The following is a 115,343-nucleotide window of genomic DNA, read 5'->3' as shown; positions in this document are numbered from 1 at the left end:
TCGTTAGACGGTATCAGTGGTGATTTAGACCGCCTTGCGTCAGGCAGAAAGGCACGTATCATCATTCACGTGACCATCCATAGCGGCGATGTGGAAGCGGTAGAGTTTACCGGTACCTATATGCTGATCCCTGATTATAAGAAAATACTATCGACGGATAGCAAGGCGAGTGAATAACTTCACGCTCGCTTGATGATAGATAGAATTATTGATTGAAAGCGCTACTCCTGAGGAGTGGCGCTTTTTTGTTGGCAGTCGTTAATCTCCGAATACTCCGCTTGGGTGAGCTTGCCTGAGATTTGATGGCATGTGTCCGATAGGGTAATCGATAGGGTGTGTTGCTCGGCTTTAAGCAAGTCGAGCTCTCCAGAAACCTCACCATTGAGCGTTTGAATCCTTTGTTCGCCTTGCTCTGCTGCCGATGCACCAATAATGTGCATCGGTTCGAGAGTGAAGCGTCCACGGTCAAAATTGGCATTGAGCTCTGGGATCTCGAATACGTTATCGGTTGAAGTTTCAGAAAGCCTGTCGTTAAAGGTCATCACGCCTTGGCGAACGCTACCAGTGAGTTGACCTGTGGTTGAGTAACCGAGCATCAGTGAGTCGCCATATAAACCTGAAGCTTGAAGTTCGAATTCGCCATAACCGGTTGCATCGAGTGGTAATTCGAGTCGCTGCAGCATAGGCGCAATAGGTAACCCATCGGCTGAGATGTCTAGGCTCCACGGCTTGCTGATTTGGTTAAAGTCGAGTGTCGCATTGGCTTCAATATAGCCATTTCTGAGAGGTGCAAACAGACGTGTCAGCGTCCATTTCCCTTGTTCGCTATTCATTTCAACCACAGGCTGTGCGCTGAGAATATTTTGGTAGCTGGCATCATTGGCGCTCGCCATCAGCTTCCCTTGCCACAAACCTAGCTTTCTATCTTGCAGCAGTTGAACTTGATGACCCTCGACATGTAATCCTGAGACCTGCCAGTAAGGTTGTTGTGCGAGTTGGATGAGTTGACTGCGTTCTATGTTAAGTCGGCTAACCTCGATGCTCTGGAGTTGTGTGAGCCAAGGGATTAGGCGAGTAGCAGGGAGGTTTTTATCTTGGCTTTCAGTAATCCATTTTATGCCTTGCAGGTCGAGTTGCGCTAATTCAATGCTGCTAGGTGTTATTTCGCCATTGAGTTGCACAGTGCCCTGCAGGAATTGAGTATAGAAATCTTCAATCAGAATCTGGTTTGTTTCTAGGTTGAGCTTGAGGTTTGTCTCGATGAACATGTCATCATCAATGGTCACTCCTTCTGCTTGCAGAGAGAAAATGGCTTTCTGTTGCTTCCAAAGTTCAAAGGGTAGTTGGATATTTTCTAACGAGGCATCAAACGCTGCGAGGTGGCCACCTTTCCACTCTACGTCGCTACGCAGAATATCTAGGCTGTTGATGTGGTTAATCTGAATACCTGCCACATCCCACTCTTTGCTTAGTAGGCTTTGGGTTTGCTGCTGATTGAGTCGTAAGCCATCGATGGTCACATTCACTAATGACCAATCTTGCTGATATTGCTCTGCTTGTCCGGAAATCTTAGCGCCACGCCAGTCAAACGAAGTACCATAAAGGGTGCTGTCACTCGGCTTGAGGTCCAGGTCAATCAACAGGTTATCGAATGCTTCACCTTGCCAATATAACTGTGAGGCTGAAAGTTGGGTTTTGCCATAAGGTAGCAGTGAGTTTTGGTTATCCCACACGGGGCCGGCGATCTGAAGGTCGATGCCTCGTGCATTAAAGTTTGGAGTCGAGAAATCTAGATTATTGATCGCTAGCTGACGGAGCTTGAGGTTTGGTTGGGTAAACACTGATGTGAATGTGTCTAGATCGTCGGCTTCTAACTGCAGTCCGCTGATCAATACAGAGTCCAAAACTAGCTTAGTTTCAAGAACAGAGTCTGGGCTGAACCAGATGTCGACCTTGTCGATATACAGGGGTGGTTGTTTTTCCGATTGGCTTTGGGTGATGCCCATCAAGGTGATGTGATAAGGCGCCTGATACTCAACATCTTCAATGAGCACAGGTTGTTCAATCGTATGCTTGATAAAAAAGTTAGCAACATCGGCGCGGTATTGGGTTTGTAGGCTTAACAGCAATGCTGCGATAAACGCAACGGCGATAGCCAACACAATGCCGAATACCATCAATACCTTTTTCATTCCCTGAAAGCCTTAAATCTCAATAGTCTTAAAACAGAGTGGAACAAAAAGGGTCAAGCATCAACAAAAAAGCCCCTCAAAAGAGGGGCTTGCTACAAAAATATCATTTTAAATTGGACGTTCGCTTTTGGCTAAGCCCGAGCAGATGGTTGGATTAGTCCAGTTGAGGACCAGCGGCAACCAGTGACTTACCTTCAGCGTTGTCTGTGTACTTGTCAAAGTTGTTGATGAAGCGTTCTGCTAGATCTTTCGCTTTGCTTTCCCATTGTAGTGGGTCAGTGTACGTGTCGCGTGGGTCAAGAATCGCTGGGTCAACATCGTGTAGCGCTAGTGGCACTTCTAGGTTGAACATAGGAATAACCTTAGTATCAGCCTTGTCGATAGAGCCATCTAGGATTGCGTCGATGATGCCACGAGTATCTTGAATAGAGATACGCTTGCCTGTGCCGTTCCAACCTGTGTTCACTAGGTAAGCTTCAGCGCCAGCTGCTTCCATACGTTTCACGAGCACTTCAGCGTACTGAGTTGGGTGAAGAGTAAGGAACGCCGCACCAAATGCCGCAGAGAATGTTGGTGTTGGCTCAGTAATACCACGCTCAGTACCTGCTAGTTTCGCAGTGAAGCCAGATAGGAAGTGGTACTTCGTTTGTTCTGGAGTCAGTTTAGAAACTGGTGGTAGTACACCGAATGCATCAGCAGTCAGGAAGATAACTTTTTGAGCATGGCCTGCTTTTGAGACTGGTTTAACGATGTTATCGATGTGGTGAATCGGGTAAGAAACACGAGTGTTCTCAGTTTTTGAACCGTCATCAAAGTCGATAGAGCCATCACCACGAACCGTTACGTTTTCTAGTAGTGCATCGCGACGGATTGCATTGTAGATTTCTGGTTCTGCTTCTTTAGATAGGCGAATGGTTTTCGCGTAACAACCACCTTCGAAGTTGAAGATGCCATCGTCGTCCCAACCGTGCTCATCATCACCGATTAGCTCACGTTTAGGATCGGTTGATAGAGTTGTTTTACCTGTACCAGATAGGCCGAAGAAGATGGCAACATCGCCTTTCTCGCCGACGTTTGCACTACAGTGCATTGAAGCAATGCCTTGCAGAGGAAGCAGGTAGTTCATCATTGCGAACATGCCTTTTTTCATCTCACCGCCGTACCAAGTACCACCGATGATTTGAACGCGCTCTGTTAGGTTGAAAGCAACGAAGTTTTCAGAGTTCAGACCCTGTTTTTCCCAATTAGGGTTGGTTGTTTTAGCACCGTTCATTACCACGAAATCTGGTTCGAACGTTGCTAGCTCTTCGTCTGTTGGACGAATGAACATGTTCTTAACGAAGTGCGCTTGCCACGCTACTTCAGTGATAATACGTACACTTAAGCGCGTATCAGGGTTAGCACCACAATAACCGTCTATGACAAACAGGCGCTTGCCAGATAGTTGAGTTGTCACAAGCTCTTTCAGCTCATTCCATACTTCAGTTGTAATTGGTTTGTTGTCATTTTTGCCTTGATCTGACCACCACATGGTATCGCGCGTGGTGTCATCTTTAACAATGTACTTATCTTTTGGTGAGCGGCCAGTAAAGATACCAGTGTCTACCGCAACAGAGCCTAGTTCCGTTACTACGCCTTTTTCGTAGCCTTCCAAACCTGGCAGTGTTTCTTCAACGAATAACTGCTTGTAGCTAGGATTACGAAGAACTTCAGTAACGCCAGTCAGTCCGTGCTTAGTTAGATCAATTTGTGCAGCCTTTGTATGTTCCATAACGGTCATAGGTGCTCCTTGTAGGATATTTTGTAGGGATTTTGTATTAATTTTTTATTGTTATCTGCTCACCATGCTAGCAACGAGACTCTGGGGAAACAGGGATACAGCTCAAAAAGTATCCATATTAATCTTGGGGTTTTAAGCGTCTCGTCACATATTGGCCTAACTAGTCTATCCTGTACGCAAACCTTTGCGCTAGGGGCGAGAACATTATTAATTGATTAAAATTAAGCGGTGATTTTATTACGAGATGTTACGGAGTTTGCGCTATTTTGATCACAAAAAAGGCCAGCTTAGTGCTGACCTTTTTGGGGTAAATTACGTGTTTTAGGTACGCCGTAAATTAATGAACCGTATTGCTGCCTTTATCTGCTGCTTCTGCGTACAGTGCGTCAACATCGTTCTTGTCGAACGAGTAGTTTGTGCCACAATAATCGCAGTGCAGACCAACGCTTCCTTCGGTACTTAGGATGTCGTAGATCTCTTCTTGAGCAACGGTAATGATTGCAGCTGCGCTTCGATCGCGTGAACAGCCGCAGAAGAACTCAACCGGTTGTGGTGTGAATAGCTGTACTTTCTCTTGGTTGTACAAACGGTAAAGCAGTTCGTTTGCTTCAAGAGAAAATAGCTCTTCGTTTTTCACTGTATCTGTCAGTTGCTCTAGGTGCTCGAAGTCGTCTGGTGTGCCAGTGCCGTCAGGCATAACTTGCAGCAACATACCAGCAGCATGTGCTTTGCCTTCGTGCTCACCAGTACGTAGCCATAGACGAGTCTTAAGCTGCTCAGAGTTTGCGAAGTAACCTTCAAGTACTTCAGCTAGTGTGTCGCCTTCAAGACCAACTATACCTTGGTAGCGCTCACCTTTCTTAGGATCGATAGTGATCACTAGGTGACCTTTACCCATTAGGTCGTGTAGACCTGCGTCATCTGCGATATCGCCTTCAAAACGAGCAACACCACGGATCTTCTGATCGTGGTCGCCATTGATAACTGCTAGAGATACAGGGCCGTCACCTTGCAATTGCATCGTGATAGAACCTTCAAACTTTAAGGTCGCCGTTAATAGCGTTGTTGATACCAATAGCTCGCCCAGTAGTTTTTGCACTGGTGCTGGGTATTCCTTGCTAGAAATAATCTGTTGGTACGCTTCATCCATTTGTACCAATTCACCACGTACTGATAGGTCTTCAAATAGGTAGCGATTTAAAACATTACTTGTAGACATTGGGTCTGCCATTTGGCTATTCCTTCTAGCTTATTGAGTCTTGAACTTAATGATGTCACGACGTTGCTTCTTATCAGGGCGACGCTCTGGAGCTGGGTTATGAGCATTCAGTTTACGCTGTGTCGCAAACTCTTCTCTTTTTGCCAAGCTCTCGGTGGTTTCTTCATAGAGGGTTTGAGCGATTGGAGCTCCACCACGATGAGCAGAGATTTTCTCGATAGTCACCGTCTTTTCTTCATTACCTTGGCGCAGTGTAATCACAGCCCCAAGTTCGACAATTTTACTTGGCTTGCTGCGCTGACCATTATAGTGGACTTTGCCACCATCGACCATGTTACGAGCAATGGACCGAGTTTTGTAAAAGCGTGCTGCCCACAACCATTTATCGAGTCTGACAGCTTCATTAGCAGTTTTCATATAGGGCAGTGCCTTATTTAGTAAGAAATGAATGCGGTTTAACTGTAATGAACAGTGCGCAACATGTTTTTGATGATGCTTATCACATTAGGTAGAGGTTTTATGTGGAGGCGGTTGGCATTTTTTTCAAGTCATAATACAAAATAGCCATGTTATGCCGATTTATCGATTTGCTATGATATAGTTTAAGATCTTATTGCTTAAATAAGCTTGGTATCGAACGAATGAATAAAAAAGCTGAAAGTTTAATGATTTGCAGCGTTTGTCGTCATGAAAAGGGACAAGGAAAGTGAACTTTTTAGAGCTCAAAAGTCGCGTAGGTAATTCTCCTATGTTGAGCCGCTTATTAGAGAATGGGTTTGTACTTCAGCAGAAATTAAGCCTAGCGATCTGTTGTGTATTGATTGCTGCTTCCGCATGGATTTTAGGGCAGCTTGCATGGTTTATCGAACCTGCCGAGCAAACCGTCGTGCCTTGGGCAGCATCGGCTTCATCGTCTTCAACGCCTCAATCGACCCTGGATATATCTTCTTTGCAGCAGAGCAACATGTTTGGAGCTTACAACCCAAGCACGCCCGCTGTAGTTGAACAGCAAGTTATTCAAGATGCGCCTAAGACAAGATTAAACCTCGTTTTAGTGGGTGCAGTCGCTAGTTCTAATCCAAAACTGAGCTTAGCAGTGATCGCGAATCGCGGCACGCAAGCGACCTACGGGATTAATGAAGAGATTGAAGGCACTCGAACCAAGCTCAAAGCGGTATTAGTCGATCGCGTGATCATTGACAACTCAGGACGAGACGAAACCTTGATGCTCGAAGGTATCGAGTACAAGCGTTTGGCTGTATCAGCGCCTGAAGTACCTCGTAGCTCTTCTTCAGTTCGTGGTAACAACCCGGCTTCTGCAGAAGAGAAGCTTGATGAAATTAAAGCGAAGATAATGAAAGATCCGCAACAAATCTTCCAATATGTTCGACTGTCTCAGGTGAAGCGCGACGATAGTGTTATTGGTTATCGTGTGAGCCCTGGCAAAGATTCAGAACTTTTTAACTCAGTGGGGCTCCAAAACGGAGATATTGCTACTCAGTTAAATGGACAAGACCTGACAGACCCAGCCGCTATGGGCAACATATTCCGTTCTATCTCAGAGCTGACAGAGTTAAATCTCGTCGTCGAGAGAGATGGTCAACAACATGAAGTGTTTATTGAATTTTAAAACTTTGCGTCTAACGAAGGACGAAAGTGTAGGAGAAGTACGTGAAGCATTGGTTTAAGAAAAGTGCATGGTTATTGGCAGGAAGCTTGATCTGCACACCCGCAGCCATCGCGAGTGATTTTAGTGCCAGCTTTAAAGGCACTGATATCCAAGAGTTTATTAATATTGTTGGTCGTAATTTAGAGAAGACTATCATCGTTGATCCATCGGTGCGCGGAAAAATCGATGTACGCAGCTACGACGTATTGAATGAAGAGCAATATTACAGCTTCTTCTTAAACGTATTAGAGGTGTATGGCTACGCGGTCGTTGAAATGGACTCGGGTGTTCTTAAGATCATCAAAGCTAAAGACTCTAAAACGTCGGCAATTCCAGTTGTCGGTGACCGTGATTCGATCACTGGCGACAGCGTAGTCACGCGTGTTGTGACGGTACGTAATGTGTCGGTTCGTGAGCTTTCTCCTTTGCTTCGTCAATTGAACGACAATGCCGGTGCGGGTAACGTAGTGCACTATGACCCTGCCAACATCATTCTTATTACCGGCCGAGCGGCGGTGGTAAACCGTTTAGCGGAAATCATCAAGCGTGTTGACCAAGCAGGTGATAAAGAGATTGAAGTCGTTGAGCTAAAAAATGCCTCAGCAGCAGAGATGGTACGCATTGTTGATGCGCTGAATAAAACCACAGATGCGAAGAATACGCCTGCATTCCTACAGCCTAAACTGGTTGCCGATGAGCGTACCAACGCAATCCTTATCTCAGGTGACCCTAAAGTTCGTAGTCGTCTAAGAAAGCTTATCGAGCAGCTTGATGTCGAAATGGCAACTAAGGGTAACAACCAAGTTATCTATCTTAAATACGCAAAAGCCGAAGATTTGGTCGATGTGCTGAAAGGCGTGTCGGACAACCTACAATCAGAGAAGCAGTCATCAACCAAAGGCAGCTCATCGCAGCGTAACCAAGTGATGATCTCTGCTCACAGTGATACCAACTCTTTGGTTATTACCGCACAGCCAGACATCATGAACGCTCTGCAAGACGTGATCGCTCAGCTGGATATTCGTCGTGCTCAAGTATTGATTGAAGCCTTGATCGTTGAAATGGCTGAAGGCGATGGCGTTAACCTTGGTGTGCAATGGGGTAACCTAGAAACAGGTGCAATGATCCAGTACAGCAACACTGGTGCGTCAATTGGTGGCGTAATGGTCGGTCTAGAAGAAGCTAAAGATTCTACTACAACCACCGCTGTTTATGACTCTGATGGAAAATTCCTACGAAATGAAACCACCACTGAAGAAGGTGATTATTCAACATTAGCCTCTGCACTTTCAGGTGTTAATGGCGCGGCAATGAGTGTGGTGATGGGTGACTGGACTGCACTTATTAGTGCGGTAGCGACCGATTCAAACTCAAACATCCTATCTTCTCCAAGTATTACCGTGATGGACAACGGCGAAGCGTCATTCATTGTGGGTGAAGAGGTGCCTGTTTTAACAGGTTCAACAGCAGGTTCAAGCAACGATAATCCATTCCAAACGGTTGAACGTAAAGAAGTGGGCATCAAGCTGAAGGTTGTTCCACAAATCAACGAAGGCGATTCTGTTCAGCTGAATATTGAACAAGAAGTGTCGAACGTATTGGGCGCGAACGGCGCGGTAGATGTACGTTTTGCTAAGCGTCAACTGAACACCTCTGTGATTGTTCAAGATGGCCAAATGCTGGTGCTGGGTGGTTTGATTGATGAACGTGCGTTAGAGAGTGAATCTAAGGTGCCATTCTTGGGTGATATTCCTGTTCTTGGGCACCTGTTCAAGTCAACCAGTACTCAGGTTGAGAAAAAGAATCTAATGGTATTCATCAAACCGACCATCATCCGTGATGGTATGACGGCTGATGGTATCACTCAGCGTAAATACAACTTCATTCGAGCTGAGCAGCTGTACAAGGCAGAGCAAGGTTTGAAACTGATGGCTGACGATAATATTCCAGTACTGCCTAAATTTGGTGCAGACATGAATCACCCGGCTGAAATCCAAGCCTTCATTGATCAAATGGAAACAGAATAATGGCTGAATTGGTAGGGGCGGCACGTACTTATCAGCGCTTGCCGTTTAGCTTTGCGAATCGCTACAAGATGGTGTTGGAATATCAGCATCCAGAGCGTCCGCCGGTACTTTATTATGTAGAGCCTCTAAAATCGGCGGCGATCATTGAAGTAAGCCGTGTGGTGAAAAATGGCTTCACGCCACAAGCGATCAGCGCAGACGAATTTGATAAAAAATTGACCGATGCGTATCAGCGTGACTCGTCGGAAGCTCGTCAGCTAATGGAAGACATTGGTGCTGACAACGACGACTTCTTCTCGCTAGCAGAAGAGCTGCCACAAGATGAAGACTTACTTGAATCGGAAGACGATGCACCAATCATCAAGCTAATTAACGCGATGTTGGGTGAGGCGATCAAAGAGGGTGCTTCGGATATTCATATCGAAACCTTTGAGAAATCACTGTCTATCCGTTTCCGTATTGATGGTGTGTTGCGTGATGTTCTTGCGCCGAGCCGTAAACTGGCTCCGCTGTTGGTGTCACGTGTCAAGGTTATGGCTAAGCTAGATATTGCGGAAAAACGCGTGCCACAGGATGGCCGTATTTCTTTGCGTATCGGTGGCCGAGCAGTCGATGTTCGTGTATCAACCATGCCGTCTTCGCACGGTGAGCGTGTGGTAATGCGTCTGTTGGACAAGAACGCAACTCGTCTAGACCTGCACAGTTTAGGCATGACGGCAGAGAACCACGAAAACTTCCGAAAACTTATTCAGCGTCCACACGGTATCATCTTGGTTACTGGTCCTACTGGTTCTGGTAAATCAACGACCTTGTACGCTGGTCTGCAAGAACTCAACAGTAATGAGCGAAATATTCTAACCGTTGAAGACCCAATCGAATTCGATATCGATGGCATTGGCCAAACACAAGTGAACCCTAAGGTTGATATGACCTTTGCGCGTGGTTTACGTGCCATTCTTCGTCAAGACCCGGATGTGGTAATGATTGGTGAGATACGTGACTTAGAGACCGCTGAGATCGCTGTTCAAGCCTCTTTGACCGGTCACTTAGTAATGTCGACCCTTCACACCAATACGGCAATCGGTGCGATTACACGTCTACGTGATATGGGCATCGAACCCTTCTTGATCTCTTCTTCGCTGCTGGGTGTTTTGGCTCAGCGCTTGGTTCGTACCCTATGTAACGACTGTAAAGAACCTTACGAAGCGGATAAAGAGCAGAAGAAGCTGTTTGGGTTGAAGAAGAAAGACAGCCTTACGCTTTACCATGCCAAAGGGTGTGAAAACTGCAGTCACAAAGGCTATCGAGGCCGTACCGGTATTCATGAACTCCTGATGATTGACGACTCGGTGCAAGAGCTGATTCACAGTGAAGCTGGCGAACAGGCAATTGAGAAAGCAATTCGTGGCACAACCCCAAGTATTCGAGATGATGGCTTGAGCAAAGTTCTGAAAGGGGTAACGTCCTTAGAAGAAGTGATGCGTGTGACCAAGGAAGTCTAGTATGGCGGCATTTGAATACAAAGCACTGGATGCCAAAGGTAAGAGCAAAAAAGGCTCTATTGAAGCGGATAACGCTCGTCAGGCTCGCCAACGCTTGAAAGAACAAGGCTTGATGCCGGTTGAGATGACTGAAGCCAAGGCTAAAACTGCGAAAGGTGCTCAGCCCTCGACCAGCTTGAAGCGTGGTATCAGTACACCTGATCTTGCTTTAATTACTCGACAAATATCCACGCTCGTTCAGTCTGGCATGCCGCTAGAAGAGTGTCTGAAGGCCGTGGCGGAACAATCTGAAAAGCCACGCATTCGAACCATGCTACTGGCGGTTCGTTCGAAGGTAACGGAAGGTTATTCGCTAGCGGATAGCTTGGCTGATTACCCACACATCTTCGATGAACTGTTTAGAGCCATGGTTGCGGCTGGTGAGAAATCTGGTCACTTAGATGCGGTATTGGAGCGGTTGGCCGATTATGCAGAAAACCGCCAGAAGATGCGCTCTAAGCTGCTACAAGCGATGATCTACCCTGTGGTGCTGGTGGTGTTTGCGGTGACGATTGTTTCGTTCCTGTTGGCAACCGTGGTACCTAAGATTGTCGAGCCTATTATCCAAATGGGCCAAGAGCTTCCTCAATCGACACAATTTTTATTGGCATCAAGTGAATTTATCCAGAATTGGGGTATCCAATTACTGTTGTTGATCATTGGTGTGATTGTGTTGATTAAGATCGCGCTGAAAAAACCGGGCGTTCGCATGAGTTGGGATCGCAAGCTATTAAGCATTCCACTGATCGGCAAAATAGCAAAAGGGATTAATACCTCTCGTTTTGCACGAACACTCTCTATCTGTACTTCGAGTGCGATTCCTATTCTTGAAGGGATGAAAGTGGCGGTTGATGTAATGTCGAATCACCATGTGAAGCAACAAGTATTACAGGCATCAGATAGTGTTAGAGCAGGGGCAAGCCTGCGTAAAGCGCTCGATCAAACCAAACTCTTCCCTCCAATGATGCTGCATATGATCGCCAGTGGTGAGCAGAGTGGTCAGTTAGAACAAATGCTGACAAGAGCGGCGGACAACCAAGACCAAAGCTTTGAATCGACCGTGAATATCGCGCTAGGTATTTTCACACCAGCACTTATCGCTTTGATGGCAGGCTTAGTGCTGTTCATTGTGATGGCGACCTTAATGCCGATGCTTGAAATGAATAATTTAATGAGCGGCTAAATGACTGCTCACAAGACGTTAGTTTTTGGATTATCGAGAAGAAGGACATTATTACCTTCAACTCGCTGTCTGTAATTTGGAGAAAATAATGAAAAACAGAATGAAGAAACAATCAGGCTTTACCCTATTAGAAGTGATGGTTGTTGTGGTTATCCTTGGCGTATTGGCGAGCTTTGTTGTACCTAACCTATTGGGTAACAAAGAGAAGGCTGACCAACAAAAAGCCATCACTGATATCGTGGCGCTAGAGAATGCGCTCGATATGTACAAACTGGATAACAGCGTTTACCCAACAACGGATCAAGGTCTTGATGCATTGGTTTCTAAACCAAGTAGCCCAGAGCCTCGTAACTACCGTGACGGTGGCTACATCAAGCGTCTACCTAACGACCCATGGGGCAATGAGTACCAATACCTAAGCCCTGGTGATAACGGCACTATCGATATCTTTACACTTGGCGCTGATGGCCAAGAAGGTGGTGAAGGTATTGCTGCGGATATCGGCAACTGGAACATGCAAGACTTTCAGTAAGCCTAGGCTTATTGTCACTTGATGCCGTTATTTGATGTTAGGACGTAAACAGATGGAGTCTAAAGGTGAAAACTAAGCAAACACAGCCAGGTTTCACCTTAATTGAGATTCTTTTGGTATTGGTATTACTGTCAGTAACGGCGGTCGCGGTGATCGCGACCATTCCTACCAATAGTAAAGATGTTGCTAAAAAATACGCTCAAAGTTTTTATCAACGAGTTCAGCTACTCAATGAAGAAGCTATTTTAAGTGGCTTGGATTTTGGTGTTCGGGTTGATGAAAAAAAATCGACCTATGTACTGATGGCGCTCAAGTCTGAAGGCTGGCAAGAAGTCGACTTTGAAAAAATCCCCTCTTCAACTGAATTGCCGGAAGAACTCGCATTGTCACTGACTCTAGGTGGTGGTGCATGGGAAGACGATGATCGGCTGTTCAATCCAGGAAGCTTGTTTGATGAAGATATGTTTGCGGATCTGGAAGAGGAAAAGAAGCCAAAGCCACCACAGATCTACATCTTGTCGAGTGCGGAAATGACACCATTTGTATTATCGTTTTATCCAAATACCGGAGACACCATACAAGATGGTTGGCGTATTCGAGTATTGGATAATGGTGTCATTCGATTACTAGAGCCGGGAGAAGAATATGGAGAGGAATAACCGTTCTCCTTATCGCTCTCGTGGTATGACTCTGCTTGAAGTATTGGTTGCGCTCGCTATTTTCGCAACGGCAGCGATCAGTGTGATTCGTGCTGTTACGCAGCACATCAATACTCTCAGTTATCTAGAAGAAAAAACCTTCGCTGCTATGGTCGTTGATAATCAAATGGCCTTGGTGATGCTGCATCCTGAGAAGCTTAAAAAAGCACAGGGTACACAAGAGTTGGCTGGAAGAGAGTGGTTCTGGAAGGTGACTCCCATCGATACCAGCGATAATTTATTAAAGGCGTTTGATGTGAGTGCGGCAACCAGCAAGAAAGCGTCTCCAGTGGTTACGGTGCGCAGCTATGTGGTCAACTAAAAACGTGTGGTTAGCTAAGAGCAAGTCGCTAGGTAAGAGCGTGTCGGCAAATAAGCGTATGCCACGTAAACAAGGTCTATCTTCAAAAGGGAGAGGCTTTACCTTAATTGAAGTTTTGGTCTCGATCGCTATCTTTGCCACGTTGAGCATGGCGGCTTATCAGGTAGTGAATCAGGTTCAGCGTAGCAATGAACTCTCAATCGAGCGCAGCGCCCGTTTGAATCAACTGCAACGTAGTTTAGTCATTTTAGATAATGATTTTCGCCAGATGGCGGTGCGAAAATTTCGCACCAACGGTGAAGAAGCATCATCTAAGCTGATCCTAATGAAAGAGTATTTACTGGATTCCGACAGTGTTGGCATCATGTTTACTCGCCTTGGTTGGCATAACCCACAGCAGCAGTTTCCTCGCGGAGAGGTCACCAAAGTGGGCTACCGTATTAAAGAAGAAACACTTGAGCGTGTGTGGTGGCGTTACCCCGATACCCCTGCAGGCCAAGAAGGTGTGATTACGCCTTTGCTTGATGATGTTGAAAGCTTGGAATTCGAGTTTTATGACGGAAGCCGCTGGGGCAAAGAGTGGCAAACCGACAAATCACTACCGAAAGCGGTAAGGTTAAAGCTAACCTTGAAAGATTATGGTGAGATAGAGCGTGTTTATCTCACTCCCGGTGGCACGCTAGATCAGGCCGATGATGCTTCAAATAGTGACTCTTCAGACAGTAATGAGGGGAATAATGACTCATCGAACTAACAAGCTTGCACGGACAAGGTCTGCTATGGGTCGTAAGCAGCGTGGTGTCGCGCTGATCATTATCCTGATGCTATTGGCGATCATGGCAACTATCGCTGGCAGTATGTCGGAACGTCTGTTTACGCAATTCAAGCGCGTTGGTAATCAACTGAATTACCAACAGGCTTATTGGTACAGCATTGGCGTAGAAGCGCTGGTGCAAGACGGCATTAGGCAAAGCTACAAAGACAGTGATACCGTGAACCTAAGTCAACCATGGGCGTTAGAAGAACAGGTATACCCATTGGATTACGGTCAAGTTAGGGGACGCATCGTTGATGCTCAGGCTTGCTTTAATCTCAATGCATTAGCGGGAGTGACGACCACTTCAAGTAACCAGACACCTTATTTGATCTCGGTTTGGCAAACCTTATTAGAAAATCAAGACGTTGAGCCTTATCAGGCCGAGGTTATTGCAAACTCAACGTGGGAATTTGTTGACGCAGATACCCGAACCACCTCTTCAGCGGGGGTAGAAGACAGCACCTATGAAGCGATGAAGCCATCTTATTTGGCGGCGAATGGCTTAATGGCGGATGAATCTGAGCTAAGAGCGGTTTATCAAGTTACGGGTGAAGTGATGAATAAGGTTCGCCCGTTTGTTTGTGCTCTGCCTAGCGACGATTTTCGCTTGAACGTGAATACACTCACGGAAAAGCAGGCGCCTTTATTGGAGGCGATGTTTGCACCTGGTTTAAGTGAGTCAGATGCTAAACAGCTAATAGACAAACGCCCATTTGATGGCTGGGATACGGTGGATGCTTTTATGGCAGAACCTGCCATTGTTGGCGTGAGTGCCGAAGTTAGCAAAAAAGCGAAAGCATATTTAACTGTAGATAGCGCCTATTTTGAGCTAGATGCAAAGGTATTAGTTGAGCAGTCCCGTGTACGTATACGGACGCTTTTCTATAGTAGTAATCGAGAAACAGTGACGGTAGTACGCCGTCGTTTTGGAGGAATCAGTGAGCGAGTTTCTGACCGTTCGACTGAGTAGCGAACCACAAAGCCCTGTGCAGTGGTTAGTTTGGTCGACAAGCCAACAAGAAGTGATAGCAAGTGGCGAGTTGTCTAGCTGGGAGCAGCTGGATGAGTTAACGCCTTACGCTGAAAAGCGCAGCTGTATCGCTTTATTGCCGGGAAATGAATGCTTAATTAAGCGTGTTGAGATCCCGAAAGGTGCTGCTCGCCAGTTCGATTCTATGCTGCCGTTTTTATTAGAAGACGAAGTCGCACAAGATATCGAAGATTTACACCTGACGATTTTAGATAAAGACGCAACGCACGCTACCGTGTGTGGTGTCGACCGCGAATGGTTAAAGCAAGCTTTAGACCTGTTTCGTGAAGCCAATATTATCTTCCGTAAGGTGTTACCAGATACACTGGCCGTGCCTTTTGAAGAATCTGGCATCAGTGCATTGCAGATCGACCAGCATTGGCTACTGCGCCAAGGTAACTATCAAGCCGTGTCGATCAGCGAAGCATGGTTACCGATGTTTTTGCAAAGTGATTGGGTTGTTGCTGATGACGAAGAGCAAGCGACGACTATCTTTAGCTATACCGCGATGCCGAGCGAAGACGTTCAACAGCAGAGCGGTGCGAATTGGCAAGCAAAGCCTGCGGAATTGGTGATGTCTTTGCTGAGCCAACAAGCGATCACAAGCGGCGTAAATTTACTGACTGGCACCTTTAAAACCAAATCTTCATTCAGTAAATATTGGCGCGTATGGCAGAAAGTAGCGATTGCTGCTTGTTTGCTGGTGGCTGTGATTGTGACTCAACAAGTGTTGAAGGTTCAACAATACGAAGCTCAAGCACAAGCTTACCGCATGGAGAGTGAACGTATTTTCAGAGCAGTGCTCCCAGGTAAACAACGTATCCCAACAGTGAGCTATCTTAAGCGTCAGATGAACGATGAAGCCAAGAAATATGGCGGTTCAGGCGAGGGTGACTCCTTACTAGGCTGGCTAGCGTTATTGCCAGAAACGCTAGGGCAGGTGAAGTCAATCGAAGTCGAAAGTATTCGCTACGATGGCAACCGCTCTGAGGTTCGACTTCAGGCGAAAAGCTCTGATTTCCAACACTTTGAGACTGCGAGAGTGAAGCTCGAAGAGAAGTTTACCGTTGAGCAAGGGCCATTGAATCGCAATGGCGATGCCGTATTTGGCAGCTTTACTCTTAAACCCCATCAATAACCTGCGTAAGGAGATCAGTGATGAGAAATATGATTGAACCACTCCAAGCGTGGTGGACTTCAATAAGTCAAAGAGAGCAACGATTAGTTGTTGGTTGCTCAGTTTTATTGGTGGTCGGTGTTGTTTATTGGGGGCTAATCCAGCCACTCAGTCAGCGAGCTGAACTTGCGCAGAGCCGTATTCAAAGTGAGAAGCAACTTCTGGCTTGGGTAACCAATAAAGCCAATGAAGTGGTTGAGTTGCGAGGCAGTGGTGGCATAAGTGCCAGCCAGCCTTTAAACCAATCTGTACCTGCTTCTATGCGTCGCTTTAATATCGAGTTAATACGCGTGCAACCACGTGGCGAAATGCTGCAAGTGTGGGTAAAACCTGTGCCTTTTAATAAGTTCGTTGACTGGCTGACATACCTGAAAGAAAAACAGGGTGTTGAGGTTGAGTTTATGGATATTGATCGCTCTGATAGCCCTGGGGTTATTGAGATCAACCGACTACAGTTTAAACGAGGTTAATGTGAAACGCGGTTTATCTTTTAAGTATGGCCTGCTCTTCAGTGGCATCTTTATCGTCTTTTTCTCAGTCAGCCTGTTGTTACACTTGCCAGCTTCTTTTGCTCTCAAGCAAGCACCGGTTGTGCGTGGTTTGAGTATCGAAGGCGTTGAGGGCACCGTTTGGCAAGGCAGCGCTAACAGTATCGTGTGGCAGCGCATCAATTACGGTTCAGTGCAGTGGGATTTCCAATTTTCTAAGTTATTCCAAGCCAAAGCAGAGCTGGCGGTTCGCTTTGGTCGTAACAGCGACATGAACTTATCAGGTAAAGGACGTGTCGGGTACAGCATGAGCGGTGCGTATGCAGAAAACCTCGTGGCTTCAATGCCTGCTATGAACGTGATGAAATACGCCCCAGCCATTCCAGTCCCAGTTTCAATTGGCGGACAAGTTGAACTGACGATCAAACATGCAGTTCATGCTCAACCTTGGTGTCAATCTGGTGAAGGTACGCTTGCTTGGTCTGGTGCAGCAGTCGACTCGCCAGTGGGTTCGTTAGACCTTGGCCCTGTAATTGCGGACATAACCTGTGAAGACAGCACAATTGCAGCGAAAGGCACTCAGAAGAGTGCTCAAGTAGACAGCGAATTTTCGGCGAGTGTAACACCTAATCAACGTTATACGTCGGCGGCATGGTTTAAGCCGGGGGCAGAGTTCCCGCCAGCAATGCAGAGTCAACTTAAGTGGCTAGGCAACCCTGATAGCCAAGGTAAGTACCAGTTTACTTATCAAGGTCGTTTTTAGCTAAACAGCTAAGGGTTACTAAATTATAAGATATAAAAAATGGGCACCTCATTGAGGTGCCCATTTTGTTTGAATCGTCGAGAGTTGTAGCGAGCAAACTCGCCTAGTCTTTACCTTGTAAGATTTCTGCCCACGGCAAGTCTGCATCACCGAGTACAATGAAGTTCGGGTTTTCTAGCGTTTCTCTTTCATTGTACGAAAGCGGCTCTAGTTGAGTACTTAAGATACGTCCGCCAGCTTCTTCAACAATGCACTGCGTTGCGGCGGTATCCCACTCTCCGGTTGGTCCAAGGCGCAGATAACAATCCACAGCACCTTCTGCTACTAAACATGCCTTAAGCGCTGCTGAGCCTAGAGGAACCAAATCATAATTCCATGCTGAGCTCATACGACTAGTGATGCGATTGATGTCTTGGCGACGGCTGATCGCCATTGCGATTGACTGGTTTGGCAGCTCGTGACGATGCGTTTTGATTTTAACGCTGTCATTTAGGTCTGGGATCTTCCAAGCGCCTTTGCCACTGTAAGCGTAATAGCTCACGCCTGAAACGGGTGCATATACCACACCCATAACTGGCTTGTTGTGTTCGATTAGGGCGATAATTGTCGCGAAGTCACCACTTCGTGCGATGAACTCCTGAGTACCATCCAGTGGGTCAACTAACCAGTAGCGATCCCACTGAGAACGTTGCTCTAGGCTGATGTCTGCGGCTTCTTCAGATAACACTGGAATATCAGGCGTAAGCTCACTGAGTTTTTTTGAGATCAGCTTGTGTGCTGCCAGATCGGCACTGGTGACAGGCGTGTCATCACTCTTGGTGAACTCTTCGTAATCTTTTTTCTCGTAGATCTCTAAGATGAGCTGCCCTGCAGAGCGAGCAATCTCAATGACAGAGGGTAGGAGGTGAGACAAATCTTTTGTTATTGGCATAAATGTTCTCTTACTCTTAGAGCGAGCCTGAATGTTCTAATTATTGTTTAATACACGAAGGCTTAATAGTAGGGCGGTAATACTGCGAGCCTCACAAAAATCGAGATGTGTTAACAGTTCTTCAGCTTGAGCCAGTGGCCAGCGCACAACGTCTAGTGGCTCTGGTTCATCACCTTCTAGCTTTTCTGGGTAGAGGTCTTCTGCGATAAACAGCGTCATTTTGCTAGAGAAGTAAGAGGGCGCAAGGATCACTTCTTTTAGTGGGGTAAGTTTGTTGGCGCCGAAGCCAATCTCTTCTTTGAGCTCGCGAACAGCGGCTTCGTTTGGCTGCTCACCAGGATCGATAAGTCCTTTCGGAAAGCCCAATTCATAGCGTTCTGTGCCCGCTGCGTACTCCCGTACCAACAGAATATCGCCTTGCTCAGTAATCGGAACCATCATTACTGCGTTGCGGCCGCTAGGCTTCATGCGTTCGTAAGTGCGCTCTTCACCGTTTGAAAAGCGTAAATCGAGAGACTCGATAGAGAATAGTTTTGATTGAGCGACAGTTTGCTGAGCCAAAATTTCTGGCTTGGTCCTTTTTGTCATTGCGCTCGCTCCTTAGCTCATTGGAATTCTTTCTTATAAAGTCATTCTAATATAGGGGAAATAGAGTTGAGTTCCTAGATCCGAGTTTTCATATCCGAGAATTATTGAAGCAGGAACCGATTGCGATCACTTGAATACCTTACTCAAGATGGTAACGAGGCGAGAATATGGGTGAGGAGCATAAGGAATACAAGAGCATAGGAAGCTTGGATTAGAGTGTGTATGCTCAGCCCGAAAACAAAAAAGGTTGATGCTCACGCATCAACCTTTCAAATAACGACTAACACTAAATCAGTGATTAGTAGTAAGAGTGCTCACCACGATCGTGCTCAGTTGCATCACGAACAGCAGTCAGTTCACCTTCGAATTGTTGAAGAAGTTCTTTCTCGATGCCTTCTTTTAGAGTCACATCAACCATAGAACAACCGTTACAACCACCGCCGAATGCTACGATAGCAGCACCGTCTTCAGTGATTTCTACCAAGCTAACGTGACCACCGTGACCAGCAAGTTGTGGGTTAACTTGTGTTTGAATTGCGTATTCAACGCGTTCTAGAAGCGGTGCATCATCAGATACCTTACGCATTTTAGCATTTGGTGCTTTAAGCGTTAGTTGAGAGCCCATTTTGTCAGTCACGAAGTCAATCTCAGCTTCGTCTAGGAATGGTAGGCTTAACTCATCTACGTATGCAGAGAATGCTTCGAAAGAAAGTTTTGTATCAGACGCTTCGATAGCATCTGTTGGGCAGTAAGAAACACCACACTCAGCGTTTTGTGTGCCTGGATTTACCACGAACACACGAATGTTTGTACCTTCAGGCTGCTGTGACAGCAGATTGGCAAAGTGAGTTTGAGCTGTTTCTGTAATAGTAATATTTGACACGACGAATACCTGAGTAGATTTGTAGGTTATTAGCGCCATTCTACTCCTGTCAGATTTGTAATTCAGCCCTTTTTTGTTGGATTGCTGTACAAGTAGTGATTCACAGCTTTTATCCAGAGGGCTCAGGAGTGCGGCAGATGCAGTAAATATCAATCCTTTTAACGCCCACTTCAAGTAGTAATTGGCATAATTGATACACAGTACTGCCGGTGGTTACAACATCATCAATTATCGCGACGTGAGAGGGGATAGTTCCTTGAAAGTCTTGTTTTTGAAGCGCAAAAGCGCTCTTTAGATTGTGTAATCGTGCGGATTTAGTCAGCCCCTGCTGGGAAGCTGTTGAGCGAATTCGACGAAACAACACCTCATCTTTAACGCCAAGCTCTTGAGCCGTGTAATTGGCCAGTAGCTGACTTTGATTAAAGCCGCGATGGGTGTATCGGCGCCAATGCAGCGGTACGCTGGTGAGCAACGGAGCAGGTTGATCGATACGTGATGCCAATAGCTTAGACAGATCACGTGCAAACCAAAACTTATCAGCGTATTTCATTTGTTGGATATAGCCTGCTGTTGGGAAGGTGTAATCACCGACGCAATAGAGCCGATGCCAAAGCGGAGGATTAGCTAAGCACTCACCACATTGATCGACAGTGGTCAGTGTTTTTAAGCCACATCTTTGACAGCGTGGTACAGGTTCAAAGAGCTTGAGACAAGAATTGCACCATCGAGGATGTGTATCACTGGGCAGTTTATCAAGTTTGCACAGGTGGCATTGAGGTGTGACCAGACGTGGTGTGTGTTTTTGTAGCCAATCGGATAACATAGCTCGCGATGCTTTTGGGTTATGGTGTTCCTTTTGCTAACCATACTGAAAAGCACGGATTATCGCTGACGGAAAAAGTAGGGAATATTGAGAATGAGTGACGCGTTATATTGGCATGTTTCTGGGCAAGGGCCTGATTTAGTACTGGTTCATGGCTGGGGAATGAACGGTGCGGTGTGGCAACAAACCGTTAATGCATTACAAGCTGATTTCCGAGTGCATGTTGTCGATTTACCAGGGTATGGACACAGCGCACACTGCCACGCTCAAGATCTTGAAGAGATTGCTCAGCAACTGTTGGCCGAAGCGCCTAAACAAGCGATCTGGGTGGGTTGGTCGCTCGGTGGTTTGGTCGCAACGCACATGGCTCTTCATCACTCAGATTACGTGAGCAAGCTTGTGACTGTCGCCAGTTCTCCTAAATTCGCTGCTGCTAAAGAGCCCGTATTATGGCGAGGTATTCAGCCAAACGTATTAAGCGCATTCACCGAACAGCTGGTGGAAGACTTCCAAACCACCATCGAACGCTTTATGGCATTGCAAGCCATGGGTAGCCCTTCAGCAAGACAAGATGTAAAACAGCTCAAGCAAGCGGTGCTGTCTCGCCCGTTGCCGAACCCTGAATCATTATTAGCAGGATTAAAGATGCTGTCGGACGTCGACCTGCGTGAACAATTGCCTGAGATTTCAGTGCCTATGTTGCGCTTGTATGGTCGATTAGATGGATTGGTGCCAATCAAGGTGGCCAAAGATTTGGGCAATGCTCTGCCTCATACTGAGCAATACATCTTCACGCAGTCTTCACATGCGCCGTTTATGACCGAAGCCGATGCCTTTTGCAGTGAACTGGTCAGCTTCGCCCAAAAATAATCGCTAAATTTATTGCCGGCTTGGTCGATATATAACCTAATACCAATCACAGTAAGTAAGTGTTCAAAAATAGTGTAGGAAAAAGGCTAGAGAACAAGGCAGAGCTTTTTGATAAGTAGTTATTCTACAATCAAAAGTTCTAACGCCGTTATCGAGCGTTTTAACAAGCTAGGTTGAGCAGTTATTTACCACGATTGGTATAACACCAATGTACAGCATGATACTCAGACCTAACTCTCTCCTGAGCTGATTGCGGTAAGTTGGGCTATGCCTGTTGTGCTGACTCACAGTACAACAGCGTTATAGCAATAACGATGGGCGATTCTTGAGGAGAGTTCGCGATGATTGTGTCACCTGCAACTGCAGTGAGTGTGCCACTAATCGCCCCGTCCGTTAATGTGCAAACAGAGCAAGTTGCGCGTGATAATAGAGTTCGAGAACCTGTCGCTCCCGCCGTAGCATTGGCGAAAACCAATGCAGAGCGAAAGGTAAAGTCGGACGATAAGCGAAGGCAGCAGTCGGCTTGGGATCCTTCAGACCATCCGGGTTATGAAATGGAGAACGAGTCAGAGGCCAATTCGATTAGCCAAGAAGAGCCACAAGATCCTTTTGATAGGCTGTTCAGCTTGTTGGCACTGAGAACTTACAGTGCTGACCAAGGAAAAGGCTATACCATGCGTTTTCGCCTGCCAAAGCATGTTTTAGATGCGGCGATTCAGGAGGGACAGATGGAGAAACGACGTAAGGTCATAAAATATCATTATGGTCATGCTGTTGCGCCTCATGCTCCATCAGAAATGCTGATTGTGTTGTAATTATACTCTTCATACTTGAAGCCGCAGCGTTGTTAACTGCGTAAGTTCACCCTAATTACATAGAACCCCTATGCTCATAGGGATGAACTTACTTGTTGCCTAGCTGCAACCCCAATTATTTCGAGTATAAAATACGTAGAATACAGCTCAGCTTCGATGTCTTTTTTGAACACATAATAAAAACCTGCATACCCTAAGGGATGCAGGTTTTTTGTTTTAAGCACATCAGCTTTTTAGATGAGCTAATGGATTATTTTTTCGCTTTAGCAAAGGCTGCGGCAAAAGCACCGCCCATCGCCGCGTTTTGTTGCGGCTCCTCACGACGGCGTTGTCCACCTTGTGAATTCTGGTTCGGGCGGTTTTGCGTGCGAGGTGCACTTGAACGTTGAGCACGGTTATCTTGTCCCGGCTCGTCCTTCATACGCATGCTTAGCGCAATACGCTTACGCTGAACATCGACTTCCATTACCTTCACCTTGACGATGTCACCGGCTTTAACCACTTCACGGGGGTCAGAGACAAAGCGATCGGTGAGCGCTGAAATATGCACTAAGCCATCTTGGTGAACACCAATATCAACGAAGGCGCCAAAGTTAGCCACGTTCGATACCACGCCTTCTAGAATCATGCCCGGTTCTAAGTCTGAAACGCTGTTTACGCCATCAGCGAAGGTTGCTGTCTTAAATTCAGGGCGAGGGTCACGTCCCGGTTTATCCAGCTCCTTGATGATGTCGCTTACCGTTGGTACACCAAAGTTTTCATTGGTGTAATCAATGGCATGCAAGCCACGCAGGAAGTCTGTGTTACCCACCAGAGATTTGATGTCTTTGTGGTTTTTCTCAGCGATGCTTTTCACCACAGGGTAAGCTTCTGGGTGAACCGATGATGCATCGAGAGGGTTCTTGCCGTCCATAATTCGTAGGAAACCAGCACACTGTTCAAAGGCTTTTGGCCCCAAGCGAGCGACTTTCTTCAGCGTAGTACGCGCTTCAAAACGACCATTTTCATCACGGAAATCCACGATGTTCTGAGCGATGGTGCTAGAAAGGCCCGCTACGCGAGTAAGTAGTGCGGCAGACGCGGTATTCACATCAACACCTACGGCGTTTACACAGTCTTCGACAATCGCATCGAGGCGTTTAGCGAGCATAGTTTGGCTCACATCGTGTTGGTATTGGCCCACACCGATCGATTTAGGGTCAATTTTCACCAGCTCTGCCAATGGATCTTGCAGACGACGCGCGATAGACACTGCACCACGGATCGATACGTCCATGTTCGGGAACTCTTTTGCTGCTAACTCAGACGCAGAATAAACCGATGCGCCCGCTTCGCTAACAATGATCTTTTGTGCTTTTAGGTTGCCACGCTTAATCACATCAGCCACGAAGCTGTCGGTTTCGCGGGAAGCTGTGCCGTTACCAATCGCAATCAGGTCAACGTTGAACTGATGAACCATCTGCTCAACCACGTGTGCTGACTTGTCGTATTGCTTTTGCGGTGGGTGAGGGTAAATAGTCTCTGTCGCTAGAACTTTACCTGTTGAGTCCACAACAGCGATTTTCGAACCGGTACGTAAACCTGGATCCAAGCCCAATGTTGCTCGAGGGCCAGCAGGCGCAGCCATTAGCAGGTCTTTAAGGTTGGTTGCGAATACTTCAATTGCTTCGATCTCTGCTCGTTCTTTCATCGCGCCCATCAATTCGGTTTCCATGTGCATAGAAACCTTGATGCGCCATGCCCAGCTAATCACTTGCTTACGCCAAGCATCTGCAGGAGCGCTGCTTAGAGTAATACCGTAGTGATCAGAGATGATGTTCTCGCAGTAAGAACCGCGTACACCTTCTTCTTGTTCAGGGTCTGCATTCATTGCCAACGTTAAGAAGCCTTCATTTCGGCCTCGCAACATGGCTAACGCACGGTGTGAAGGTACTTTGTTTAGCGTTTCGTTGTGTTCGAAATAGTCTTTGAACTTCTCACCTTCGTTCTCTTTGCCAGCCACAACACGAGCACCAAGCTCTGCGTTGCGGTTCAGGTGTTGGCGAATCTTTTCAAGCAGGTTTGCGTCTTCCGCAATGCGCTCCATGATGATCGCGCGTGCGCCATCCAGTGCAGCTTTGGTATCGGCAATGCCTTTATCGCTGCTGATGAAGTTAGCTGCTTCCGTTTCCGGATCGTGCTGTGGTTCATTCCATAACGTATCGGCAAGTGGCTCTAAGCCTGCTTCAATCGCGATCTGACCTTTGGTACGGCGCTTTGGTTTGTATGGAAGGTATAAATCTTCTAGACGAGTCTTGCTGTCTGCTTGAGTGATATCACGCTCGAGTTCTGGCGTGAGTTTTCCTTGGTCTTGAATCGACTTAAGAATCGTTTGGCGACGATCGTCTAGCTCGCGAAGATAAGAAAGGCGGCTATCAAGATTACGTAGTTGGGTATCGTCTAAGCCACCCGTAACTTCTTTACGGTAGCGGGCAATAAAGGGAACGGTGTTACCGTCGTCAATTAGGTTTACTGCGGCAGTGACTTGCTCAGAACGGACATTCAGTTCTTCAGCGATCAGTCGACAGATAGCTTGGCTCATCCGATGAATCTCTTATTTAATATCATGACAAATACATGGGGGTGAGCGTACGCTTTTTCTAGCTTTGGCTGTGTAATTATCCTGTCAGAAGTCGAATTTCCGTTTCTGATACCTGCTTTGTGCGAGATCTCTTACAAGTGATGTGAGACTAAGTCGCTTTAAACCAATGAAATCGTCTTGTTTTTTATATAAGTAATTGATTTTATTGGATTGTGTGTTTATGGGCGTATTTCCCACCTGAAATGTTTTTTGCAACTATCTAGGAAACTCGCTCAATTACCGTAATATTTAACTTGTCGACAGGGAGTTGGCAGGAACAGGAAAAAGCCTAATGGACTAGGTATCTTCAGGATGAAGATTTGATTACTTAGGATGAGTGGTCAGCAAGGAAGTAATAATCTCTGGATGAGATTCGCCAGTCAGGATGACAGGCTAGAATGGACACCGCTAGGATGGCGATGAACAAAAAGGAAATTGGTTAAAGGATTTAGCCACTATCAAGGAAAGATGCAGGGAGCACCTTATCTCGAAGAGATAAACAGTAGCCGGATTGCTGCGATAGAGACTTAACCCCGTCAGGCGAAAGCCTAGCGGGGTTTTCTTTTGTCTGGAGTTTGAGTTTGCTTGAATACTCAGCTCATCGCTAAGTATTTATTAAGTTTGGTTATTCGTTGTCTGCGTAGCGAATCGAGTTAATGAACCACTCTTTGTCGCCTTCCGGTGTTTTTACCGTAAACTCATCATCCACTTCTTTCTTGAGCAGAGCTCTAGCCATTGGTGAGTCGATAGAGATATAGCCTTTAGCATCGCCGTATATCTCTTCTGGGCCGACAATTCGAAACTTCTTAATTTCCCCATCATCATTCTCAATTTCGACCCAAGCCCCGAAAAATACCTTACCTTCTTGTTGTGGCGAGTAATCAACGATCGTGACATCAGGTAGGAACTTTCTTAAGAAACGTACTCGGCGATCGATCTGACGAAGTAAACGCTTATTGAAGGTGTAATCTGCGTTTTCTGAACGATCTCCAAGGCTTGCAGCCCAAGTGACTATCTTAGTAATTTCAGGACGCTTCTCGTGCCATAAGTGGTCATGTTCTGCTTTAAGTTTGTTATAACCTTCTCGAGTGATAAGTTTGGTTTTCATAAATCTGACTTAATGAAATGATGATCTAAGATAGAATATATAGAAAGGCAACATACGTTAACAATTATTTAGGCGACTTTTTCTCCAATAATGTTACATTTTTAATGTATTGAACTCATTAGACTGTGCCCAAAAGCTTATAATCCAATAAGCGATTAATAGGTGGAACCATTACATGCAAGAAAACTACAAAATTTTAGTGGTCGATGACGATGCTCGTTTACGTGCACTGTTAGAGCGCTATCTGTCAGAGCAAGGCTTTCAAGTGCGTAGCGTGGCAAACAGTGAGCAGATGGACCGCCTGTTAACCCGTGAAAATTTTCACTTGATGGTATTGGATTTAATGTTACCGGGCGAAGACGGTCTGTCGATCTGTCGCCGTCTAAGAAACGCAAACAACTCGCTACCTATCCTGATGCTGACTGCAAAGGGTGACGAAGTGGATCGTATTGTGGGTTTGGAAGTGGGTGCCGATGATTACCTACCGAAACCATTTAACCCACGCGAACTGCTTGCTCGTATCAAAGCGGTACTGCGTCGCCAAGTAATTGAAGCACCGGGCGCACCAAGCACAGAAGAGTCTGTGGTTGAGTTTGGTGAGTTTCGCTTGAACTTAGGTACGCGTGAAATGTTCCGTGGTGAAGAGCCAATGCCGCTTACTTCAGGCGAATTTGCGGTACTTAAGTCGCTAGTCACTAACGCGCGTGAGCCAATGTCTCGCGATAAGCTGATGAACATGGCTCGTGGCCGTGAGTATTCAGCAATGGAACGTTCTATCGATGTTCAGATTTCACGTCTGCGTCGTCTTGTTGAAGAAGATCCAAGCAAACCCCGTTATATCCAAACGGTGTGGGGCTTGGGTTATGTATTCGTTCCAGATGGTAAAGCTGTGTAATCTAGCTTTATAAGCTCAAAAGCCGCTTTATCGATTCTGTAATTCAGAATTCTCTATTTACGGGCCATCTCATTGATATGTGATGGCCCGTTTTGTATTCAGCACAATGGTTTAGAGTTATAGTTTCTATTATGTCTCTGTTTCTCCACCTTTCACTTTAGGCCTTCTATGCGCATACGTAGCTCCTTTACTCAGTCGATAGTGCTCTTTTTAACCCTGTTGGTTGCTAGCCAAATCTTTTCATATTACGCCGTGTTTAACTACGCATTGATGCCGAGTTTGCAGCAGTTTAATAAGATATTGGCACACGAGTTAAACCTGGTGTTGGACCAAGGCAGTGATATCGAAATCGATGCACCTCTGCGCCAGCGTGTGCTTGAGCAACTCGGAGTGACGGTTCACGCCAAGGATAGCGAGGCTGCGGGTGAGTATTATCATGCGGTCGCAATTGACCTGATGAGTGAGGAGATGACCAAAGAGCTGGGATCTGAAACCGAAGTGCGGTTGATTCTAGGTAAAGAGAGCTATGTGCTGTGGATGGACATTGCTCAGCTTCCTAACTCGTTGATTCGTATACCTCTGTCTGAGTTGCAAGAAGAAGATTTTGCACCACTATTTCGTAACAGCTTGATCATGGCGATGTTGATCGTCGCAGGTGGTTGGCTGTTTATCCGATTGCAAAACCGCCCGCTCATTGCGCTAGAGAAAGCCGCACAAGGTGTTGGACGCGGTGACATTCCACCGCCATTACCAGTGCAAGGTGCGCAAGAAATTCGTTCGGTAACTCGTGCATTCAATCAGATGTCGAAAGGCATACAAGAACTGGAAGAAGATAGGGCTCTCTTGATGGCTGGTATCAGTCATGATTTACGTACCCCGTTAACGCGTATTCGCTTAGCGACTGAGATGATGTCTCCAGAAGATGGTTACTTAGCTGAAGGGATCATCAGTGATACTGAAGAGTGTAACGAGATCATCAGTCAGTTTATGGATTACTTAAAGCCAGTCGATCGTGATTCATTCCAAGCGGTGTTTGTCGATGATATTGCACGCGAAGTATCGAGCTCTGAGGGTGGCTACGAGGTTCAGATTGAAACCGATATTCCAGAAACCATGAAACCTGCGTTGGGCAACCCGATCGCGATGAAGCGTGCAGTGAGTAACTTGGTGGTGAACGCGCTGCGCTATGGTAATGGTTGGGTCAAGGTATCGACCGGTATGACTGCAGACAATAAGTTGGCTTGGGTGACGGTAGAAGATAATGGTCCGGGCATCCCACAAGACCAAGTCGGTAAGTTGTTTGAACCGTTCACTCGCGGTGATACGGCTCGAGGCAGTGAGGGTACGGGCTTAGGCTTGGCAATTGTGAAACGTATCGTCAGCCAGCATCAAGGTGCGGTGGTGGTGAATAACCGCAGTGAAGGCGGTTTGAAAGCGCAGATCAGTTTTCCTGTGAAGCCGTAAGCTAAGTTTCATTGTTTGGCGAGTCGGTTGGGTTTCTGTTTCGAGATCCCCGACTCGGTCATTCTTCCCTCTCGGGGATGACGCATTGCTAACCATGGACTTTGACGATGACAGTTTACTTTGATCGTCATTCTCTATCGTGAGGAACGAGCGAATAGGGAATCTCGTTCTTGATTGATGGAAGTAACACACACGAAAAAGGCTTCCTTGAGGGAAGCCTTTTGCGTTTTGGATTACGTTAGTTTTGCTAGTTACGCCTTAGAATACACATCGCGTTCACCCAACCAGCGATTGATGATCGCTTTGGCATTGTCTGGGTAGCTATCGTGAATATGACGTGCGATACGATGTACTTCAGGGATTAAACGTTGGTCTCGTATCAAGTCAGCAATCTTAAAATCGGCTAGGCCAGTTTGCTTAGTCCCAAGCAGTTCTCCGGGGCCACGGATCTCTAAGTCTCGTTGAGCAATAACAAAGCCATCGTTACTTTCACGAAGTACACCTAAACGTTTCTGAGCGGTTTTAGATAGCGGCGAGTGATACAGCAGTACACAATGACTTGCGACCGAACCACGACCAACACGGCCACGTAATTGGTGCAGTTGTGCTAGACCAAGACGTTCTGGGTTCTCGATGATCATTAAGCTCGAGTTAGGTACATCCACACCCACTTCAATCACCGTAGTCGCAACCAATAGGTGCAGTTTGTTCTCTTTGAATTCTTGCATCACCGCTTGTTTCTCGGCGGGTTTCATTCGGCCGTGTACCAGACCAATTTTCACATCTGGCAATTTACGTTGCAGCTCTTCTGCGGTATCAGCAGCGGCTTGCGCTTCCAATACTTCGGATTCATCAATCAGCGTACATACCCAGTAGGCCTGTTTTCCTTCATTAAGACACGCATTACGCACCCGCTCAACGATATCATCCCGTTTGGTATCAGGAATCGCCACGGTTTGAATCGGTGTACGACCCGGTGGCAGTTCATCGATAATCGAGGTTTCGAGATCGGCATAGGCCGTCATGGCGAGCGTTCGTGGAATTGGTGTTGCTGTCATCACTAGCTGGTGCGGGTAATAGCCTTGTTTTGCCCCTTTTTCACGTAGCTCTAAACGCTGATGGACACCAAATCGGTGCTGCTCATCAATGATCACTAAGCCAAGGTTTTTGAACTCGACATGTTCTTGGAACAAGGCATGAGTACCGACCACCATTTGCGCTTCGCCGCTAGCAATGCGTGCCAGTTCGGTTTCACGGGCTTTGCCTTTGAGTTTACCTGCCAGCCAACCGACTTGAATGTCCATTGCTTCAAACCAGTTAGTAAAATTAATCGCGTGCTGCTCGGCTAATAGTTCTGTTGGTGCCATCAAGGCGACTTGTTGGCCATGTTCCAGTGCGCGAACCGCCGCTAGTGCAGCAACCAAGGTTTTACCTGAACCTACATCCCCTTGCACTAAACGCATCATAGGGTGCGGCTTTTCCAAGTCAGCTTCGATCTCCTTGGTCACTCGTGCTTGCGCATTGGTCGGAGAAAAAGGCAGCTGAGCCAACAGCTTATCTTTGAGGGTGTTCGCTGGAGGAAAAGGCATCGCCTTGTCTTGCTGTCCTTTGCTACGAACAGACAGCATCGACAGGTTTTGAGCCAGTAGCTCTTCCATAATCAGACGCAGTTGAGCAGGGTGTTTACCTTCATCAAACAGCTCTAGGTCAATGCCTGGAGGAGGCCTGTGAATGGTATGCAGTGCTTGTGCTAGGGTGATTTGGTGGTCGTACAAGCCAGACGGTAGCAGCTCATTGACGGCAGCTTTGTCGATTAGCTCTAGAGCTTGGTCAGTGAGGTTGCGCAGTGTGACTTGTCTTAGCCCTTCAGTGGTTGGGTACACCGGGGTCAGGTTAGCTTCAACATCTGGCTGCTGCCTTGGGGCAAAGAACTTGTAGTCAGGGTGGACGATCTCAAGTCCCATATTACCGCGTTTGATCTCGCCGTAGGCGTGCACTTGTTTGCCTTCAGCAAAGTTATTCTTCATTCCTGCAGTAAAGTTGAAAAAGCGCAGCGTAATCGTACCGTTACCATCGCTGATCTTTACTGCGAGCATCTTACGTTTACCGAAAATGGTATCGACGTGCATTACTTTGCCCTGTACAGCAGCCCAAAGGCCGGCGTGCAACTTTACGATTGGATAGATACGTGTTCGATCTTCGTAGCGCAAAGGAAGGTGAAATAGCAGATCTTGTACGTTGTTAAGCCCAACCTTTTCCAGTTTCTCTGCGACTTTAGCGCCGACTCCAGATAAAGAGTTGAGAGGGATAGCAGATAAAAGCTGTGACATAACAAGGCTCATAAACGTAAGAGAGATAATCTATTCAAGCATTTTACTGGATTTTTGTACAGGATAAAGCTTAGAAGCAGATGCGGGATACGAGTAAACGAGATGCGAAGGGATGAAGAGCAGATGCGGGATGCGGGTAAACGAGATGCGAAAGGATAAGAGTAGATACGGGATGTGAGTAAACGAGATGCGAAAGGATAAGAGCAGATATGGGGTGCGAGTAAACGAGATGTGAAACGGTAAGAGCAGATAAGGGGGGCGAGTAAGCGAGATGCGAAAAGGTAAGAACAGATGTGGGATGCGAGTAAACGAGATGCGAAGGGATGAAGAGCAGATGCGGGATGAGAGTAAACGAGATTCGAAAAGATTAAGAGCAGATATTGGGTGTGAGTGAACGGGATATGGAAAGATTAAAGCAATACATAAAATTAAAGCAGACTCAAAATACGAAAGGTTGAGTGGTGAAAAGCTTTTGCTCTTCGCATCTCGAGACTCGTATCTCTCATCTGCCTTATCGCTTTATCTATCGATATTCAAAAAACTAAATCAGATGTGTAGCCAAGATGGTGAGTCACGAAGTCTTTTGCTCTTCGCATCCCGCCATCTCGAATCCCTCATCTTTATTTTTATCAGTTCTTACGACGTCTTACTTTCAGCGCGTGTGGCATCACACGTAGCTTCTTCATAATGCTCGCAAGGTGAACACGATCTTTGGTGGTCAGCAAGATTGTCACTGTGTACAAGCGTCCATCACGTTCTTCGGTTGAAATACCGTGAATGTTAGAGCCTGTTTTCGAGATAACATTGGTTAGCTCAGCCAGTGCACCTTGATGGTTCTGCAGATCAACCTGAAGCTCAGCAGTGAACTCTTGGTTGTAATCGTCAGACCATTCAACCGCCATGTATTTATCTGGTTCTTTCTGGTAACCACGAACGTTTGGACACGTTTCGCGGTGAACCACAAGGCCACGACCTGGAGATACATGAGCAATGATGTGATCGTCTGGAATCGGGTGACAACAGTTAGCGAACGTCAGTAGCAGGCCTTCAGCACCACGAATAGGCAGTTTCTTCCTAGGCGCATCGCTGTTGTTTTTCACTTCCGTCAGTTCGTCAGCATCACCCAGTAGACGACGAGCAATAACGATACTCATCAGCTCACCAAGACCAATCGATGCGAGCAAGTCTTCAACGCTTTCTAGGCGCAAGTCAGACAATACATGTTCGAGATTCTCTTGGCCGATATCGGTAATAGAGTGCTCGCCAAGTGCGTGGTTCAGTAGACGACGACCAAGGGTAATCGACTCTTCACGACGCATGGTTTTCAGAACCTGACGGATCTTAGTACGCGCACGTGATGTCACCACGTAGTTGAGCCATGCCGCATTTGGACGTGCGCCCGGAGCACTGATTATCTCAATGGTTTGGCCATTCTTCAGCGATTTGCTGAGTGGGTAAGGGTTCATGTCTACACGAGCACCTACACACATGTTGCCGACGTCGGTATGCACCGCGTAAGCAAAATCGACCGCTGTTGCACCTGCCGGAAGTTCGACAATGCGACCTTTCGGCGTGAATACGAAGATCTCATCTGGGAACAGATCAGATTTAACGTTTTCAATGAATTCGAATGAGTTACCTGCGCTTTGTTGTAGCTCAAGTAAGCTCTGCATCCAACGTTGTGCTTTAACCTGTGCGGTTGTCCCGTTACTGCTGCGCGAGCCATTACCTTTGTAAGACCAGTGCGCCGCGACACCTTTATCTGCCATTTGCTCCATATCTTCAGTACGGATCTGGACCTCAACTGGCACCCCGTGAGGGCCGATCATTGACGTGTGCAGAGATTGGTAGCCGTTGGCTTTTGGTACTGCAATATAGTCTTTCATGCGGCCAGGACGAGGCTTGTACAGGCTGTGAGCCTGACCAAGTACGCGATAACAAGTATCTGGGGTATCAACCACTACGCGGAAAGCGTAGATATCCATAATGGTGTGGAAGCGCTGCTCTTTGGTTTTCATCTTGTTATAGATGGAGAACAGATTCTTCTCACGACCAAGTACGCGAGCAGGCAAACCGACTTCTTCAAGGCGGCCTTCGATTTCGCTATGGATACGTTGGATCATCTCCTTACGGTTACCACGCGCAGCTTTCACTACGTTTTTAAGTACGCGATAACGGTTCGGATAAAGGGCTTCGAAGCCTAACTCTTCTAGTTCGGTCTTGATGTTATGAATACCAAGACGGTGAGCTAGCGGAGAATAAATCTCGAGGGTTTCACGAGCAATACGACGCTTTTTGTCAGGACGAAGTGCCCCAAGCGTGCGCATGTTGTGAGTACGGTCAGCTAATTTGATCAAGATAACGCGGATGTCTTGCACCATCGCGAGAACCATCTTGCGGAAGTTCTCTGCTTGCGCTTCTTTGCGATCACGAAATTTAAGCTTATCCAGCTTAGATACACCATCAACCAGTTCAGCAACAGTATTGCCAAATTGAGCTTCTAACTCCTCTTTTGTAACTTCAGTATCTTCAATTACATCATGGAGTAGGGCTGCTTGCAGAGTTTCGATATCCAGACGCATTTCTGCCAGGATTCTTGAAACAGCAACAGGGTGGATTATGTATGGTTCACCCGTTGAACGGGTTTGCCCTTCATGGGCGTTTCTCGCTACCACATAAGATTGACGCAGAGCCTCAATTTGAGGCTCTGTTAGGTATTCTTGGGCAACGTCTTTGAGGCTATCGAATAGATACAAATTAAAGGCCCGGAAGGTTAATTAGTTCGAATGACGTTCTTATCGAGTGTGAGCGATGCTGCTTACTGCTGCAAGTTCAGCCGCTTCTTGCTCTTGTTGCTCTTGACGCTCACGAGCATCTAGTACGTCTTTAGTGATAAGACCTTCTTCGATTTCGCGAAGAGCGATAACCGTTGGCTTATCGTTTTCTTCAGGCACTAGTGAATCTTTACCGCCAGTTTGCATTTGACGTGCGCGGCGAGCCGCAATAAGAACTAGGTCGAAACGGTTGCCAACTTTTTCAACAGCGTCTTGAACAGTTACGCGTGCCATGAGGACTCCAAATAGTAATTAACTAATAAATTTTTGATGACGAGAAAGTATACAAGTTTAACTAGAGACTTTCTAGATCACCGTATACTTATCTCAATGGAAAATCCAGTTCTAGATTATTCCGCCAGTAGTGCTGTAAGCATGCCGCTGTATTTAGCTGCTTGCTTATCTTCTTTCAAACGCTCCGCACGAATGATTGCTCTGAAGTCCATTAGGGCTGCATCAAAGTCATCATTCACGATCACATAATCGTATTCTGCATAGTGAGAAATCTCTGATTTTGCTTCGCTCATGCGTTTCGCAATAACTTCGTCGCTATCTTGACCGCGAACATTCAAACGACGCTCTAGCTCACCATTTGATGGTGGAAGAATGAATACACTCTTTGCTTGAGGCATTTGTTCACGGATCTGACGAGCACCTTGCCAGTCGATATCTAGGAATACATCGATACCGCGATCTAGGTTTTCTTCAATCCAAACGCGTGAAGTACCGTAGTAGTTGCCGAATACTTCTGCGTACTCTAGGAACTCACCTTTACCAATAAGGTCTTCGAAGTGATGTTTTTCTACAAAGTGGTAGTGAACACCATTCTCTTCACCAGGGCGCATACCGCGAGTGGTGTGTGAAACAGATACCTTCATTGCGTAGGTTGGATTGGTTTCTAGCATTGCTGAGATCAAGCTCGACTTACCTGCGCCACTAGGTGCAGATACGATGTAAAGAGTACCTTTGCCCATCTGTATATTTCCACTGTTGGTTGGATTGAGTGAAGGCGATAAACCGACACTATAAAAGATAGCACTGACCTTAATTACGTTCCGGTAATTGCGCGTATAGAGCGGCAACTGGTGAAAATTAGGTCAGAAAAATGGAGGCGAAGAGTAGCACATTTAGATGATTGAGAACAACTGGCTTGATCGTTATTTATTAGCGAATGATCTTCTCAAGGATCTTTGTAGAAATGTAATCACTCATCATCTGCACTTTTTTATGTGATCTGGACAAAATCTGTTGAAGTTTTAATCTCAATCCTTACAATCCGCGCAAACGATTAAATGCTGTATATATCTAGTAAAAAGGTCTAGATGTTTCTACTACCGAGCCTACCTTGGTGACTACAGTTTTTAGTGTAGAGACCTCTCTATTCTCACAGCATTTGAATCACCACATTCTTAATTTATTGCAAAGGTTTTGTTGTGAGTACCGATTCCACCCTGAAAGCCCAGAACACCTCTGGCTCGCTTGATTCGATGTTTAAAATCACTGAAAGAAAGACCACGATCGGCACTGAGCTGTATGCAGGTTTCATTACTTTCTTGGCAATGAGCTACATCCTAGCGGTTAACCCAGCGATTTTGGGTGGTATTCCTGGCATGGATAAAGGTGCCGTGTTTACTGCAACGGCTCTGTCTGCGGCTATCGCAACCCTAATCATGGGCATTTGGGGCAACTACCCAGTGATGCTTGCGCCGGGCATGAGCATGAACGGCTTCTTCAAAGGTTTGCTATTAAGTGGTTCAGTCGCAGTACTTTGGAATGAGGCACTGTTCGGCATTTTCCTATCAGGTATCTTGTACCTCGCGTTCTCGTTGACCAATATCCGTAAATCGATGATTGAGTCGATTCCTGAAGACTTGAAGTTGGCGATTACCGTTTCTCTCGGTTTGTTCATTGCTTTCTTAGGTCTTAAGAATGCGGGCATCATCGTTTCTAACCCATTCGTATTGGTTGGCTTAGGTGACATTTCCGATCCAAAAGTGATCATCGCTTACGTGAGTATTTTCATCGCACTGGGTTGTATGGTTCGTGATATCAAACTAGCGACGTTTATCTCGTTCGTTTCGGCTATCGTGTTGACCATTCTTGCTGACGTCTTCATGGGCACTTCAAACGCGCCAATCCCTGAACAGTTAGTTGCGATGCCACCGAGCATGGCAGGTAGCTTCGGCGCTATCTTTGATTTCTCTGCTTTCACGCCAGAGAAAATGTTCGACCTATTGTTCATCGTACTGATCTTCCTGATTGTTGATTTCTTTGATGGCTTGAGCACGATTGTTGGCGTTGGTCGCGATGCGGGTATTATCGATAAAGACGGCAAGGTGCCAAACGCGAAATCGGCTCTAGTGGCAGATGCGGGTGGTACGGTGATTGGTTCGATTCTAGGTACTACATCTATTACCGCGTTCTCCGAGTCTGGCATTGCTTCTTCTCAAGGTGCGAAAACGGGCTTGGCAGCAGTGATGGTGGCTGGTCTGTTCTTAATCTCGCTGTTCCTATACCCAATCTTCTCTATCTTCTCAGCTGCAATGGTTGCACCGGCGATGGTAGTAGTGGGCATCTACATGGTAGGTCGTCTTGGTCAGATCAACTGGGAGAAGAAAGAGTCACGTATTGCGGCCTTCTTCACCATCATGTTCACAGTGCTAAGCTTCTCTCCAGCGAACGGTATGGCGATGGGCTTTATCAGCTACGCATTCACAATGGTTGTGGCAGGTAAGCGTAAAGAAGTGCACCCGCTTATCTACGGACTGTGTGTGGTGTTCTTAACTTACCTGATTCTGCTGTAAGGCTAATCGGCTGAGTTAAGCTGAGACGAAGAATGAATAGATGGCTCTGCAGTGAATGTGGGGCCATTTTTGTATCTGCGGCTTCTACAAAAGGTGTGCAATTGATGGTGTTCTCCGACAGAGAGTGAGCGACTTATATTGATGCATGCTATTGTAGAGACTGGATTAATTATTTTTTGAAGAGTGACTATGCCTTCTAATTTACCTAGATCTTTTAGTAAGCCGTTTTTAAAAGTATTCCACATTATGGAAGCGGTATTGCTGGTGGCGATCACGCTCGCGACCTTGTTTGCGATGGTCGAAGAGTTCATGCATGTTTTCGCTGAACGCCGTGTACAGCTGACCGACATTCTACTGATGTTTATCTATTTAGAAGTGTTGGCCATGGTTCAGCAGTTTGTGATGAACGGTAAGATCCCAGTGCGATACCCAATCTATATCGCGATGATGGCGATTGCTCGTTACATCACTTTAGGCATGAAAGAACTCGATGCGGTATTGATCGTTTGGTTATCTTTAGCGGCATTTATCTTGGCCGCTGCAACACTCTTGATTCGTGTTGGGCATCATTATTGGCCGTATGTAGACCTTCGAACCAAGCAGCCAGATGAGTAACACTTTGAAGGTTAAGGTTTTATAAATGAAGCCCAGCGATATCGTTGGGTTTTTAATTGGGCTAATTGAACAAAAAAGCATCGATTTATCCAAATAACGCTTTACAAGCAGGCTAAGATCACCAAGAATGGCGTCGCTCTGTTTTCAGGGTTATTAAATGAAACATCCAGTTGTAAAGTAAAACCCTTAGTATTGCTTCATTGTTATTCTCAGTGTTTCCCTTAGCTTCATAGATACATTAAATAATTCAAGCTTTCAGCGCATCGCACTTTTGGCGATTAATTTTTTATTTTTATATAAGGGACACATCATGTCTAACAAAACAAACGGCGTAGTAAAATGGTTTAACGAAGAGAAAGGCTTCGGTTTCCTAACTCAAGACAACGGCGGCGCTGACGTATTCGTACACTTCCGTGCAATCGCTTCTGAAGGTTTCAAGACTCTTAAAGAAGGCCAACAAGTGTCTTTCGAAGTAGAGCAAGGCCAAAAAGGTCTTCAAGCTGCAAACGTTGTAGCTCTATAAGATTTTAAGTCGGCGCAGGTTGCAACAGCAACTTGCGTCACTTTCTCTCTCAAATCTGTTTCCTCCTCAGTTTTACCGTAACACTCTTCTCCACTTGCAATACCTCCTCAAAATATCAAAAATCCTGTTTTACATCCGTCATCTCGTTCTATCTATCGCTGTATCTATTTCTTGCTCTAAGTAAATCTCCAGCGTAACTATCCGCTTACTGACTAGCCTTGATTTTCATTACTGTATCCATAAAAAAAGCCCCTAAAACTAGGAGCTTATCTTGATCTAATCAACACTGTTAGTTAATCAACACTGATTCAGCTAATGGCTATTCACAGTGTGTTACTGACAAACTGTTATTCAATATTCTGGATCTGCTCACGCATCTGTTCGATAAGAACTTTAAGCTCTACGCCTGATGCGGTGATGTCTGTGCTGATAGACTTAGATGCTAGCGTGTTTGACTCACGGTTGAACTCTTGCATCATGAAGTCAAGCTTACGGCCACAAGCGCCGCCTTTCTTCAGTACTACATTCGCTTCTTTCACGTGAGAGTCTAGACGGTCTAGCTCTTCTGCTACGTCTGACTTCTGCGCAAGTAGGATAAGCTCTTGCTCAACACGAGAACCTTCCAGTTCGATTTTCGCATCTTCAAATTTGGTAAGAAGACGCTCACGTTGCCACTCTAGGATTTCTGGCATGCGTGCACGAACTTTTACGACTTCTTCAGTGATTGCATCTAAGCGCTGTACGATTAGCGCCTTCATGTTTTCACCTTCACGAGCACGAGCGTCAATGAACTCCGCAATAGCATCGTTGAATGCTTCTAGTAGGTCTTTGTTGATAGCATCCATGTCTTGCTCTGGAGTTTCCATCACGCCAGGCCAGTTCATGATTTGGAATGGGTTCAAACGGCTCTCTTCGCCTGTCATCGTCATTACTTGGTTGGCTGCATTAATGACTTGCTGAGCTAAGCCTTCGTTAATGCTTAGTTCACCCTTTGCTGCAGGGTTTGCTTCAAAGCGTAGGTTACATTCAACCTTACCGCGCGCTAGACGCTTACGGAAACGCTCACGTAGGATTGGCTCTAAACCACGGAACTGTTCAGGCATACGGAAGTAAGTTTCTAGGTAGCGTTGGTTTACACTACGGATTTCCCATACTGCGCTGCCCCAATCGCCTTTTACTTCTTTGCGTGCGTACGCGGTCATACTATAAATCATCGAATTTTCCTGTCTTTTATCATTCTGAAAATAACGCGCACGCATAGTATCACGATATGGTGTGCTCCCGAAGCTTGTCTCTTGTGACTATAAATAGCCGGTTACGGTAAATAGCTTTGAACGGTAAATAGATTTGAAAGATAAACTGCTATATAATCTCGCCCCAATCAAAACTGTCTCACCCCTTTCTTAGGTGATGCACTCTTTCGATAGTAAATCACTTCAGACTGTTAATAAGGTAGATACCAATGCGTCCAAATGACCGCGCTGTAGATCAAATTCGTCCAATTAAAATTACTCGTAACTACACAGCTTATGCTGAGGGTTCTGTATTAGTTGAGTTCGGCAACACTAAAGTTCTATGTAATGCGACGGTAGAAGAAAACGTACCGCGTTGGTTAAAAGGCCAAGGTAAGGGTTGGGTAACCGCTGAATACGGCATGCTGCCACGTGCAACGCACACTCGTAACCGTCGTGAAGCGGCGAGCGGTAAGCAAGGTGGTCGTACGATGGAAATCCAACGTCTGATCGCGCGTAGCCTACGTGCTGTTGTTGACCTGAAAGTAATGGGTGAAATCATGATCACTGTCGATTGTGATGTTATCCAAGCAGACGGCGGTACACGTACTGCTTCTATCTCAGGTGCAAGCGTAGCAATGGCTGACGCTATCAACAGCCTACTAGCAAGCGGCAAACTGAAAAAGAACCCAATGAAAGGCCACGTAGCGGCAGTTTCAGTGGGCATCGTTGGTGCACAAGCACTGTGTGACCTTGAGTACGTTGAAGACTCAGCAGCAGATACCGACATGAACGTTGTAATGACAGAAGACGGTAAGATGATTGAGATTCAAGGCACCGCAGAAGGCGAACCGTTCAGCCATGAAGAGCTGATGCAGCTTTTAGCCCTGGCGAATAAGGGTATTGCCGATATCGTCGAAGCGCAGAAAGCTGCGTTGGCCGACTAGTTTCTAGATAGCTCCCACATTGGGGGCTATTTTTTTATCTTCGTCGTATTCGCGCCCTCCGCGTTGTTAACTGCGCTTGCTCACCCGAATCACTTACTACTCGTAAGCTCACGGGTTTCGCAAGCTTGTTGCCTAGCGGAAAACACGACTACTTAGAAGATACTAAGAAGAGTTTAAGTTAATTAAGTTTTATTGGATAAACGTAGAGGAAAAACATGAAAGCATATCAACGTGAATTTATTGAATTTGCACTAGAGAAAGAAGTACTTAAGTTTGGTGAGTTTACTTTAAAGTCTGGCCGTAAGAGCCCTTACTTCTTCAATGCTGGATTGTTTAATACAGGTCGTGACCTAGCGCGTTTAGGTCGCTTCTACGCAGCAGCATTGGCGGATTCTGGTATTGAGTTTGATGTGCTATTTGGCCCTGCATACAAAGGTATCCCAATTGCAACCACGACAGCGGTTGCACTGGCAGATCATCACGATGTAGACACGCCTTACTGCTTTAACCGTAAAGAAGCGAAAGACCACGGTGAAGGCGGCAACCTTGTCGGTAGCGCACTTGAAGGTCGCATCATGCTAGTTGATGACGTGATCACTGCGGGTACAGCGATTCGTGAGTCGATGGAAATCATCCAAGCAAACGGCGCTGATCTAGCGGGTGTGCTTGTTGCTATCGACCGCCAAGAGAAGGGCAAAGGCGAGTTGTCTGCGATTCAAGAAGTAGAGCGTGACTTCGGTTGTGCAATTATCTCAATCGTTAGCCTGACTGACTTGGTGACTTTCCTTGAAGAAAAAGGCACAGACGCAGCACACCTAGAGTCAGTAAAAGCGTACCGTACTCAATACGGAATCTAATTCTTGAAGCGTCGAACCTAACGGTTTAGCGTTCTAAGTTTAGAATCGAAAAATCAAAAAGGCCCGAGAGATAAATATCTTTCGGGCCTTTTACTTTTCTATTGAAGTGAGCTGTTTTTTTATCTAAGAAATAGTCGCTCTATTTGTAGCGGCTACTCTATTTATAACGAATGCCGCGTTCAGCTTCTGGATCTTCCATGGTCTTGAAGCGTTTGTGTAGCCACATCCACTGTTCTGGTGCTCTTAAGATAATCTTCTCAAGATAGCTGTTCATGTAGGCAGCGGCGGCTTTCTCATCTTTTTGTGGATAGTTATCTTCAATTGACTCGTCGGCCATGATTTCATACTTGCCGTCGGCATTTCTAAAACCTGACCCCGGAACAAGTGCGCATCGGCTGGTGTAAGCCAGAATGCTGGTGCCTGTGGTGGTACATGCATCTTCTACCGCGAAGAAAGGCACAAACACAGACTTGTTACGACCGTAATCATGATCTGGCAGGTAGAAAAGGATCTCACCCTGACGCAGGATTCGAATCATACGCTTCACGTCTTTACGGTGAATCAGGCGGTTGCCGTTTTGAGTACGACCACGGTATTGAATGAATTCATAAGCCGGATTGTTGTGCGGGCGATAAACACCTAAACCTGAAATACCGAGAACAGCCATTGCTCGCGCAGTGATCTCTAGGTTCAAGGCATGCACACAACACAGCAGAACACCTTTGCCGTTGGCTTTATGTGTACGCAGCATTTGAGTGTCTTTATCTACTAGGATTCGCTTGAAACGCCACGTCGGCCAAAACCAGGTAATGCCCGTTTCGATCAGTGCCATACCGGTGTTCTTGAAGTTCTCACTGACCATTGCCGCGACTTCATCTGCTGGCTTGTCTGGGAAGGCGAGCTCCAAGTTACGTGTTGCGACTGCTACGCGCTTTTTGCCATAGCGAGCGCCCAAAGAGCCTAATGATCGGCCTAACAGCAGTAAGAGGCGGTAAGGGAGAACGTTAACGATAAGCGCCAACAGCCCAAAGCCGAACCATACTCCCCAGTATTTAGGGTGGAGTAACGCCAGAGTAAAAGGTGGCTTAGTAATAACGTGTTGTGCAGTGCTGCTTGTCGGAGAAATTTTCGTCGTCATAACCATCACTTAAGATTTGATTGCTACTTAATTTGATTGCTACTTAATCTGAGCGCTTAATAGAGCCCAATAAGCATCAAAATTTTCTGTCGGTTGATATTTGAAGTCTGAACGAACAAAGCGATTCAAGCTGCCTTCAACTTGACCGAGCAGCTGAGCCGCTAAGATTTTCTCATCAACCGGGAATGATTTCCCTTCACGAAGTTTTCTTTCACGCAGGATTTGGCGAAGTTGCGTCTCAATGCGTTCGAAAAGTTGGTTGATGCGATCACGCAGTCGTTCATTTTCAAACATTAGAGCATGACCAGACAAAATTCGAGTCAGGCCAGGGTTACGTTCTGAGAAAACTAAGATAAGTTGTAGCACTAGGCGTATGCGCTCTAGCGTGTCTTTCTCTTCATCCAGAATACGGTTGATTCGAGACATCAACGCTTCTTCAATGAACTCGATTAGGCCTTCAAACATGCGAGCTTTGCTTGGGAAGTGGCGGTATAACGCAGCCTCAGAAACACCCACTTGCTTGGCCAACTTTACCGTTGTGATACGAGAAGCACCTTCGGTCGATTCCAACATTTGTGCGAGAGCTTGTAGGATTTCTTCACGACGGTTTGATTTTCGAGCACCAGCCATCTATTTACTTCCTTTCCTAAAGATGAGGATTGAGTGAAGAAGGATTATAAACACCAATCAATTCTGTTTCCTAGTTTTGTGAGCCCTAGGTCAACAGAATCGAGAGGTGTCAGCAGATTGTCAGAGCAAATTTGTGCGTTTATGCATCAATAAGCTGTTGGATCTGATCGAGGATCTGGAAACCAAGTGTGTCTTTGCTTTCCAGTGGCAGAGACTTATCGCCGCCTTTCCAATAAAGATGCAGCTCATTGCTACTGCTATTGAAGCCTTGACCTTCGACAGAAACGTCGTTGGCGCAAATCATGTCGAGGTTCTTTCTTTCCAGTTTGCCGCGCGCGTACTTCTCAACATCTTGAGTTTCAGCTGCGAAGCCGACAGTAAATGGGCGACCTTCAGTCATTGTAGCGACAGAAGCGACGATGTCAGGGTTCTTAACCATTTGAATGGTCATGTCGTCTTTACCGTCGACCTTCTTAAGCTTTTGGTCTGCGATGGTCTCAGGGCGATAATCGGCAACCGCGGCGCAGCTGATGAAAATATCGTGTTGAGCGGCGTGAGCAGTAACAGCATCAAACATCTGTTGAGCGCTGTCGACATCGATACGATTAACCTTATTTGGTGTCGCGAGTGATACAGGGCCGCTGACTAGAGTCACCGTTGCACCTTGTTTCGCGGCTGCTTCAGCCAGTGCATAGCCCATCTTGCCTGAGCTGTGGTTGGTAATGTAACGCACAGGGTCAATCGCTTCACGAGTCGGGCCTGCAGTAATAAGCACAGAACGGCCAGCGAGTGGCTTAGGTTGGAAAAATTCTTCACAGCGATGTACGAGCTGCATTGGCTCGAGCATACGCCCCATACCGACATCACCACACGCTTGTTCGCCTGCTGCTGGGCCCCAGATCTCACAGCCACGACGTTTTAGTGTCGCGATGTTCTCTTGAGTCGCAGGGTGGCTGTACATCTGTTGGTTCATTGCTGGAGATACCGCAACTGGCGCATCGGTTGCTAAAACCAAAGTGGTTAGCAAGTCGTTACCCATGCCAGCTGTCATACGAGCAATAAGGTCTGCGGTTGCTGGCGCTAGTAATACCAAGTCAGCCCACTTTGCGAGCTCAATGTGCCCCATGGAAGCCTCAGCAGCAGGATCAAGCAAACTATCAGACACTGGCCTACCAGAGACGGCTTGCATGGTGAGAGGAGTAATGAACTCCTTGGCTGCATTGGTCATGACGACCTGCACTTGTGCTCCACGCTCAACCAAACGTCGAGTCAGCTCGGCACATTTGTAAGCAGCGATACCACCACTAATACCAAGAAGAATTTTTTTCCCTGCTAGGCCTTGTTGGTCAGCGTTACTCAGTGGATTAACCTGTGTTTGCATGATTCTGTTCCTTAATTTTTCTGCGACTTACGATATCAGAACAAAGGATGAGTGCCTAGAAGCAGAACTCGAACAGAGTTGACGCTCATCAAGTTGGTGTTATCAAACTTATCAATTACACAGTTTTGCTAGTGAGTCGTTTCCTTTTATCTCTATCGAAGGATCTCTGATTACGATCTCATTACAGTGGTGGGTCGTGTTCATGACCAGTGATTAGCTTTTATATGCCAATAGATAAAATACCTGCCGAATCGATGCCGAGAGAAAAGCTATTAAATAGAGGGCCTGATTCTTTGAGTGATGCGGAACTGCTCGCGATATTTCTGCGAACAGGGACACAAGGAATGAACGTGTTGGAACTCGCAGACAAGTTGATCAAAGACTTTGGTTCGCTCCGCCATCTCTTTTCAGCAACGCAGGAAGAATTTTGTGCTCATAAAGGGATGGGACAGGCTAAGTATGTTCAGCTACAAGCTGTATTAGAGATGACGCAGCGTTATCTAGCGGAGACTTTGTCTCGTGGAGATGCGCTCACTAGCCCAAGTCATACTAAGCTTTATCTTTCGAGCATGTTGCGTGATCGCCAGCGAGAAGCCTTCTATATATTGTTCCTCGATAACCAAAATAGGGTAATAAAGGATGAGGTGATGTTTGAAGGAACCATCGATGCCGCATCGGTTTACCCGCGTGAAGTGGTTAAACGGGCACTTCATCACAATGCGGCGGCATTAATCTTGGCTCATAACCATCCTTCGGGTGTTGCTGAACCCAGCCAAGCGGATAGGCGGATTACACGCCGATTAACCGATGCATTAGCGCTGGTGGACATCCGAGTTCTCGACCATTTTGTCGTTGGAGATGGCGAAGTTGTCTCTTTTGCAGAGCGTGGATGGATTTGAATCACATTTTAGGTTGTTAGTTGCGTTAAATCTGCTATTATTCCGCCCACATTTTTAGACCTAAAATCAGCTCTGATTACTCAAGCAAGCTGCGCTGCACAAAAAAAGATCACGAAATCCGTAAAAAGGATCTGTTCGGGTCTTGAGCAATGCGTGTCAAGTTAGTATAATGCGCGACCTTTGATAGCCTTGTATGGATTTTCCATAACGGTTTTTACCTTCTATTTTAATTGATAGAGAGGTTCGGCCACCAAGGTTGATATCGAGCTGAAACGATTGGAGAAGACATTCATGTCCCGAGTATGCCAAGTAACTGGTAAGCGTCCAGTAACGGGTAACAACCGTTCACACGCACGCAATGCTACTAAGCGCCGTTTTCTGCCGAACCTACAAACTCATCGTTTCTGGGTAGAGAGCGAAAAACGTTTTGTTAAACTACGTCTAACTGCTAAAGGCATGCGTATCATTGATAAGAAAGGCATCGATGCTGTTCTTGTTGATATCCGTGCACGTGGCGAAAACGTTTAAGAGGAATTAAGCAATGGCTAAAGGCATTCGTGAGAAAATTCGTCTAGTATCTTCTGCAGGTACTGGTCACTTCTACACAACTGATAAGAACAAGCGTAACATGCCAGGCAAATTTGAGATCAAAAAGTTTGATCCAGTAGTTCGCCAACACGTTATGTACAAAGAAGCTAAAATCAAGTAATTGATGCTTTTTTTGCTCTTCTTCAGTAGAAGAAAGAATTGAAAAACCCAGTTTAATCGCTGGGTTTTTTTATATCTAAAATTTGAGTAATTCAATTATTCTTGTTTGATGTAGCGCTTGATATAGCGTCTGATAGATAGAAAACTGCGCAACATAGAAAGTATTGCCACTTTCACGATATACTGATAGCTCAATAGGTTAGATGAGTGGAATCAGATGAGATATCGTGGACGCCGGTGGAACAACATACTCATGTTCAGTGTGATCGCTTTTATTGGCGTGTTAAACCTTCCAACATTGATCAAAGCGTACCTTATCGAGCCTGAACCGCAGGTTGATAGCCCTTATCCTTATCTCCTGAATCCAAAAGCAGAGCTTCAAGCGTTGCACTTTTCCAAGTGGTCTGTCATTCAACAAGACAATCAATGGGTTTACCAGTTCCAAGGTACGGACTTCCCTCAAGCCACCAATGCACAAGAGCTGTCACAGCGTTGGAAAGAGCTTGTGGGCACGGAAGTCGACTCACAGACCTACACAGACCTTACGCCTCGGTTAAATACACCGCACACCATCGAAGTATGGTATCAAGACCAAGAAGAGCCCCAGCGTATTACCTATTATCAATTGCCGGAGTTCTGGTTGTTAAAAAATTGGAATGATCAGTGGTTGGCAGTGTCTATTGAAGAGAGCTACCTGTTTCCAAGCTTTAGCTCGAAACCTTCATTTAAATCAGACAAGCTATCTATATCAGACAAACCACCTAAATCGGACGACTAGATTATGCCTGAATTACCCGAAGTCGAAGTAAGCCGCATGGGGATCTCGCCTCACTTAGTTGGCGAGACCATTAAAACCCTTACTTTTCGCACTCCAAAGCTGCGTTGGGATATCCCACAAGAGCTTAAAAAGCTAGAAGGGCAGGTGATTCGCTCTATCTCGCGTCGCGCAAAGTACCTATTGATTGAAACAGATACTGGCACTGCCATTGTTCACCTTGGTATGTCTGGCTCACTGCGTGTGTTAGACGCTGACTTCCCTGCAGCCAAACACGATCACGTGGATCTTAAGCTCACCAACGGCAAAGTACTGCGCTACAACGATCCGCGCCGCTTCGGTGCATGGTTATGGTCGGCGCCTGATGAGATTCATCCTGTGTTACTGGGATCTGGTCCTGAGCCGCTCACTGACGACTTCAACGCCGACTACATAGCCGAGAAGGCAGAGAAACGTAAGGTTGCCGTCAAGCAGTTCATCATGGACAACAAAGTGGTGGTCGGGGTAGGGAACATCTACGCCAATGAAGCACTATTTTCTTCACGTATTAGCCCTTTGCGCCCAGCAAGTAAAGTGACAAAAGAAGAGTGGGTCTTGTTGACCCTAGAGATCAAACAAGTACTCGCTACCGCCATCAAACAAGGCGGTACTACGCTTAAAGATTTCGCCCAAGCAGATGGCAAGCCGGGATATTTCGCTCAAGAGCTACAAGTGTATGGCAAAGCAGGCGAAAAGTGCCCTACTTGTGAAGCTCTTATTCAAGAGTTAAAAATAGGGCAGAGGAACACGTTTTATTGCGAAGAGTGCCAAGTATAAAAAAACTGAACTTATGTTCACTTTTTTACGCTAGTAGATAGGCAGGCTAATAGCTACAATTACACTAATGATATGAATTGAGAATAGTAGAATGAAATATTTAGTAACTGGCGTTGCCGGGTTTATTGGCTCTGCAGTGTCAGAACGACTATGTGCAGCTGGGCATGAGGTTATCGGTATTGATAACTTGAATGACTACTACGAAGTTTCTTTGAAACATGATCGCCTAAAGCGCATTGAGCATGAAAACCTGACCTTCATCGAGCTGGATCTTGCTGATAGAGAAGGCATGGCAACGCTGTTTGCTGAGCAAAAGTTTGACCGTGTCATTCACTTAGCGGCGCAAGCTGGCGTTCGTTACTCAATTGATAACCCGATGGCGTATGCCGATAGCAACCTTGTCGGTCACCTAGCTATTCTTGAAGGCTGTCGACATAACAAGGTAGAGCACCTAGTTTACGCTTCATCAAGCTCAGTTTATGGCTTGAACCAGAAAATGCCATTCCACACGGCAGACAGTGTTGATCACCCTATCTCGTTGTATGCTGCGACCAAGAAGTCGAATGAGCTAATGGCGCATACCTATTCTCATTTATACGATGTACCGACAACAGGTCTACGTTTCTTTACGGTTTACGGCCCTTGGAGTCGCCCAGACATGGCGATGTTCAAGTTTGCTAACTTAATTGTAGCGGGCAAAGAGATCGACATTTACAACAATGGCGACATGATGCGCGACTTCACTTATATCGATGATATTGTTGAAGGCATTATTCGTGTGCAAGATCGAGTTCCAGAAAAGCAGCCTGATTGGACAGTAGAGCAAGGCTCACCAGCAACCAGTTCAGCACCATACCGTGTGTTTAATATTGGTCATGGTAGCCCGGTTAAATTGATGGATTACGTTGAAGCATTAGAAACAGCTTTAGGCATTGAAGCGAAGAAGAACTTCATGCGAATACAACCCGGTGATGTATACGCGACTTACGCCGATACTGAGGATCTGTTTGAAGCAGTAGGCTACAAACCACAAGTTAAAATCCAAGAAGGCGCAAAAGCTTTCGCAGATTGGTATAAAGCCTACTACTCGCTGTAATAATTGATGGTTTTGAATAAAAATAGCGCTCACTGAGCGCTATTTTTTTGAAGAGGGTTAGTGTTTTACTTTCCTATCTTTAGAGCTTTGGTCTGAACTCTTTATCTAGAACTAAAAGGTGGTAAAGGTTTGTTGATAAGTTGAGCGTCATGCTCTTTATTTTGTTCACAATCTTCATAAAGGCGACAGAATAGTCTTTTCTACCTTTATGTTTACGACTACCAATAATTGACGGCTGCTTACTACGTTGTAATCCCGCAGAAGAAACACCAAACATGGGGTGTTTATGGACCCAGGTATTCCGTAAGAATACATCAACTGGATAATTGAACGTTGAACTTTGTTCGATGAAAGCTTTTGCTGCTTTGGGAGATATCGCGTAACAGGCGGTTCCTTGAGGAACTTTCAAATACTTAATAAGATGTTGGGCATCGTAAGTGCTAACTGAGTAATGTAGTTTGTTCTTACTGTCTTGTAAGCGAATAAAACCACACTGATTAATATGCTGCTCGGCGATAGTCAGAGTATTACGAAATGTGTCGGTATCAATCTCGGCATGATCTTCGAAGACTAAAATTGGTTCATTGAGCTCTACACATTTTTGCCAAATAAGGTAATGGCTTGCATAACATCCAACCTCTCCAATGGCATGCGACCTGCCCATATTATGTAAAAAAGCTCTATCGTGAATTCTTTTTAGTAGAGGGTGTTCATCGGTTCGCGCATCAACCCCAATAAAAAACTCAAAATCAACCTGAACATCCTTGAGGGCGTCGGCTGTTGATCTTTGTCTACAATGATTCGCTTTTAAGGTAATACAGTATGATTTCATATAGCTATATTGATGCGTTTATTTATAGTTAACTATGTTATCACTCGCCTCGCTTTTTGTAATGACGGTTCACTTATTTAGCGATTATGGTTGTGACGGGCTTCAAGAATGTTGAGGCAGTACGGCTGATTGACTGTTATTGGCTTTAAAGTGTCAGAGCGACAGTGCTAGTAGTGGATTAAGTTATAGGTATTAACAAAAAAATAGCGCCAATGTGCGCTATTTTTGTTTTTGATGAGCATATTACTTAGCTGTTTTTATTTTGATTTCAGCCGCAACTTTTTGTGGCACAAACTGACTAATGTCCCCACCATGGATAGCCACTTCTCGAACTATTGTCGAAGAGAGGAATGCATACTCCTCTGAAGGCGTTAAAAATACACTTTCAAGGCCGGGCAGGAGTTTTCGGTACATACTCGTGAGACCGAATTCGTATTCAAAATCCATGGTCGTTCTGAGGCCGCGTACCAGCACATTAGCTTTCTGTTGTTTGACAAAGTCGACCAGTAACCCAGAGAACCCCTCAACAGACACGTTAGGTAAGTGAGACACAGCATCACGCAACAGCTCTACTCGTTCATCTAACTTAAACATGGTTTTTTTGCTTGGGCTCGCGGCTACTCCTACAGTGATATGATCAAACATGCTCGCTGCACGGACGATGATATCGAGGTGACCATTGGTTACCGGATCAAAAGTACCAGGGTAGATAACGTGTGTGCTCATATTAGCTGTCCTTGCTTAATGTAGTGGTCGGGTTCGGTGTTTTAATAGAGTTTAAGGCTTTGTCGAGTTTTTGCTTTACCATATCGACGGTGATGTCCTTCATTAAATCATCGCCTTTTGCTCGAGTTCCCCACGGAAGGTCTTGAACCGGTTTCCCTTGTTGCGCCTCTACGTGCTGTTGATACACGCTGACCACGATATCCAGATCGTTGTAAGGGCCAGTTCTACGAGGATCGCTATGTGCGTACAAGCCAATTACCGGGGTTGATTGTGTCGTTGCCAAGTGGGCTGGACCAGTATCAGGTGCCAATACCACCGCTGCATGCTTGAGTACGGCGGTGAGCTGCTTTAAGTTGGTTTTGCCTATTAAATTGATGACAGGAGATTGGCATAGCGCTTCGATGTCCTTACCAAGGTTTACTTCTCGTGGAGCAGGAGAGCCACAAAGTACCACTTGCATGCCTTTTTCTGTAGCGTAATCGGCAATAGCTGCATATCGATTAGTCAACCAGTTACGCGAATCCTTGCTTGCGGCAGGGGAGATAACCAAGGTTGGTTTCTCTGTCATGGTGTCGATGGCCAGCTGTTCGTCTTCCGGTGTTAAAGGAATATCCCATTGAGGCTTATCGAAGGGGACACCAATGTAGCGAGCAAATTCGGCAAAGTTATCCAAAACATGAAACTTATCTGAAATAGGTAGATGGCGATTAGTAAAGAGTGACTGCATTTCACGAGTGCGATCTTTGCCAAATCCCACTTTGCACTTCGCCTTTATCCCCCAAGATAGCACGCTAGCTCTGAGTGCGGCTTGCATATGCAGAAGTGCATCAAATTTACGATCAGATAGCTGACGCCATAATTCACGCATTCCTTTGAAGCCTTGTTTTTTATCGAAAACAATCACCTCAATACCGGGTAGATCGCCGATCAGCATGGCTTCTATTTTGCCGGTTATCCAAGTAATTTTCGTTTCAGGCCACTGCTTCTGGATGGCTTGAACCACAGAAATAGCATGACAAACATCGCCAATCGCGGAGAGGCGAAGTATGCAAAGAGATTGAGGTGCAGTTGAGAACAGTGACATAAAGTGCCCGAAAAAAGTGAATAACATCAGAATTATGCAGATACTCGCATTAGTTGTAAAATAGCAATGACGAAAAGCGACCCAAAGGCCTCATAGATGGAAACGATTAGCACCAAGAACCAAACAATTTGGTACGACCCTGAACTTCTGGCTCAGGTACCAGAGGGCGATATTGCTCAGATTTTTGAGGCTGAATATTGGCAGCAACAAGACGCCATTTCAGGCAGTGCTCAAGGACGCGGTACCACATGGTTCATTCAGCTTGATGGAATACAGGCCGCATTGCGCCATTATCGCCGTGGCGGATTGTTTGGGAAGCTAGTCGAAGACCAATATCGTTTCTCTGATTGGGAGAGTACTCGCTGCGCTATGGAGCTTAATGTCCTAAAGATATTGGCAAACGCAGGTGTGAATGTCCCTAGGCCTATTGCTGCTAGAGCAATTAAAAGCGGACTACTTTATCGAGCCGACTTAATGTCTGAACGAATTCCCAAAGCCAAGGATCTGGTTGATGTATTGGTCAATGGCCCGATAGATGCGGATGTTTATCGTCGAATTGGCCAAGAGATCCGCAAAATGCACGATGCTGGCGTTAATCACACTGATCTCAACATCCATAATATCCTGCTTGATGACTCGCAAAGGGTGTGGATCATTGACTTTGATAAGTGTGGCCAGCAGGCGGGTGATGGCTGGAAGGAAGGTAACTTGAATCGCTTAAAGCGCTCGTTTTTAAAGGAAATGCACAAGCGCCAGATTCAGTGGCAGGTGTCAGATTGGGAGTATTTAGTTCAGGGCTACAAGGCAAATGAATAAAACTATTTGTTTTTTATAAATTTAGCAGGTACACCGCCGTAAACAGTATTTGAAGGTATATCTTTTGTGACTACACTATTGGCTCCAATGGCAACATTGCTACCGATTGTTACTCCTGGGAGGATTACAGTATTAGCTCCAATCCAGACCCCTTCGCCAATATCAATATTACCAAAATAGTTTTTTAGAGGACGTTGCGTGAAATCTTGTTGAGTTTCTGTTGATGAAGTGTACATTCTGACGTTGTGGCTAATACGAGTCCTTTTACCTATTTTTACTGTATAACCAGGCATCGCTTGTATTGCTGTGTTGTGGCCAACATAAGACTCAGCACCACCAATAATGTCGCCTTTTCCATAAAACCTAACGTGGCTTCGTTTCAAATCAAATGTACTATCAATAGAGTAGCGCCTTTTATATTTCGCTTCCTTCTCTTTGATATGTGCTTTCTCTAGTGCTCGAAATAGAGCAGAACCAATCATATAGAACATATAACCTCAAAAATTTAAAACCTGACCAAACTATAATCATTATTTCCTTTGCGTGCTACTAAGTAGGTTGGTTAAAAATTATAATATCTAAGGTTTTGCCTAGAGCCCCTCGGTTCTGCTCGACCACTTGATAAGCCGCTAAGCCTTTCTCTTTACGTAAGTTAGGTTGGGTGAACAGCTCTTTGAGTTGGTGTGCAATTTCATTGCTGTTTTGGCAAATAGTGACGGCTTGAGCTTCAAGCAGTTTGTCTGTGATCTCGCTGAAGTTAAAGTAACTAGGACCATTGAGTAAAGGTAACTGCAGGGCCGCAGGCTCTAGAAGATTGTGGCCACCGACCTTATCGCCCACAAGGCTTCCTCCCATAAAACAGACATCAGATCCGCCAAGTAATACCAACATTTCTCCCATCGTATCCGCAATATACACTTCAATATCAGAGGTGATTGGCTGCTGACTCATTCGAGTGATGGTGTTGAATTGGTGTTGTTTAGCCAGTTCCGTCACTTGGTTAAATCGCTCTGGGTGGCGAGGCACGATCATCAGTAGCGCACTAGGGTTGTCTTTAAGAAGTTGCCTATGAGCGTCTAAGATAATTTCATCTTCGCCTTGATGAGTGCTGGCAGCTATCCATACACAGCGTTCAAAGCCAATTTGTTCACGTAACGCTTTGCTTTTTGATACTTGTTCAGCTGAGATTTCAATATCAAACTTGATCGACCCAGTCACATGCACAGATGCTTTATCTAACCCTAATCGTATAAAACGCTCAGCATCACCTGGGTATTGGCAAAGTACTTGAGAGAGGTTTTTGGCTAAGAGGTCAAAAACGGATTGGAATTTAGCATAGCGCTGGCACGAGCGTTCTGATAGACGAGCGTTGAGTACTGAAATAGGAATCCCAGCTTTCGCGACGCAATGCAACGTGTTTGGCCAAAGCTCTGTTTCCATAATCAACATTTGCTTTGGTTTTACTGATTTAAGGAAGCCTCGTACACACCAAGAAAAATCAATCGGCATGTAGCGATGTTCGACCAAATCACCAAGCTTGTCTATTTGCTCAGCACCTGTGCTGGTTGTCGTGGTAACAATGATGGCTTGATTTGGATCTCGCAGCTTCAATTGTTTAATGACAGGCATCGCAGCAATAGATTCACCCACCGACACGGCATGAATCCAGATAGGGCTTTTACCTTGAGTTTGCGGTGTGATACCGAAATGTTCTTTCCAGCGCTTACCAAAATTTGGCTTTCCGGGTTTGCTCTTATAAAGCCCATAGAGAAGCAGTGGAGAGGCCAATGACAATATAAGAGTGTATATAAGTCGTATAAGCATAAGAACAGTGACACCAGAGGGTAAATTCAGTAATCAGAAGAGTATTTTCTTCAATCTCGAAAGTAAAGAGCGTTATAATTAAATGCTTAGTGACACTTTCAAACGGAAATGGTGAACTCTATCTCATCGCTTATTCAATCCTATCGTTTTTTGCTCTATGTCGAGCAAAACTACTCATTTGCTATCCTTCGTCCATTTTATAACTACGCGAAGCAACTTGGTCATGACGTTAAATGGTTGCTGGTTGGTGAGGATGCTTCTGAACATCTTTTACTGGATCAAGAGCAGAGCGTGTCTTTGACAGAGGCTGTCGCCTATAATCCTTCGGCTGTTTTAGTGCCCGGAGATCGCGTTCCTGCTTTTATCCCTGGATTGAAGGTGCAAGTATTTCATGGCTTGAACGAGAGCAAACGAGGGAACTTATATCCTGAGCGTGGTCTATTTGATTTGTATTGTACCGAAGGCCATGAAAGAACCAACTCATTGGAGCCACTAGCTAAACAGCGTGGCTATTTTCAAGTAAAAGAGACCGGATGGTTGAAGCTAGATAGCTTGTTTAATTACCAAACCAGTGACAAGCATTTTGAAAGACCTCAAATTCTATTTGCTTCCACCTTTTCGCCAAGCTTATCCTGTGCCGAATTAGTTTATGAAGAGCTTAAGTGCCTAAGCCAACTAAACCAGTGGCAATGGTTGGTGACTCTTCATCCGAAAATGAATCAAGAGACGAGAACGAAATATCAAGCACTGGAAGGGGATAACCTTCTCTTTTTCGATAATGACCGAGTGATTGAAATGCAACATCGTGCTGATGTTATGGTGTGTGACAACTCATCGATATTTCAGGAATTCTTGTTGCTCAATAAGCCTGTTGTCACGGTAAATAATCGAGACCCTCAAGCGAGCTTTATTAATATAACGCAAGCGGAACAGTTAGAATCAGCAATTCAACAAGCGATGCTACCTGATGAAGAAAGATATAACGCTATCGCTCATTATGGCCCGTCAATAACGCCATATTTAGATGGGCAATCCTCAGCGAGAGTTCTGAGTGCTATTACTGATGTGCTAGAAAGCGGCTGGCAAGATAACAAGCCAAAAAATTGGATTCGTAACTTTAAGATCCGTAAATCATTAAACTATTGGAAATTCTAGGGCTGAATAATGAGAAAACATACCCTGTCTGTCATTGTTATTACCAAGAATGAAGAAGACCGAATTGAAACTTGCCTTAAATCTGTTGTTGATATTGCCGATGAACTGATTGTTTTAGACAGTGGCTCAACAGATGCAACAGTTGAAATATGCCAAAAATATACAGATAACGTGACAATCACTGATTGGCCTGGCTTTGGTAAGCAAAAGCAGCGAGCTCTAGATAAAGCGACATGTGATTGGGTGCTATCAATTGATGCTGACGAAGCTCTAGATAAAGAGATGAGTGATGCTCTTGTTGCACTATTAAAGCAAGATCAAATCAAACATACAGCGTATAAACTGCCTTGGGGAGTGACCCTTTATGGCACAACGCTCAAATATGGCCGTAGCGCTCGCGCAGTCTTAAGATTGTTCAAGAGAGAAGGTTCTCGTTATACGCTTGATGAAGTTCACGAGACTGTCGTTCCTGAGCAAGGTTCTACAGGAGTATTGAAGGGTTTTCTTCTTCATTACACCCATCGTGATTATGGTCACGGCTTAGATAAAGCAGCGCAATATGCTTGGCTTGGATCTCAAAAATACCACCGTAAAGGCAAGAAGTCACACGGCTTATTCCTCGCTCTACTACGAGCTATATGGACGTTCTTCTTAGTGTATATTATCCGTCGTGGTTTTATGGATGGCAGTGTCGGTTTCATTATGGCTATGACTTACGCTCAAGTGAATTTCAATAAATACGTCGGTTTGTGGATTCTTGAAAATCGCTCAGAAGACCGTTCAACAGACCAAGCTAAATAGGAACCGATAGATGAAGATTTTAGTTTGTGCATCTTACTTACATGCATGGAACAGTTTGCGTCCAGAAGCTGCGATTTTTATCGAGCTAGCTAGTCAAGGGCATCAAGTGACGATCATGACTCAGGGAGAATCTGAGCACGTATATAAGCTAGAAGAGCACGGTATCCGAGTAGTCGATGGTTACCCGAAGCGTAAAATTTGTTTTGATACCATTAAAAAGATCCGTCATGAGTTAAGAACGCATAATTACGACATCTGCTATGCTTTTAACTCTAAGACAATCCCCAATGCAGCTTTTGCGTGTATTGGTTTTGACGTTAAGTTGGTTGTTTATCGAGGTACTACAGGAGGGCTGTATCGACATGACCCAAGTGCTTACCTAACTCAGCTGCATCCTCGTGTAGATGGCATAGTTTGTGTTTCAGAAGCGGTTCGACAAGATGTGGTGAAGCGCGTTTGGAAGAACAAAGATAACGTTGTTACCATATACAAAGGGCATGAATTGGATTGGTATAAAGTACCACCAACTGAGCGCTCCGAGTTTGGTTTGAATGAAGATGATGTCGTCGCGATTACTGCAGCGCATGTAAGACCAAGTAAAGGTATATCTGTTTTACTTGAGGCGACCAAATACATTACTGCACCGAACTTCCATTTGATCTTAGCGGGCAGCGGCTATGAGCCTCACTTTGATGAGATGAAAGCGAGCCCTATGAGTGAGCGAATTCACTACATTGGTCATCGTACTGACATCCCTTCGATCATGTGTATGGCAGATTTTCAAGTTCAGCCATCGACCAGCGGAGAAGGACTACCGCGTACGATTGTTGAAGCAATGGCAAATGGCACAACTTCTGTAGTTACGACCACTGGCGGTGCCCCTGAACTCGTTGTAGATGGTGAAACGGGTTATATCGTCCCTACGGGAGACGCAAAAGCTTTGGGTGAGGCAATGGACAAGCTCGCACAAGATAAGGCAAAGTGCACAACAATGAGCGAAGCGGCTAAGAATCGGCTAGATGAAAGCTTCAGTTCACGAGTGACGGTTAAGAAGCATCTAGAATTTTTTGAGAAGTTACTTAAGCAATAATATAAAGTGAGGAGGGCTATTTAGCCCTCTTTGTTTATAAAAAATTCGGCAAGCTCAAAATCTAATTGTTGGTCAATATCAAAAGAAACTCTATTTTCCATCACGTAGGCAAAGGATTCCTCTGTGTATCTAATTTCGCCGTATTCCTTAAACTTTCGAACATCAAAGATGTAAATAGCTCCATTGAATCGGAAGAAATCCCCGCAATCTTGAGATCGCTTTAATGCTTCTGGGCGAATAAAGTCTCCCATTGTGCCATCTTCTGGAAGCGTGTTAGCCCAAAGCGGTGGGTGTTCACATGGTGTAACGGAAACTACAGAGAAAGCCTGTTTTTCAATGAATAGATCCAATGCTTCATCGATATGTTGAGCTGTCCGCAACGGAGATGTTGGTTGAAGCAGTACAATTATATCTATGTCATTTCCAAACTGTTCTAACGTATAAGTTAGAACACTCTCTGTCGTCGCGGTATCTGATGCTAAGTGGTCAGGTCTTAGTTCTGGAACATCGATACCAAATCGGGAAGAGACATCCGCGATCTCCTTATCATCAGTGCTAACGAATATTTGATCGATATATTTACTGTTTTTCGCTGCATCAATTGACCACCCAATTAATGGTTTTCCAGCTAAAGGCAGCACGTTTTTTCTTGGTAGTCGTTTGCTGCCACCGCGGGCTGGGATAATCGCCAATACTTTTTTAGTGTGAATCATTAGAACATCTCTAAGCTATGGATATCAGCCTGCGCTCGATTGAAATCGTCCATGCGGCCAATATCTAACCAATACTCGTGGATTGGAAACATCAATACATTGTTGCGTGTATTCATATGTTGCTCTAACAACGTAGGCATATCTACACGATGGTTCTTTGGCACAGAATCAATGACTTGAGGCGAGACTACATAAATCCCAGCATTCACAAAAAAACGTTGTATTGGTTTTTCGACCATACTCGTTATTTTGTTCCCTTCTCCATTTATCACACCGTAAGGGATTTGATAGTCGTATTCACGGACACACATTGTTGCATCAGCGTTATTGTCTATATGAAACTCTAACAAGCGTTGAAAATCTACCTTTGTTAGAACATCTCCATTAATCATAATGAGAGGCAGGTCTTTAGGTAGGTTATCAGGCAATAAGCCTAATGCGCCACCGGTTCCTAGCGGTTCATTCTCATGGACATAGGTGATGTTAATGCCTAAATCACTACCATCGCCAAAGTGGTTTTGAATTTGCTCGGGCATATAATGCGTAGAGATATAAAAGTTAACGAAACCCGCTTTAGTAAAGCTTCGTATCACCGTTTCAAGAATTGGTTTATCACCGATCTTTAGCATTGGCTTAGGGCAATTGTCTGTAAGAGGTTTTAGGCGGGTACCAAAGCCGCCAGCCATAATAAAGACAGGGTTTTTCACCAAAGGTTGACTTAATATATCCTGAAGCGTCTCTAAACCAACGACAACCCCACTCTCACTCACTAACGGAATTGACAAAATACCTTTTAGTTCCATCAATTCAATAAGCTGTTCTCTTGAGGTTCCAAGAGTTGCCGTGATTGGAGATGTATTCATAACTGTCGATATTTCATCGTTTAATGAGAGTTTATTCAATAAACCTCTACGAATATCTCCATCAGTCACAACGCCGATGAGGCAACCTTTGTCATTGATGACCAGAACAACACGTAATGCTTCTTTATCAAGAATATCCAGCGCATCTAGAATTGTTGATGACGGTACTAGCTGCACATTTTTCCAATCATGACTCATAGGCAATCACCAGTCCACTTTACATATTTATTTATTTTTATCGGTTCGATTTCTAATTTTTCTTGATTCATTTCTCAAATTTCTTTATCAAATCACATATACGCTTGATGTCTTCCGTCGTGTAGCGACTATCTAGCGGTAATGACAGAATAGTGTCACACAGTGAACTCGGCGCTTGCCTGCTTTTTGGCCAATGAACAGCTAAAAAGATAGAATGCCCCATCAATGCCTTTCGAACTTTATCGCGATTCACTAATGATAATGGCAAGAAAGATGGGAAGTTTGCATTAATGTCTATGAACTGCTCTGAATCGAGCGCCGCTTTAGCAACTCTCAAGTTCTCAACTCGGGCTTTCTGTTCATTTCGGTAATGAAGGGAAAACTGACAAGCTAAGAATACACTTCTGTCTTCTGGCTCATACACTCCAGAACATTCATCAAGTAAGCTCTCCGCACTGGAAAAGAGTGATAGGTAATCACTCTCTTTTCCCACTGAAGCATTAAGGTATTGATATTTAGCAGATTTAGCTTTGTACTTAAGAGTAGAAAAATCAGGTAATCGCTCTTTGCGTAGTTCTGTTAGTGGTGTACTCGACACTAACTGGCTAAAGTCAGCTACAGCTGTAATTTTTCTTAAACTATTGAAGTAGCACCATGGCACTTCAGCAGGAATTTTAGGCGCTTCAATACCAAACACGTCATCGATAATGAGTGGTGTATCCGTGCTTTTAATTAGCTTGTCGAAGGAGTGACTCTCGTGGCCAAAATACTTCACGAGATATATGGCACTGATGCTTCCCAGTTCGTTGGGCAGTTCAAATTCAAAATCTTCTCGAACCTGATAAAATTGTACATCAATATTAAATTCAAGTAAGACATCAACAACTATCTGACACACGAAATCCGGAACAAGAACCTTCTTTCGTTGAAGAGACATAGAGCGAATAGCCCACCTTAATGATGAGCGTCCACTATTGGTTACACCATAGAAAAGACCTTCACTCTCAAGTTCTTGCTCTCCGCCGACCATTTTAGGTTCAGTACTTAACATCATAAAATTGCTTTGTTTTTAAACTGCTTAGTTCAACGGTTTTAAGAGTTTGCACCACTTTTTCAGAGCTATTTCCACGCCCGTAAGGATTCACGATATGCTTTAAAGATGCCATAAACTCCGGAGTATAAACCTCAGCTAATGCCGAAGTGAGATCAGCCTTGTTTACACTAACATCAATTGTGCTATTGGCTTTCACACGCCCTTTTTGACGGTTACCAATGTTAATAGTTGCGAGTTTGAACGACGGAGCTTCCACGATACCACTCGAAGAGTTTCCTACTACAGCATCCATATACTGCAACGCTGACAAATAACGAAGTTGTCCTAGAGAGGTAAATGCAATCGCTTTCTCAGTGTTTTCAGCGACATACTTATCTATCATCTTATTTATCAATCGACCACCTACGTCAGCATTCGCCTTAGTGAAGATGACTAACGTATGCTCCAAAGTGTCTAATGCACTAAGGATCTCTCGAAAATCTCTTTCGACTTCTGCGATATCTTGTGTAGTTTCAGGGTGATAAGTGAAAAGTAAATTCCGCTCTTTTAATTTACAAGATATGGAGTTTTCAAACTCATCTTTCGACATCAACTGCATACGAAGTAAGTTATCAAGGCCGACTTCTCCGACGGTGAATACACGTTCTGGCAGCTCACCCATCTGAATAACTCGAGTGGAATACTCATCCATCGCAGTAAAGTGTAGTTGGGATAACTTAGTAATGGCATGACGAATTAATTCATCGATCGCACCTTCGGTAAGCTCTCCACCACTCAAGTGCGCAACGGGAATACGGGCAATATTTGCCGCAGAAACGATAGGGACCAGTTCATAACGATCCCCTAATACGACAACAATATCGGGCTTTAACTCATCAAACGCCTCTGAAAAGCTGATTTGCGCAAGGCCCATGCTCTTACTAACTCCAACCGGAGTATCCGAGGAAAGAAGGATTTCTACTGTCTTATTCACGACAAATCCATCATCAAGAATTTGCTGATTCGTTAAACCAAACTCTGGAGATAGATGACTACCTGTTGAGATTAGTTGAAGCTCAAGTACTGAATCATTTTGAATATCTTCAAGTAAACACTTTAACAATCCGTATTCAGCTCTTGTCGCCGTGACTACACATATCTTACGCATCAGATCAGTTCCCCAACTTGGTAATCTTTCTTCGCTATTGAATCAACGACTTCATCCCATCGAGTTGGAGAAATACCGTTACCTGGGCGCTTGATTTCAAGCATCTCTGCTGAGATAACTTGTCCGGCAGAAATCGCCTTACCTGCAATAATGCTCTTTCTTACAATATCGCGGTTCGCTTTTTCCGTTTTGGTTGGTACTTTCCAACCAGATCCCATCGCTTTTTCTATGTTGCGAATAGCGGTTACCATATCCGACAGCTCATGAGGTTCTAGACTTGCTTTGTGGTCTGGACCTTCCATTTTGTTGTCTAGAGTAAAATGCTTCTCGATAACTTTTGCCCCAATAGCCACTGCGGCAATTGGGATTTCAATACCTAAGGTATGATCTGAGTACCCAACGGTAACGCCAGGGAATGCTTTCTGAATCGTTAACATTGCTGTTAAGTTTACGTCTTCTGGTGATGTCGGATAGTCTGTAGTGGCGTGAAGTACTGTAATATCTGCAAGTGATAAACCGGCTTCAACAAGCGTGTTGATCGCATGCTCCACTTCATATAAGTAACCCATCCCAGTAGAGAGAATTACGGGCTTTTTAAAACCAGCAATATGACGTAGGAACGGCGTATTAGTTAACTCCCCGGAGCCAATTTTGAAGAAGTCTTGTAGTTCATTAAGGAACGTTGCGCTCTGTTCTTCATCAGGTGTCGACATAAAGGTGATCGCTCTCGCGTCACAGTATGCTTTTAAGTCAGCAAAATCATCGTAGCTCAATTCAAGACGTTTGAGCATTTCAAACTGAGTTTCTTCTCGTTGAGTATTCTCCACTTGATACTCAGCCATTTGAGCATCTTCAGTGACGAGCAACTCCGTTTTCCAAGTTTGGAACTTTACAGCATCAACCCCAGCCTCTACCGCTGCATCAATCAACTTCTTAGCTAGACCAATGTCACCATTATGATTGACCCCCGCTTCTGCGATAATAAAAATATTGTTTGTCATAGTTACCTCTAAGCTCGGTATAACTGGAATAATTTCGGAGTAGTAGAATCTTTACTTTGATCAATCCACATTTGATTCAACATCTGGCGCTTTTCGGGTAAGAAATCTAACCCCGCAATATAAAATGGCATCGTTAAAGGAGAGAATTTCGACTTAAACTTGAACAAACTGTCGTCAGGAGAAGATGTTCGACCTCCACCTAGCATCATGTAACGACAACCTTGGCTTTTAGCATGCTCAAAAGCGGCATCAAGTAGCAAATAATTGCCATTTTCCTTAGCGATGTCCTGATTATTGGCAGACAAGTGGTAATGCGCGAGTTCTTTACCACACATGAAAAAGCCCACTGAAGCATATGTACTTTCTTTCTTTGTGGCGAGTAAAGACACACCATCTAAAGCATTCAAATCATTGAAGTAGTTTTCTTGGAAGTAAAAAAAGTCACTGGCTGAGTTTTTATTCATTGTTTCGTAGTACATCTCCATAAAATCAGAGAGTTGTACTGATGTTGTATCGACAGATAAGTTTTTCTCAGCTCTCTTAACGATGTTTCTTGTTGTTTTTGAGTATGATTTTCGGCGCTCTTCTGTGTTCTTTTCTAGGTCAACAATAACGACTTGGCGCTCAGGGAAATGCATGTCAAATAACGACGGCATTTCACCGACAGTATTAAAAGGGTGAAAACGGATGAACTCGCACACAATGTTCTGAGCTTTGCAATGCTCTCTGTAAGCACTAAATGCACGCTGTAAAAATAACGTATCTGAAGAGTTAGAAATTGGACCTCCGTAACCGTAAGGTGTTTCTAAGTCATACAACTCTTCGCTGATGGTCTGCCCTGCAACACTTCGGATTGGACGTTTTAAAGCACTAAACCAAACATAAGAGCTATCCTCACCATACTGAAATTCAAAATGTTCACCATCGCCTTCATATAGCGCAGAGTATTCTCGCTGGTAGTATATGTCTGACGGCAAATCTGTAATGGTAATATTCGTCATCATTCAGCTCTAAGAATTGGAGTACTAGGTAAATTAACCAAATGCGCTTCAATAAACTCAGACTGAGTTAGATCGCCACACATGGCATTTTCAAACATTGGTAAACGATGCATTAACTTCCAGATTGGGCGAGTCATGACACCAGCAGCATTCGTTTCCTGCAATATATGTTCACGAAATTCAACATCAGGACAAATAATGGCATTCAACCAATAGTTGGATTTAGCGTACTTGGGCTCGACAACAAACTTAATGTCAGTGCCTTCAAACAGGCTTATGTATTGATTAGCAAGACTGCGTTTTTGAATAAGGTATTGCTCAATCACTTCCATCTGCGCACAACCAAGCGCTGCATTCAGATTTGGCATGCGGTAGTTAAAACCTGGCTCATCATGGAAAAATTCATAAGGATGAGGCACTTTCGCTGTCGTAGTGACATGCTTGGTTCGTGCTCCTAGTTCTTGAGTTTTACATAGAACCATACCGCCACCACCAGTGGTAATGATTTTGTTGCCATTGAAGCTGACTGCACTCACATCACCAATAGTACCGGTGTGCTTACCTTTATAGAAAGAACCTAGGCTTTCTGCTGCATCTTCTACTAAAACAAGATTCCATTTCAGGCAAACTGCAACCAGCTCATCAAGCTCTACAGGGTGGCCAAAGGTATGCATAGGGACAACCGCTTTAATTCGTTTGCCTGTATTCTTGTGAATACACCCCGTATTGGTTACTTCAGCATGCTCACTTAAGAATGCATCTACAGCTTTAGGGCATAGGCCTAAGCTCACAGGAGAAACATCCACAAAAATAGGCTCGGCACCCATATGATAAAGAGCGTTACAAGTTGCAACGAAAGTCAGAGCTTGTGTAATAACAAGGTCTCCTCGTTGAACATCAGCCATGTACAAGGCCGCATGTAATGCTGCAGTACCATTGACTGTCGCTACCGCTTTAGCCGCACCTGTATACGCTTCAATCTTTCGCTCAAAATCATCAACAAATTTACCAACGCTAGAAACAAAAGTACTTTCAATCGTTTCCATAACATAGGCTTTTTCGTTGCCATTAAACGTTGGTGCGTGCAACGGAATGAATTCATTAGTTTTATAAGTATCTCTAACAAATTCAACAATAGATGTCGCTTTCATTACTTACTCCGCTTACATCTTACTATCGAGGTATTTACCCGTTTCTTTGTGTCCAAAATCAGGGATCATGGTAAAGAAGAGTTTTACAATTTGATCCTTAGTCCAAGCTTTCTCGCCTTTCATCGCTAAAATGCTGTCTTCGAATAAGGTTAGTAATTCTTGGTCATAAAGTGGGTCGTTTTTAATGATTCCAAGATTTGCAAATCGAGACATGTCCAACTCTTCTTTATCCGTGAAAAACTCTTCAAAGTCTTTCTCACCCGTTGTATCGCTAGCTGTGAACAAACATGGCCACTTTCCTTGTTCAGGAAGTGTATGAGCCAATTGTCGAGCTTCTTCTTCTGTTTCACACAGATGAGGCTCGTAGCCAAGTTGCTCTAAATATTTCACGGCAATATCAGCAAACGAAATAAGATGAAGTGCTTCACTCAACTTAGGAAAAAAAATGTCACGATTTTCACCAAAGATACAAGACATTAGACATAGCTCACCTGACTCTTGAGGGGTCACGAAGTAACGCTTGATATCGTTTGGAGCCACGATAGGTTGGCGTTTTTGAATACGCTGATTGAAACCATGCAGTAGTGAACCATCTGAGAACGCAACATTGGCAAAGCGCGCTGTTGAGATAGTCATTTGTTCACTTTTACGCATTAGGAACATCTCCATAATACGCTTTGATGCGCCCATCATATTGACTGGGTTCGCTGCTTTGTCTGTTGATACACAGAAATACTTTTTAGCGCCAGCATCAATAGACTGTTGAATGGTTTTATCTGTATTAAACACGTTTACATCGATCATTCGCATCAATGTATAGGGATCTTTCTCGCTTCGAACATGCTTAAGTGCTGATAGGTTCAACACATAATCAAACTTACCATCTGCTTTGATGAACGCGTCATACTCGAGAGAGCCAATATCTAAGGCAAATGTTTGGAAATCACCATCGATGTACCCAAATGAGCTGCGAATATCACGAACCAGTTCAACCATGTTGTTTTCGCTAATATCAACAACATGCAGCTTCTTCGGGCTACGTTTAAAAATTTCTTTAGTTACAGATTGGCCAATTGAGCCTGCTCCACCTAAAACAAGAAAGCTAGATTTTGATATTATGTCTGCTAGTTCATTGTGATGCTGTTTTATATCAGAATTGAACAGCATCTCCGTACGACCGATTAGTGATAAGGCATTAGTCATCGAGTTACTCTTTATGTTGAACTTAATTGGATAATTAATTTAGGTAATTATAATTCAAATTTTTGTAAAACTTGCTTAATCCTGAGGTCTAATTCTGCAGGGTTTTTCTCAAAGCTTACAATTGTATCGATTGTTTCGGCTATTTCTTCTTGTTTCAATATCTGAAAAACGTCACAGTATTCTTCCAGCCCCATACCAACGGATGAGAATAACGACACAATCCCAATCTTCTTATCGGACAACATCAGGAATAGCTCAACCGGAAGCTTAGGTGGTAATTGCTCAACACCTTCAAAGAATTTGTTGTAATCGTCTTTTGGCTCTGATGGGTGGAGTTTTAAAACAACATTATAACCTGCATTGACTGCCTGTTTATAAATGTTTTGATAAACTTTTTTGACAAAGTTTATATCTTTGAATCGTAAATTGTTTTCTTTAGATGTTGGTTGAGTGGCGAGAATTATAGTTCTTTTTTCGTGTGTGTAACTATCGACTTGGAATATTTTTGATAATAGGTCTGTCGCATATGTTGATTGTGAAATATTAAGCTTTTGTACTTTGCTATGTATTTGTGATGGTGATTTATCGGGTGAAAGAAGGTGAATTTCTAGACACTCATTTTTCTCTCCCATGATCATTGTCTTTGAATGGTAGCCCTTTAATTTTCTAAATATTTTTTTTATTGGACTATGAATAGGTATTTCAATATAGTTTCTCATTCCATCTTCAATCATCTTATAGTTGGGAACCAGTAATCTAAACAATCTAGACATTTTATTGTCATCATTGAAAACAAAAAGTTCATAACTAACTAAATCTAGAAATATTTTTTCTTCATAGGCATTAATATATGAAATTAATGTTCTCTTTAGAAAGTCAGGGATACGAAAGCCTAGTATAGATGACTTGAGTATAAACTTGCCAATTAGACCTTTTTGTTTTATTACGGATGTTAATTCATCTCTACTAGCCAATACAATTTTAATATTGCTTGGCAAGTTAGATGTATTTATAAGTGTAGAGGGAATACTTTGGTAGTCATTAAACAATACAATAGTTGAATTTTTATTTGACTCAACAGCATGAAAAACACTTAGCATGACATGCCTTACCGTAGAGCACATATATAGATTTGAAATGTCATCTGCCATAGTTACCTCGATCGACTGCGTGTCAATTTGTATGCATAAGAGCATTCTAACTTCATAAAGTTCATTGTTTTTTTATACTGATTTTGAATTTTATATTATGTAGATGACGCTGAATGGTTTCGTTTAAATTGAACCACTCACGCTTAAATTTCTTGAAGAAGCTTCTTGTTCTGGTGCGCTTTTCATATCCGATATCAGAATCAAACTTTGGGTCATTCGTTAAGCAGGGTACCGCAGTGCCATAGCACTCAACATCGTTTTGCCAGAATCGATCCATGTAAATATCTACTGCCATATACCATTCTTTTGAGTGTTTAAGGAATTTTTTCGCCCCTGAAGGTCTTAAGAAATAGGCTGTTGCACTCATGTGTCCTTTAGTGAACTTATGAATGCTGGTAGATTTAGCTCCGAACACTTCGTAAGAATCATATTTACGACGCTTATTTCTAAATAATCGAATGCACTCTACAGATTCTGGTATAGCTCGGGTATCTTGAATGAAATTAATAAATGCCTCTTTAAATAAAAGAGCGTCATCTTCAATTACGATTATTGGCTGATTGAGTTCAACACACTTTTCCCATAATAAAAAATGGCTTGCATAGCACCCTAGTTGTCCTGCATTAAGTGTCTTTGCTCGGTATGTTTGACTTAAGTCATCATTGTAACGATTGAGTAACGGGTGAGGAGGTGATGTTCTGCCATCCACGGCAGAAAATAGCTCGAAAGGAAGGGATAGCTCGTCTAATTGACGACTAATGTTCTCTTTTCTCTCTGTGGAAGATTCTAAATTTATGACAAAGATTTTAGTCATTGGAAACTCTCTTACATCTTGAGCAAATAGGAAACAATAGTAACAAGAATAGTATTAAAGGTTGCGGGTGATTGAGCGGTACATCAGACAGTGATGCTATGAATATCACTGATACAATACTAAGAACTAGCATTTCTTTACGTGTTGATAGTTTATGACTAATTATCACTGGATATATCATCAGTGCAATTAACATAATTAACCCAACAATCCCAGACTTTATAAATTTGTCTAAAAATTGGTTGTGATAGTGTGTTGGGTTAAATTCATATAACGAGGAAGATATTTTTCCGTCATCATAGAGTTGTTTTATTTCTAATTGATGCTTATCGCCACTGCCTAGTATGATATTGTCTTTTATTAAACTTGGAGCTGCTAACCACATTTGAAATCTTAATCCTATGGAATTATTTAACTCACCAGACTCTATTTGATGTATCTCTGATTGAGTTTTTTTAATTGTTAACTCTATATTGTCTTTTAGTAATGTTAAAGATCCAATAGATACTATTAATATAGGAATAATCAGATTGGTTATTGTTTTTTTTGTGAGATTTTTATGTGATATATGGCGTAAAGATACTAAAGTTATAGAAAAAACAAGAGCTAACCACACTCCTCGCGATTCGCTTGTTATTAAAGGGTAAATAACAAGTAGTAAAGATAGTGTGCATATCAATCTTTCTTTAATATCAGAACTTGATAATATTAATGAGTATGCTATAGAACCAATTATTGCACATATAGTCGCGTATGGAATTGGGTTTATATATCCAGAAAATCTACTGTAACCTAAAATTTGATGGTAATAAAAACTATTTAAAAATAGAACTAAGCTGCCTGTGAATAATAATGAAATTAGCAGGTTGTTTTTTATTTCTTTCAGAGGGTAAAAAGCTAGAAATATAGATGTAACGATTAACGCCCTCATTTCTCTAGAGCTTGCACCGTGAGTGTAATAACTGAATATACTATATGATGTTACTAATATAACAATAATTAGATATGGATTATACAAGCGATCTTTTAGGTTGATATTGTTGATTTTAGAAAAAAACAAGCTAGCCAAAGAGCCAATGATTAGAAATATAGCCATTTTCTTATCACCATTCGGAATGATTAGCATGCCCGAAAAAGCAAAAAAGTAAGGAGCAAGTATAAGGGTTTTAAGAATGTTTTTATATAAATTCATATTATGAGTACGGGTTTACATTACTGTCCGGACGAGTCTTAAGAAGTCTCAAGATCCACATATATTGTTCTGGGTTCTTACTCACGTAATCTTCAATGCATTGATTCATCATGCGAGCGTCTTGCTCTTCGCTTCCTGTTGGGAAGGGTAGTGCAGGGTGAAAATCCAACGTGTATTGGCCGGTCTTGCTATCGTATTGAGCAAACAAAGGAACGATTTTGGCCTTACTAAGTTTTGAGAGGCGGCCGAGGCCTGAAATTGTTGCTTTTTGAGTCGCGAAGAAATCGATGAAGACACTATGTTCACGACCAAGATCTTCATCAGGGAGATAGTAACCCAGGTACCCATCACGTACTGACTTGATGAAAGGCTTGATGCCTCCGCTACGGTCGTAAACACGACCACCATATTGCACGCGCTGTCGGTGCATTAGCCAGTCACTGAGTTTGTTTTTTTGTGCTTTCGCCATCGCAGACACAGGTAAATTGCGTGATGCTAATAATACCGCGGGGATATCGATAGCCCATGTGTGTGGCACCAGCAAGATCACATTCTCGCCACTGTCCGTAATATCGGTTAGGTTGCTCAAGCCGTTAATCGAGGTATTGCTCTCTAACCAATCTTTGCTCTTTAGTGTCAGTGAAGCAAAGCCCATCAAAAACGATATAGATGTAACGTATGACTGATAAAGAGTTTCTTCGCGCTGATCCACAGATTGCTCAGGAAAGCACATCTCAAGGTTTACGCGAGCTCGGCGGTTAGCCTTATTCTTGATTTTTACAGCTTGCTTAGCCATAAATTTAGCGAGTGCTAAACGAATGCTATTAGGTAAGAAGCAGACTAAAGACGATAACAGAACAGCAATCCAAGTGCCCCAGTATTTAGGTGCTAGAAATCCCCATTCAAACTCAGGATTGTAAGCTTTTGGATCAAAATCATTACGTTGTGTGGTCATTCGTTCACTACATTATTTAAATCAGAGAGTTAACTTTATATCGGTCACTCGGGGAATGATTATGTTTACTAGATTATCTAATAATGCACCACAAAAATAGGATGTACTAATAGTCTTAATCTGAAATATAAAGCTTACAGCTATGCGTTTACGAGCTTCATGTACTCAGCGACGCCATCTGCCACTGTTTTAAACTCGATATCGCAACCTGTATTGCGAAGCTTGGTTAAGTCAGCTTGAGTAAACTCTTGATAAGCGCCTTTCAAATGCTCAGGGAAAGGAATCGTTTCAATTTCGCCTTTACCATGGTGCTTGATGACTGCTTTTGCGACTTCTTCAAAAGACTCTGCGTTACCTGTACCTAGGTTGAAAATACCTGAAACACCGTTTTCTAGAAACCATAGGTTTACTGCTGCTACATCACCAACATATACAAAATCACGCTTGAAGGTTTCACTACCGGCGAACAACTTGGGGTTTTCACCGGCGTTCATTTGGTTGTTTAGGTGAAATGCTACCGATGCCATACTGCCTTTGTGTTGCTCGCGTGGACCATAAACATTGAAGTAACGGAAGCCAACGATTTGTGGAAGCGTTTCGTTATGCGCTGCAGCATCCGCGGTTAATCGGCGAACGTAGTTATCAAATTGTTGTTTTGAATAGCCGTAGACATTCAATGATCCTTCGTACTCTCGCTCTTCAATGAAAGTATCGGTTTCACCGTAAGTCGCAGCTGAAGAAGCATACAAGAAAGGGATTTCACGCTCAACACAGTAATGAAGTAGCTCTTTTGAGTACTCATAGTTGTTAAGCATCATGTATTTGCCGTCCCACTCAGTGGTAGCAGAGCATGCACCTTCATGGAAAATAGCTTCAATATGACCGAAATCATCACCAGCCATAACTTGAGTTAGAAAATCATCACGATCCATGTAATCAGTGATGTCTAGGTCTACAAGGTTCTTAAATTTCTTACCATCTTTTAAGTTGTCGACGACCAGAATATCGTTGTGGCCCGCTTCATTTAGCGCCTTAACAATATTGCTGCCAATCATGCCAGCACCACCAGTTACGATAATCATAATTTCTAACTCTTTTGAATAAAAAACTGTCACGAGTATAGCAAGGAATGGATAAAGCGGGCTAGTGGAATAATTCCCCAACCAGAGTATGATACGGCAAGCTAAGTTATAAATTATGTTGAGTTAATTACTCAAAACTATAGGTATTATCATGAAGATTGCAGTAGCCGGTACTGGGTATGTAGGTCTATCAAACGCAATGCTGTTAGCACAACATCATGAAGTAGTCGCGGTAGATATCATCGATGAAAAAGTGGCAATGCTAAACAATAAGCAGTCGCCGATTGTAGACAATGAGATTGAGCATTTTCTATCAAATAAGTCGCTGAATTTCAGGGCGACAACAGATAAAACGGCTTACAAAGATGCTGAGTTTGTCATCATTGCGACTCCAACCGATTATGATCCAAAAAACAATTATTTTGATACCAGCTCTGTAGAATCGGTCATTAAAGACGTCATGGATATCAATCCAAATGCCGTCATGGTGATCAAATCAACGGTACCTGTTGGTTATACTGAGCGCGTTAAGCAAGAGCTAAACTGCGAAAACGTTATGTTCTCACCAGAGTTTTTACGTGAAGGTAAGGCTCTGTACGATAACCTACACCCATCACGAATTATCGTGGGTGAGTGCTCTGACCGAGCTAAGGTGTTTGCTAACCTTCTTGTTGAAGGCGCAGAAAAAGAGAACATCGATGTTTTGTTTACTAACTCGACGGAAGCGGAAGCAGTAAAGCTATTCTCAAATACTTATCTAGCGATGCGTGTGTCTTATTTCAATGAACTTGATTCTTACGCGGAAGCGCATGGTTTGAATTCTCGTCAAATCATCGAAGGTGTTGGCTTAGACCCTCGAATTGGTAATCACTACAACAACCCTTCATTTGGTTACGGTGGTTACTGCTTACCTAAAGATACCAAACAGCTGTTAGCGAACTATCAAGATGTACCTAACAATATTGTGGGTGCCATTGTCGATGCTAACCGCACTCGCAAAGATTTTATCGCGGACTCAATTATCAAACGCTCACCTAAAATTGTCGGTATTTATCGTTTGATCATGAAGGCTGGTTCGGACAACTTCCGTGCTTCTTCGATTCAAGGCATCATGAAGCGTTTGAAAGCTAAAGGTATTGAAGTGGTCGTATTCGAACCTGTGTTAGAGGAAGAGCATTTCTTTAACTCGAAGGTTTATTCTGACCTAGAAGAGTTCAAAGCCGTATCAGATGTGATTGTATCTAACAGAATGGTAGAAGAGATCGCTGACGTTGCAGATAAGGTTTACACGCGAGACCTCTTTGGCAGTGATTAATCTGGTTCTAGTTTAGCTAATGCTAATTAGACCAGATGTTAACAGCTCGATCTATCCGTTTAGTGGCGATATACTGAACCTCTAAACGGATAGGGATACTAATAACTAATGAAAACACGTGACAAGATTGTTTACGCTGCTCTAGAGCTTTTTAATGAGCACGGCGAGCGTAGTATTACGACCAATCATATTGCTGAACATATTGAGATTAGCCCTGGCAATCTCTACTACCACTTCCGCAACAAACAAGAAATTGTCCGTGATATCTTTACTCTCTATTCAACAGAGTTGCTCGAACGGTTTACACCAATCCAAGGACAACAAGAAAGTCTCACGCTACTAAAGCGCTACTTAGATTCTATTTTCACACTGATGTGGAAGTACCGATTCTTCTATGCGAATCTGCCTGAAATATTGTCACGTGATGAAAAACTCCACCTTGATTACATGGCCGTACAAGAAAAGTTGCAAACCAACCTTGTCGATATTATGAGAGCCTTTGTTGAGTTGAACTTGCTTAAAGCAACGGATTCGGAAATGAAATCGATGGTCACTTCTCTTCACTTGATCGCATCGGGTTGGTTAGCTTATCAGTCTGCGATGTCTCCTAAAGCTCAAATTACTGAGCAAGTTGTTCATCAAGGAATGCTGCAGATGATCGCGACTGTGAAGCCCATTGCGACTGCCCAAGGTTTTGAGCAGCTGACACTGTTGGAAGATGGTGTAAGGGCGTTGAACTCAAAGTAGAAAGATGCGAGTAATGAAGATCGGGAAAGAGCAGATTCGAGTAACGGGATACGAGTAAACGAAAAGTTTAAAAGCAGATGCGAGTAACCGAGATTCGAGATACGAAGAGCGGTGGTTACTCATTAATACGATTACTGCACTCGCTTTCTAAAGCTCTTGGTTAGCGTTATTCGTATCGATGTCTTCATCACGCATTGTAAATAGCGACGTCACTCCCTACAGCGAGGTACGAGCGCGATAGGGAATCTTTGTGGTGTGGTGAATTAAACATGACAAATAATATATGAGACTGAGATTCCAGATATTTCGTTCCTCAATTCTGGAATGACGAGGTTTTGTAAGTGACTAGTTCAAGGCCTCTTAACTCTTTTGGGTTGCTCAAGATTAATTAGCACCTTTTCCTCGAACCTACTCTTAACCTTTCTGTCTCTGGAACATTCGCCCCCGATTCTGCTTTAAGCTCTTCGCATCTCGGTTACTCGCATCCCGCGTCTGCTTTTAAGCTCTTCGCATCTCGGTTACTCGCATCCCGCGTCTGCTTTTAAGCTCTTCGCATCTCGGTTACTCGCATCCCGCATCTGCTTTTAAGCTCTTCGAATCTCGTTTACTCGAATCCCGTATCTGTTTTTGAGATCTGCGCATCCCTCATCTGCTCTTACCTAACTAACCAACTCTTCGGATTCTGAGCTTGGCTGTTTCTGCGAATTTCAAAGTACAGTGATGGGCGAGTTTGGCCGCCAGTGTCACCAGCAAGTGCGATGGCTTCACCCGCTTTAACCTTGTCACCTTCTTTCTTTAAAAGTGCTTGGTTAAAGCCATAGAGCGTCATATCGCCTTTACCATGGTCAAGCAGTACCACTAAACCATAACCTCGCAGATACTCGGCAAAGACCACCGTGCCTGAGTAAACGGATTTTACTTGCTGACCGTACTTGGCGTTGATCACCATGCCTTTCCAGTTAATTTGGCCCGTTTGGCGTGAACCATAGTTATGTAGCACCTTATCTTTGATCGGCCAAGGTAGCTTACCTTTGCGTTTTGCTAGGCCATCCATCGGGACTGCATTACGTCGTTCTCGAGCTGCTTTTTCTGCTTTCGCAATTTCGGCTTTCAGGCGAGTTTCATTGCGCTGAAGTTCAGCTAAGTAATTTTTGTCGCCAGAAATATTCTTCTTGATACTACCAACGGTTTTCTTACGTTGCGTTTGAGTCTGAGACAACTTGTCACGCTTGGTGGTTTGCTGTTTTAACAATGTTGCTATCTGTTCTTGCTCGAGTTGGCGCTGTTTATGGCTTTCTTCTAGCTCAAGTTGAGTTTGTTCAATCGTTTTGATTGTTGCGGAGCGAGCTTTGGCAAGGTGTTGGTAATAGTGGCTGATGCGATCTTCTTCCACACCTGTGTTGAGGATGTGAGAAGAAGCTTTAGCTCGGCTTGTCATGTAGTAAGTCTGAATCAGTTGTTCTAACTTATCGGTATGGACTTTTTTCTGAGCAGTAAGCGATTTAATCTTGATGTCTAAGTTGGCAATATTTGCATTGGCCGTATTGAGTTGCTTTTTACTGTCTAGAATCGCTTTTTCAAGCGAAGCGATGGATAGCTCTTGTTTCTTGAGGCTTGCTTGTAGGTTATCGAGTTTTTTCTGTTGAGAAGACAGGTTTTTCTGTTGGCGAGATATTTCACTCGATACGCCTTTCAACTCCCCTTGAGAGGCGGCAAATAACGATGTAGATAAAAGAGCAACACAAAGGCTGGCTGATATCAAAAGAGTCCGGCTAATAGCTCGAATTTGTTTCATCATTATCGTCATTTTGCTCTTATTCATTATCAACAGCTGCTGTTAGTCTTTTTGCATTTCGGTTACTCGTATCCCGAACCTGCTCTTAGTCTTTTCGTATTAGGTTACTCGAACCCCGAACCTGCTTTTAGTCTTTTCGTATCTCGGTTACTCGAATCCCGCATCTGCTTTTAAGCTCTTCGCATCTCGGTTACTCGCATCCCGCATCTGCTCTTAAGCTATTCGCATCTCGGTTACTCGCATCCCGTATCTGCTCTTAGTCTTTTCGTATCACGGTTACGCGATTCCCGCATCTGCTCTTAAATCCCATCACCATGGATGAAATTTTGCGAGCGACCGTTGAACCCTTGATCCATATCTAAAGAGGGTTTGTCTGTTTTCGGTTTACCGACAATTTTTGCAGGAACCCCAGCGACTGTCGTATGAGGTGGCACGGCTTGTAGAACCACAGAGCAAGAGCCAATCTTAGCACCTTCGCCCACTTCAATATTACCGAGGATTTTAGCGCCGGCACCAATCATTACGCCTTCGCGGATTTTAGGGTGACGATCGCCACCTTCTTTACCCGTACCACCAAGGGTTACGTCTTGAAGGATAGATACATCATTTTCAACGACGGCTGTTTCACCAATCACAATGCCTGTCGCGTGGTCGAGCATGATAGCTTTACCGATACGAGCTGCAGGGTGAATATCCACTTGGCAAGCAACAGAGATTTGGTTTTGTAGGTAAGTGGCAAGTGCGATACGGCCTTGCTTCCACAACCAGTTAGCCACTCGGTAGCCTTGCAGAGCGTGGTAGCCTTTCAGGTAAAGCAGAGGCATCGAGTACATCTCGACCGCAGGATCTCGATTTACCGTCGCGCAAATATCACAAGCGGCAGCATCAATAATCGATTGGTCCTGTTTGAATGCTTGTTCAACCACTTCACGCACTGCCATTGCTGGCATTGAAGCTGTTTTTAGCTTGTTTGCTAGGATGTAACTGAGCGCAGCGCCTAAACTTTCATGGTTGATGATCGTGGCATGATAAAAACTCGCAAGCATAGGTTCTTGCTCCGACTGCTGTCGAGCTTCCTTCACAATGCATTGCCAAACTTTTTGTTGTTCACAGTGTTTCATTTTACCATCCATTCCTTTAAACCAGATACGTGTAGCGAGATGAGAGATACGAAGAGCTATAAGAGCAGATGCGAGTAACCGAGATTCGAGATACGAAGAGCGAGATGTAAAGAACAGATTAGAGTCGTGAGATACTAGTAATGAAAAGCATTGTCATCGAACGTTTGAAGGCGCTCTTCATCTTTTCGCATCTCGATTACCCGAATCTCGTTTCTGCTTTTACTCTTTTCGCATCTCGAATCTCGAATCTCGTATCCGCTTTTACTCTTTTCGCATCTCGTTTACTCGAATCTCTCTACCGCTTTTCTATCTTTCTGACTTCTTATCTCGAGCAAGTAGGTCTTGCGCCGCTAAGTGTGCATCTTTCCCTTGATACAACACTTGATAAATTTGTTCAACAATTGGCATCTCAACACCCATGCGTTCTGATAGTAACCAAACTTCTTTGGTGTTGCGATAACCTTCTACTACTTGGCCAATTTCTTCTTGTGCAGTGTCGACGTCTTTACCTGAGCCTAATGCCAAGCCAAAACGGCGATTTCGCGATTGGTTATCGGTACAGGTTAGTACTAGGTCACCTAATCCAGCCATGCCCATGAAGGTTTCTGGTTGCGCGCCAAGAGCTGCACCTAATCGGCTCATCTCAGCTAAGCCGCGAGTGATAAGCGCGGTACGTGCATTCGCACCAAAGCCAATACCATCCGACATGCCAGCGCCAATTGCGATAACGTTTTTAACCGCGCCGCCAAGCTGCATGCCGATGAAATCTGAGTTTGCGTATACGCGGAATGTTTTGCCACAGTGAATCTTTTCTTGCAGCTCTTCTAGGAAGTTTTCGTCTGGTGAAGCCACTGAAATTGCTGTTGGCATGCCCATCGCTAACTCTTTGGCAAAGGTGGGTCCTGATAGAACAGCTAGTGAGTAGCCATCACCAAGCACATCATGCGCGACATCTTTAAGTAAACGACCGGTTTCAGGCTCTAAGCCTTTGGTCGCCCAACAGATGCGAGAGTCTGAGGCTAAGTAAGGTTTAATGCTGTTAAGCACGACGCCGAATACGTGGCTAGGAACGACAACGAGAAGGTCGCGACTTGCTGTTACTGCTTTCTCAAGATCTGACTCGATGATAAGACTTTCTGGGAATTCTATATTTGGTAGAAACTCATTGTTCGCACGCTCTGATTCAAGGCGATTCATATGAACAGGGTCATGACCCCAAAGAACAACGTTTGCACCGTTACGCGCTAGAGATATCGCTAAAGAGGTTCCGTAAGAGCCTGCGCCAATTACAGTCATAGTGATCTCTTTACCGTAAGCGTCTGCCGTGTTAGTCGGGTGAGTTGTTTCTGTCATGCTTCCACCTAAAAATAATGAGGGAAATCGAAGAGTTCTGGAAAAGCTTTCTACTAAAGTAAGAAGAGCTTTCAATCTTAGTACAGTGTAAAGAAAAAATGCACATCGCAGAAGTTGCGATGTGCATTTAAAAGCTAACTAGCGCTTGAATCGTTAGAGTTAAGTTCTACTTTGAGACTTAAGCCTGTTCGCCTTCAGCTTGTTGAGCTTGGTTTTGTAGGTAGTTCATGAACAAAGCATCAAAGTTTACTGGAGCTAGGTTCAGTTGTGGGAACGTACCTTTAACCACTAGGCTAGAAATTGTTTCACGAGCGTATGGGAACAGGATGTTCGGGCAGAATGCGCCTAGGCAATGAGCCAGTTGACCAGCTTCCATTTCGCTTGCAGAGAAGATACCGCCTTGTTGAACTTCACAAAGGAATGCAGTGTCTTCTGCGTTCTTAACTGTAACCGTTAAACGTAGGATTACTTCGTAAACGCCTTCGCCAAGTTCACGGCTTTGAGTGTCTAGGTCCAGTTTTACATCTGGATTCCACTCTTTCTGAAACATGTCTGGAGAGTTTGGCGCTTCGAAAGAGACGTCTTTCAGGAAGATGCGTTGGATTGCGAAGTTTTGTTGTGCGTCTTGTTGTGCTGCTTCAGCCATTTTCTTGTCCTTAAAAATTTTAAATTAGACTCTGTTCATTGTATTTATCGAACAGAGCCTGAAAGTTAGTTTATCGGTCAGCCGCTTCTTGCCTTTAACTACTTCTTGCCTTTAACCAAAGGAAGGTTAGCTTCGCTCCAAGCCACTAAGCCGCTTTTCAGTACGCTTACGTTTTCGAAACCTGCTTTAACCAGTAGGTTAGCGCTTTCTTGAGCAGTTTGACCTGTCTTGCATACTACGATGATTGGGTCTGCTTTGTGGCTTTCAAGGCTACCAAAGCTATTTGCTTTGATATCTGACGGCAAAATGTGAACTGCGTCCGTAATATGGCCCTTTTTGAACTCATCCTTAGTACGAATATCAACCACAACACCATTTTCACGGTTAATCATGTGTGTGGTTTGCGCTGCCGTAATCTCTTTGTAGGCTGCGTTTGATGTCTTGATAACGTTCGCAATGATGGCAACAACCAAGCCGATCCATACGATGGCTAAAATCATATTCTCTTGAACAAATGGCACTAACTCTTGCATATCTTGAACTCTTATTCGTTATTGGGCGAAAAACTATAGGTCAGGAGTATAGCGAGAAAGGATAAGAGAATACAGAGGAAGCATGTAGTGGTGTAAACTCTCCTTGTCTCGAGAGGTAAATATACTCCTGAATTTAAAGCCGAAGCTCTTTAAGCTAGCCGAGAAAGTCGGTGTCACGGGGGGACGATAGCTATTTATAGTAACCTCAAATCTATGGGGGGCGTAAAGTTGGCAAAGGAATAGGAATAGGAATAGGAATATCAGCGATAGGAAAAATAACTGGCCGTTGAAAATGAAAAGCTAAAACGACTATTAGCCAAACAGGCCATAGAGTATGAACAATAACTACAGACCACTTTTATCTGAGTATTTCGCGGAAAGCTGCTGGGAAAACATAAACGTCACGAACCTCTTTTCTGTTATGTCCTTTACCTCGTCTAGATAGAGAGGTGTCAAATCATCGGAGGTATCAAATTAACGACCCCCAATATCCGTGGCTAATGTTCGGATATCAAAGGTTCACACAACGCAGGGCTAGAGTGATTATTAGGGGAACTGTCAGCGTCCACATAAATTAAAAGGTAATACAGGGAGATTGCAAAAGTGTAACCTCCCACTATTTCGGACAACAAATTTTATGTTACAGGTTTAACGTGCTTATGATAGTCAATGTTAACTTCTGTTATCTTAAACCCTAAGCTCTGATACAAAGATAAAACACCACTATTAGCTGCAGATATTGTTGTTGAAACCTTTGAGTAATTACTTTCTTTAAGATAATTAATAACAGAGCCCCAAAAGAAAGGAGAATGAAGTTCATGCCCTTTTTTACTTCCGCCTAAAATCAATTCAACAGCATTAGAACCTACAACTTTAAATATCATAAATGATATAATTGCACCAGGAGTTGACTTATTAACCAAACACGTTACGTTTTGATTTGCTAAGTCTTTAACCCACAATGACATCCTGTCATTAGCATGATTTTTAGGTATAAATGGGTCTTCATGAAACCTAGAGTGATTAAACATATCCTTAGAAATTTCAGCAACCTCATGGTATTCAGATGTATTTAATATAGACACATCAATCTTTCTTCTTGAATAAATACTAGGCAAATTAAAAGACTTTAAATTATTTAATGTAACAATGAAGCTAGTCTCTGAAACAAAATATCCTGATTTTAGCATTAGCTCTTTAATTTTCAGGTTCTTTGCAGGGAATCGACCATAAATCAGTTCTGCGTTACAAAAATCATTATTACTTAAGCTATGCAAGCATTCTCTTTCACTACTATAGTCAATATCTTGGATTTCGAAGGTACTAACCATTAACGCTCTTTCATCCCATGGTGTATAACGACCTTTAATCATATACCCTCCTTAGGCAGTACTACCTGCATCAACGGTAAATGTTGCACCCGTAATACCCGCAGCATCTTCAGATAACAAAAATAAAGCCATGCTTGCTGCATCTCTAACATTGGCAAGACGACCTAAACAACTACGTCTTTTGATTTTTTCTAGCTTATCTCCAACAAGACCATCAGTCATGTTTGTTTCCATGTAACCAGGAGCAAGCGTATTCACTGTTATTTGGGATTTACCCAACTCTCTTGCTAATGATTTGGTAAAACCACTAAGCGCTGACTTGGTTGCACCATAAACACTTAAACCGTTAAACCCCGTAGAACCAATAATTGAGCCAACATTGACAATACGCCCACCACGGTTAAGTAACATAGAGCGAGATACATATTTTGTTAATAAGATCGGTGCTTCAACATTGACTTTTAAGAGTGATGAAATATCAGATTCATGCATTGTTGCCAATACGCCATCATGTCCTAAAGCGGCATTATTGATTAGTCCAAAAATGCGTCCATGCTCTTGAGTAACCAGTTTGACTAATTCTGAGATTTTTTTAACCTCTGCAAAATCAAACTGATAAAAGAATACAGCTTCAGGATAACTTGCTTGCAATTGTTGATATTCATTGGTTGGCGTACGACTAATACCAATTACTTTGTATCCAGCTTCTGCAAGCATTTTCGATGTTTCTAAACCAAGCCCTTTTGCACAGCCTGTAATGATGACATTTTTCATTAACTTCTTACCTTTTTACCAGTCGCATTGGTTGTGATTGTCTCAACAATTTTAAACAAGGCTGGTATTTCAAATGATTGAAGACTTTTTTTACAGAATGATAAGACTTCTCGCTTAACATCTTTAGGTGGTAGCTCTTTTGCACTATCACCAATAATAACCTCACAAGCTACGAGAGCTCCAAGCACTGGGTTAGCTTTTGAAAAAACCTTTGCCATTACTACGTGCGAGTGTTGTTCAAGTACAGACTCTACTTTTTCAGGCATAACCTTGTTGCCACCGACGTTAATTGATCCACTTTCACGCCCTTGGAAAAGCACCCGCTTATTTTCGAGGCAGACCATATCCCCCGTATTAATGAACCCTTCATCATTAATATCTAAATTGCCTCTTACAAACTTAGAGCAGCCGTTATTACTTTTGATCCATAAGTTGCCATCAATAATTTTTAATTGGCACGCTAGAGTTGAATCATCGTGCAAATATGACGAGGGGAAGCCTTCTTTTTTGTCCTTAACAACAAAACCTACGCCTGCTTCAGTAGAGGCGTAAATGTGGATGATCATCGCAGAAGGGTAGCATTGCTCCAATGCTGAAAGTACACTCTGGTTACTGATTTCACCTCCCAGAGTAATACGTTTTAATGGAAGTTTTCTGTGTTCAGGCTCCATCAACATTTTGCGCCAAAAAGATGGTGTCGCAGATAGACAGTTCACTGAAGAGCGTACAAATAGAGTAATGATCTCATTCATATTTGCTGTGCTTGGTGGTACGGCAAGCGCCGAACCAGCAGCCAGTGTCTGAAGATAAACCTGCAAACCCGCAAATCGATTCACATCGTAGGTTAAGCCCCAAGTAAACTCCTCTCCTCGCTTGATATCATTCTTTGCAGTTGCGAGCAAAGTAGCTAACGAATAACTGGCCAGTTTTGGCGTACCCGTTGTTCCAGATGTAGCGAGAATATAGGTTTTTACTTGCTCATTTTGGGTTGGCTGTTGATCTGATACTACTTTTACATCGGACACTTTCCCTGCAGATAAATTTATGACGTAATGGATGTCAGCCGACTGGTAGAATATCTCTTCGTGTCCCTCTGCGTCTTTAGGTAACAGGAATACACTACCGCAAATAGAGTCTATCGCAGGTAAAAGTAGCGCCAAAGATTCTCGATCATCAGAAATAATGGCACAGTTTTTATTAGCTAGTTGAGAGTAGTTTGATCTGAGGTTATCGCTTAGTTCAACGACATCGCTATAGGTATAAGATGATGTAGGTGTCGAAAGAAAAACCCTATCGAGAGGAACTCGTTTTACAAGATCAATCAAACAATTTTGCTTATACAGAGTACTTTTCATAAATCTCTACAAATTCACCAAAGGTTGTTGGATATACAGCATCTTCCATTTGTTGGAATGGGTCTAAATCTAACTCTTCATCAAGTAGAGCAACTAGGATTGCAAATCCTAGAGAGTCTAATCCACTTTCCAGTAAAATCTGGTCATCACGAATATCTTCGTAACGTTGCTCTACATCTGTTTGCTCAAGAGCCTCATTGAATTTTTCTAAAATAATATTTTTCATATTAACCACCGATTAAAAACTTGATATGTGTAGGATACTATATCACTCTAGAGAACTGAAAGAATAGAAAACAAAAATGATATGACGTCCCAATTCTAAGGCAAGATCATTATAAATTTGAACTTTTCCTAATTTAAGGGATCAGATCTGGTAACTATTATCCATTTAGAGCCTTTTCCATGTCTGATTCGTTTCTAGAGCATTTCGAAAACATCGCTGACCCTCGCATTGAACGATGTAAAAAACACCAACTCTTAGATATTCTTTTACTTGCTATTAGTGCGGTGATTTCTGGCGCGGAGGGCTGGGAGGACATCGAAGATTTCGGCCATAATCGTTTAGATTGGCTTCGTAAATACCGTCCATTCCTCAATGGCATCCCTCGTCACGATACAATTACAAAAGTTATCACCAAACTCAGAGCAGATGAGATTGAGCAAGCGTTTCAGTCGTGGATGAAGACGCTAGTTCAAACGACAGGCACTGATATCATTGCCGTAGATGGCAAAACAGCACGCCACTCTTTCGATACTCGCGGAAGAAAAAATCCGCTTCATTCGGTGAGTGCGTGGAGTTGCTCCAACCAACTTGTTTTAGGTCAGGCCGCCGTTGACGATAAAAGCAATGAAATAACCGCTATTCCTAAATTGTTAACCTTACTTGATATAGAGAACTGCATCATCACACTCGATGCGATGGGTTGTCAGCGCAAGATTGCCAAACAAATAGTTCAAAGCAAAGCGGACTATGTCTTGGCCCTAAAAGGGAATCACTCAACGATGCAGGCAGAGCTAGAAGCTTGGTGGCATAAGGCGTGTCGAGAGCAATTCACCGAGAAGAACGATGCTCAACACACGGATGTAGACGCAGGACATGGTCGAATCGAGACGCGACACTGTGAGCACCTTGTGGTTGATAAAGAATGGCTGACTAAACAATATCAGTGGGAGGGACTTAGAAGCATTATTAAAATCACTTCTGAGGTCGAGCACTCCATAACAGGCAAGGTTAGCAAAGAGACTCGTTGGTATATCAGTTCACTGGAATTAGATGCAGAACAAGCACTTAAAGCTGTCCGTGGTCATTGGCAAGTAGAGAGTATGCACTGGATGTTAGACATGACCTTCAGAGAAGATGAATGCCGAGTTAGAAAAGGAAATGGCGCGTTGGCTTTTAATGCGTTAAGGAAAATAGCCCTCAACTTGTTTAAGTTTGATACAACCCAAAAGATGAGTATGGCTCGAAAGAAAAAGAATGCAGCACTGAATGATGAATACCGCTCAGTGCTTTTAGAGTCTGCGGTTAAAATGCGCTAGCCTTAGTCCCAATTCATGCTCGTGTCACTTTATCGGTAATGCTATTGCTTACAATAAGTTATGATGATAAGGAAGTTTAAATCGACCACGTCATTACTTAGATCGCTTCTTCCCCCTACCGATGCCAAAGCTACATAGTCAGAATTTTCTGATAACGAAATCAGTGACTTCAAGTGTCTAGGTGGCAAGTCATGATCCAAGCACTTCTTACTACGATATATTTTCAAAGTCGAAAGCATCCATTGCCATTGGTCGCCTCCTTAATCGTGACTATCATAAAAAGTCATATTGAAATTAAAGTTATTTGTATTCAATACTAAAGTTCGATCCCACTATTCCCTTCTCGAGCAGTATAAAGCAAAGCCGCTTTTTAAGAAGACGGATATTTTTATAGAAAACGCTATTGCGATACGACACAAGAAGGCTGGTGCTTTATAGGCTCTAAGTACTTGCAAAACGAACAATGTTTTCGTTGGGTGAGTAAGTAGTCACAGGCTGGCAAGTTAGACAAAGGAATACGCTGGTTAATACACGCGTATGTTGCTAAAATTGACGTTAGAATACTAATTAGAACCGTATGGAACTGCATAAAAGCAGCACCATCTTGCCTTTAGGAGCCAAACCTAAGGGCGGTAGCGTACCCAAATTCAAATGAATGGCAAACCTAAAGGTTGAACAAGAGGCGTTTACGGCCTATTGGGGCGGTTTTTTAAAATAAGCAAAATTTAGGCTTTATAAGAGATAGGCGAAAGTCGACTGTCTTAAAATGAATAAAAAGTGTCTCAGTGTCTTAAAATTGACCGAGGCTAGAAGCTATAAAAATCAATCATTTAATTTCACCTGCCGGTTGGAAACTTCATAAGATGACCCAGAAAAAAATCCTTACGGTTTTTGGCACACGTCCAGAAGCCATCAAAATGGCACCTCTTGTTCATGCTCTAGCGACAGATGATCGCTTTGAAGCAAAGTGCTGTGTTACCGCTCAACACCGTGAAATGCTTGACCAAGTTTTAGAGTTGTTTGAAATCACGCCAGACTATGATTTGAACTTAATGAAAGTCGGTCAAACGCTCAACGAAGTCACCGCGCGTATTTTGTTAGAGCTTAAACCAGTGCTAGAAGATTTTAAACCTGATGTGGTTTTAGTGCATGGTGATACCGCAACGACGTTTGCTGCTAGCCTAGCGGCTTACTACGAGCAAATCGCAGTAGGTCATGTGGAAGCTGGCCTTCGTACCGGTAACATTTACTCACCGTGGCCAGAAGAAGGTAATCGCCGATTAACGGGCGCCTTAACCAAATATCATTTTACACCAACTCAAACATCCAAAGAGAACCTTTTAAAAGAGAACTTTAATCAAGAAGATATTTCAGTAACGGGTAATACCGTAATTGACGCTTTGCTGATGGTAAAGGACAGAATTGATTCTGATAGAAATTTGAACGCCAAGCTTTCTGCTCAATTTCCATTCTTAGATGAAAACAAAAAGTTAATTTTGGTTACCGGCCATCGCCGTGAAAGTTTTGGTGGCGGTTTTGAGCGCATTTGTGAATCGCTTGCTATCACTGCTAAAGCGCACCCGGACACACAAATCCTGTATCCGATGCATTTAAATCCTAATGTCCGTGAACCAGTCAATCGTATATTAGCTGGTATCGATAATATTCATCTGATTGAACCTCAACAGTATCTGCCATTTATTTATTTAATGAGTCGCGCGCACATCATTTTAACCGACTCGGGTGGTATTCAAGAAGAAGCGCCTTCTTTAGGTAAACCGGTATTGGTAATGCGCGATACGACCGAGCGACCAGAGGCGGTTGGTGCGGGTACTGTTAAGTTAGTTGGAACGGATATAAATATGATTACAGCGAACTTACAGATTTTATTGACTGATAAAGCTGCATATCAAGCAATGAGTTTTGCACACAACCCATACGGGGATGGGCAGGCTTGCAAAATAATTTTGAACGAATTAGCAAAATAGAACTTTAGGGAAGCATAATGTCTTTTGAAACAATTTCAGTTGTAGGCTTAGGTTACATCGGGCTACCGACAGCAGCAATGTTTGCATCAAGAAAGTTAAGAGTGATTGGGGTAGATGTTAGCCAACATGCAGTGGACACTATTAACCAAGGTAAAATACACATTGTTGAGCCTGATCTTGATATGCTAGTGCAGGCAGCCGTAACTGAAGGTTACCTAAAAGCGGTTATAAAACCTGAGCCGGCAGATGCATTTTTAATTGCTGTACCTACTCCTTTTAAAGAATGTGCTAAAGGCGAAGTACCTGAGCCAGATCTTCGTTATATTGAGGCAGCGAGCAAAGCCATTGCACCTGTTCTAAAAAAAGGTGATTTAGTTATTTTAGAATCAACATCTCCTGTTGGTGCGACTGAGCAGATGGCTGATTGGCTAGCCGAAGCTCGTGCTGATCTAAGTTTTCCACAACGCGTTGGTGAACAAGCGGATGTAAATATTGCGCATTGTCCTGAGCGTGTTTTGCCTGGTCATGTTGTTCGTGAACTAGTTGAAAATGATCGAGTAATTGGTGGTATTTCAAAACGTTGTTCAGAGCGTTCAGTGGAGCTATATAAAAACTTTGTTGTGGGCGATTGTGTTATTACTAATGCACGTACTGCAGAAATGGCCAAACTAACCGAAAATAGTTGTCGTGATGTGCAAATTGCTTTTGCGAATGAATTGTCAGTTATTTGCGATAAGTTAGATATTGATGTGTGGGAATTAATATCTTTAGCAAATCGTCATCCTCGAATCAATATCTTACAACCAGGGCCAGGCGTAGGTGGTCATTGTATCGCAGTTGATCCCTGGTTCATTGTTTCAAAAACACCAGTTGAAGCACAAATTATACACACAGCGCGAAAAGTGAATGATGCAAAGCCTGAATGGGTCATTAATAAAGTAAAACTAGCTGTTGCAGAGTTTCTACAGGCAAATCCGACTAAAACAGCTTCAGACGTACGTATTAGCTGTTTTGGTCTTGCATTCAAACCTGATATTGATGATTTGCGAGAGAGCCCATCATTATCGATAGCTCAAAAAATTGCAGCAGAGCACCCTTCAGTAGTTAGCTTTATTGAACCAAATATATCTAAGCTTTCATCTTCATTTTCTAATAATGCAAAACTAGTTGAATTAGAGGAAGCAATTAATAAAACGGACATAGCTGTCTTGTTAGTTGATCACTCAGAGTTTAAGAAATTACAAAAGCTACCAGAGAACCTCGTTATTGTGGATACAAAGGGAGTATGGGCATAATGAAAATTTTAGTTACTGGTGGTGCCGGCTTTATTGGCTCAGCAGTTATCCGACATATTATCAGTAATACATCGAGCAGCGTTATAAACGTTGATAAGCTCACTTATGCGGGTAACTTAGAGTCACTTGTCGATGTTGATTCAAATGAACGTTATGCATTCGAGCAAGTAGACATCTGTAATCGCTCAGAGCTTGACCGTGTTTTTGCTGAGCATAAACCGGATGCGGTAATGCACTTAGCTGCTGAGTCGCATGTTGATCGCTCTATCACTGGTCCTGCTGCATTTATTGAAACGAATGTAGTTGGAACATATACGTTATTGGAAGCGACACGCGAGTACTGGAATAAACTCGAAGATCAAGCAAAAGCAGAGTTTCGCTTCCATCATATATCTACAGATGAAGTTTATGGCGACCTTCCTCACCCTGATGAAGTTCCTGAAGGTACAGAGCTCCCAATGTTCTTGGAGACGACATCTTATGAACCATCTAGTCCTTATTCTGCTTCAAAAGCATCAAGTGACCATTTAGTTCGCGCATGGCTGCGTACTTACGGCTTGCCAACTATCGTCACTAACTGTTCAAATAACTACGGCCCGTATCATTTCCCTGAAAAATTGATCCCACTGGTTATTCTTAATGCGTTGGAAGGAAAAGACCTTCCTATATACGGTAAAGGTGACCAAATTCGTGACTGGTTGTTCGTAGAAGACCATGCTAGAGCACTCTACAAAGTCGTGACCGAAGGCAAAGTAGGCGAGACCTACAATATTGGTGGTCACAACGAAAAGCAGAATCTTGAAGTTGTTAACACTATTTGTGACATCCTTGATACGTTAGTTCCAAAAGACACTAAGTATGCTGAGCAGATAACGTATGTACAAGATCGCCCAGGTCACGATCGCCGCTATGCTATCGACTCATCTAAGATGCAACGAGAATTAGGTTGGACACCGGAGGAGACTTTCGAAACGGGTCTTCGTAAGACAGTACAATGGTATTTAGACAACTCCAAGTGGTGTCTAAATGTGCAAGATGGTAGTTACCAACGCGAGCGTCTAGGTGTAGTAACAGGAGATATGAAGTAATGAAAGGTATTGTATTAGCTGGTGGCTCGGGAACGCGTCTCTATCCAATTACTAAAGGCGTATCGAAACAGTTATTACCTGTTTATGATAAACCGATGATCTACTATCCACTGTCGGTGTTAATGCTTGCTGGTATTAAAGATATTCTGATTATTACAACTCCTGATGATAAAGATAGTTTTATTCGCTTGCTGGGTGATGGTAGTGATTTTGGAATCAATTTAAGTTATGAGGTTCAAGAGAGCCCTGATGGTTTAGCTCAGGCATTTATTATTGGCGAAGAATTTATCGGTGATGATTCTGTTTGTTTAGTATTAGGTGATAACCTTTTTTGGGGACATGGCTTCTCTCCACTTCTTTTAAACGCTGCTTCTAAAAGTTCTGGTGCGACAGTTTTTGGTTATCAAGTTCAAGACCCTGAACGGTTTGGGGTTGTTGATTTTGATGAAAATATGAAGGCACTTTCAATCGAAGAGAAACCTGTCAAACCAAAGTCAAAATTTGCTGTAACAGGCTTGTATTTCTATGATAACGACGTTGTTAATATTGCAAAAAAAGTAAAACCATCGGAGCGTGGAGAGCTTGAGATAACAAGTGTTAATCAAGCCTATCTCGAAAAAGGCGAGTTAAATGTTGAGCTGTTAGGACGAGGATTTGCTTGGTTAGATACTGGTACGCATGAATCACTATTGGATTCCGCAATGTTTGTTGAAACAATAGAAAGGCGTCAAGGGTATAAAATTGCTTGTTTAGAGGAGATTGCTTTTAATAATGGCTGGCTAACTAAAGAGCAATTAGAAGTCTTAGCAAGACCGATGATGAAAAATAGCTATGGACAATATTTAAAAAATTTAATATGAGTAATGAAAGTTCATTGATATTTAATTTTTAATCGAAGTGTTGAGTTCTTATAACTTATACACGGTATGATATAACCTAGCATTAATAATAAATTAAGTGTCAAATTTTAATATATAATTTATTATTATATTTAAGATACCGCTGGGTTGTATTTCAACACTAAAGTTATTGATATTTCCATGAATAGAATGATTTAGAGTGAGTTAAATGTTATTACATTTTTGTGTGATAATTTTATTGTCAAGGTTCGATTTTTATCGAAATTGAAAATACTTAAAATGTACAAACTATAAAAATCAAAAATCGACTGGTAAGCTTACCAGTAGTGTTGGAAGGTTTGGACATTCTTTCATAAACCCCCTCTCTTGAATTGCCTTCTATATTGACTGAATTAGGTATATAAAAATGATTAAATTTAACAAACCGCCGTACACAGGTGATGAAGACCAATATGTTTTGGAAGCAATGCGTAGTGATCAAATGTCAGGAGATGGGAAGTTTACGAAACTTTGTCATCAATGGTTTGAGCAAGTATTTGGCTGTAACAAAGCTTTATTGACACCCAATTGCACACAAGCCTTGGAAATGGCAGCCATTCTTCTAAATATTGTACCAGGTGATGAAGTGATCATGCCTAGTTTCACCTTCGTTAGCACGGCAAACGCCTTTGTGCTGAGGGGGGCAAAGGTGGTGTTTGTCGATATTAGACCTGATACTATGAACATTGATGAATCTTTGATTGAAGCAGCTATCACACCAAAAACTAAAGCTATAGTAGTGGTGCACTATGCTGGCGTGGCATGTGAGATGGATACAATAATGGATATTGCTAATGAAAACCAATTATATGTTGTTGAAGATGCTGCCCAAGCGATGATGACAACTTATAAAGGTAAATATTTAGGAACCATTGGTCATATAGGCGCATTTAGTTTTCATGAAACAAAAAATTATACTTCAGGTGGTGAAGGCGGACTATTACTTGTAAATGATTCTAAGTTTTCTGAACGAGCAGAAATAATTCGTGAAAAAGGCACGAATAGAAGTTTGTTCTTCAGAGGTATGGTTGATAAATATTCTTGGGTTGATTTAGGTAGTAGTTATTTACCAAGTGAAATCCAAGCCGCATATCTATGGAGCCAGTTGAAAAATGCCACTTTGATCAATGAAAATAGACTTACTACTTGGCGCAGCTATTATACAGGACTAATGAAGTTGAGTGAACTGGGTTCACTTGATTTGCCTAGTATCCCTATGGAAGTTAATCACAATGCACATATGTTCTATATCAAAGTTAAGGATCTTAATACCCGTTCCTCGTTGATCTCGTTTTTAAAAACTAGAGGTGTAATGGCAGTATTTCACTATATACCTCTACATAGTTCTCCTGCAGGATTGAAGTATTCGAGTTTCATTGGAGATGACTTACATACTAGCAGTCAGAGTGAAAGGTTGTTACGTTTGCCTATTTATTATGGTATGACCAAAGAAGAAGTGGATAAGGTTATTTCTGAAGTTACTTGTTTTTTCTCTGATAGGACTTGTATTAGTGTCTAAAAAAATACTTCATGTATGTTATTTGGATAAGTTCATCCCTGCCTTCGTACGCCTTGTTCGTGATGAATTAACGGTAAACAAACATCACTTTATTACATTTGGGTCTAATGTAGATAAATATCCAATCGAAGCGGGCGGAGATTTAGAGTATCTTCAAGGTAAACTACTAAGAAATTTCAAAATTGGTTATGAAATGAACCAAGCGGATGAAATTGTTTTACATGGTTTATTTGATTTGGGGACAATTTTGTTATTAGTGGCGCAGCCTTGGCTATTAAAGAAATGTTCATGGGTCATGTGGGGTGGGGATATATATCCTGATACACCCGACGAAAATTCTCCCTTATTATCGGTAATGCATCATACGTCTGAGTTTTGTAAAAGAATCATTGCGCCCCGTATTGGTAGATTGGTTACTTGTGTTAAGGGTGACTTAGTGCATGTTCGAGAAAAATATAAAGCTAAAGGTCAGTATGTATATTGCATAGTGTACGAGAGTAACTGTTTTGACAATAGTTTACAATTGGCGAAAAAAGAGTTCTCTCTTCCATTATCTATTCAGTTGGGAAATTCAGCAGATCCAGAAAACAACCATGAAAAAATTTTACATCGCTTAAAACATGGGGTTCCATCTACCTATAAATTGTTTGTTCCGCTGTCATACGGAGATAAAAATCACGCGAAACATATTTCGGATGTTGGAAAGAAAATTCATGGTGATTCATTTGTACCTATGCTTGAGTTTATGTCCTTAAAAGAATACCGAGAATGGCAGTCCAGTATTGATATTGCAATATTTGCACATAATCGCCAACAAGCCATGGGGAATATCATTACGTTATTAGGTCTTGGTGTTACTGTATATATGAACCTTAATATTTCTTCAGCAAAATATTTCTTAAGCTTGGGGCTTGTACTTGGAGATATTAATGATAAAGAGATAGTAAGACTACCTGAACTGTCGTTAAAAAATAATAGAGAAATTATTAGTCGTGCCTTCTCAAAAGAAACATTGGTTAGTCAATTAGTGTCGTGGATGGAACATTAAAATGATAAAAGAGAAGCCATTACTTAATCGAATATTGTCATTCTCAATAGGTCCAATTGGTCTGGCTGCTTTGAGTTTACTGTCTGTCCCACTTACGGCATGGATTTTTCCACCTGAAGTAATCGGAAAAATGAATTTTGTCGTAATGTTTTCAAGTTTCTGCTTGTTGGTTTTATCTCTAGGATTAGATCAGGCGTATATCCGTTTTTATTATGATGAAGACGATTCTCCTCGGTTGTTAATACAAACCTTTATACCTGGACTTATATTACTTTCAGCAGTTATGTCAGTGTTTGTTTTATTACTCCCTTGGTCTAAGGAATGGTTTGGAGTTGAAGGCTTAGTTCCAATGCTTATTATTGTTACTTACGCCATTCTTCTATTTATTTATAGAAGCTCAAGTATGATTTTGAGAATGAAAAACAAAGGATGGTTGTTTTCTATAACTCAAATATCGATTAAACTTATGACAGTGTTGGTTCTCCTCTATTATTCTTATTTCCTTTCCGAAAAAACATTTATTTGGTTATTATTTGCTCAAATAATAGGAGTTCTCTTTGCTGTAGTTGTTTCAGTAATTGTTACACGGAGAGAGTGGCTATTAGCGATGAAGGCTAAGTTCAATAAATCATTTCAAGTCGAGTTATTGAAGTTTTCCTTACCTTTGGTTATATCCGGTTTGTCTTTCTGGTGTATGACCTCATTAGATCGAGTTTTTATTAAGCATTATTTGGGGTTTGATTTATTAGGTATATATTCTGTAGCTATCAGTTTTTCTGGTGCGGTACTAGTATTGCAGAGCGTTTTTTCAACAATATGGGCGCCAATGGTGTACGAGTGGGCTGCAAAAGGCAAAGGTTTGGAAAATGTGGATGCGGTGACAAGATGGATGACTTTTGCCATCGGAGGTATCTTCTCCCTAGCTGGCCTTTTATCGTGGCTGCTACCCTATATACTTCCCACTGAGTACGCTAGTGTTGAGTTCCTACTTGTTGCCTGTGTTGCTTACCCATTGTTTTATACCTTATCAGAAGTTACTGTCGTAGGAATTAACTTAGCGAAAAAAACTAAATTTATCATGATTGGTTCTGTTTTTGCGTTATTAATTAATATTTCTCTTAATTACATTCTCGTTCCGGTTTATGGTTTAAAGGGAGCGGCTTCTGCAACTGCTATCTCATTTTGGTGCTTTTTGATTATTCGTACAGAGTTATCATGTCATTTTTGGAAAAAGTTACCTAGAGCATCTATCTATTTAGTTTCCACTTGCTGTTTAGTATTATCTATAATGCATGTTTTTTTTGCGAAGTTATACTTTAAAGAATTTATGCTACTTTGGCTTGCGTTTGGTCTTGCTTTAATAGCTAAAAGTTTTATTTATTTCAGGCAGCAAAGATCTCTTTGGGTTGTAGATAAATGAGTAATTATAATATTTATTGGATGAGTGAAAGTTTTGATTAATACGAGTGCAATTGAATTTAGAAAAAATAGTATATTAATTTTTTCTATAACTATAATTATTTCTATTGTGTTATCTTTAATTTCGAGTAATCGTAGTGACGTAAATAAAGACAGAAATGATACCGCTGTTTATAGTGAGCACTTTAGTTGTCTCGTTAAAAAAGGAGAAGACTGCTCATCCATTGTAGGTGGGTTGGACTATGGTTATGGTATTGTCGCAAGCATATCGGAAAAGTTTTCTTTCCATAGTTTTTTTATATTTAAATTTTTTGTTTCTTTTGTTATTTTATTTCCTATTTTGTATCTTGTCCTAAGCAAATCGATCAACCCAGTCCTTTCTTTTGCTTTTTTATTATCAGATTATCGTTTCTATGAATATTTTTCAAATGTTCTTCGACATGGTTTGGCGCTCTCTTTCTTCTGTATTCTAATATTGTTCTTTAGTCGTTATAATTGGAAATATTTACTTGCATTTATCATTGTTCCATTAACACATTTATCGACCAGTGTTCTATTGTTGATTCCATTTACTAAACTTAGAACTGTTTTTATCTTTGTTTTATTATCCGGAAGTATTTTTGGTATATATTTTTTTGCACCAATAGGTGAATATTTCAGTGGTTATTTGCCAGGGAAGATTCAATATTATATCGATCATAGTGAGGGTTTTAAATTTGCATCACCTATACAGTATACAACAATGTTTTTGCTAACGGTTTTATTATATAGAAGTTTTGATAAGTCAAAAATTTTCTTTGCAAATGCGGTTGTTATATTGTTCTTACTATCTATTTGCTTTAATACCATTGGAATGGGATATAGGTTTATATCTTTTTCTTTGCCATTTTACGCAATACTCATTCCATCTGTTTTGAATCTATTTTCTAAGTATTTTGGAAAGTTTGAAAACCAATTTTATGTTACATCTAGTTCGGTGCTCTCTATTGTTTTTATGTTATTGTTTATAAGAAACTATGATTTCATATATTTACACCTGTCATAGTTATTTGAGGTTTTTATGGATTTTTTAAAAATTGACCTCCCATCATTGGGGGATGAGCGTGGTGGATTAGTCGTTGCTGAGTATGGTAGCCATATCCCCTTTGATATAAAACGGGTATATAGCATATTTGAAACAAAACCTGGTGTTAGGCGTGGTTTTCATGCACACAAACAGCTCATTCAGGCTGCTATCGTTTTATCAGGGTCTTGTCGTTTCCTTTTAGATGATGGTACCGACAAGGCAGATGTATTGATTGATAGCCCGACACAAGCATTAATGATAGAGCCATTAATTTGGCATGAGATGTATGATTTTTCAGATGATTGCGTTCTATTAATGTTGGCTAGTGATTTGTATGATGAATCTGATTATCTACGAGATTATGACCAGTTTCTAGCCTTTTGTAATAACAGTGTTGTATGATTTATAAAGATTTTTAAGGATTTGGTAGTGATTAAGTTTTTAGATTTACAGTTAATGAATGAGCAGTATTCATCGCAACTTGTTGAGGCTTCAGCCCGTGTAATCAAGTCTGGTTGGTATGTTCTTGGTCCAGAAGTTGATAACTTTGAGAACCAATTTGCAGAGTTTTGTCAGGTCAAACATGCATTAGGTGTTGCCAATGGGTTAGATGCGCTGTCATTGATTTTTAGAGCCTACATTGAAATGGGATACATGAAAATAGGAGATGAAGTTATTGTTCCTGCTAACACTTATATTGCGAGTATTTTGGCAATAAGTGAAAATGGCCTCGTACCTATTCTTGTTGAACCTGAATTGGAAAATTACAATCTAGACCCTAGTTTAATAGAAGCAAACATAACGGATAAAACAAAAGCTATTTTATCCGTTCACCTTTATGGTCAAGTTACTAAAGCTAAAGAAATAAAAGAAATTGCCAGTAAACATGGTCTCAAGGTAGTAGAAGACTGCGCTCAAGCTCACGGTGCATTATCTGAAGGAACGCCTGTAGGCTCTTTATTTGATGCTGCTGGTTTCAGCTTTTACCCTAGTAAAAACTTGGGTGCACTTGGAGATGGTGGTGCTATAACAACAAACGATGTAGGTCTCTTAGAGTGCTTGAAAAAGCTAAGAAATTATGGGTCATCGCAAAAGTACGTTAATGAGTATAAAGGCTGCAACAGCAGGCTAGATGAACTCCAAGCAGCATTCTTATCCGTTAAGCTGAAAGGCTTGGTTGCTGACACTAATGTAAGAAAAAATATTGCATCTAGGTACTTAGCTGAGATAGATAATAAGTATGTAACTCTTCCATCTTGCAAAGATGTATCAGCGCATGTTTGGCACTTATTTGTATTGCGTTGTGATGATAGAAATTCATTTATTGAGCATATGAATAAAAATAATGTTGAAGTTTTGATTCATTATCCTATTCCTCCTCATAAGCAGGAAGCTTATTCAGAACTCAATGAACAATCGTTTCCGATTACAGAGCTGATACACGATACTATTGTAAGCATTCCAATGAGTCCAGTGATGAAAGATAGTGATGTCACTTTTGTTATTAATGCTGTTAACAGTTATGTGCCTCAAAATTGATTCTGAGTTTTAATATATGAATATCTTACAACTATCATTGGTTTGTGCTCCTAATTGGTCTCATGGTGGTCCTCCTAGAATCATGGCTGACTATGCAAATGGCTTAGCTAAAATGGGGCACAAGGTTACTATTTATACACCTAAAGAAAATAAGCCATTAGAAGAAGAGCAGTGGTCCGGTTTCGAAGATGGTGTAACCGTGGACTATTTTGAAAAATATAATGATTGGCGAAGCTCTTTTTATTTTGATTTTTCTTATAAAGAAATATATCAGTATTTGGTGAGCAACATTGATAATATAGATGTTATTCACCTACCTCAAACTCGCTCTTTGTTAAATGTTATAGCATTAAGGTTCTCGAGAGAGTTCAATATACCGATTATATTACACTCCTTCGGCTCTCTACCTGCGAGATCAGGGTTTGTTAAATCTCTTTACGATAAACTATTCGTATTTCCGATGGTGAAACATTCAGCTTTACTTTTAGGGCAAACAAACAACGAATTGTCAGTTTATCGGCAGTTTGGTGGAAAAGAAGAAGCAATTAAGCTTCTTCCACTAGCCGTTGATAAATACGGAATTCCGGAGTTAAAGGACGTCAATATTGTCAGACAGGAATTTTGTCAACGGTTCAATATTGAATCAAACCATAAATTATTCTTGTTTTTAGGGCGATTACACCCAACGAAAGGGGTACCTTTGTTGGTTGAATCATTCATTGAGGCGACAAAAAATGATGAACAGAGTACTCTAATAATTGTCGGAAATGATGAAGGTGTTGAAAGTAATGTTCGCTCCATCATTGCTGAAAATGATGCCGATAAAAGAGTACGTCTATGTGGGCCCCTATATGCAGATGAGCGTTGGGCTGCTTATCAGACAGCTGATGTCTATGTCATTTCACCTAATATCTTCGAAGAAACACCTTTGGCAGCTGTTGAGGCGTTATCTACAGCGACACCCGTTATAACCAATTTAAAAGCTGAACTGCCTTGGTTGGACGAGTACAAAGCAGGTATTGTTATGCAGTCTGACACTCATCAAGAGCTGCATGAAGCAATAACTCAGTTTGTTGAAATGGATGAAGTTGAGTTAATGAACCATAGAAATGCGGCCTATAAACTATTTTCTGATAAGTATGAGCTGACCGCAGTTTGTGAACAGCTTGATAACTATATATCAAGTATTGTTACTCTTAACATAAAGTCGGTATAAACAGGTAGAACTAATGAAAATTATCATTATTCAAAATACACTCAGCGCATATAATATTCCACTTTTTGATCAGATAGGTAAGCAAAATAATATTGAGTTGTCAGTTTTTTGTGCATCCTCCGAATTGTCTAAAAGTGCGCATAAATATGACCAGTCCGTTTTGAACTTTAATATTGTAAAGTCTCATTGTGGCTTTATTGGAAATGTTTTCAACTCAGTGGGAGTCCCTGGTCCTAGTTCTGATTTGATTGAAAATATAGAGTCTTTCAACCCTGATGTTATTGCTCTCGATGGTTTGAGCAGTGTCGGAAATGCCATGCAATTGTTCATGTCATCTATTGGGAAAAAGTACCCAATTATTTGGTGGTCGCTTGGTGCAATTCCACAACGTGATAATAATATTAGATCCAAAATCGGTGATGCAATACAAAAATTCTGTACACACAAGGCTAGCGCCATTTTTTCATATGGAACCCATTCTAAAAGGTATTATGAGTCACTGGGTGTGCCAAGTGAGAACATTGTTGTTGGTCATAATACAATCGACGAGCAAGATGTGATCAATAATATTAGTTCCATTTCTGATGATGATTTAACAGCTTTAAGAAATGAGCTAGCTATTAAAGATTCAGATAGAGTCAGCGTATATTGTGGTCGAATGCTCACACAGAAAAAAATCGACGTATTGTTAACTGCTTTCAGCCAGTTACAGGATTCGAAGAAGCCAAATGATAGACACTTGGTGTTAATTGGAGATGGGCCTGAACGCGAAAATTTGGAAAATTTAGCTTCGGAGTTGGGTATTGTTGAATCCGTATCATTTGTCGGTGCTCAACACGCAAAACTTAGTAACTATTTTTTGTTAGGTGATTTTTGCGTTTTGCCTGGTCTTGGCGGCCTTGCTATTAATCATGCATTCGCGCATTCACTCCCCGTAATTAGTGGTCCAGCTGATGGGACCGAACTGGATTTAGTCATCACAGATGAGACTGGGATCTACCTTGATTTTGTGAATGTTGATAGATTAAAATTTTCTCTGCAACGTTTATTTGACGATACTGATCTTTGTAGAAATATGGGTAAAAAGGCAAATGAGCTAGTGGTAGGTGAATACTCATTAGAAAATTATGCGAGAAGATTTATAGAAACTGCGGAACGTTGCAGTAAATCAATTTGATAATACTCATTATTTGGAATATGTATGTTCAACAATAAAACTTTATTAATCACTGGTGGTACCGGTTCATTTGGTAACGCTGTACTTCGTCGCTTTTTAGATAGTGACATAAAAGAAATCCGGATTTTCTCTCGAGATGAGAAAAAGCAAGATGATATGCGTAAAGCATTTAACAATGAAAAACTAAAGTTTTATATTGGCGATGTACGTGATCCACAAAGTATTTCGACTGCAATGCGTGGCGTCGACTATGTCTATCATGCAGCAGCACTAAAGCAAGTGCCTTCTTGTGAGTTTTATCCATTGGAGGCTGTTAAAACTAATGTACTTGGTACTGAAAATGTTTTAGATGCCGCAATTTTTCACGGTGTAAGTCGTGTTGTTTGTTTGAGTACAGATAAAGCGGTATACCCTATCAACGCAATGGGCATATCTAAAGCATTGATGGAGAAGGTTATTGTTGCTAAGAGCCGCAACTTGGAAGGTACGAGTACAGTTATCTCTAGTACTCGTTACGGTAATGTAATGGCTTCACGTGGTAGTGTTATTCCTCTGTTTATTCGTCAAATAATTGAGGGCACACCAATCACTTTGACTGATCCATCAATGACGCGTTTTATGATGACATTAGATGATGCTGTTGATTTAGTAATTCATGCGTTTGAGCATGGTGCAAATGGAGATATTTTTGTTCAAAAGGCACCAGCTGCAACAATTGAAGTATTGACACAGGCAATTTTAGAAATGATTGGTAAACCTGAACATAAAGTTAGTGTGATAGGTACGCGCCATGGTGAGAAACTGTTTGAAGCGTTATGTAGCCGCGAAGAGATGTTCGTTGCTCAAGACCAAGGTGATTACTACCGAATTCCTGCGGATAACCGTGACTTGAACTATGCACAGTATACTGAAGAGGGTGAAAAAGACCTGTCAGCCATCGAAGATTATAACTCGCACAATACTGAGCGGTTAGACGTTGAAGGTATGAAAGTTTTACTACGTAAACTTGATTTTATGCGGGAGATTGAGGCTGGTAATATCAATGTACCAGAGGGTGTATAAATGAATATTCTAGTTACGGGAGCTGCTGGGTTTATTGGACGTAACCTATGTGTGTTTCTAAATGAAGCTGGTTTTTCAAATATTGCAAAAATCACTGTTGATGACAATGACGCAAGCATTGTAGAAAAGGTGAAGTCTGCTGATTTTATTTATCACCTTGCGGGCATCAATCGCCCGAAAAATGATGAAGACTTTAAAAAAGGCAATACGGATCTAACACAGAAAATCATAGATACCTTGATTGAAGCAAAGCTTGAAACACCGATCGTTCTAACCTCTTCAATCCAAGCTGAATTAGAAAATCCGTACGGTAAGAGTAAAGCTGGAGCAGAGTTAGCTGTTGCTGAGTACAAGAAAGAAACGGGTGCAGCGACATATATTTATCGCTTACCGAATGTATTTGGTAAATGGTGTCGTCCTAATTATAATTCTGCTGTTGCCACCTTTTGTTACAACACTATTAATGACTTACCCATAACAATTAATAACTCAGAAGCTGCTCTTAGCTTGGTATATATTGACGATGTTTGTCAGTCATTTGTTGATTTGTTAAGTAATGCACCTCAAAGCGATGAGCAATACAGCCACGTTGAGCCGATTTACCAAACAACGGTTGGTGAAGTTGCTTCATTACTTGCGGAGTTTAAAGAAAGCCGCGAAAGCATGATTTCTGCAGAAGTGGGTGGAGGCTTTGTTCGCGCACTTTATTCAACTTATGTTAGCTACCTTGCTCCGGATCAGTTTGCTTACTCTGTGACTCGTCATAGTGATGAGCGTGGTACCTTTGTTGAAATGCTTAAAACCAAAGATTCTGGTCAATTCTCATTTTTCACTGCCCACCAAGGTATTACTCGTGGTGGTCATTATCACCATACTAAAACTGAGAAGTTTTTAGTTATTAGTGGTAAAGCATCATTTAAGTTCCGGCACATCACCACTGGTGAATCTTATGAATTGATTGTTGGTGGTGAAGAGTCTCGTATTGTTGAAACAGCCCCTGGTTGGTCTCATGATGTAACCAATATTGGTGAAAGTGAGTTAATCGTAATGCTCTGGGCAAATGAAATATTTGACCCTGAAAAGCCAGATACTGTTAATTTTAAGGTTTAAAAATGAAAAAGCTACATGTAGTAAGTGTTGTCGGAACACGCCCAGAGATAATTCGTTTATCTCGCGTACTAGCTAAATTAGATGATCACTGCGAACATACTATTGTGCATACTGGTCAAAACTATGACTTTGAGCTAAACCAAGTGTTTTTTGATGACCTAGGTGTTCGTAAGCCTGATTACTTTTTAGATGCTGCAGGTAAGAATGCGGCAGAAACGATTGGTCAAGTTATCATAAAAGTCGATCAAGCTTTAGAGGAGCTTAAACCTGATGCAATGTTGGTATTAGGCGACACTAACTCTTGTCTTGCGGCTATTCCAGCTAAACGTCGTAAGGTGCCTATTTTCCATATGGAAGCGGGCAACCGCTGTTTTGACCAACGTGTGCCCGAAGAGACCAATCGACGTATTGTTGATCACACGGCAGATATCAACTTAACTTACAGTTCTATTGCGCGAGACTACCTGCTTGCGGAAGGCCTACCGGCTGATCGTGTGATCAAAACAGGTAGTCCAATGTTTGAGGTATTAAATCATTATATGCCTCAAATTGATGGTTCAGATGTACTGTCTCGTTTAGAACTTGAAAAAGGTCAATTTTTTGTGGTGAGTGCTCACCGCGAAGAAAACGTGGATTCTCCAAAGCAATTAGCAAAACTGGCTGAAACTTTAAATACCGTTGCAGAATATTATGATTTACCAGTGATTGTTTCAACACACCCGAGAACTCGTAATCGAATTGAAGCTCAAGGTATTAAATTTCATCAGAACATTCAATTGCTGAAGCCATTGGGCTTCCATGACTATAATCACCTCCAGAAAAATGCCAAAGTGGTTCTTTCAGACAGCGGTACAATTAATGAAGAATCTTCCATAATGAATTTTCCTGCGTTAAACCTACGTGAAGCACATGAGCGCCCTGAAGGAATGGAAGAAGCTTCAGTCATGATGGTAGGTTTAGGTGTGAACCGTGTAATGCAGGCTCTACAAGTATTAGAGACTCAACCTAGTGGTAATGAGCGCCTATTACGCCCAGTATATGATTACAGTATGCCGAATGTATCAGACAAAATGGTCAGAATCATTCACTCGTATACTGATTACGTCAAGCGAGTAGTTTGGAAAGAGTACTAAGCGAATTAACTCGTGGGGCTAACTCACGAGTTGCAAAATAGAGTCATATATGAAAATTCTTTTGTTGACCCAATGGTTCGATCCGGAGCCAACTTTTAAAGGCCTTCTTTTTGCACAAGCTTTACGCGATAAGGGGCATGAAGTTGAGGTTCTTACTGGCTTTCCGAATTATCCAGGGGGAAAAGTGTACGATGGTTATAAAATTAACGGCTATCAGAAAGAGGTTATGGATGGGATAACGCTTCATCGAGCACCTTTATATCCAAGCCACGATGGCTCTGCAGTTAAACGAATTTTTAATTATATGTCGTTTGCGGTAAGTTCTTTTATTATCGGGCTTTTAAAAACTAGAAATATTGATGTTATTTATAGTTATCATCCTCCTTTGACGACATCATTATCAGCTTGTTTATTAGGGTTTTGTAAGAGGGTGCCCTTTGTTGTGGATGTACAAGACTTATGGCCTGATACGTTATCTGCGACTGGGATGGTTAATAACAAGAAAGTTCTTAACGTAGTAGGCAAAGTTTGTGATCTCGTATATAAAAGAGCATCTAAAGTTGTCGTTTTATCACCAGGTTTCAAAAAAAGACTCGTGTCAAGGGGGGTACCTGCCGAAAAAGTCGAAGTTATTTATAATTGGTGTAATGAACCAGCTTTAGATAACTTTGAGCTGACAGATATTAAATTGCCAGAAAACGGAAACTTAAACCTGTTATTTGCTGGCAACCTTGGTTTTGCCCAAGGATTACCTTCTATTGTCAAGGCGGCAGAGATACTACAAAGTAATTGTGTTGGCGTAAATATAGTTTTTCTAGGTGACGGTGTTGCTAAGCAAGCCGCTATAGAGGCTACTGAAGAACTAAAGCTAAATAATGTATATTTTTTACCAAGAGTTTCTATGCAACAAGTTGGTTCGTTGCTTTCTTGTGCTGATATGCTTCTTGTTCATTTAAACAAAAATGAATTATTTGAAATTACAGTACCTTCGAGAACTCAAGCAAACATGGCAATAGGTAAACCCATTATTATGGGGGTTGCGGGCGACGCTTCTGATTTAATTAATAAAGCTAAAGCTGGGATTTCTTGTCAACCTGATAACCCTGAATCTTTAGCTGAGGCTGTAACGAATATCTGTTCTTTGACCGAGTTGGAAAGGTTAAGCTTAGGTGAAGCTGGTAAACAGTATTACGAACAACACCTTTCATTGAAGCAAGGTGTTAATAAGTTTATTTCGATTTTTGAGGAAGTTAAGTGAAAAGAATCTTTGATTTTATCGTATCTTTGACTGCTTTGATTGTATTGTTACCAATCATTGCTTTAGTCGCTTGGAAGATCCGAAAAAACCTTGGCTCCCCAGTTTTATTTCGTCAAACTCGTCCAGGGTTGAATGGAAAATCCTTTGAAATGTTCAAGTTTCGCAGTATGAAAGATGCTGTTGATGCTAATGGTAACCTGCTACCTGACGACCAACGTATGACGCCGTTTGGCGGTAAGTTACGTTCAAGTAGCTTGGATGAATTACCAGGGCTTTGGAATGTTTTAAAAGGTGATATGAGCTTAGTTGGTCCTCGTCCTTTATTAGTGCAGTACCTCCCTCTTTATAACAAAGAACAAGCTCGCCGACATGACGTTCGTCCTGGGGTTACTGGTTGGGCGCAAGTTAATGGCCGCAATGCGATCAGTTGGGAAGAGAAATTCACGTTAGATGTTTGGTATGTAGATAACCGAACATTTTGGTTGGACATAAAAATTTTATATCTAACGGTAAAAAAGGTTTTTGTAAAGGAAGGTATCTCAGCTGATGGACACGTCACTATAGAACCTTTTACTGGCTCAAAAAGCCAAGGCTCACAAAGTCATGATAGTAGTCACTCATGAAAAGCTGCGCAATTTTAGGTGCTAGTGGACATGGTAAGGTAGTTGCAGAGATAGCTGAGTTAAATGGCTATCAAAATATTTCTTTCTTTGATGATCGTTGGCCTAGCTTGACTACTGTCGAGCATTGGTTGGTGTCTGGTGATACAAGTACGCTTTTAGCTAACGTAAAAGAGTATGATCTTACTATCGTAGCTATTGGCCACAACGCAACTCGCTGTGTAAAGCAGCGAGAGTTAAAACAAGCGGGCGCCAAGTTTGGTGTTATTGCACACCCTAGCGCAGTTGTAAGTAAACACGCCAAGATTGGTATAGGTTCGGTTGTGATGGCGAATGCGGTTATTAACCCGTTCAGCAACCTTGGAATGAGCTGCATTATTAATACGGGCTCAACTGTTGATCATGACTGTCAGCTTGCTGATGGAGTACACGTTAGTCCAGGTGCAAATTTAGCTGGCGGTGTCGAGGTTGGTGAAAACTCTTGGGTGGGTATCGGTAGTCAAATTAACCAACTTGTTATCGTTGGCTGTGGAGTAACCATTGGTGCGGGTTCAAGTGTTGTAAAGAATGTTCCAAATTTTCAAACCGTAGTGGGCTCTCCAGCTCATGAGCTTATCAAATCATAAAAATTAAAACTGATTAGGTGACATCGTGCTTAATACATCATTTTCCCCATGGCCTTCGTTTACTCAAGAAGAAGCGGACGCCGTAAGTAAGGTTGTACTTTCAAATAAAGTTAACTATTGGACGGGTCAAGAAGGTCGTGAATTCGAAAAAGAATTTTCCGCCTGGGTTAGCTGTAAATACGCAGTGGCTTTAGGTAATGGTACGCTTGCGTTAGATGTTGCGTTAAAGGCTCTTGGGGTTGGTCAAGGTGATGAAGTGGTCACCACATCACGCACTTTTTTAGCATCGGCTTCTTCCATTGTCACTGCTGGTGCTACGCCTGTTTTTGCGGATGTTGATCTGAACAGTCAGAACATTACTGCGGAATCTATTGAGGCGGTATTAACACCAAAAACCAAAGTTGTGATTGTTGTTCACCTCGCGGGTATGCCTGCCGAGATGGATGCAATTATGGCACTCTCTGAAAAGCATGGCTTCAAGGTTATTGAAGATTGTGCTCAGGCACATGGTGCAAAATACAAAGGCCGTAGTGTCGGTACTATTGGTCATATTGGTGCTTGGTCTTTTTGCCAAGACAAGATCATGACCACAGGTGGCGAAGGCGGCATGGTAACCACTAACAACAAAGACCTATGGTCGTTTATGTGGTCTTATAAGGATCATGGTAAAAGCTTTGATGCTATTTACAACCGCGAGCACCCACCAGGCTTTCGTTGGCTTCATGAAAGCTTTGGTACCAACTGGCGCATGACAGAAATGCAAGCGGTTATTGGTCGTATCCAAATCCAACGCATGGCTGAGTGGACTAAAAAACGTCAAGCAAACGCAGCCGCAATTGAAGCGGGGATTGCTGACCTTCCGATCATTCGTAGTGTAGAAATTCCTGAGTACATTGAACATGCAGAATATAAGCATTATATCTTTATTCGCCCAGAGCATTTAAAACCAAGTTGGAATCGTGACAAAATTGTTGACGCGATTGTTGGGCAAGGTGTCCCAGTATATCAAGGTAGTTGTTCTGAAGTTTATCGAGAAAAAGCATTTGATGGTACAAGTTACAGACCTAAAACGCCGCTAAAGAATGCAGTTGAGCTAGGTGAAACAAGTTTAATGTTCTTAGTTCATCCAACGTTGACTCAAGCAGAAATAAATGAAACTTGCCGCGTGTTACGTAAAGTTCTTTTAGAAGCCCAGAGTTAAGTTGATACACAAACCTTTTAACTCAAGTTAAGATTTTTTATTAAAACGTCAGTATAATGCTGACGTTTTATTTTTATAAGTGGATGATATGGTTAGGCTCAATTACATTTGGAATCTTTCTCGTTTTAACAAGCGAATGATTAGTGTTTTGATTGATTCACTTTTTGTTATAGCTTCGTTTTATGCTGCATATTGGACTCGCATTGGCCATATTAAACCTTTAAATGATGTGCTTAATCAATATGTGCTAATAGGTACTTTGTTGGTTACATTGCTTACATTTAGTAAGTTAGGTTTGTATCGAGCTGTTTTGCGTTATCTTACTTTTCATGCGTTAGCTGTCGTTAGTATAGGTACTTTAGTCTCAGCTACGACGGTGGCGTTTCTTGCATTTTATTTGGATGCATCTGTACCCCGCTCTGTTCCCATTATTTACGGAACTTTCTTATGTCTACTTTGCGGTGGTTCCCGGCTAGTTGTGCGCGTGCTAGTTGCACAAGCTAATAGTAAAGGCCGTAAAAAAGTCTTAATTTATGGAGCAGGGTCTGCAGGGCGCCAGCTAGCATTAGCATTAAGAACGTCTGAAACTCATAAGGTCGTAGGCTTCATTGATGAAGACAAAACATTAGAAAACACTATCATTATGGGGCTGCGTGTTTTCGATATTAGTGAATCTGAATCTGTACTTAATCGACAAAGCGTAGAACAAATTCTACTCGCAATTCCTAGTGCTTCTCGGTCAAGGCGCAAGCAGATTTTAGACTCGTTATTTCATCTGCCAGCTGAAGTTCTTACCGTTCCTGATATGAAAGATATTGTCGAAGGTAGGGCGAGTATTGATGAGTTGAAAGACGTACCAATCGAAGACCTATTAGGTCGGGACCCCGTAGCACCTCAACAGTCACTAATGGAAGCCAATATCAAAGGAAAAGTGGTAATGGTTACAGGGGCTGGAGGGTCGATTGGTTCAGAGCTTTGTCGTCAGATCGTCAAACAAAATCCAACTACCTTATTGTTGTTTGAGTTATCTGAGTTTGCTTTATACCAAATTGACCGTGAACTATCGCTATTGGTGGAAGAACTTAGCCTCGATGTGGATATCATTCCACTACTTGGTTCTGTGCAACGTGTTAATCGTTTAGCTACTGTGATGAAAAGCTTTAATGTTCAAACGGTGTATCATGCCGCGGCTTATAAACATGTCCCTTTAGTCGAGTATAATGTGGTCGAGGGTGTGCGTAATAACGTCTTCGGTACTTACTATACAGCTAAGGCTGCTATTGAAGCGAATGTTGAATCGTTTGTTCTTATCTCAACAGATAAAGCTGTTAGGCCCACAAATGTTATGGGGACAACTAAACGTGTGGCTGAACTCGGACTTCAAGCTTTAGCTCAACAAGAAAAAACCAAACAGAACGGAACGCGTTTTTGTATGGTGCGCTTTGGTAATGTTTTAGGGTCTTCTGGTTCTGTGATTCCTTTATTTAAAAGACAGATAGCTCAAGGTGGGCCGATTACTGTTACCCACCCAGACATAATCCGTTACTTCATGACTATTCCCGAAGCAGCCCAGCTAGTGATACAAGCTGGGGCCATGGGCAAAGGTGGTGATGTGTTTGTACTTGATATGGGGGAGCCTGTTAAAATTACCGATTTAGCTACAAACCTTGTCAACTTATCTGGACTTGAAGTTAAAGATGAACAGCACCCTTATGGAGATATTGAAATCTTGTTCTCTGGTTTGCGACCGGGTGAAAAGTTATATGAAGAGCTATTAATTGGCGACAACGTCGCGCAAACCGCCCACGAGCGGATCATGACCGCCAATGAATCATTTTTACCGATTGATGAATATAAACAGTTGATGGATGATTTAGATGCAGCGTGTCATAACTTTGAGCATGAAAAAATTCGTCAGCTTTTATTGAGTTCTCCAGCAGAGTTTTCCCCTACAGATGGTATAGGTGATTTAGTTTGGTTGCGTAACAATAAGTAATCCAAATACAAATTATAAGGTATTGCTTATGATTTACTCATTTACTTGATTGTGGTTATTATCTATCATGATCAATCAGTTGTTTAAGCTGAGCAACTGATTGAGGGTGTGAAAATCACCCTCTACATATAAACGTTTATATCAATGGAAATCATTATGAAAAAGATGGCTCTAGCAGCTGCATTAGCAGTTAGCTTCTCAGGTGCTGCATTTGCAGCAGAAGAAACAGCGGCAGCTGGTTCAAGCACTGGCACAGCAGCAGGTACTGGTGCATCTGCAGCAGCAGCTGGCACAGCAACAACAGTTGCAGTATCGACAGCAGCAGTAGCTGCAGCAGCAGCTGTAGCGGTTGCTTCTAACGAAAGCGGTGCAACAACTACAACAACTACTCGATAATTTTTGAGTAATACATGTTTTAGTTAACGTATGTTTAAAACCATTTTATGTGAAAGCATAAAGTGGTTTTTTTATATCTAATGGATTAATTTTCCATATTGAACATCAGCAACCAGATTGCTAGGAAGCAGAACTCGCCATGCTTAAACCTCTAATCATATCTCTTGGTCTTTTTCTTGCTGGTTGTTCTCAGCAGTTTCAAGACGTCAATTCTACTTTTGATGAAGCCTTTTTTGGAAGCTCTGATGTTGAGCTGTCGAAGGAATACATTCAAACCTTACCGTACTCCAGCATTTACGCGGAAGTGAATGACCAAGGTAAAATCTTCATGGTCTTAGCGTACGTCGGTGAAAACCCTCAAACGGGCGCAGAGCAGTTAAAGTGGATGTCTTCTGACAAAGCGATGATCGTCACTGAAAATGGACGCATCGTACAAACGTTATTGCTTCCTTACGGAAACCTTTCAGGCTTAGCATTCCAACAGTTGGATGAGTACTCGTCTGCAAATAACTCGTCAGCAGACTCTTCTTCTGCGTTTGATGTGTCAGCGAACCCCGGCGCCCAAAAGTGGCAAGCGGTTTACGACTGGCAACCTAACTATCGATTTGGCTATAAAGCAAATATCACCCGAACGTATGCAGGGAATCAAACGGTAGAAACACCGTTAGCGTCTATCGATACCAAGAAGTTTCAAGAAAAAATTTACTTCCCAATGTTAGAGCAAGAGATGACCAACGAGTATTGGGTCGACGGCAAAGGAAAAGTGCTCAAAACCATACAGTATTTAGGCCCTGATATGACAAGGCTTGAGTTAACCGTCCTTAAGCATTATCAAAGCAATTAACGAACAGGGTAATGAACTAAAATGATGAATTATATTAGCCATACATCAAAAATGACGGGGCGTCGGTTGCCAGTAGTGAGAGCTCTGTTAACGGTGAGATCTACGTTAACGAGGAGAGCTCTGTTGACGTTGAGTGCGCTGTTATCTCTGTGTACTTTTAGCTACGCTTCTACGGCATCTAACGTTGTTACGCCTTCGATTAAAACTACAATCGAGCTTCCTCTTCAGGGTGTGACGCTTGAGTATAAAGCTAACGTTCGATTGCTTCAGGTGTTAGACGACGCGAACGCTAGCGGCAGCATTGGTTATTTCCCCCTTTCAGCTCAACTGTTTGATAAAACCAATATTCAAGCTAACGAATCTAACATAGCCCATCAAGCTATCGAAACAAAAAAGCGCAATGTGCTGAACCAGCTTGAAGCTTTCGCAAGAGAAGAGCCAGAAGCAAACCTAGTGCGCCAACAATTAGCCTCTTTCCAATATCTCAATCGAGTTTTTATTGAATTAGACCGCAATGCCGTTATCTCGCAATCAGATAAGAATCCACTGCTTGTTTCAAGTTCTCATACTAACAAGCCGTCAGCCAGTCAAACCCAAGCCTTTTCTTTGTACTTACCACAACGACCAACGTCAATTCAGTTGATGGGGGCAATGAAAGAGTCGGTAGCAATGAATCTGATTGAGCATGGAACCTTGAATGATTATCTCGATGCATTGCCGAACGGCTTTGTTGGTGAATCCGCAGATAAAAGCGTGGCTTATGTTGTTCAGCCTGATGGCGTGGTACAAACCATTCAATACGCTTACTGGAACGAACAGCCGGTTTACCTAGCACCAGGTGCCATCGTATTTATGGCGTTTTACTCTTTGCCATCAGAATACTCAACGTTGAACCAAGATATTGTCGATTTGCTACGTCATAAGGTTGGCCTGTAATGCTGAAACAGAAATCATTCCCTCTATCGGCAGTGTGCACATCGGTTACCTGCGCCTTGTTAATGACCAGTAGCGCTTCTGTTTTTGCAGAGACGGTTTTTGCCGAAACAGCCATTGATTCCTCTTCGATTCGAGCAGAAAAATCATCATTCGACGACACCGAATACAAAACATCACAAATGAACTTTGGTGGTGTTGGCTTAATGCAAATGCCAACAGGCCGAATGGCACCAGAAGGCGAGTTTAACTTTAGTGCCTCGTTTAACAATGAATACCATTTTTATAACGTCAGCCTACAGGTGATGCCTTGGCTTGAAACCACCATTCGTTATACACAAGTACAAGATCTGCTTTATAGCGGAGGCACGGACCAAGATTGCTCTCAAAACTCATTCAGTGGTTGTACCAAATACACAGATAAAGGTATCGACTTTAAACTGCGTTTGATCGAAGAAGGGTACTACTTGCCTGAAGTATCAGTCGGTATGCGTGATTTTGGTGGTACTGGGCTATTTGATGGTGAATTTGTTGCGGCCACCAAACGCTTTGGCCCTGTTGATTTTACCTTGGGCATGGCTTGGGGATACATGGGCACCAGTGGCAACTTCACTAACCCATTGTGCAAAGCCAGTGACAAATATTGTGAACGTCCATCTGACACCAAAGGTAATGGTGGCAGTGTCGACTTTGAACGCTGGTTTAAAGGTGATGCAGCAATTTATGGTGGTTTTGAATATCAAACCCCTTATAAGCCTTTAACCTTGAAGCTTGAATACGATGGCAATGATTACTCTCAAGATTTCCCAGTAGTACGTGGTGGTGTCGACATGACACAACATACGCCATGGAACGTGGGTGCTGTGTACCGTTTCACTGATTGGGGCTCAGCGAAAGTCAGCTATGAGCGAGGCGATACTTTAACCCTTGGTTTCGATCTCTCGACTAACTTCAATGAAATGTATTCTGTGTGGAGAGATACTGAAACAGCCGAATTGCGCCCGAGTGGTGTTGAGGCGGTGGACGATATTGATATGGGGGCCCTCGCAGAACAGCTTGAAACGGTTGCTGGCTATGAACAAGCGCAAATCTTGGTCGACGATAACAGCATTGTAGTAAAAGGTACTCAAGTTAAATACCGAGACAGAGATATTGCTCTTGAACGCGGTGCAACGGTTATCGCGAATGCAGTCCCGAGTTACATCGACACCTACAAAATCATCGAAAATGATAAATCGATGGAACTCACAGAGACGACGGTAGATGCTCAAGCGTTCAAAGCGGCCGCTAATAACAATTATCTTAATGCTCAAACCAGTGATGCAACCGATACTCACGAATTAGAGCGCAAGAAATCCGTTATCTATCATGACGGGCGTGAACGATTCGATGTGTCGATTTCACCAAATTTAGCTCAATCGTTCGGTTCAGCAGAAAATTTCTACTTATACAGTCTGGGTTTATACACCAATGCTTCGTTCTGGGCGTTAAACAATGTTGAATTGTCGGGCTCTTTGTACGTTAACTTAATCGATAACTACGACAAGTTTAACTATACCGTCCCATCAGACGGCACTGACCAAACACCAAGGGTAAGAACCTTGTTCCGCTCTTACGTTGACGATCCAGTTCGCTTAGATCGCTTACAGCTGACTTGGTTTGAAGACTACGGCAGCGGTGTCTACACCCAAGCCTACGGTGGTTACCTAGAGAGCATGTTTGCTGGCGTAGGTGGTGAAATTCTTTACCGCCCATTCAACCAAAACTGGGCGATTGGCGCAGACATGACCGCGATCAGCCAACGAGACCCTGAAAGCTGGTTTGGTACGTTTGATCAAGAGATCCAAGTCAACCCAGACGACAGCAGCCGAACGTATAAAGTGGTCGATAAAGGCACGACGGGCTTTATTACCGGTTACTACACTCCACAATGGGACTTCTTGAGCGATACCTTACTGAAAGTCGGTGTGGGTAAATTCCTTGCGGGTGATATCGGTACTCGTGTCGACTTCTCTAAGCAGTTCAAGAGTGGCGTGATTGCCGGTGCGTTTGTCAGCTTAACCGATATGACAACCGAAGAATACGGTGAAGGCAGCTACACCAAAGGCTTCTACGTATCGATTCCGTTTGATTTAGTCACAGTGAAACCAAGCTCAAGCCGCGCTGGCTTTACCTGGTTACCGATCACGCGTGATGGCGGACAAGTGCTGAATAAGCAATACAACTTGTTCGATCAAACCGATGCTCGCTCACCTTGGTTCCAAAGACCAAGTAGCGTGAAGTAGCGTGAAGTAGCTTGAAAGCAGATGCGGGTAACGAGTAAGCGGGATACGAAGAGCGAGAAAAGATAGATTCGGGTAACGAGTAAGCGGGATGCGAAGAGCGAAAAAAGATAGATACGGGTGACGAGTAGACGGGATACGAAGAGCGAAAAAAGATAGATACGGGTGACGAGTAGACGGGATACGAAGAGCGAGAAAAGATAGATACGGGTAACGAGTAGCGAGATACGAAGAGCCGGGAAAGAGCTGTTTTGAATAATCGAGATTTGAACCTGCTCTTATCTCTTAGCTCTTCGTTTACTCGTATCTCGCTACTCTCATCTGCTCTTTAGCTCTTCGCCACTCGTTCACTCGCATCCCGCATCCCGCATCTGCCCTTGCGCTCTTAAGCTCTTCGAATCTCGTTCACTCGCATCCCGCATCCCGCATCTGCTCTTGCGCTCTTGCGCTCTTAAGCTCTTCGCCACTCGTTCACTCGCATCCCGCATCTGCTCTTAAGCTCTTCGCATCCCGTTCACTCGCATCCCGCATCTGCTCTTAAGCTCTTCGCATCCCGTTCACTAGCATCCCGTATCTGCTCTTAAGCTCTTCGAATCTCGTTCACTCGCATCCCGCATCTGCCTTTAAGCTCTTCGCATCTCGTTTACCCGCATCCCGCATCTGCCCTTAGGCTTTTCGCATCTCGTTTACTCGAATCTCGTATCTGCTCTTTAACCATTCAACTAGGTTGATAATAACCACAATTTGTGGATAATGCTTACGGATTAAACTAACCGTATGCAAGCACACTTTTTTGCTACGCCTTAGACAAAATACGCCTATTCAAATTCCATATTGATAGGGGCAGATTAACTACGCAGTGTGATGTCGCGGAATATCAAGGGGCGGTAGCGTTCCTATCTTTGACATTAAGATGGAAGCGAGATCACGATAGTGGCCTTCCTTAACTCTATTAAATGCTGCGTAGCTGATAAAATTGTTTGCTCTAACTTCTTTGGGTGTCCTTTGGGATATCACGACACATTCCGTTTCTATGACTTGGTTAACATGAAGATTAATAAAAATCGTCTCCTTTTAGCGCTCCTTCCTGCATTGCTTGCAGGGTGTACTACTCCAGGAACTCACCTTTCTACTGGCAACAAGAATGTGATTCAGCCTTCAGAGGAACAGCAAGAATCTGATATCTCTGACGTGGTTAACCTTTACCCACTGACAGCGCAATCAGTATCGAGTTACCGAAAAGAATCTTTATCGGTTTCCCAAGCTAACCCGACATTAGATGTTGATATTGCAAAGTATGAATATCAAGTGGGTGTCGGTGACATATTAAACATCACCATTTGGGATCACCCTGAACTGACGATTCCAGCGGGCTCTTACCGTAGTAGCGCAGAAGCCGGTAACTGGGTCCATGCAGACGGCACCATCTTCTACCCTTACATTGGTACAGTCGAAGTGGCGGGAAAAACCGTTCGTGAAATTCGTACGGATATTGCGACTCGTTTAGCTAAGTACATCGAGAGCCCTCAGGTTGATGTTAATGTAGCGGCCTTCCGCTCTAAGAAAACCTACATTACGGGTGAGGTTTCAAAACCTGGCCAACAGCCGATTACTAATATTCCATTAACTTTACTAGATGCCGTGAACCGCTCTGGTGGTTTGTCTGAAGATGCAGATTGGCGCAATGTTTCATTAACCCGTAATGGCGTGGAAGAAAATATCTCGCTTTATGGTTTGATGCAACGTGGTGACTTAACTCAAAACCGCTTACTGCAAGCCGGTGATATTGTTCACGTACCGCGTAACGATAATCAAAAAGTCTTCGTGATGGGTGAAGTGAATGACCCACAACTGTTGAAGATTGACCGTGTCGGCATGAGCCTAACCGAAGCACTCAGCAACGTAGGTGGCATCAACCAACTGACGGCAGATGCAACGGGTGTGTTTGTGATCCGAACTTCTGATGATAAATCAGAACGCATGGCAGACATCTACCAACTGAATATGGAAGACGCATCAGCTTTAGTCATTGGCACCGAGTTTGATTTAAAGCCTTACGACATTGTTTACGTTACGGCAGCACCAATCAGCCGTTGGAACCGTGTAATTGGTCAGCTTGTACCAACCATTTCAGGCTTCAACGACCTAACCGAAGGTATGTTGCGCGTTCGTAATTGGTAATAAGCCCTGGTTTGTAATAAACCCTAATTAATCATCAGGTTGCATTGTACGTGTAACCTGATTTTTACATCTAAAAGTAAACCCAGTTTATAAGCCCAATACAATTAGAGACCATTATGTTTAATAAAATTTTAGTCGTATGCGTGGGCAATATTTGTCGTTCCCCGACCGGAGAGCGAGTTTTACAAAACTTGCTGCCTAACAAAGAAGTGGCCTCTGCCGGTATCGCGGCCGAGAAAAGCCGTCTAATCGGTAAGCCTGCAGACGACACCGCAATCTTAATTGCTGCTGAAAATGGTGTTGATGTTGAAAGTCATCAGTCGCAGCAAGTTACACCACAGCTTTGTGCTCAGTATGATTTGATATTGGTGATGGAGAAGGGCCATATGGAGGCGCTCACTCAAATATCACCGGAAGCGCGTGGTAAAACCATGCTGTTTGGTCAGTGGATTGGCCAGAAAGACATTCCCGATCCGCACCGTCAAAGCCGTGAAGCGTTTGAATATGCTTATAAGCTGATTGACGAAGCGGCGCAAGCTTGGGCAAAAAAGCTGTAGGTTTAAATGCAGTAGATTTTAAATAGACAGCTTTTTAAACGTCATGCTCTAAACGTAGGCGTGGCTAAGCCACCAACAGAATCATATAAAAGAGAAGTACGCGGAGCGTATATATCGTCTCTTGAATAGCAATAATTTAGGAAGTAGCAAACAAATGACAACACAACCCTCTCAGCAATCGCATACAGATAACTCTGATGAGATAGATTTAGGAAAACTGCTTGGCATTCTGCTGGACGCTAAATGGCTAATCATGCTGACCACATTTGCTTTTGCTGTGTTTGGTATCGCGTTTGCTCTGCTTTCAACGCCAATATACAAAGCCGATGCCCTGATCCAAATTGAAGAGAAAAGCTCTGGCGGAATTTCATCGATGGTCGGTGACATGGGCGAGTTGTTCTCTCAAGAATCTTCTGCCACGACAGAAGTGGAGATCATCAAATCTCGTATGATCTTAGGCGAAACGGTTGATAAGTTTAACTTAACGACAGTGACCTCACCTAACTATGCACCAATCGTTGGCAAAGGCTTTGCTCGCTTAACCGGTGACATCAACCACATTGCGGTTAGCCGTTTTAACATGCCAAGCTATGCGAGCGACTACGGGCACACGATCCAGATCCTAGATGCCGAGCAGGGCACCTACCAATTAGTTCGCGACGATGAGCGCGTTATCCTAAAAGGCAAAGTGGGTGAGTTAGCCACTGCCGACGACTACAGCTTGTTTGTGGCAGGTTTTGAATCACACAATGGTTTTGAATTTTCTATTGGTAAACAAAGCCGACTAGAAGCGATCGAATGGCTGAAAGCTTCTTTGTCTCTGTCTGAGCAAGGTAAGCAAACCGGTATTCTGAAGTTGAGCTTTGAAGGCGAAAACAAGCAGCAGATCTCTGAGATACTCAATCACATCAGCCAGATCTACTTCTTACAGAACGTGAAGCGCAATTCAGCGGAAGCAGAAAAGAGTCTAGAATTCTTAGAAAGCCACCTGCCGGGCATCAAGTCTGAGCTGACTGGCTATGAAGATACGCTAAACAACTACCGCCAAAAGAACGAATCGATCGACTTGGGTTTAGAAGCGCAATCAACCTTGAAGGTAATGGTAGAGCTTGAAGCGCAATTGAATGAACTGACGTTTAAAGAGAGTGAAATCAGCCAGCGCTTCACTAAAGATCACCCAGCATACAAAGCCCTACTTGATAAGCGTAAAACGCTATTGGGTGAGAAAGAGCGCTTAAATAAGCAAGTACAAAAGCTACCGAAAACACAACGTGAAGTACTGCGTATGACACGTGATGTTGAAGTAAACCAACAGATCTACATCCAGCTATTAAACAAGGTTCAAGAGCTGAGCATCATCAAAGCTGGTACGGTTGGTAACGTTCGTATCTTAGATGACGCGCAAGCGTATGCTCGTGCCGTTAAACCGAAGAAGCCACTGATTGTTGTATTAGCAACGCTACTGGGTGGCATGCTAAGCGTCGCGTTTGTATTAGTAAAAGCAGCGTTCCACCGTGGTGTGGAAAGCCCAGACCAAATTGAACAAATCGGACTTCCGGTTTACGCCGCGGTACCAAAATCAGATTTACAGATTGAGCTAACCAACCGCTTTAAATCGAAGAAACAGCAGACCAAGGGGACTCAAGCACTGCTTGCCGAATCGAACCCTGCTGATCTTTCGGTTGAAGCGCTGCGGGGCCTGCGTACCAGTTTGCACTTCGCAATGCTCGAAGCGAAAAACAATATCTTGATGATCTCTGGCCCTGCGCCAGGCATTGGTAAGTCATTCATCTCGACCAACTTTGCCGCAGTAGCCGCAAAAACGGGTCAAAAGGTATTGTTGATTGATGCGGATATGCGTAAAGGTTACCTACAACAAAGCTTTGGTGTTAACTGGGATAATGGCCTTTCGGATGTATTGAGCAGCAAGCAAGAGTTCACTCAATCAGTGAAGTCTACGCCAGTTGAAAACCTAGAAATTATTACTCGCGGCCAAGTGCCACCTAACCCATCGGAACTGCTGATGCACCCACGCTTTGCCGAGCTAATGGAATGGGCATCAAAAGAGTATGACTTGGTGATCGTCGATACCCCACCCGTACTTGCAGTAACCGACCCAAGTATTGTCGGCGCCTTCGCGGGCACCACATTAATGGTCGCGCGTTACGGTCAAAACACCATTAAAGAGATCGATGTTGCTCGCAACCGCTTCGAACAATCAGGCATCGAAGTGAAAGGCGTTATCTTCAACGCCATCGAGAAGAAAGCATCAAGCTCATATGGCTACGGTTACTACAACTACGCGTATTCGAGCGACAAGAAATAAAGAGCAGTAACGAGATGCGAGTAACCGGGTAAACGAAGATCTAAAGACAGTAACGGGATGCGAGTTATCGAGTATCGAAAAAATAAGAGCTAAAGAGCTGAAAGGCAGATACGAGATGAGAGTGGCGAGATACGAAAAGCGCCACTCGAATCCGCTCTTCATCTCTTCGTTACTCGTTT

107 protein-coding genes and 1 riboswitch (1 of these 108 cut by a window edge) are annotated in these 115,343 nt (G+C 43.1%); of the genes, 62 read left to right on the top strand and 45 right to left on the bottom strand.

Annotated elements, in window-relative coordinates; genetic code table 11:
- A protein-coding gene (locus BCU34_RS22320; protein ID WP_048661291.1) for a bifunctional GNAT family N-acetyltransferase/hotdog fold thioesterase crosses the window boundary here: on the top strand, positions 1 to 177 show its 3' end. The gene continues 759 nt to the left of window position 1, outside the view; the window shows 177 of its 936 coding nt (coding positions 760-936); the start codon falls outside the window, past its left edge; it ends in the stop codon at positions 175 to 177.
- A 44-nt stretch (positions 178 to 221) separates the two neighbouring features.
- Here BCU34_RS22320 and BCU34_RS22315 read toward each other — a convergent pair whose 3' ends face one another.
- From BCU34_RS22315 to hslR, 4 genes are all read right to left on the bottom strand, one after another.
- Positions 222 to 2,192, bottom strand: coding sequence for an AsmA family protein (locus BCU34_RS22315; protein ID WP_102478229.1), 1,971 nt, complete (start codon positions 2,190 to 2,192; stop codon positions 222 to 224).
- 154 nt (positions 2,193 to 2,346) lie between these two features.
- Positions 2,347 to 3,972, bottom strand: a complete 1,626-nt coding sequence (gene pckA, locus BCU34_RS22310) for a phosphoenolpyruvate carboxykinase (ATP) (RefSeq protein ID WP_102478230.1) — start codon at positions 3,970 to 3,972, stop codon at positions 2,347 to 2,349.
- A 337-nt stretch (positions 3,973 to 4,309) separates the two neighbouring features.
- Positions 4,310 to 5,203 carry an Hsp33 family molecular chaperone HslO gene (gene hslO, locus BCU34_RS22305; RefSeq protein WP_048669600.1) on the bottom strand — a complete coding sequence of 298 codons (894 nt, stop codon included), beginning with the start codon at positions 5,201 to 5,203 and terminating at the stop codon, positions 4,310 to 4,312.
- An 18-nt stretch (positions 5,204 to 5,221) separates the two neighbouring features.
- A complete protein-coding gene (gene hslR, locus BCU34_RS22300) occupies positions 5,222 to 5,608 on the bottom strand; it encodes a ribosome-associated heat shock protein Hsp15 (protein WP_048663055.1) in 387 nt (128 codons plus the stop codon).
- 331 nt (positions 5,609 to 5,939) lie between these two features.
- Here hslR and gspC point away from each other — a divergent pair, with 331 nt between their 5' ends.
- The 12 genes from gspC (at position 5,940) to BCU34_RS22240 (ending at position 17,438) form a co-directional block, all read left to right on the top strand.
- Positions 5,940 to 6,821 (top strand): type II secretion system protein GspC, encoded by an 882-nt coding sequence (gene gspC, locus BCU34_RS22295; RefSeq protein ID WP_102478231.1) that lies wholly within the window; start codon positions 5,940 to 5,942, stop codon positions 6,819 to 6,821.
- 41 nt (positions 6,822 to 6,862) lie between these two features.
- Entirely contained in the window at positions 6,863 to 8,887 is a 2,025-nt protein-coding gene (gene gspD / locus BCU34_RS22290) for a type II secretion system secretin GspD (RefSeq protein ID WP_052880256.1), read from the top strand.
- Positions 8,887 to 10,389, top strand: coding sequence for a type II secretion system ATPase GspE (gene gspE / locus BCU34_RS22285; RefSeq protein ID WP_060983225.1), 1,503 nt, complete (start codon positions 8,887 to 8,889; stop codon positions 10,387 to 10,389). The genes gspD and gspE overlap by 1 nt, the downstream gene beginning before the upstream one ends.
- 1 nt (position 10,390) lies before the next feature.
- The gene (gene gspF / locus BCU34_RS22280; protein WP_102478232.1) at positions 10,391 to 11,611 is read left to right on the top strand and encodes a type II secretion system inner membrane protein GspF; all 1,221 of its coding nucleotides are present in this window, start codon (positions 10,391 to 10,393) and stop codon (positions 11,609 to 11,611) included.
- Between the two features lie 88 nt (positions 11,612 to 11,699).
- Positions 11,700 to 12,143: a type II secretion system major pseudopilin GspG gene (gene gspG / locus BCU34_RS22275; RefSeq protein WP_017062485.1), complete on the top strand. Its 444-nt coding sequence runs from the start codon at positions 11,700 to 11,702 to the stop codon at positions 12,141 to 12,143.
- A gap of 65 nt (positions 12,144 to 12,208) precedes the next feature.
- On the top strand, positions 12,209 to 12,802 hold the full coding sequence (gspH, locus tag BCU34_RS22270) for a type II secretion system minor pseudopilin GspH (protein ID WP_102478233.1): 594 nt from the start codon (positions 12,209 to 12,211) through the stop codon (positions 12,800 to 12,802).
- Positions 12,789 to 13,163 (top strand): type II secretion system minor pseudopilin GspI, encoded by a 375-nt coding sequence (gspI, locus tag BCU34_RS22265; RefSeq protein WP_102478234.1) that lies wholly within the window; start codon positions 12,789 to 12,791, stop codon positions 13,161 to 13,163. The genes gspH and gspI overlap by 14 nt, the downstream gene beginning before the upstream one ends.
- The gene (gene gspJ / locus BCU34_RS22260; protein ID WP_048663060.1) at positions 13,150 to 13,917 is read left to right on the top strand and encodes a type II secretion system minor pseudopilin GspJ; all 768 of its coding nucleotides are present in this window, start codon (positions 13,150 to 13,152) and stop codon (positions 13,915 to 13,917) included. The genes gspI and gspJ overlap by 14 nt, the downstream gene beginning before the upstream one ends.
- Entirely contained in the window at positions 13,901 to 14,950 is a 1,050-nt protein-coding gene (gene gspK / locus BCU34_RS22255; RefSeq protein WP_102478235.1) for a type II secretion system minor pseudopilin GspK, read from the top strand. Before gspJ ends, gspK begins: the two co-directional genes overlap by 17 nt.
- Positions 14,919 to 16,148, top strand: a complete 1,230-nt coding sequence (gene gspL / locus BCU34_RS22250) for a type II secretion system protein GspL (RefSeq protein WP_102478236.1) — start codon at positions 14,919 to 14,921, stop codon at positions 16,146 to 16,148. Before gspK ends, gspL begins: the two co-directional genes overlap by 32 nt.
- Before the next feature lie 20 nt (positions 16,149 to 16,168).
- On the top strand, positions 16,169 to 16,657 hold the full coding sequence (locus tag BCU34_RS22245; protein WP_102478237.1) for a type II secretion system protein M: 489 nt from the start codon (positions 16,169 to 16,171) through the stop codon (positions 16,655 to 16,657).
- Between the two features lies 1 nt (position 16,658).
- Positions 16,659 to 17,438 (top strand): type II secretion system protein N, encoded by a 780-nt coding sequence (locus BCU34_RS22240; RefSeq protein ID WP_102478238.1) that lies wholly within the window; start codon positions 16,659 to 16,661, stop codon positions 17,436 to 17,438.
- 103 nt (positions 17,439 to 17,541) lie between these two features.
- Here the strand turns inward: BCU34_RS22240 and cysQ are convergent, their stop codons facing one another.
- The 4 genes from cysQ to BCU34_RS22220 form a co-directional block, all read right to left on the bottom strand.
- The gene (gene cysQ / locus BCU34_RS22235; protein ID WP_048612454.1) at positions 17,542 to 18,369 is read right to left on the bottom strand and encodes a 3'(2'),5'-bisphosphate nucleotidase CysQ; all 828 of its coding nucleotides are present in this window, start codon (positions 18,367 to 18,369) and stop codon (positions 17,542 to 17,544) included.
- 36 nt (positions 18,370 to 18,405) lie between these two features.
- Entirely contained in the window at positions 18,406 to 18,957 is a 552-nt protein-coding gene (gene nudE / locus BCU34_RS22230) for an ADP compounds hydrolase NudE (protein ID WP_055320006.1), read from the bottom strand.
- Positions 18,958 to 19,255: 298 nt separating this feature from the next.
- Positions 19,256 to 19,840, bottom strand: coding sequence for a Fe-S biogenesis protein NfuA (gene nfuA, locus BCU34_RS22225; protein WP_048661415.1), 585 nt, complete (start codon positions 19,838 to 19,840; stop codon positions 19,256 to 19,258).
- Between the two features lie 109 nt (positions 19,841 to 19,949).
- Positions 19,950 to 20,663: a ComF family protein gene (locus tag BCU34_RS22220; RefSeq protein ID WP_170960875.1), complete on the bottom strand. Its 714-nt coding sequence runs from the start codon at positions 20,661 to 20,663 to the stop codon at positions 19,950 to 19,952.
- Between the two features lie 93 nt (positions 20,664 to 20,756).
- Here BCU34_RS22220 and bioH point away from each other — a divergent pair, with 93 nt between their 5' ends.
- Complete coding sequence (gene bioH / locus BCU34_RS22215; RefSeq protein WP_048663065.1) at positions 20,757 to 21,533, top strand: pimeloyl-ACP methyl ester esterase BioH; 777 nt, start codon at positions 20,757 to 20,759, stop codon at positions 21,531 to 21,533.
- A 341-nt stretch (positions 21,534 to 21,874) separates the two neighbouring features.
- Positions 21,875 to 22,348, top strand: coding sequence for a hypothetical protein (locus BCU34_RS22210; RefSeq protein WP_048661309.1), 474 nt, complete (start codon positions 21,875 to 21,877; stop codon positions 22,346 to 22,348).
- Positions 22,349 to 22,598: 250 nt separating this feature from the next.
- On the opposite strand, the gene BCU34_RS22205 is transcribed toward BCU34_RS22210, so the two are convergent.
- Both BCU34_RS22205 and greB read right to left on the bottom strand, forming a co-directional pair.
- On the bottom strand, positions 22,599 to 24,929 hold the full coding sequence (locus BCU34_RS22205) for a Tex family protein (protein ID WP_102479332.1): 2,331 nt from the start codon (positions 24,927 to 24,929) through the stop codon (positions 22,599 to 22,601).
- 664 nt (positions 24,930 to 25,593) lie between these two features.
- Positions 25,594 to 26,076 (bottom strand): transcription elongation factor GreB, encoded by a 483-nt coding sequence (gene greB, locus BCU34_RS22200; protein WP_017062470.1) that lies wholly within the window; start codon positions 26,074 to 26,076, stop codon positions 25,594 to 25,596.
- Positions 26,077 to 26,251: 175 nt separating this feature from the next.
- On the opposite strand from greB, the gene ompR reads away from it, so the two are divergent.
- Positions 26,252 to 26,971 (top strand): two-component system response regulator OmpR, encoded by a 720-nt coding sequence (gene ompR, locus BCU34_RS22195; protein ID WP_008218409.1) that lies wholly within the window; start codon positions 26,252 to 26,254, stop codon positions 26,969 to 26,971.
- A 168-nt stretch (positions 26,972 to 27,139) separates the two neighbouring features.
- Positions 27,140 to 28,435 (top strand): two-component system sensor histidine kinase EnvZ, encoded by a 1,296-nt coding sequence (envZ, locus tag BCU34_RS22190; RefSeq protein ID WP_102479334.1) that lies wholly within the window; start codon positions 27,140 to 27,142, stop codon positions 28,433 to 28,435.
- Between the two features lie 251 nt (positions 28,436 to 28,686).
- Here the strand turns inward: envZ and recG are convergent, their stop codons facing one another.
- The 4 genes from recG to gmk all read right to left on the bottom strand — a co-directional run bounded on the left by recG (position 28,687) and on the right by gmk (position 34,573).
- Positions 28,687 to 30,765 carry an ATP-dependent DNA helicase RecG gene (gene recG, locus BCU34_RS22185; protein ID WP_102530154.1) on the bottom strand — a complete coding sequence of 693 codons (2,079 nt, stop codon included), beginning with the start codon at positions 30,763 to 30,765 and terminating at the stop codon, positions 28,687 to 28,689.
- 629 nt (positions 30,766 to 31,394) lie between these two features.
- A complete protein-coding gene (gene spoT, locus BCU34_RS22180) occupies positions 31,395 to 33,521 on the bottom strand; it encodes a bifunctional GTP diphosphokinase/guanosine-3',5'-bis pyrophosphate 3'-pyrophosphohydrolase (protein WP_048661313.1) in 2,127 nt (708 codons plus the stop codon).
- 39 nt (positions 33,522 to 33,560) lie between these two features.
- Positions 33,561 to 33,833: a DNA-directed RNA polymerase subunit omega gene (rpoZ, locus tag BCU34_RS22175; RefSeq protein ID WP_009848003.1), complete on the bottom strand. Its 273-nt coding sequence runs from the start codon at positions 33,831 to 33,833 to the stop codon at positions 33,561 to 33,563.
- A 116-nt stretch (positions 33,834 to 33,949) separates the two neighbouring features.
- Positions 33,950 to 34,573 (bottom strand): guanylate kinase, encoded by a 624-nt coding sequence (gene gmk, locus BCU34_RS22170; protein ID WP_048661314.1) that lies wholly within the window; start codon positions 34,571 to 34,573, stop codon positions 33,950 to 33,952.
- 301 nt (positions 34,574 to 34,874) lie between these two features.
- A riboswitch (purine riboswitch) is annotated at positions 34,875 to 34,974 on the top strand.
- A 58-nt stretch (positions 34,975 to 35,032) separates the two neighbouring features.
- Between gmk and BCU34_RS22165 the strand changes: the two genes are divergently transcribed.
- From BCU34_RS22165 to BCU34_RS22155, 3 genes are all read left to right on the top strand, one after another.
- Entirely contained in the window at positions 35,033 to 36,403 is a 1,371-nt protein-coding gene (locus BCU34_RS22165; RefSeq protein ID WP_057621827.1) for an NCS2 family permease, read from the top strand.
- Positions 36,404 to 36,592: 189 nt separating this feature from the next.
- On the top strand, positions 36,593 to 37,018 hold the full coding sequence (locus BCU34_RS22160; protein ID WP_050652097.1) for a phosphate-starvation-inducible protein PsiE: 426 nt from the start codon (positions 36,593 to 36,595) through the stop codon (positions 37,016 to 37,018).
- A 310-nt stretch (positions 37,019 to 37,328) separates the two neighbouring features.
- Positions 37,329 to 37,541, top strand: coding sequence for a cold-shock protein (locus BCU34_RS22155; protein WP_004735656.1), 213 nt, complete (start codon positions 37,329 to 37,331; stop codon positions 37,539 to 37,541).
- 347 nt (positions 37,542 to 37,888) lie between these two features.
- Here the strand turns inward: BCU34_RS22155 and BCU34_RS22150 are convergent, their stop codons facing one another.
- On the bottom strand, positions 37,889 to 38,755 hold the full coding sequence (locus BCU34_RS22150; RefSeq protein ID WP_048661316.1) for a YicC/YloC family endoribonuclease: 867 nt from the start codon (positions 38,753 to 38,755) through the stop codon (positions 37,889 to 37,891).
- A gap of 248 nt (positions 38,756 to 39,003) precedes the next feature.
- On the opposite strand from BCU34_RS22150, the gene rph reads away from it, so the two are divergent.
- Positions 39,004 to 39,720, top strand: coding sequence for a ribonuclease PH (gene rph, locus BCU34_RS22145; RefSeq protein WP_009847983.1), 717 nt, complete (start codon positions 39,004 to 39,006; stop codon positions 39,718 to 39,720).
- A gap of 215 nt (positions 39,721 to 39,935) precedes the next feature.
- Entirely contained in the window at positions 39,936 to 40,577 is a 642-nt protein-coding gene (gene pyrE, locus BCU34_RS22140; RefSeq protein WP_102479794.1) for an orotate phosphoribosyltransferase, read from the top strand.
- A gap of 157 nt (positions 40,578 to 40,734) precedes the next feature.
- On the opposite strand, the gene lpxL is transcribed toward pyrE, so the two are convergent.
- The 3 genes from lpxL to coaBC form a co-directional block, all read right to left on the bottom strand.
- The gene (gene lpxL / locus BCU34_RS22135; protein ID WP_375071388.1) at positions 40,735 to 41,721 is read right to left on the bottom strand and encodes an LpxL/LpxP family Kdo(2)-lipid IV(A) lauroyl/palmitoleoyl acyltransferase; all 987 of its coding nucleotides are present in this window, start codon (positions 41,719 to 41,721) and stop codon (positions 40,735 to 40,737) included.
- 33 nt (positions 41,722 to 41,754) lie between these two features.
- Complete coding sequence (gene slmA, locus BCU34_RS22130; RefSeq protein ID WP_017063086.1) at positions 41,755 to 42,345, bottom strand: nucleoid occlusion factor SlmA; 591 nt, start codon at positions 42,343 to 42,345, stop codon at positions 41,755 to 41,757.
- A gap of 139 nt (positions 42,346 to 42,484) precedes the next feature.
- Entirely contained in the window at positions 42,485 to 43,726 is a 1,242-nt protein-coding gene (gene coaBC, locus BCU34_RS22125) for a bifunctional phosphopantothenoylcysteine decarboxylase/phosphopantothenate--cysteine ligase CoaBC (protein ID WP_102479796.1), read from the bottom strand.
- A gap of 224 nt (positions 43,727 to 43,950) precedes the next feature.
- On the opposite strand from coaBC, the gene radC reads away from it, so the two are divergent.
- The 6 genes from radC (at position 43,951) to BCU34_RS22095 (ending at position 48,020) form a co-directional block, all read left to right on the top strand.
- Positions 43,951 to 44,625 carry a RadC family protein gene (gene radC, locus BCU34_RS22120; RefSeq protein ID WP_017071069.1) on the top strand — a complete coding sequence of 225 codons (675 nt, stop codon included), beginning with the start codon at positions 43,951 to 43,953 and terminating at the stop codon, positions 44,623 to 44,625.
- 291 nt (positions 44,626 to 44,916) lie between these two features.
- Positions 44,917 to 45,153, top strand: a complete 237-nt coding sequence (gene rpmB / locus BCU34_RS22115; RefSeq protein WP_004728407.1) for a 50S ribosomal protein L28 — start codon at positions 44,917 to 44,919, stop codon at positions 45,151 to 45,153.
- Positions 45,154 to 45,166: 13 nt separating this feature from the next.
- Entirely contained in the window at positions 45,167 to 45,334 is a 168-nt protein-coding gene (gene rpmG / locus BCU34_RS22110; RefSeq protein WP_002535344.1) for a 50S ribosomal protein L33, read from the top strand.
- Positions 45,335 to 45,550: 216 nt separating this feature from the next.
- A complete protein-coding gene (locus BCU34_RS22105) occupies positions 45,551 to 46,111 on the top strand; it encodes a hypothetical protein (protein WP_102479797.1) in 561 nt (186 codons plus the stop codon).
- A 3-nt stretch (positions 46,112 to 46,114) separates the two neighbouring features.
- Positions 46,115 to 46,924 (top strand): bifunctional DNA-formamidopyrimidine glycosylase/DNA-(apurinic or apyrimidinic site) lyase, encoded by an 810-nt coding sequence (mutM, locus tag BCU34_RS22100; protein WP_102479798.1) that lies wholly within the window; start codon positions 46,115 to 46,117, stop codon positions 46,922 to 46,924.
- 91 nt (positions 46,925 to 47,015) lie between these two features.
- Positions 47,016 to 48,020, top strand: coding sequence for an NAD-dependent epimerase (locus BCU34_RS22095; RefSeq protein WP_102479799.1), 1,005 nt, complete (start codon positions 47,016 to 47,018; stop codon positions 48,018 to 48,020).
- Between the two features lie 79 nt (positions 48,021 to 48,099).
- Here the strand turns inward: BCU34_RS22095 and BCU34_RS22090 are convergent, their stop codons facing one another.
- From BCU34_RS22090 to BCU34_RS22080, 3 genes are all read right to left on the bottom strand, one after another.
- Positions 48,100 to 48,852 (bottom strand): glycosyltransferase family 25 protein, encoded by a 753-nt coding sequence (locus tag BCU34_RS22090; RefSeq protein ID WP_102479800.1) that lies wholly within the window; start codon positions 48,850 to 48,852, stop codon positions 48,100 to 48,102.
- 243 nt (positions 48,853 to 49,095) lie between these two features.
- Entirely contained in the window at positions 49,096 to 49,578 is a 483-nt protein-coding gene (gene coaD / locus BCU34_RS22085) for a pantetheine-phosphate adenylyltransferase (protein ID WP_102479801.1), read from the bottom strand.
- Position 49,579: 1 nt separating this feature from the next.
- A complete protein-coding gene (locus BCU34_RS22080; protein WP_102479802.1) occupies positions 49,580 to 50,662 on the bottom strand; it encodes a glycosyltransferase family 9 protein in 1,083 nt (360 codons plus the stop codon).
- Positions 50,663 to 50,758: 96 nt separating this feature from the next.
- On the opposite strand from BCU34_RS22080, the gene BCU34_RS22075 reads away from it, so the two are divergent.
- Positions 50,759 to 51,478, top strand: coding sequence for a 3-deoxy-D-manno-octulosonic acid kinase (locus tag BCU34_RS22075; protein WP_102479803.1), 720 nt, complete (start codon positions 50,759 to 50,761; stop codon positions 51,476 to 51,478).
- A 2-nt stretch (positions 51,479 to 51,480) separates the two neighbouring features.
- On the opposite strand, the gene BCU34_RS22070 is transcribed toward BCU34_RS22075, so the two are convergent.
- Together BCU34_RS22070 and waaA are read right to left on the bottom strand one after the other, a co-directional pair.
- Entirely contained in the window at positions 51,481 to 51,960 is a 480-nt protein-coding gene (locus BCU34_RS22070; RefSeq protein WP_240698005.1) for an acyltransferase, read from the bottom strand.
- Between the two features lie 67 nt (positions 51,961 to 52,027).
- Positions 52,028 to 53,302, bottom strand: a complete 1,275-nt coding sequence (gene waaA / locus BCU34_RS22065) for a lipid IV(A) 3-deoxy-D-manno-octulosonic acid transferase (protein WP_102432185.1) — start codon at positions 53,300 to 53,302, stop codon at positions 52,028 to 52,030.
- Positions 53,303 to 53,410: 108 nt separating this feature from the next.
- Between waaA and BCU34_RS22060 the strand changes: the two genes are divergently transcribed.
- From BCU34_RS22060 to BCU34_RS22050, 3 genes are read left to right on the top strand one after another with little or no spacing between them, the layout of a single operon-like run.
- Positions 53,411 to 54,457 (top strand): CDP-glycerol glycerophosphotransferase family protein, encoded by a 1,047-nt coding sequence (locus tag BCU34_RS22060; protein WP_102479804.1) that lies wholly within the window; start codon positions 53,411 to 53,413, stop codon positions 54,455 to 54,457.
- A gap of 9 nt (positions 54,458 to 54,466) precedes the next feature.
- On the top strand, positions 54,467 to 55,258 hold the full coding sequence (locus BCU34_RS22055; RefSeq protein ID WP_102432183.1) for a glycosyltransferase family 2 protein: 792 nt from the start codon (positions 54,467 to 54,469) through the stop codon (positions 55,256 to 55,258).
- Between the two features lie 10 nt (positions 55,259 to 55,268).
- Complete coding sequence (locus tag BCU34_RS22050; protein ID WP_102479805.1) at positions 55,269 to 56,348, top strand: glycosyltransferase family 4 protein; 1,080 nt, start codon at positions 55,269 to 55,271, stop codon at positions 56,346 to 56,348.
- A 20-nt stretch (positions 56,349 to 56,368) separates the two neighbouring features.
- Here the strand turns inward: BCU34_RS22050 and BCU34_RS22045 are convergent, their stop codons facing one another.
- The 13 genes from BCU34_RS22045 to rfaD all read right to left on the bottom strand — a co-directional run bounded on the left by BCU34_RS22045 (position 56,369) and on the right by rfaD (position 69,873).
- Positions 56,369 to 57,061, bottom strand: coding sequence for a cytidylyltransferase domain-containing protein (locus BCU34_RS22045; RefSeq protein ID WP_102479808.1), 693 nt, complete (start codon positions 57,059 to 57,061; stop codon positions 56,369 to 56,371).
- Positions 57,061 to 58,122 (bottom strand): nucleotidyltransferase family protein, encoded by a 1,062-nt coding sequence (locus tag BCU34_RS22040; RefSeq protein WP_102479810.1) that lies wholly within the window; start codon positions 58,120 to 58,122, stop codon positions 57,061 to 57,063. The genes BCU34_RS22045 and BCU34_RS22040 overlap by 1 nt, the downstream gene beginning before the upstream one ends.
- 67 nt (positions 58,123 to 58,189) lie before the next feature.
- Entirely contained in the window at positions 58,190 to 59,176 is a 987-nt protein-coding gene (locus BCU34_RS22035; RefSeq protein WP_102432179.1) for a pyridoxal phosphate-dependent transferase, read from the bottom strand.
- Positions 59,160 to 60,323, bottom strand: coding sequence for a UDP-N-acetylglucosamine 2-epimerase (neuC, locus tag BCU34_RS22030; RefSeq protein WP_102432178.1), 1,164 nt, complete (start codon positions 60,321 to 60,323; stop codon positions 59,160 to 59,162). Before neuC ends, BCU34_RS22035 begins: the two co-directional genes overlap by 17 nt.
- Positions 60,323 to 61,324 (bottom strand): N-acetylneuraminate synthase, encoded by a 1,002-nt coding sequence (gene neuB, locus BCU34_RS22025; RefSeq protein ID WP_102479812.1) that lies wholly within the window; start codon positions 61,322 to 61,324, stop codon positions 60,323 to 60,325. The genes neuC and neuB overlap by 1 nt, the downstream gene beginning before the upstream one ends.
- A gap of 8 nt (positions 61,325 to 61,332) precedes the next feature.
- Positions 61,333 to 62,325: a GNAT family N-acetyltransferase gene (locus BCU34_RS22020; protein ID WP_102432176.1), complete on the bottom strand. Its 993-nt coding sequence runs from the start codon at positions 62,323 to 62,325 to the stop codon at positions 61,333 to 61,335.
- Positions 62,325 to 63,476: a LegC family aminotransferase gene (locus BCU34_RS22015; protein WP_102479814.1), complete on the bottom strand. Its 1,152-nt coding sequence runs from the start codon at positions 63,474 to 63,476 to the stop codon at positions 62,325 to 62,327. The genes BCU34_RS22020 and BCU34_RS22015 overlap by 1 nt, the downstream gene beginning before the upstream one ends.
- A gap of 12 nt (positions 63,477 to 63,488) precedes the next feature.
- Complete coding sequence (locus BCU34_RS22010; RefSeq protein WP_102479816.1) at positions 63,489 to 64,679, bottom strand: UDP-N-acetylglucosamine 4,6-dehydratase; 1,191 nt, start codon at positions 64,677 to 64,679, stop codon at positions 63,489 to 63,491.
- A 47-nt stretch (positions 64,680 to 64,726) separates the two neighbouring features.
- Positions 64,727 to 65,830, bottom strand: a complete 1,104-nt coding sequence (locus tag BCU34_RS22005; protein ID WP_102530155.1) for a polysialyltransferase family glycosyltransferase — start codon at positions 65,828 to 65,830, stop codon at positions 64,727 to 64,729.
- Between the two features lie 61 nt (positions 65,831 to 65,891).
- Positions 65,892 to 66,644, bottom strand: coding sequence for a glycosyltransferase family 25 protein (locus tag BCU34_RS22000; protein WP_102431738.1), 753 nt, complete (start codon positions 66,642 to 66,644; stop codon positions 65,892 to 65,894).
- Positions 66,637 to 67,836, bottom strand: coding sequence for an O-antigen ligase family protein (locus BCU34_RS21995; RefSeq protein ID WP_102460923.1), 1,200 nt, complete (start codon positions 67,834 to 67,836; stop codon positions 66,637 to 66,639). The genes BCU34_RS22000 and BCU34_RS21995 overlap by 8 nt, the downstream gene beginning before the upstream one ends.
- Before the next feature lies 1 nt (position 67,837).
- Entirely contained in the window at positions 67,838 to 68,791 is a 954-nt protein-coding gene (gene lpxM, locus BCU34_RS21990) for a lauroyl-Kdo(2)-lipid IV(A) myristoyltransferase (protein ID WP_102432358.1), read from the bottom strand.
- Between the two features lie 140 nt (positions 68,792 to 68,931).
- Positions 68,932 to 69,873 (bottom strand): ADP-glyceromanno-heptose 6-epimerase, encoded by a 942-nt coding sequence (gene rfaD, locus BCU34_RS21985; RefSeq protein ID WP_102479582.1) that lies wholly within the window; start codon positions 69,871 to 69,873, stop codon positions 68,932 to 68,934.
- Between the two features lie 151 nt (positions 69,874 to 70,024).
- Between rfaD and BCU34_RS21980 the strand changes: the two genes are divergently transcribed.
- Positions 70,025 to 71,188, top strand: a complete 1,164-nt coding sequence (locus tag BCU34_RS21980; protein ID WP_102479581.1) for a nucleotide sugar dehydrogenase — start codon at positions 70,025 to 70,027, stop codon at positions 71,186 to 71,188.
- A 108-nt stretch (positions 71,189 to 71,296) separates the two neighbouring features.
- Positions 71,297 to 71,935, top strand: a complete 639-nt coding sequence (locus BCU34_RS21975) for a TetR/AcrR family transcriptional regulator (RefSeq protein WP_055320036.1) — start codon at positions 71,297 to 71,299, stop codon at positions 71,933 to 71,935.
- 655 nt (positions 71,936 to 72,590) lie between these two features.
- Here BCU34_RS21975 and BCU34_RS21970 read toward each other — a convergent pair.
- From BCU34_RS21970 to BCU34_RS21930, 9 genes are all read right to left on the bottom strand, one after another.
- Entirely contained in the window at positions 72,591 to 73,742 is a 1,152-nt protein-coding gene (locus tag BCU34_RS21970; RefSeq protein WP_102479470.1) for a murein hydrolase activator EnvC family protein, read from the bottom strand.
- Positions 73,743 to 74,029: 287 nt separating this feature from the next.
- On the bottom strand, positions 74,030 to 74,851 hold the full coding sequence (gene cysE, locus BCU34_RS21965) for a serine O-acetyltransferase (RefSeq protein WP_009847961.1): 822 nt from the start codon (positions 74,849 to 74,851) through the stop codon (positions 74,030 to 74,032).
- 306 nt (positions 74,852 to 75,157) lie between these two features.
- The gene (gene gpsA / locus BCU34_RS21960) at positions 75,158 to 76,204 is read right to left on the bottom strand and encodes an NAD(P)H-dependent glycerol-3-phosphate dehydrogenase (RefSeq protein WP_102431277.1); all 1,047 of its coding nucleotides are present in this window, start codon (positions 76,202 to 76,204) and stop codon (positions 75,158 to 75,160) included.
- Between the two features lie 178 nt (positions 76,205 to 76,382).
- Positions 76,383 to 76,850, bottom strand: coding sequence for a protein-export chaperone SecB (gene secB, locus BCU34_RS21955; RefSeq protein WP_009847959.1), 468 nt, complete (start codon positions 76,848 to 76,850; stop codon positions 76,383 to 76,385).
- Positions 76,851 to 76,948: 98 nt separating this feature from the next.
- On the bottom strand, positions 76,949 to 77,383 hold the full coding sequence (locus tag BCU34_RS21950) for a rhodanese-like domain-containing protein (RefSeq protein WP_016786319.1): 435 nt from the start codon (positions 77,381 to 77,383) through the stop codon (positions 76,949 to 76,951).
- 635 nt (positions 77,384 to 78,018) lie between these two features.
- The gene (locus tag BCU34_RS21945; protein ID WP_102479468.1) at positions 78,019 to 78,756 is read right to left on the bottom strand and encodes a hypothetical protein; all 738 of its coding nucleotides are present in this window, start codon (positions 78,754 to 78,756) and stop codon (positions 78,019 to 78,021) included.
- 9 nt (positions 78,757 to 78,765) lie between these two features.
- Positions 78,766 to 79,488, bottom strand: coding sequence for an SDR family NAD(P)-dependent oxidoreductase (locus BCU34_RS21940; protein ID WP_102431275.1), 723 nt, complete (start codon positions 79,486 to 79,488; stop codon positions 78,766 to 78,768).
- Complete coding sequence (locus tag BCU34_RS21935) at positions 79,488 to 80,843, bottom strand: AMP-binding protein (protein WP_102431274.1); 1,356 nt, start codon at positions 80,841 to 80,843, stop codon at positions 79,488 to 79,490. The genes BCU34_RS21940 and BCU34_RS21935 overlap by 1 nt, the downstream gene beginning before the upstream one ends.
- Positions 80,824 to 81,069: a hypothetical protein gene (locus BCU34_RS21930; RefSeq protein ID WP_102431273.1), complete on the bottom strand. Its 246-nt coding sequence runs from the start codon at positions 81,067 to 81,069 to the stop codon at positions 80,824 to 80,826. Before BCU34_RS21930 ends, BCU34_RS21935 begins: the two co-directional genes overlap by 20 nt.
- 179 nt (positions 81,070 to 81,248) lie before the next feature.
- On the opposite strand from BCU34_RS21930, the gene BCU34_RS21925 reads away from it, so the two are divergent.
- The 28 genes from BCU34_RS21925 (at position 81,249) to BCU34_RS21790 (ending at position 115,164) form a co-directional block, all read left to right on the top strand.
- Entirely contained in the window at positions 81,249 to 82,385 is a 1,137-nt protein-coding gene (locus BCU34_RS21925; protein ID WP_108145208.1) for an ISAs1 family transposase, read from the top strand.
- An 863-nt stretch (positions 82,386 to 83,248) separates the two neighbouring features.
- The gene (gene wecB, locus BCU34_RS21920) at positions 83,249 to 84,373 is read left to right on the top strand and encodes a non-hydrolyzing UDP-N-acetylglucosamine 2-epimerase (RefSeq protein ID WP_102431272.1); all 1,125 of its coding nucleotides are present in this window, start codon (positions 83,249 to 83,251) and stop codon (positions 84,371 to 84,373) included.
- 17 nt (positions 84,374 to 84,390) lie between these two features.
- A complete protein-coding gene (wecC, locus tag BCU34_RS21915) occupies positions 84,391 to 85,668 on the top strand; it encodes a UDP-N-acetyl-D-mannosamine dehydrogenase (protein ID WP_102431271.1) in 1,278 nt (425 codons plus the stop codon).
- On the top strand, positions 85,668 to 86,756 hold the full coding sequence (gene rfbB / locus BCU34_RS21910) for a dTDP-glucose 4,6-dehydratase (protein ID WP_102431270.1): 1,089 nt from the start codon (positions 85,668 to 85,670) through the stop codon (positions 86,754 to 86,756). The genes wecC and rfbB overlap by 1 nt, the downstream gene beginning before the upstream one ends.
- Positions 86,756 to 87,616, top strand: a complete 861-nt coding sequence (gene rfbA / locus BCU34_RS21905; protein ID WP_102431269.1) for a glucose-1-phosphate thymidylyltransferase RfbA — start codon at positions 86,756 to 86,758, stop codon at positions 87,614 to 87,616. Before rfbB ends, rfbA begins: the two co-directional genes overlap by 1 nt.
- Positions 87,617 to 88,022: 406 nt before the next feature.
- Positions 88,023 to 89,174: a dTDP-4-amino-4,6-dideoxygalactose transaminase gene (gene rffA / locus BCU34_RS21900; protein WP_102431704.1), complete on the top strand. Its 1,152-nt coding sequence runs from the start codon at positions 88,023 to 88,025 to the stop codon at positions 89,172 to 89,174.
- The gene (locus BCU34_RS21895) at positions 89,167 to 90,222 is read left to right on the top strand and encodes a TDP-N-acetylfucosamine:lipid II N-acetylfucosaminyltransferase (protein WP_102431705.1); all 1,056 of its coding nucleotides are present in this window, start codon (positions 89,167 to 89,169) and stop codon (positions 90,220 to 90,222) included. The genes rffA and BCU34_RS21895 overlap by 8 nt, the downstream gene beginning before the upstream one ends.
- Before the next feature lies 1 nt (position 90,223).
- On the top strand, positions 90,224 to 91,642 hold the full coding sequence (locus BCU34_RS21890; protein WP_102530097.1) for an oligosaccharide flippase family protein: 1,419 nt from the start codon (positions 90,224 to 90,226) through the stop codon (positions 91,640 to 91,642).
- A gap of 24 nt (positions 91,643 to 91,666) precedes the next feature.
- Positions 91,667 to 92,686 (top strand): EpsG family protein, encoded by a 1,020-nt coding sequence (locus BCU34_RS21885; protein ID WP_102530096.1) that lies wholly within the window; start codon positions 91,667 to 91,669, stop codon positions 92,684 to 92,686.
- Between the two features lie 15 nt (positions 92,687 to 92,701).
- Complete coding sequence (locus tag BCU34_RS21880) at positions 92,702 to 93,109, top strand: sugar 3,4-ketoisomerase (RefSeq protein WP_102433559.1); 408 nt, start codon at positions 92,702 to 92,704, stop codon at positions 93,107 to 93,109.
- A 27-nt stretch (positions 93,110 to 93,136) separates the two neighbouring features.
- Entirely contained in the window at positions 93,137 to 94,246 is a 1,110-nt protein-coding gene (locus BCU34_RS21875) for a DegT/DnrJ/EryC1/StrS family aminotransferase (protein ID WP_102478892.1), read from the top strand.
- A gap of 16 nt (positions 94,247 to 94,262) precedes the next feature.
- On the top strand, positions 94,263 to 95,462 hold the full coding sequence (locus BCU34_RS21870) for a glycosyltransferase (protein ID WP_102478891.1): 1,200 nt from the start codon (positions 94,263 to 94,265) through the stop codon (positions 95,460 to 95,462).
- A gap of 13 nt (positions 95,463 to 95,475) precedes the next feature.
- Positions 95,476 to 96,639 carry a glycosyltransferase family 4 protein gene (locus BCU34_RS21865; protein ID WP_102433556.1) on the top strand — a complete coding sequence of 388 codons (1,164 nt, stop codon included), beginning with the start codon at positions 95,476 to 95,478 and terminating at the stop codon, positions 96,637 to 96,639.
- A gap of 24 nt (positions 96,640 to 96,663) precedes the next feature.
- Positions 96,664 to 97,701: a polysaccharide biosynthesis protein gene (locus tag BCU34_RS21860; protein WP_102433555.1), complete on the top strand. Its 1,038-nt coding sequence runs from the start codon at positions 96,664 to 96,666 to the stop codon at positions 97,699 to 97,701.
- Positions 97,702 to 98,811 (top strand): UDP-2-acetamido-2,6-beta-L-arabino-hexul-4-ose reductase, encoded by a 1,110-nt coding sequence (gene wbjC / locus BCU34_RS21855; protein ID WP_102433554.1) that lies wholly within the window; start codon positions 97,702 to 97,704, stop codon positions 98,809 to 98,811.
- Positions 98,812 to 98,813: 2 nt separating this feature from the next.
- Complete coding sequence (gene wecB / locus BCU34_RS21850; protein WP_102433553.1) at positions 98,814 to 99,944, top strand: non-hydrolyzing UDP-N-acetylglucosamine 2-epimerase; 1,131 nt, start codon at positions 98,814 to 98,816, stop codon at positions 99,942 to 99,944.
- A gap of 49 nt (positions 99,945 to 99,993) precedes the next feature.
- A complete protein-coding gene (locus BCU34_RS21845; RefSeq protein WP_102433552.1) occupies positions 99,994 to 101,202 on the top strand; it encodes a glycosyltransferase family 4 protein in 1,209 nt (402 codons plus the stop codon).
- A complete protein-coding gene (locus BCU34_RS21840; protein ID WP_102433551.1) occupies positions 101,199 to 101,825 on the top strand; it encodes a sugar transferase in 627 nt (208 codons plus the stop codon). Before BCU34_RS21845 ends, BCU34_RS21840 begins: the two co-directional genes overlap by 4 nt.
- Entirely contained in the window at positions 101,822 to 102,448 is a 627-nt protein-coding gene (locus BCU34_RS21835) for an acetyltransferase (protein ID WP_102433550.1), read from the top strand. The genes BCU34_RS21840 and BCU34_RS21835 overlap by 4 nt, the downstream gene beginning before the upstream one ends.
- A 25-nt stretch (positions 102,449 to 102,473) precedes the next feature.
- Positions 102,474 to 103,649 carry a DegT/DnrJ/EryC1/StrS family aminotransferase gene (locus BCU34_RS21830; RefSeq protein ID WP_102433549.1) on the top strand — a complete coding sequence of 392 codons (1,176 nt, stop codon included), beginning with the start codon at positions 102,474 to 102,476 and terminating at the stop codon, positions 103,647 to 103,649.
- Positions 103,650 to 103,737: 88 nt separating this feature from the next.
- The gene (locus tag BCU34_RS21825; protein WP_102433548.1) at positions 103,738 to 105,645 is read left to right on the top strand and encodes a polysaccharide biosynthesis protein; all 1,908 of its coding nucleotides are present in this window, start codon (positions 103,738 to 103,740) and stop codon (positions 105,643 to 105,645) included.
- 156 nt (positions 105,646 to 105,801) lie between these two features.
- Positions 105,802 to 106,041 (top strand): hypothetical protein, encoded by a 240-nt coding sequence (locus tag BCU34_RS21820; RefSeq protein WP_102478890.1) that lies wholly within the window; start codon positions 105,802 to 105,804, stop codon positions 106,039 to 106,041.
- Between the two features lie 139 nt (positions 106,042 to 106,180).
- Positions 106,181 to 106,885, top strand: a complete 705-nt coding sequence (locus tag BCU34_RS21815) for a YjbF family lipoprotein (protein ID WP_102478889.1) — start codon at positions 106,181 to 106,183, stop codon at positions 106,883 to 106,885.
- Between the two features lie 21 nt (positions 106,886 to 106,906).
- Positions 106,907 to 107,821 carry a capsule biosynthesis GfcC family protein gene (locus BCU34_RS21810; RefSeq protein ID WP_102478888.1) on the top strand — a complete coding sequence of 305 codons (915 nt, stop codon included), beginning with the start codon at positions 106,907 to 106,909 and terminating at the stop codon, positions 107,819 to 107,821.
- Positions 107,821 to 110,103, top strand: a complete 2,283-nt coding sequence (locus tag BCU34_RS21805; protein WP_102478887.1) for a YjbH domain-containing protein — start codon at positions 107,821 to 107,823, stop codon at positions 110,101 to 110,103. Before BCU34_RS21810 ends, BCU34_RS21805 begins: the two co-directional genes overlap by 1 nt.
- A gap of 1,044 nt (positions 110,104 to 111,147) precedes the next feature.
- Complete coding sequence (locus tag BCU34_RS21800) at positions 111,148 to 112,281, top strand: polysaccharide export protein (RefSeq protein ID WP_102478886.1); 1,134 nt, start codon at positions 111,148 to 111,150, stop codon at positions 112,279 to 112,281.
- 116 nt (positions 112,282 to 112,397) lie between these two features.
- A complete protein-coding gene (locus BCU34_RS21795) occupies positions 112,398 to 112,838 on the top strand; it encodes a low molecular weight protein-tyrosine-phosphatase (protein WP_102478885.1) in 441 nt (146 codons plus the stop codon).
- 154 nt (positions 112,839 to 112,992) lie between these two features.
- Positions 112,993 to 115,164, top strand: a complete 2,172-nt coding sequence (locus BCU34_RS21790; RefSeq protein ID WP_102478884.1) for a polysaccharide biosynthesis tyrosine autokinase — start codon at positions 112,993 to 112,995, stop codon at positions 115,162 to 115,164.
- The last annotated feature ends 179 nt before the right edge of the window (positions 115,165 to 115,343 follow it).

Origin of the sequence: Vibrio sp. 10N.286.45.E10 (assembly GCF_002874195.2) — a bacterium.
Classification (GTDB): domain Bacteria; phylum Pseudomonadota; class Gammaproteobacteria; order Enterobacterales; family Vibrionaceae; genus Vibrio; species Vibrio crassostreae.
Note: the sequence above shows the minus strand (reverse complement) of the source record. Positions and strands in the feature narration are given on the sequence as shown.

Excerpts from the sequence above, each read along its gene's own strand:
- BCU34_RS22055 (WP_102432183.1), top strand. The coding sequence starts at position 54,467 with ATGAGAAAACATACCCTGTCTGTCATTGTTATTACCAAGAATGAAGAA.
- BCU34_RS21860 (WP_102433555.1), top strand. The coding sequence starts at position 96,664 with ATGTTCAACAATAAAACTTTATTAATCACTGGTGGTACCGGTTCATTT.
- BCU34_RS21790 (WP_102478884.1), top strand. The coding sequence starts at position 112,993 with ATGACAACACAACCCTCTCAGCAATCGCATACAGATAACTCTGATGAG.
- wbjC (WP_102433554.1), top strand. The coding sequence starts at position 97,702 with ATGAATATTCTAGTTACGGGAGCTGCTGGGTTTATTGGACGTAACCTA.
- lpxM (WP_102432358.1), bottom strand. The coding sequence starts at position 68,791 with ATGACCACACAACGTAATGATTTTGATCCAAAAGCTTACAATCCTGAG.
- BCU34_RS21800 (WP_102478886.1), top strand. The coding sequence starts at position 111,148 with ATGAAGATTAATAAAAATCGTCTCCTTTTAGCGCTCCTTCCTGCATTG.
- lpxL (WP_375071388.1), bottom strand. The coding sequence starts at position 41,721 with ATGGTTATGACGACGAAAATTTCTCCGACAAGCAGCACTGCACAACAC.
- gspE (WP_060983225.1), top strand. The coding sequence starts at position 8,887 with ATGGCTGAATTGGTAGGGGCGGCACGTACTTATCAGCGCTTGCCGTTT.
- gmk (WP_048661314.1), bottom strand. The coding sequence starts at position 34,573 with ATGGGCAAAGGTACTCTTTACATCGTATCTGCACCTAGTGGCGCAGGT.
- BCU34_RS21970 (WP_102479470.1), bottom strand. The coding sequence starts at position 73,742 with ATGACGATAATGATGAAACAAATTCGAGCTATTAGCCGGACTCTTTTG.
- BCU34_RS22075 (WP_102479803.1), top strand. The coding sequence starts at position 50,759 with ATGGAAACGATTAGCACCAAGAACCAAACAATTTGGTACGACCCTGAA.
- wecC (WP_102431271.1), top strand. The coding sequence starts at position 84,391 with ATGTCTTTTGAAACAATTTCAGTTGTAGGCTTAGGTTACATCGGGCTA.
- wecB (WP_102433553.1), top strand. The coding sequence starts at position 98,814 with ATGAAAAAGCTACATGTAGTAAGTGTTGTCGGAACACGCCCAGAGATA.
- rpmG (WP_002535344.1), top strand. The coding sequence starts at position 45,167 with ATGGCTAAAGGCATTCGTGAGAAAATTCGTCTAGTATCTTCTGCAGGT.
- gspG (WP_017062485.1), top strand. The coding sequence starts at position 11,700 with ATGAAAAACAGAATGAAGAAACAATCAGGCTTTACCCTATTAGAAGTG.
- bioH (WP_048663065.1), top strand. The coding sequence starts at position 20,757 with ATGAGTGACGCGTTATATTGGCATGTTTCTGGGCAAGGGCCTGATTTA.
- secB (WP_009847959.1), bottom strand. The coding sequence starts at position 76,850 with ATGGCTGAAGCAGCACAACAAGACGCACAACAAAACTTCGCAATCCAA.
- greB (WP_017062470.1), bottom strand. The coding sequence starts at position 26,076 with ATGAAAACCAAACTTATCACTCGAGAAGGTTATAACAAACTTAAAGCA.
- BCU34_RS21810 (WP_102478888.1), top strand. The coding sequence starts at position 106,907 with ATGATGAATTATATTAGCCATACATCAAAAATGACGGGGCGTCGGTTG.
- BCU34_RS22035 (WP_102432179.1), bottom strand. The coding sequence starts at position 59,176 with ATGATGTTAAGTACTGAACCTAAAATGGTCGGCGGAGAGCAAGAACTT.
- radC (WP_017071069.1), top strand. The coding sequence starts at position 43,951 with ATGCCAATAGATAAAATACCTGCCGAATCGATGCCGAGAGAAAAGCTA.
- recG (WP_102530154.1), bottom strand. The coding sequence starts at position 30,765 with ATGTCACAGCTTTTATCTGCTATCCCTCTCAACTCTTTATCTGGAGTC.
- rffA (WP_102431704.1), top strand. The coding sequence starts at position 88,023 with ATGATTAAATTTAACAAACCGCCGTACACAGGTGATGAAGACCAATAT.
- hslR (WP_048663055.1), bottom strand. The coding sequence starts at position 5,608 with ATGAAAACTGCTAATGAAGCTGTCAGACTCGATAAATGGTTGTGGGCA.
- BCU34_RS22060 (WP_102479804.1), top strand. The coding sequence starts at position 53,411 with ATGGTGAACTCTATCTCATCGCTTATTCAATCCTATCGTTTTTTGCTC.
- slmA (WP_017063086.1), bottom strand. The coding sequence starts at position 42,345 with ATGGCTGGTGCTCGAAAATCAAACCGTCGTGAAGAAATCCTACAAGCT.
- BCU34_RS21870 (WP_102478891.1), top strand. The coding sequence starts at position 94,263 with ATGAATATCTTACAACTATCATTGGTTTGTGCTCCTAATTGGTCTCAT.
- gspF (WP_102478232.1), top strand. The coding sequence starts at position 10,391 with ATGGCGGCATTTGAATACAAAGCACTGGATGCCAAAGGTAAGAGCAAA.
- BCU34_RS21995 (WP_102460923.1), bottom strand. The coding sequence starts at position 67,836 with ATGAATTTATATAAAAACATTCTTAAAACCCTTATACTTGCTCCTTAC.
- nudE (WP_055320006.1), bottom strand. The coding sequence starts at position 18,957 with ATGACAAAAAGGACCAAGCCAGAAATTTTGGCTCAGCAAACTGTCGCT.
- BCU34_RS21930 (WP_102431273.1), bottom strand. The coding sequence starts at position 81,069 with ATGAAAAATATTATTTTAGAAAAATTCAATGAGGCTCTTGAGCAAACA.
- BCU34_RS21935 (WP_102431274.1), bottom strand. The coding sequence starts at position 80,843 with ATGAAAAGTACTCTGTATAAGCAAAATTGTTTGATTGATCTTGTAAAA.
- BCU34_RS22105 (WP_102479797.1), top strand. The coding sequence starts at position 45,551 with ATGAGATATCGTGGACGCCGGTGGAACAACATACTCATGTTCAGTGTG.
- BCU34_RS22015 (WP_102479814.1), bottom strand. The coding sequence starts at position 63,476 with ATGAAAGCGACATCTATTGTTGAATTTGTTAGAGATACTTATAAAACT.
- rfbA (WP_102431269.1), top strand. The coding sequence starts at position 86,756 with ATGAAAGGTATTGTATTAGCTGGTGGCTCGGGAACGCGTCTCTATCCA.
- gspJ (WP_048663060.1), top strand. The coding sequence starts at position 13,150 with ATGTGGTCAACTAAAAACGTGTGGTTAGCTAAGAGCAAGTCGCTAGGT.
- rpmB (WP_004728407.1), top strand. The coding sequence starts at position 44,917 with ATGTCCCGAGTATGCCAAGTAACTGGTAAGCGTCCAGTAACGGGTAAC.
- BCU34_RS21940 (WP_102431275.1), bottom strand. The coding sequence starts at position 79,488 with ATGAAAAATGTCATCATTACAGGCTGTGCAAAAGGGCTTGGTTTAGAA.
- mutM (WP_102479798.1), top strand. The coding sequence starts at position 46,115 with ATGCCTGAATTACCCGAAGTCGAAGTAAGCCGCATGGGGATCTCGCCT.
- BCU34_RS21795 (WP_102478885.1), top strand. The coding sequence starts at position 112,398 with ATGTTTAATAAAATTTTAGTCGTATGCGTGGGCAATATTTGTCGTTCC.
- BCU34_RS22160 (WP_050652097.1), top strand. The coding sequence starts at position 36,593 with ATGCCTTCTAATTTACCTAGATCTTTTAGTAAGCCGTTTTTAAAAGTA.
- BCU34_RS22150 (WP_048661316.1), bottom strand. The coding sequence starts at position 38,755 with ATGATTTATAGTATGACCGCGTACGCACGCAAAGAAGTAAAAGGCGAT.
- BCU34_RS22005 (WP_102530155.1), bottom strand. The coding sequence starts at position 65,830 with ATGGCAGATGACATTTCAAATCTATATATGTGCTCTACGGTAAGGCAT.
- rph (WP_009847983.1), top strand. The coding sequence starts at position 39,004 with ATGCGTCCAAATGACCGCGCTGTAGATCAAATTCGTCCAATTAAAATT.
- pyrE (WP_102479794.1), top strand. The coding sequence starts at position 39,936 with ATGAAAGCATATCAACGTGAATTTATTGAATTTGCACTAGAGAAAGAA.
- BCU34_RS22090 (WP_102479800.1), bottom strand. The coding sequence starts at position 48,852 with ATGAAATCATACTGTATTACCTTAAAAGCGAATCATTGTAGACAAAGA.
- rfbB (WP_102431270.1), top strand. The coding sequence starts at position 85,668 with ATGAAAATTTTAGTTACTGGTGGTGCCGGCTTTATTGGCTCAGCAGTT.
- wecB (WP_102431272.1), top strand. The coding sequence starts at position 83,249 with ATGACCCAGAAAAAAATCCTTACGGTTTTTGGCACACGTCCAGAAGCC.
- BCU34_RS21865 (WP_102433556.1), top strand. The coding sequence starts at position 95,476 with ATGAAAATTATCATTATTCAAAATACACTCAGCGCATATAATATTCCA.
- BCU34_RS21890 (WP_102530097.1), top strand. The coding sequence starts at position 90,224 with ATGATAAAAGAGAAGCCATTACTTAATCGAATATTGTCATTCTCAATA.
- BCU34_RS22245 (WP_102478237.1), top strand. The coding sequence starts at position 16,169 with ATGAGAAATATGATTGAACCACTCCAAGCGTGGTGGACTTCAATAAGT.
- pckA (WP_102478230.1), bottom strand. The coding sequence starts at position 3,972 with ATGACCGTTATGGAACATACAAAGGCTGCACAAATTGATCTAACTAAG.
- hslO (WP_048669600.1), bottom strand. The coding sequence starts at position 5,203 with ATGGCAGACCCAATGTCTACAAGTAATGTTTTAAATCGCTACCTATTT.
- BCU34_RS22020 (WP_102432176.1), bottom strand. The coding sequence starts at position 62,325 with ATGACGAATATTACCATTACAGATTTGCCGTCAGACATATACTACCAG.
- BCU34_RS22095 (WP_102479799.1), top strand. The coding sequence starts at position 47,016 with ATGAAATATTTAGTAACTGGCGTTGCCGGGTTTATTGGCTCTGCAGTG.
- BCU34_RS21925 (WP_108145208.1), top strand. The coding sequence starts at position 81,249 with ATGTCTGATTCGTTTCTAGAGCATTTCGAAAACATCGCTGACCCTCGC.
- BCU34_RS22080 (WP_102479802.1), bottom strand. The coding sequence starts at position 50,662 with ATGTCACTGTTCTCAACTGCACCTCAATCTCTTTGCATACTTCGCCTC.
- BCU34_RS21975 (WP_055320036.1), top strand. The coding sequence starts at position 71,297 with ATGAAAACACGTGACAAGATTGTTTACGCTGCTCTAGAGCTTTTTAAT.
- neuB (WP_102479812.1), bottom strand. The coding sequence starts at position 61,324 with ATGACAAACAATATTTTTATTATCGCAGAAGCGGGGGTCAATCATAAT.
- BCU34_RS22155 (WP_004735656.1), top strand. The coding sequence starts at position 37,329 with ATGTCTAACAAAACAAACGGCGTAGTAAAATGGTTTAACGAAGAGAAA.
- BCU34_RS22045 (WP_102479808.1), bottom strand. The coding sequence starts at position 57,061 with ATGATTCACACTAAAAAAGTATTGGCGATTATCCCAGCCCGCGGTGGC.
- BCU34_RS21950 (WP_016786319.1), bottom strand. The coding sequence starts at position 77,383 with ATGCAAGAGTTAGTGCCATTTGTTCAAGAGAATATGATTTTAGCCATC.
- BCU34_RS22210 (WP_048661309.1), top strand. The coding sequence starts at position 21,875 with ATGATTGTGTCACCTGCAACTGCAGTGAGTGTGCCACTAATCGCCCCG.
- cysQ (WP_048612454.1), bottom strand. The coding sequence starts at position 18,369 with ATGCCAATAACAAAAGATTTGTCTCACCTCCTACCCTCTGTCATTGAG.
- BCU34_RS22040 (WP_102479810.1), bottom strand. The coding sequence starts at position 58,122 with ATGAGTCATGATTGGAAAAATGTGCAGCTAGTACCGTCATCAACAATT.
- rfaD (WP_102479582.1), bottom strand. The coding sequence starts at position 69,873 with ATGATTATCGTAACTGGTGGTGCTGGCATGATTGGCAGCAATATTGTT.
- BCU34_RS21805 (WP_102478887.1), top strand. The coding sequence starts at position 107,821 with ATGCTGAAACAGAAATCATTCCCTCTATCGGCAGTGTGCACATCGGTT.
- coaD (WP_102479801.1), bottom strand. The coding sequence starts at position 49,578 with ATGAGCACACACGTTATCTACCCTGGTACTTTTGATCCGGTAACCAAT.
- BCU34_RS21815 (WP_102478889.1), top strand. The coding sequence starts at position 106,181 with ATGCTTAAACCTCTAATCATATCTCTTGGTCTTTTTCTTGCTGGTTGT.
- BCU34_RS21825 (WP_102433548.1), top strand. The coding sequence starts at position 103,738 with ATGGTTAGGCTCAATTACATTTGGAATCTTTCTCGTTTTAACAAGCGA.
- coaBC (WP_102479796.1), bottom strand. The coding sequence starts at position 43,726 with ATGCAAACACAGGTTAATCCACTGAGTAACGCTGACCAACAAGGCCTA.
- BCU34_RS22205 (WP_102479332.1), bottom strand. The coding sequence starts at position 24,929 with ATGAGCCAAGCTATCTGTCGACTGATCGCTGAAGAACTGAATGTCCGT.
- cysE (WP_009847961.1), bottom strand. The coding sequence starts at position 74,851 with ATGAAACACTGTGAACAACAAAAAGTTTGGCAATGCATTGTGAAGGAA.
- BCU34_RS22070 (WP_240698005.1), bottom strand. The coding sequence starts at position 51,960 with ATGATTGGTTCTGCTCTATTTCGAGCACTAGAGAAAGCACATATCAAA.
- rpoZ (WP_009848003.1), bottom strand. The coding sequence starts at position 33,833 with ATGGCACGCGTAACTGTTCAAGACGCTGTTGAAAAAGTTGGCAACCGT.
- gpsA (WP_102431277.1), bottom strand. The coding sequence starts at position 76,204 with ATGACAGAAACAACTCACCCGACTAACACGGCAGACGCTTACGGTAAA.
- BCU34_RS21845 (WP_102433552.1), top strand. The coding sequence starts at position 99,994 with ATGAAAATTCTTTTGTTGACCCAATGGTTCGATCCGGAGCCAACTTTT.
- BCU34_RS21880 (WP_102433559.1), top strand. The coding sequence starts at position 92,702 with ATGGATTTTTTAAAAATTGACCTCCCATCATTGGGGGATGAGCGTGGT.
- waaA (WP_102432185.1), bottom strand. The coding sequence starts at position 53,302 with ATGCTTATACGACTTATATACACTCTTATATTGTCATTGGCCTCTCCA.
- envZ (WP_102479334.1), top strand. The coding sequence starts at position 27,140 with ATGCGCATACGTAGCTCCTTTACTCAGTCGATAGTGCTCTTTTTAACC.
- BCU34_RS21945 (WP_102479468.1), bottom strand. The coding sequence starts at position 78,756 with ATGATTAAAGGTCGTTATACACCATGGGATGAAAGAGCGTTAATGGTT.
- gspK (WP_102478235.1), top strand. The coding sequence starts at position 13,901 with ATGACTCATCGAACTAACAAGCTTGCACGGACAAGGTCTGCTATGGGT.
- BCU34_RS22010 (WP_102479816.1), bottom strand. The coding sequence starts at position 64,679 with ATGACTAATGCCTTATCACTAATCGGTCGTACGGAGATGCTGTTCAAT.
- gspC (WP_102478231.1), top strand. The coding sequence starts at position 5,940 with ATGTTGAGCCGCTTATTAGAGAATGGGTTTGTACTTCAGCAGAAATTA.
- BCU34_RS22220 (WP_170960875.1), bottom strand. The coding sequence starts at position 20,663 with ATGTTATCCGATTGGCTACAAAAACACACACCACGTCTGGTCACACCT.
- gspI (WP_102478234.1), top strand. The coding sequence starts at position 12,789 with ATGGAGAGGAATAACCGTTCTCCTTATCGCTCTCGTGGTATGACTCTG.
- BCU34_RS21835 (WP_102433550.1), top strand. The coding sequence starts at position 101,822 with ATGAAAAGCTGCGCAATTTTAGGTGCTAGTGGACATGGTAAGGTAGTT.
- BCU34_RS21980 (WP_102479581.1), top strand. The coding sequence starts at position 70,025 with ATGAAGATTGCAGTAGCCGGTACTGGGTATGTAGGTCTATCAAACGCA.
- BCU34_RS21820 (WP_102478890.1), top strand. The coding sequence starts at position 105,802 with ATGAAAAAGATGGCTCTAGCAGCTGCATTAGCAGTTAGCTTCTCAGGT.
- neuC (WP_102432178.1), bottom strand. The coding sequence starts at position 60,323 with ATGCGTAAGATATGTGTAGTCACGGCGACAAGAGCTGAATACGGATTG.
- BCU34_RS22050 (WP_102479805.1), top strand. The coding sequence starts at position 55,269 with ATGAAGATTTTAGTTTGTGCATCTTACTTACATGCATGGAACAGTTTG.
- BCU34_RS22315 (WP_102478229.1), bottom strand. The coding sequence starts at position 2,192 with ATGAAAAAGGTATTGATGGTATTCGGCATTGTGTTGGCTATCGCCGTT.
- ompR (WP_008218409.1), top strand. The coding sequence starts at position 26,252 with ATGCAAGAAAACTACAAAATTTTAGTGGTCGATGACGATGCTCGTTTA.
- BCU34_RS22000 (WP_102431738.1), bottom strand. The coding sequence starts at position 66,644 with ATGACTAAAATCTTTGTCATAAATTTAGAATCTTCCACAGAGAGAAAA.